The following is a 115,343-nucleotide window of genomic DNA, read 5'->3' on the forward strand; positions in this document are numbered from 1 at the left end:
GTCCAGGCGCTTACGAGATTCCACCAGCAGAGAGCGTGTACGATACAATTCCTGAAGTTCAGACATCTCTTCCCCAGCATAGAAACAAGGTCTGAGAAGGTCATAAAAACGTTCGGCATATTCACGGATACGACAGGCATCCAGAGGATCGGATTTACCACGCTGAAGCCCCAGACTATGCTTTATCTGATAACCCGGAACAAAACACAGGCATATCCGGTTTAAAGTACACAGACGAAGCAGTAGGTCGCCATAAACGCCTGTATGTTCCGCACAAAGAACGGCAGAGGAAGGCAAGGAGAGAAGAAACTTGCTGATCCCATGAACCGTGTTCTTTACACCGGATAAATGACGGACACTGCCCGATTCACTCAAAAAACTAACGTCAAAGCTTGACATTCCCAAATCAATTCCATAAATTTGTACCATAACATTTTTATTTAGTGAAGGTCTCCGATATTGAACGGCTACTACCATGATAATGGGATCCAACTCCCGAAATACTCTCTGGCTTAGGTTCAATAAATATGTCGTGCTTAATACGAGGAATAATCTAAAAGATTAATAGAGGAAGTAAGCTAACGCGACATATGGAGGCTTTCTTGTTTACGAGACAATATTAAGAAATTTATTCTTATTAACGTTCATAAAGAACTATGTTTTCCATGGCAAAGATAATGGTAGAGAAACCGAACTTATCATGCCGGGAAAATTAGAATAACATGCCCATTAAATATGCATGTTTATCCAAATAAAGAAAGATTATACGACAGAATACGCATAATAATTTGTATTATTATACATATTATTCTCCAGTTACAGCAATAATCAGAATAAAGGTGTCATAAAAATCAGTCATATAAAAACAAAAAGACAGGATAACTGCATTTCTCAAAACTTTTATTAATCCCATCATGACATTGTATTTAATGCTATCAACATCGGCTCATCAGTTCACTATGCATTTTACCCCCTTGTTAAATACGTACTTTTACAAAACATACAAACGTTACCGACTTTCCATTATGAATCGGTTTTAGAATTATTATTAAGTATCAGTCTTTTAATGTATTTAGCAGTTTTCCGCTTTAGCCTATAACCAATAAATATGATTCGGATTCTATTATATGTATTCAAAAAGAACTCAAAAATACAATTATGTTCTTCCTTTATAATGTATATAGTATGAATTTTCAGATTAATATTGAATGAATGGAGATGTCTGTTCTTCTTAAATAGTATAAATAGTACATCACCCACTTCTTCATATTCAACATAATCTATTGTACTTAATGGTATTGCAAACAAATCAGTATCTTTTTCTAATTTCAAACAGAATTCATCACAATATAAATTCAACCTTTCGAAGAAGGGTTTTATTAGTTCATATTTTTCCTGATTGGTTTGATTTGCCAATCCCATCAAACAAATCAATTCGATAACTCCCGAATCAGCCAGTTTAACTTCTATTCCAAATTCACTAATTTCATACATGTTAGTTTAGTTTTTTGTTGATCAAAAGATTTAATTTCATTCTTAATTTTGACCCGGAAGGTTTGGGGTTCAAAAAAGTATCATATTCTTTCTTATAAAGTACGTAAAAGAGATAGTTATTGAAATAAAATATATCATCTATTTCTATTGGACCAAAAATATTATTTAATGGCATCAGGTAATAACAAAAGATTTCAGGAAATTCGATTACTTCAAAATCTAAGAAGATGCAGTGATACTTCGTAAAAGGAAATAGGGTTAGATACTTCGAGTTGTTGTTTTGCTTTGGGATTTGTTTAAGACTAACATCTATAAACTCCCTTGTGTAAATATTCATACTGATAGGTTTTTAAGTTTCCTCCTTTTAAAATAAAAGAGGTACGGAACTTTAACTTACCTGAATTCAGAAGGATGTGGTGCAGCCCTAAGCTAAACAGAATAAGCAAAGCCCGTACCATATCAGCACAGGCGTTGCAGATTCTTCTTTTTAGCTTATTCGTTAAACACCACATTTTCTGAATAATAAGAAGTCCGAACGCTGTAATAAATTACATTTCGTGAAAATGGATTTCTCCCCATCTTCATTTGCAAAGATATATATTTTTCAATTAAATATCCTTTTCTTTTTGTTTTTTATTCGAAATGTTAGGTTCAGGTTATTCATCAACAGTTTCTTCCTTAGCTTGTTCAGCTACTTCAGAACTGATGACGATTCTTTTTCTTCATTAATAACTTAATAGCCGACTCCTTTTTGATAGCGCACTGATTATCTGAATAATAAACATTTAACCATGGGTGTTTTTATCTCAATTATTGGGTATGATTTAACTACTTCCAACACTTATTATCAGCGCCCAATTGCAATAACCCAAGTGACAATCAATTATATAGCTATCAGTTTAGAGAGTCGCAAATTGATAACTTTTCCATACTTTTGACACAGTCTTTTTACACCCTTCAGCGAAGAGACAGCGTAAATGCTATTAGCTACTAATGAAACAAAATTCATTTATTTTGGTGGATATTTAACGAATATTTTATAATTTTGCAGATGTGTTTTTGAATCTTTTGCGAGAAAAATGAAAATATCTTTAAACATTAGACGAATTTTTCTTTTTACTATCCTTTTCATCAGTAGTTCCGTAAGCAGGTGCCAGATTTATAAGTACATAGGACTGGAAGATGGCCTGAGCAACCAGAAAATATATCATATCCAAAAAGACCGAAGGGGATATATGTGGTTTCTAACCCAGGAAGGGGTAGACCGTTATGATGGAAAATATATCAAGCATTACAACTTTTCAGACGGCAGCATGAAGCTGGATTCGCGGGTTGCTTTGAGTTGGCTCTATATGGACAACAAGAATGTATTATGGGTAATCGGCCAGAAGGGTCGTATTTTCAAATATGATTCGCAGCATGATAAATTCGAACTGGTTTACGTACATCCGGAGCTAATCAGAAATAAGTCGCAGGCATTTCTGAATTACGGTTATTTGGACAAAAATGATCGTATCTGGCTGTGCTATAAAGATAGCATTACATGGTATGATATCCATACCGGAACAACTTTACATACGCCGACACCGGTCAACGGTGAAATAACTGCCATTGAACAGACGGATGGTAATCATTTCTTTATCGGTACAGGAAGTGGCCTGTTTCGTGCCGGGATAGAAAAGGGGAAGTTGAATATAGTGCCTGACGAAGCAGTAGAAAGTATCGATACACCAGTGCATGAACTCTATTACCACGCCCTTTCAAAACAACTATTTGTGGGAAACTATAAAGAGGGAATACTTATATATGACATGGGGAAAACAGGAAAAATCATCCCTTGTCAATCACCCAATAATGTAGAGATAAACCGGATCGTTACTTTGAACGCTCATGAACTTTTAGTAGCCACAGGCGGGAAAGGTGTATATAAACTGGATATGAATACATGCATGAGTGAACCCTATATAACAGCCGATTACAGTAGTTATAACGGAATGAACGGAAACAATATTAATGATATTTATGTGGATGAGGAGGAACGCATCTGGCTTGCCAATTATCCTACGGGTATTACCATCCGTAACAACCGTTATGGAAGTTATGACCTAATAAGGCATTCCATTGGCAACAACCTTTCACTGGTGAACGACCAGGTCCATGATGTGATCGAGGACAGTGACGGTGACCTCTGGTTTGCGACCAGTAACGGCATCAGTCTTTATCAGACCGATACAAAAGAATGGCGCTCATTCCTCAGTTCCTTTGATCCGGTACCGGATAACGAGAATCATATCTTTTTAGCACTGTGTGAGGTCTCTCCCGGCGTAATATGGGCTGGAGGTTTTATGCCAGGCATTTGCAAGATAGAAAAGAAGAAAGGGTTTAAGATCAGCCACCTTTCTCCTGCTGCTATTGCAGGAGTACGTCCCGACCAATATATATTTGACATCAAGAAAGATTCGTGCGGTGATGTCTGGTCCGGTGGATATTATCACCTGAAACGCATTAATCTTGAGACCAAAAGTGTGCGTCTATATCCGGGAGTAAACTCCATCACTACCATTCAGGAGAAAGACACCCGGCAGATGTGGATCGGTACAAGAATGGGGCTCTATCAACTTGACAAGGAATCCGGGATTTACCGGTATATTGACCTGCCCATTGAATCTCCCTATATATGCGCATTATACCAGAGGAATGACGGTATCCTATATATCGGCACTCGTGGAGCCGGACTGCTTATATATGACATCGATAAAAAGAAGTTCATCCATCAGTACCGTACAGACAACTGTGCTCTGATTTCCGATAATATCTATACAATTCTCGCGCGTCAGGACAAGAGCCTCCTCATGGGTACAGAAAACGGAATTACCATTTACTCGCCTAAAGAACACTCCTTCCGCAATTGGACACGGGAACAAGGATTGATGAGTGTCAATTTTAATACCGGCTCTGCTACAACCTATAGCAAAAATACACTTGTTTTTGGTAGCAATGACGGGGCTGTCAGGTTCCCAACAGACATACAGATACCGGAACCGCATTACTCCCGTTTGTTACTGCGCGATTTTATGATAGCCTATCATCCCGTTTATCCCGGTGATGACGGTTCTCCGCTGGAAAAGGATATTGACGAGACTGACCGATTAAAATTGACTTACGGACAAAACTCCTTTTCTCTTGATGTAACTTCCATTAATTATGATTATCCTTCTAACATTCTTTATTCATGGAAGATTGACGGTTTTCATAAAGAATGGAGCCGTCCGAGCCAAGACAACCGGATTGTTGTAAGGAATCTGCCGCCCGGAAATTATACTTTGCAGATTCGTGCCGTATCCAATGAGGAAAAATATAAGACCTTTGAGACAAGAAACATTCAGATTATCATAACGCCTCCAGCATGGGCCAGTGTATGGGCTATGGCGGGATATGCAATCCTGCTGGTGCTGGTTATGGGTATCATATTCCGTATCATCATGCTACACAAACAGAAGAAAATTTCGGATGAGAAGACACAGTTCTTCATTAATACGGCCCATGACATACGTACCCCGCTCACATTGATAAAGGCTCCACTGGAGGAAGTCGTAGAAAATTGTATGATAAAGGAACAAGCATTACCGCATATGAATATGGCCCTTAGGAATGTAAATACATTGCTCCAGCTAACGACCAACCTGATAAATTTCGAACGGGTAGGTGTCTACTCTTCCCACCTTTATGTTTCCGAATACGAATTGAACTCCTATATGGATAATGTTTGTGCCACTTTCCGTAAATATGCTGAGATGAGACATGTCAGGTTTGTTTATGAAAGCAATTTTAACTATCTGAATGTGTGGTTTGACAGTGACAAGATGGGATCTATTCTGAAGAATATCCTGTCAAATGCATTGAAATATACACCTGAAGGTGGCAGCGTACGTATTTATGCCTGCGAGGAAGCGAACTCCTGGAGCATCGAGGTGAAAGATACCGGAATCGGTATTCCCGCATGTGAACAGAAGAAACTGTTCAGGAATTATTTCCGGGGGAGCAACGTTATCAACCTCAAAGTGACAGGCTCTGGAATCGGGTTGATGCTGGTATACAAGCTGGTCAGATTACATAAAGGCAGGATCCAAATTCAGAGTACGGAACATCAAGGGACCTGTGTACAAGTTACTTTCCCGAAAGGAAACAGCCATCTCCATAAAGCAAAATTCATATCTCCCAAGACACCGGATGAATGTTCGGAGATTATCATACCTGATAGTGCTTCAGAGCAGCCATCCATAGAAACATCCCAGGCAAACGGTTCTTTACAACGTATCCTGATAGTAGAGGACAATGATGACTTACGTAATTATCTTGCTGATATGTTCAGAGCGGGTTATAATATTCAGTCCTGTTCAAATGGAAAGGATGCGCTTGTCATAATACGGGAATTTAATCCGAATCTCATTATATCCGATATAATGATGCCCGAGATGGGCGGGGATAAACTCTGCTCAATTATAAAAGGTGATCTTGAAATGTCACATATTCCGGTCATCTTGCTGACTGCGCTGGGAGATGAAAAAAATATGCTCGAAGGACTGGAAATTGGAGCAGATGCCTACATCACAAAACCTTTCAACGTAGGGATACTCAAGGCAACGGCCAAGAATATACTTGCAAATCGCGCCATGCTCCGTCAGGTTTATAACAGTATCGAAGATGAAAAACAGAATCTTCCGTCCAACTGCACCAATACTTTGGACTGGAAATTCATAGCCTCTGTCAAGGAGTGTATAGAAAACAATATGGGAAATCCGGATTTCAATGTGGACATGCTCAGTAGTCAGCATCACATGAGCCGTACAAGTTTCTTCAACAAATTAAAGGCGTTGACCGGCTATGCTCCGGCTGATTATATCCGGATGATACGTCTGCAACATGCCGCACAATTGCTGAAACAGGGTGAATATACAATAACGGAGATTGCTGACATAGTCGGATTCTCGGATGCAAAATACTTCCGCGAAGTATTTAAAAAATATTATAATGTAAGTCCAAGCAAATTTAATAAAAATCAGAATATTGATGGCTAATAAAAAAACTCACCGATCTGAACCTCAGTGTCTCAAGCATATCATTCCTCCTCAGTTCTAATCTTCTCGGTTTTCCTGACTGGAACGATGTGCAAGATATACTGGGATTTTTTAATTATCATCAGATCCCTACTCTTTCCTTGTTTTTTCTGCCACCATAAGCACCAACTTTTATAATTGCACATAAAACCGATTCAATAACTTGGCTCAAGATATCCAAATGATAAAAACAGATTTACCCTTCGTTTAATGAAGACATAGAACCAGCATACAAGCTCATCGTTAATAATCGAGTGACAAACGCTTTGAATTCATTTAAAGCCTCGTCACTTTCAAATATATAATTGTCTTTGAAGTTATTAGTGATTTCGGAGTACATTTCTCTCGCCACTGATGAGAGAAATGCGGATTCTCTATATGTTTCATAAAACTGCTTCATCCTCCAAAAGTTTTTATCTAAAAAACTTTTAAGGTTAGGTCAGTACTATTGAGAAATTCTACCAGTTCCTTAACAAAAGGGTACCCTCTATCCGAAAAAAAATATGCCGCATAATTTGGCTATTAAAAACATTGTTCGTAGTTTTGCGAACAACAAATAAAAAAAGGAGAATTGAAGTGAAAGAGAAACAGTACACAACAGAGCAGGAACAGATTGCTCGTTTTGCCAAGGCAATGGGGCACCCGGCACGAATGGCTATTCTTGCTTTTTTGGCAAAACAAGAAAGTTGCTTCTTTGGTGATATCCACGAAGAACTGCCTATCGCTAAAGCAACCGTTTCGCAACATTTGAAAGAGCTGAAAGAAGCTGGCTTAATTCAGGGTGAAATAGAAACGCCAAAAGTCCGGTATTGTATAAACCGGGAAAACTGGGAACTTGCCCGAAAGTTATTTGCTACTTTTTTAGGAAACTACAAATGTGAAGGTACATCGTGCTGTGAATAACAGCACTTTTTTTTGAAACAACCGTTCGTAGTTCTACGAACTACGATTATTATATTAACTTTAAAATAGAACGGAAATGGAAATTAAAGTATTAGGCACAGGGTGTTCAAGCTGCAAAACATTGTATGAAACCACTAAGCAAGCTATTTCAGAATTAGACTGTAGTGCGACACTTATCAAAGAGGAAGATTTATTGAAAATCATGGAATATAACATTTTAGGATTTCCGGCTTTGGTGATTAATGGGAAAGTCGTATCAGCCGGAAAAAAGTTATCCCTCGCAGAAGTAAAAGAATTGATAACCAAATAAAAAATCGACTATGAGAAAGTTATTTTATCTACTGATTGCCACGCTGGTCTTAGCCTCCTGTGAAAATGGTTCAAAGAAAAAGACCAGAGAAAACCAAGCGGAAGAAATACAGTCTAACCGCATAGAGGTTCTTTATTTTCATGGAGCGCAACGGTGTATCACTTGCCGGGCGATAGAAGCAAATACAGTAGCCCTTTTGGATAGCCTTTATTCAAAAGAAAAAGCAGACGGTAAAATTATCTACAAAGTGATAGATATTTCAAAGAAAAAAAATGAAGCGATTGCAGACAAGTACGAAGTTACATGGTCATCTTTGTTTGTAAACGGTTGGAAAGACGGCAAAGAGGATGTAAACAACATGACCGAGTTTAGTTTTTCCAATGCGAAAAATACACCGGACAAGTTTAAAGAGGGAATTAAAAGCAAGATTGACGAATTGTTAAAACAATTGTAAGATGGATTTTCTTCAATCGCTATTAGATAACAGTTCTATTCCTGCTATTACAGCTTTTATATTGGGAATTTTAACGGCGGTCAGCCCGTGTCCGTTAGCGACCAACATAACGGCAATAGGATTTATCAGTAAGGACATAAAAAAACATCACCGGATATTTATAAACGGATTGCTTTATACTTTCGGCAGAATAGTAAGCTATACGGTTCTTGGCTTTATCCTTATCCCTGTTCTCCGTGAGGGGGCAAGTATGTTTATGGTTCAAAAAGCTGTAAGCAAATACGGGGAAATGCTGATTGCTCCGGCATTAATCATCATTGGAATATTTATGCTCGATATAATAAAACTTAATCTGCCCAAAATCAACATCGGCGGTGAAAGTTTGAAAAAGAGGACTAAAGGTGGTTGGGGGGCTATGCTATTGGGTATTTTATTCGCCCTTGCTTTTTGTCCTACCAGTGGAGTGTTTTATTTCGGTATGCTTATGCCCCTGTCAGCAGCAGAAACAGGCGGGTATCTTTTGCCTGTAATTTACGCTATTGCTACGGGATTGCCCGTAATCCTTGTTGCATGGATTTTAGCGTATAGTGTTACCAGGCTGGGTAAGTTTTATAACCGGATACAAATATTCGAAAAATGGTTTCGCAAAATAGTTGCCATCCTCTTTATTGCGGTAGGAATTTATTATGCAGCAGTCTTTTATCTATAAATAAACATGGAGTATCATTTAAAATAAAAACAGTATGAAAAAGATAGAAATTTTCGACCCGGCAATGTGTTGCCCTACGGGTCTTTGTGGAACAAATATCGACCCTGAATTAATGCGTATTGCGGTTGTTATTGAAACATTGAAGAAACAGGGTATCATCATTACCCGCCACAATTTACGTGATGAACCACAAGTGTATGTAAGTAACAAAACGGTAAACGAATATCTGCAAAAACATGGAGCGGATGCACTGCCTATTACTTTAGTGGACGGCGAAATCGCTGTTTCACAAACCTATCCTACCACCAAACAAATGAGTGAATGGACGGGTATCAATTTGGATTTTATGCTAGTAAAATGAGTATTCACCAGCTAATTATATAAAAATGAAAACATTTAATTTATCAGATATAGATTTGACGAAATACCTTTTCTTCACCGGAAAGGGCGGTGTAGGAAAAACTTCGATTGCCTGTGCTACTGCGGTAGGCTTGGCAGATAATGGAAAGAAAATACTTCTTATCAGTACAGACCCGGCTTCAAACCTGCAAGATGTGTTTAATCAAACACTGAACGGACACGGTACGGATATTCAAGAAGTACCCGGCTTAACGGTCGTTAATCTAGACCCGGAACAAGCCGCTGCCGAATACAGGGAAAGTGTTATTACTCCTTTCCGGGGACAACTGCCCGAAAGTGTTATTCAGAATATGGAAGAACAACTTTCAGGCTCTTGTACGGTAGAAATTGCGGCTTTCAACCAGTTTTCCGATTTTATCACGGATGCCGATAAAGCAAAAAAATACAACCATATTATCTTTGATACAGCCCCCACGGGACACACGTTGCGAATGTTACAACTGCCATCAGCGTGGAGTACATTTATTAGTGAGAGTACGCACGGTGCATCTTGCTTAGGTCAATTATCCGGTTTGGAAGAACGAAAAGGTATCTATAAGCAGGCAGTTGAAACCCTTTCGGATGCGAACGCAACCCGCTTAGTATTGGTTAGCCGTCCCGAAATCACACCATTAAAAGAAGCCGCCCGTTCTTCACACGAATTACAATTACTGGGAATTAAAAACCAACTATTGGTAATCAACGGGCTTCTGCTGCAATTAGATGAAGCCGACAGCGTATCGAAACAAATATATGACAGGCAGCAAAACGCCCTGCAACAAACTCCTGCGGAACTGCTGGAATATCCGTCTTATTATGTCCCTTTACGGTCATACAATTTATCTAATATTGCGAATATCCGCCGGATGCTTTACAATGATAATTTAACGGATGATGCGAGCTATCAGCGGATTACCGATGCCAAAGGGATAGATGAACTGGTAAACGACCTCTATCAATCAGGAAAAAGGGTTGTTTTTACTATGGGAAAAGGCGGCGTGGGAAAAACCACTTTAGCCACTGAAATAGCCCTGAAATTAACAAAGTTGGGTGCAAAGGTACATCTTACCACCACTGACCCGGCAAACCATCTGAATTATAACCTTACAGTTCAAGCAGGCATTACGGTGAGCCGTATTGATGAGGCGGAAGTATTGGAAGCCTATAAGAACGAGGTTCGCAGTAAAGCAGCGGAAACAATGACTGCCGAAGATATGGAATACATAGAGGAAGATTTACGTTCACCGTGTACGCAGGAAATCGCAATATTCCGGGCTTTTGCTGAAATTGTCGATAAAGCGGAAAATGAAGTCGTTGTAATTGATACCGCACCCACCGGACACACTTTGTTATTGCTGGATGCAACGGAAAGTTACCACAAAGAAGTGCAACGCACACACGGCGATACTCCCGATTCGGTAAGAAAACTGCTGCCACGTTTAAGAAACCAGCAGGAAACAGAAGTCGTTATTGTGACCCTGCCCGAAGCAACCCCCGTATTTGAAGCCGAACGCTTGCAAATGGATTTACAACGTGCCGGGATTAATAATAAATGGTGGGTCGTGAATGCTTGCTTGTCATTAACAGACACCGAAAATTCTTTTTTGCGGGCAAAGGCGCAAAATGAATTGATTTGGATTAAGAAAGTAGAAGAATTGTCGAAGGGAAACGCTACCCTGATAGCTTGGAAAAATAACTAAAAACATGAAGATTTTAATTCTTTGTACAGGGAATAGCTGTCGTAGCCAAATGGCACATGGCTTTTTACAATCATTTGACAATAAACTGGATGTCTTTTCAGCAGGTTTGGTTCCTGCTGAAAAAGTTAATCCGATGGCGGTAAAGGTTATGAATGAAATGGATATAGATTTAACTCATCATACCCCTAAAAATGTAAACCTATATATGGGGCAGAAATGGGACTATGTTATTACAGTCTGTGGTGGGGCAAACGAAAGTTGCCCTGTGTTTACAGATGAAGTAAGAAACAGGCTGCATATAGAATTTGACGACCCCTCGGAAGCAACCGGAACCCCGGAATTTATAAACAGTGAATTTCATCGGGTACGGGATGAAATAAAAGCCCGTTTCTATGACTTTTACCAGAACGAATTAAAACCACAATTAAACTAAATAGTTGTTGCTATGGAAAAGAAACAAGGAATTGGATTTTTTGAAAAATACCTGACTATCTGGGTCGCCTTGTGCATCCTTATTGGAATTGCTGTGGGACAATGGCTTCCGGTAATTCCGCAAACATTGAGTAAATTTGAATATGCCAACGTGTCTATACCTGTGGCTATCCTGATTTGGTTAATGATTTATCCGATGATGCTAAAAGTGGATTTTCAAAGTATTAAGAATGTAGGGAAGCGTCCGAAAGGAATAATAGTTACTTGTGTTACAAATTGGCTGATAAAGCCGTTTACCATGTTCGGAATAGCTTATTTATTCTTCTATGTGATTTTCAAAACCTTTATATCTACTGGGCTAGCCGAAGAATATTTAGCTGGAGCGGTATTATTGGGGGCTGCACCTTGTACAGCTATGGTGTTCGTGTGGAGTTATCTTACCAAAGGGGATGCCGCTTATACGCTGGTACAAGTGGCAGTGAACGATTTAATCATATTGGTAGCATTCGCCCCTATCGTTGCTTTCCTGTTGGGAGTTGGGGGCGTATCTATCCCGTGGGACACCCTGTTGTTATCCGTGGGGCTGTTTGTTGTAATACCACTTGTTGCCGGGGTCATTACCCGTATAATGGTTATTCGTCGCAAGGGAGTGGAATACTTTAACAATGTATTTATTAAGAAATTTAATAATTACACGATAGGCGGGTTGCTATTAACGCTTATTATCCTGTTTTCATTTCAGGGAGAAACGATACTAAACAATCCCCTGCATATCTTATTGATTGCCGTTCCACTTGTGTTGCAAACGGTTCTGATATTCTTCGTTGCTTATGGTTGGGCGAAATGGTGGAAATTACCCCATGATGTTGCCGCACCTGCCGGAATGATTGGTGCAAGCAATTTCTTTGAATTAGCGGTTGCTGTGGCTATTTCACTTTTCGGTTTACAATCAGGTGCAGCACTGGCCACGGTTGTCGGTGTATTAGTAGAAGTTCCGATAATGCTAATGTTAGTAAGGATTGCGAACAATACACAAGATTGGTTTCTGACTAGTAAATAACGATACAACAAGAATTCAATTTTAACTTTATAGTAAGAGAACTAAACATTAGAAAATAATAAGAGCCTGCAAAACAATATTTTGCAGGCTCTTATTAATATATCCAGCGGAGAGACAGGGATTCGAACCCCGGGTACCTCGCAGTACAACGGTTTTCAAGACCGCCGCAATCGACCACTCTGCCACCTCTCCAAAACTTCTTTATCAGAAGTGCTTTCCTTTGAAAGCGGTGCAAAGGTACGTATCTTTTTTAAATCTGCAAGCATTCTAATGATTTTTTCATGAAATAATCGTATTTTTGCTTCGTAATTCAAATTACAGGGAGTAATCTCAATCGTAAATTGTAAATAGCTAAATCGTAAATATCAATGATATATCCTCAAAATTTTGAGCAAAAGATAGGATTTGACCAAATCAGACAACTATTGAAAGAAAAATGTCTCAGCACATTGGGCGAGGAACGTGTAACAGATATGAACTTCTCCGATCAGCATGAAAAGGTAGAGGAACTACTAAATCAAGTTACAGAGTTTGTCCGCATCATACAGGAAGAAGACAGTTTCCCCGACCAGTTCTTTTTCGACGTACGCCCGTCACTGAAACGTGTACGAATAGAAGGAATGTACCTGGACGAGCAGGAATTATTTGATTTAAGACGTTCGTTAGAAACGATTCGCGACATCGTACGATTCCTTCAACGCAATGAAGAGGATGAAGAAAGTGATTGTCCCTACCCCAGCCTGAAACGATTGGCGGGAGATATTGCTGTATTTCCCCAGCTAATAGGAAAGATTGACAGTATACTAAACAAATACGGAAAAATAAAGGACAATGCTTCAACGGAACTGGCACGTATTCGTCGTGAACTTGCAAGTACGATGGGAAGCATCTCACGCTCACTAAACAGCATTTTACGCAGTGCTCAATCCGAAGGCTATGTAGACAAAGATGTAGCACCCACCATGCGTGATGGTCGCCTCGTAATCCCCGTTGCACCAGGATTGAAGAGAAAAATAAAAGGTATTGTACACGATGAGTCTGCCAGTGGAAAGACGGTCTTTATAGAACCAGCGGAGGTAGTAGAAGCCAACAATCGCATTCGTGAACTGGAGGGAGATGAACGACGGGAAATTATCCGTATCCTGACAGAGTTCTCCAATATGTTGCGTCCTTCTATCCCGGAAATACTACAATCTTATGAGTTTCTGGCAGAAATTGACTTTATACGGGCAAAAAGTTATTTCGCCATACAGACCAATGCGCTGAAACCTTCTCTTGAGAATGAGCAATTACTGGACTGGACCATGGCTATACACCCATTGTTACAACTGTCCCTCGCCAAGCATGGCAAAAAGGTAGTGCCCCTCGACATCGAATTGAATCAGCAACAACGTATTCTCATTATCTCCGGTCCTAATGCCGGTGGAAAGTCCGTCTGTCTCAAAACAGTAGGACTACTGCAATACATGTTGCAATGCGGAATGCTCATCCCTATGCATGAACGCAGCCATGCAGGAATATTCAGCAGCATATTCATTGACATCGGTGACGAACAATCTATTGAAGACGACCTGAGTACTTATTCGTCCCATCTGACCAACATGAAGATGATGATGAAGAATTGCAATGAACGCAGCCTTATTCTTATCGACGAATTCGGAGGCGGAACAGAACCACAGATAGGTGGAGCTATTGCCGAAGCTGTATTGAAACGCTTTAATCAAAAAAAGACATTTGGAGTTATCACTACGCATTATCAGAATCTAAAACACTTTGCAGAAGATAATGAAGGAGTAGTGAATGGTGCCATGCTTTACGACCGCCATCTCATGCAGGCTCTTTTTCAACTACAAATAGGTAATCCGGGGAGTTCATTTGCTGTAGAAATAGCAAGAAAAATCGGACTACCTGAGGATGTCATTGCTGATGCTTCAGAAATCGTAGGCAGCGAATATATTAACGCAGACAAATATCTTCAGGACATTGTCCGTGACAAACGTTATTGGGAAGGTAAACGCCAGACTATCCGCCAGCGTGAAAAACATATGGAGGAAACAATCGCCCGTTATCAGACCGAAATGGAGGAATTGCAGAAATCCCGTAAGGAAATTATCCGCCAGGCAAAAGAAGAAGCCGAACGATTGCTGCAAGAATCAAATGCAAAAATAGAGAATACCATACGTACCATCAAGGAGGCACAGGCAGAAAAAGAAAAAACCCGCCTTGTACGCCAGGAACTAAATGACTTCCGCGCTTCTGTAAACGAACTTGCTTCCAAAGAACAGGAAGATAAGATTGCCCGGAAAATGGAAAAGCTGAAAGAAAAGCAGAATCGAAAAAAGAGCAAGCAAAAAGCTACTCCGGAAGAAAAAGCACAATCCCAACTGGTTCCCAAAGTGATACCTATCACCATAGGTGACAATGTCAAGTTAAAAGGACAAACCAGCGTTGGTGAAGTACTGGAAATAAATGGTAAAAATGCAGTAGTAGGCTTTGGTAGTATCAAAACAACCGTTAAACTGGAAAGACTGGAACGCGCCAATGCCACGGTACAGAAACAGGAGCCGGCAAAGAGTACTTTTGTCAGTAGTCAGACACACGATCAGATGTATGAGAAAAAATTAAATTTCAAACAAGACATTGATGTACGTGGGATGCGTGGAGACGAGGCTTTGCAGGCTGTCACTTACTTTGTAGACGATGCCATACTGGTAGGTATGAGTCGCATACGTATTCTTCATGGTACAGGTACAGGTATTCTTCGTTCTCTTATCCGCCAGTATTTAGATACCGTACCAGGTGTACGCCACTTTGCCGATGAACATGTACAGTTTGGAGGTGCCGGGATTACAGTTGTAGATTTGGCATAAAAGCGAACTAAAGTATTAAACAACTTGTTCTCATATAGAAAATCATTACCTTTGTTGTAATGGTTTTCTAAAACTAAAAAATAAAGCATGAAGAACAACCTGTTAAGCGAGAAATTAATTTATACGGGTGAGAGCCAGACGCCTACCCATCTGCACCTTTGTACATACAATGCCAATGAAATGCAGGAAGTTTCAGGAGCAGACTTTCATGAAATCAGCAGTTCTCTGAATAGTGAACGTATCAACTGGCTTCAGGTACATGGTATGAAGAATACTGAAACTGTTCGTGAAATATGCGAACATTTCGAAATAAACTTTCTCGTGTTACAAGATATACTGAATGCCAATCATCCTACTAAAATAGAAGAACACGATAATTACATCGTACTAATTTTAAAGCTCTTCTATCCTGCACCCAAAAAGAACGAGGAAGATTTGGATGAACTGGAGCAGCAACAAATCTGCATTACTTTGGGTACCAATTACATACTTACCTTCCTTGAAAGAGAAACTGATTTTTTTGATGATGTAAGTACTGCCCTACGCAATGACGTACTCAAAATACGAGGCAGACAAAGCGATTATCTGCTCAGTGTACTTTTGAATAGTGTTATAGGCAATTACACCTCAATGGTATCCGACATAGATGATGCCCTTGAAGACCTCGAAGAAGAATTACTGACCATCAGCGACGGAAATGACATTGGTGTACAAATTCAGTCCCTGCGCCGTCAGTATATGCTGATGAAAAAATCAATACTCCCCTTAAAAGAGCAGTACATAAAACTACTGCGGGGAGAGAGCACTCTGATGCACAAGGTGAACCGTGCCTTCTTCAATGATGTAAACGACCATTTACAATTTGTACTGCAAACCATTGAAATATGCAGAGAAACCCTTTCATCTTTGGTAGACCTCTATATTTCCAACAATGATTTGAGGATGAATGACATCATGAAACGGCTAACAATCGTTTCTACAATCTTTATACCATTAACCTTTCTGGTAGGCGTATGGGGTATGAATTTCAAAGTGATGCCCGAACTGGACTGGCGATACGGATACTGTTTCGCCTGGGGATTAATGGCAGTTATAAGTATCATCGTATATGCTTTCTTCCGGAAAAAAAGATGGTACTGAAAGAGTTGAAAATAAGCACATTTATTATATATGAAATCTATTAAAGAGTTATACCGTATCGGTACGGGGCCTTCGAGTAGCCACACAATGGGGCCACGCAAAGCTGCCGAAATGTTTGTGGTACGCCATCCGGATGCTGCCAAGTTTAAAGTAACCCTCTATGGAAGTCTTGCCGCCACAGGAAAAGGACACATGACAGACGTTGCCATCATTGATACGCTGGAACCTACAGCCCCCGTAGAAATTATATGGCAACCTAAAGTATTCCTCCCTTTCCACCCCAATGGGATGACTTTTGCTGCATTCGATGTCAATGATAAATTAACAGAAAACTGGACCGTATATAGTGTTGGTGGCGGAGCTTTGGCAGAGAACAACGATACTCCTTCTATCGAAAGCCCGGATGTATACGGCATGAACAGCATGACAGAGATTCTGGAATGGTGTGAATGCAATGGCAGAAGCTATTGGGAATATGTCAAAGAATGCGAAGACTCTGATATTTGGGATTACCTGAATGAAGTCTGGAAAACAATGATAGATTCCATTCACCGTGGATTGGAAGAGGAAGGTGTATTACCCGGTCCACTGAATCTGAGAAGAAAAGCCTCAACCTATTATATCCGTGCTACAGGATACAAACAATCCTTGCAATCCCGTGGACTGGTATTTGCATACGCATTGGCTGTCAGCGAAGAAAATGCTTCCGGAGGGAAAATAGTCACGGCTCCTACTTGTGGCTCTTGTGGAGTAGTACCTGCCGTACTTTATCATCTGTACAAAAGCCGCGATTTCAGTGATATTCGTATCCTTCGTGCATTGGCAACAGCCGGATTAGTGGGAAATATTGTCAAATTCAATGCTTCTATCTCAGGAGCGGAAGTAGGTTGTCAAGGGGAAGTAGGTGTAGCATGTGCAATGGCCTCAGCTGCATCCAATCAGTTATTCGGGGGAAGCCCGGCACAAATAGAGTACGCAGCCGAAATGGGATTAGAACATCATTTGGGCATGACTTGTGATCCCGTATGCGGATTGGTACAAATTCCCTGTATTGAACGTAATGCATATGCTGCAGCACGTGCGCTGGATGCAAATCTATATTCTTCATTTACAGACGGAATGCATCGTGTCTCCTTCGATAAAGTTGTACAGGTGATGAAACAAACAGGACATGACCTACCTTCTCTGTATAAAGAAACAAGCGAAGGAGGACTGGCAAAAGACTACAAGCAAATGTAGTTATTTAGTTGACAATTGACAGTGGACAATTGACAGTGGCTATGCAGCATATAGCACAGCTAACTATCAACGATCAATTGTCAACTGTCAATTGTCAACTGTCAATTGTCAACTAATGTCCGGCCAGTGGGTATTATCCGTATCAGAGATGTCTTTTTCACGAAGGAGGCCTCCATATTCTGAATAATATAAAGCCCGTTCCTGCCCTCCTCGCTGTACTTCTAAAACAAACTCTTCGGGCTTTTGCGGGAAAGTCAGTTTCGTCAAATCATCAATAACCCAATTGGCGTAGTTACCTTCCTGGAAAGCAGTACTGACAGCTGTTGGCAGATTCTCGAAAAAGATATCCATTTCTGTCATAATCCAATTGGCATTGGCATCAAACCACACATCGAGTTCGTCATTTCCTACCCAGCAATCCGCCACATAATAAACACCTTTCTGCTCCCATTCTATGTTTTTCACACCGGGATAAAGCTGGTTCAATGCATTTATGATAGCCTGATTGGGGGGTAGATAAGTATCATCATCGTCACTACAAGAGTTAAAGGAAAATAAGGCTGTCATCAACATGACAGCCCAAATACTAAATTTTATTTTTATCATAGTTAAAGTCCTTCGGGGTTAGATTATTATCAGTAATCAGTGATCAATGATCTGCTTTACGAAATTTACCTTTCTTATCGAACTTAAAAGATACATCAGTATTCAATTCTACCTCGTATCCTTTACGATCACGTTCTACTTTGGTAACAAACTCATTGGTAAAATTATTCATCTTCAGATAATCATTCACAAAAGAGGGAATAATTGTTGCAGGTACCTTCTTTTTTCCGGCATCTACTTCAGTCCAGTTGCCTTTAGAATCAAAATCTATTTCTGTGCCATCTGTCAGTTGTACCTCGTATTTCTTCGACATTATTTCACTATCAATCTTAATGTGCGAAACCTGAGGACTGGCAAAGTGCTGATTAATGAAATTACGTGCCGCAAGTGGCAACTGGTTAATGTCTTTAGTAATAACATCACCTGCAAAAGCAAATTGAACAGCTACAACCGCCATCACAAGAAGAGACAAAATCTTTTTCATAATCGTTATTTTTTTAATGTTAGTAATATAGTTTTCTATCATTTGATAATGCAAATAACGATAGAGATTCTGGAAAGATTTGGGAATAATGGAATACAACTATTGTTTTTTAATTCTTTAACGTATGATTCCTGAAAACAGAAATGAAGGTATAGCAAAAGTTAATTGTCCTATCATTAAAATGCAGATTAACACAGGGGTCACAAAATTTAAATTAAATCTGCGACCCTCTGTGTTAATCTGCACTCCAAAAGTATAATACTTGTATCAATTCTCTGAATAACCGGCAAGATTATAGCACACAGGGATAGTACTATTTCCTACACGATAAATTCCAAATTTAAAGTAATACCCATCCTCATCATTACGGCCAATGAGAATTTCTTCATTATCTACAATATGACGATTTACCAGTTTCCCTTTTTCCGTATAACTCATCTGTACATCCAGCATACCGGGTTTTACAATTGTCTCGGCTTCTTTACCATATACAGTCCAGTCAATATGTATGCGGAATGTGATCCAGCAATCTTTAGGGAACTCTGCAAACGGCATTTTATAAGCAATAGTAGATGCTTTATATTTGGAAGTGACAGGCTTCATGATCTGAGATTTCTCAGCGCTGGCATTACAACGATCCGTTTTATCAGTAAGCCATTTACGGTCAGAATTTGCTTTTATATAAAAATATCCTCCGGAAAATCCAAAAGCAAGTGGAGGGTAACCACCTTGTTCTACCAACCAACCATTGGCCTTACCTGCTTTATAGATAACGTTACCATCTTTATCCTTTTTCGGATTACCTTGTTTGTCAAGTACCGGCACCTTATCATGTGCTGCATTTTTCTTAAAGATCATCCGGTCATACAGTTCCAAAAACTCCTCTGTAGTGAGCTTCTTCACTTCTCCGTCAGGAGTAGAAACCAAAGTACGATCCGGCATTCCGTGCCATTGGGCAAAGATAGTAGATACATCCCCATTCAATGTGGAAGGAATATAAACAGAGAACTCATAATCACGTGAAGCACCTTGCGGACATATACCTTTTCCATGATGATAAACGGTTTTGGTCTTCTGCGCATTTTCATAAACGCTTGCAGGCTGTCCTTTAAAATCAGCGGATGTAGCATAACAATAAGAAAACTCCGCACGGCCCTTAGTCTCACCTTTGGCATATCCTTCCAAGGTGTTGTCCTCCGTTTTAAGCTCAAAACGATAAGAAGGCTTTCCATTAAAAGGAATGGTATAATCCCGTTGAATGGAATGTGGTTTGTCTGTACCAACAGCTACCCAACAACCATCAATAACCTGATTGATACGTGCTGAGTCAGCCTGTACATTCACACGTTCCGTCAAAGGAATCAGCTTTGCATTTTGAGCAGTAAGCATCGCTGTGCTTACAGCCAGCAGAGAAAAAGAAAAAACAATTTTGTTCATATATTATTTACTTATTGAAAATTTACATTCTTATCAATTGGGAAGTGGCACCATCGGTCTGCGACCGTGATTCAGTTGTAATCCCATTTCGTATGCTTCCGGACCATGCAAATCCTTTATATCCATCTCTCCCAGATTCACAAGGATACCACGTGCCATCAATCCGGCATCTTCATTTGCCTTACGAGGAAGTTTTTCAGCTTTCTCTTTCAGATCGGCCAAATGTACCCGTACCGCAGGTTGCATCGCCTTATCCAAAGACAGGCACTCCAACAATGAATATCCTATCTTTCTATCCGCTTCATTCTGCGGATAATTCAGGCGCTTTACCCCTTTCTCTGTCTCACCCAGATAAGAAACAGCATAGGCAGCTTCACAAGCTATATAAGCATCGTTATCATCCAATAATGCAAGTAACGCAGCCGGACAAGTTTTCAACTCTCCTTTTATGCCTAACTGAGCCAAGCCTACGGCAGCCCAATAACGCATTTCGGGATATGCACTGGTCAGTGCTTTTTCAAATACCGACACATCAGCAGCAGTTGCTACACCTGCCAATTCCACCAAAGCATATAAGTCATTCAACGGATATTTCTCCTTACGCACTTTATCATACAAGACTACATTCTCACGGGAAGTAGGAATAAAGAATCCCAAATCCTTTGTCTCACGAATATGATCGGACATTCCCTTACGAAAACGAAGCAGTACCTCCTGATATTCCGGTTTAGCAGCCAGATCATTCAATTCAAACGGATCATTATCCAAATCGAATAACATCTCTGCCGGATGATGTTCAAACGTCTGCTTCCAGTCGGGATTCGTATTATGGCCACCCATTACCCATTTATCCCAGGCTTTATTGGAAGGCATGCCCCACTGATAGTAATTACGTAATGCAAACTGGCGGTAAGGTATATAACTGCGGATATACTTATAACGTCCGTCCATAGCTGCACGTACCGGCATAAAATGATGCAACTGATTGGCAGCCAATGCAAACTGCATCGTAGTCTTCTCCTTAGAAGCATATTTTCCCATCAGTGCTTTCCCCTGCATATGCTTAGGAGGCTTCACACCTGCCAGACTCAGGACAGTAGGGCCTAAGTCCACAAAACTAATCAGTGTACTATCTTTTGTTCCCGCTGTTGCCGGAGCCAGATGTTTCCATTTCTCGGGGAAATAAGTAACCAATGGCACCCGCAAACCTGTCTCATATAAGTATCCCTTACCACGAGGTAGACAACCACCATGATCACTGAATACAAAGATGATGGTATTATCTTCCAAACCGTGTTCCTTCAGATCCTTGAGGAAAAAGCCTACCCATGTATCCACATCCTGAGCAGCCTCCAAATGTCCGGCATAATCAGAACGTACTTCCGGAAGATCGGGCACATGAGGCGGAAGAATCAGTTTATCAGGATAAATGCCTTCCTTTGTATAATCACGACGCCCATCCATATGAAAGGTACGTACACGCCCCATATGAGAGGTAACCGTATTGTATACTGCAAAGAAAGGTTGGTCTTTTTCACGTTTAGGACTGTTGTAAGAAGCTGTTTTTGTGCATTCATCCCAACAGATCTTATTATCTGTAGTCGAGTTATAATGTGTCTTGCTATTATTCGTACAATAATAACCGGCATCCCTCAACCATTGTGGGAAGAAGATATTCTCCGGAGTATCATAGGGTACCGGGTGAACATCCATACCATATGTACTGGAATAACATCCGGTAATAAGCGAAGAACGTGCAGCAGAACTTTGTGGTGCCACCGACCATGCATTCATAAACTGTATTCCTTTGGAAGCCAGTCCGTCTACATTGGGTGTATGTACTTGCGCATTTCCATAACAACCAAACTCATAAGAGCTCGTGTCTTCAAAAGTAAGCCAAAGAATATTGGGCCGTTCTTTTTGCTTATCGGCTGCTTTGGTCTGAGCAGCAGTCAGCAACAAAGCTGCGGAGCATAAATAAAGTTGTGTGTTCATCATATTTATAAAATTTATTGACTCCGCTAAAATACAAAAGGTAACCACAGGGCTACCTTTCAATTGTTTTAAAAATTATCATATTTGTGTAAATATGCTGTCAAAACATATCAGAGAGTTTAAATACTGTCTTCTTCATATATTTCCTCCAGCAACTCCTCCTTTTCCATTGTCATCTTACCATCGGCAGTAATCGTTATAGAGATAGGCACATACAAATCTGTCTGCGGATAACACACACTGGCTGCATAAACAATCCCTTGCGGGGTAGTCTTATTATACACCATCCCCTCAAGAATAGATTTCGACAAGAAATCATCACTCACAATAGAAGAAAAATTCTTCTTTGTAAAAGTCATATTAAAGACTTGCTCACTGCCACGGGTCAAACGAAGCTGAATCTTATTGTCAACAAAAGTATTTCCCATCTCATTCTTCACAAGCGGCAGGTCTTCATCAGGAGTACGAGAAATAAAAGAGTGGTAATCCTTCCCTTTAAACTTAATATCCACTTCGGCTTTCGATACCTGCATACGCTGCAATCCCCGGTTATCTACACTATCCTGCATAAGGATCAATGAACCTTCATCCGTTTTTTTACTTCCACCACTACAAGCTGTTAGTACTGCCAGCAGTGGTAGAATAAACAAATTTATGAATCTCTTCATCTTTAATCCGTTCTTTTAATTTAGACGACAAAGGAACAAAAAGAGCCGGATATACACAAGAATTCAAGGTTGAAAGTTAGGCTACTTTTTCTGTCTGCGTCCATCCTTCATCCGCTGTTCACGCTCAGCCTGCTTCTTGGTATAAGAAGCATATTGATCTTTAGTCATAATCTTTTGCAGCTCTGCATTGTAAGCCTCACTGTTAGCTTTCATCTCTGCACGCATCTTTTCACGTTCTTCTTTCGTCATTTCGGGTGCTTTCTTTCCATCTCTCTGCGGACGCATCGAAGCACGATCTCCCATCTTCTCACACTGTGCCAGATTTACTTCAAATAATTGTTTCTTCTGCGTATCGTTCAAAGAGTACTCTTTAACCATACGTTCTGTCATTTGTTCCGCACGTTCTTTCGGAGTCATTTTCTTATGTTCGCCCCGTTGTCCCTGTGCCATCACTACACTACCCATCAGAAAGAGGGTAACCATTAAAAATACTATTCTTTTCATACTAACATCTGCTTTTAAGTTGATTAATTATCAGTTTCTTTGTTGCAACTGAATATAGGACTCATTGAAACCCAATAAGTTTAGCCTGTCCCCTTTTTTTTAACAATTTATAAACGATTCTTCTGCTTCTTTACATACCTTATCGTTTTTTTCTATCTTTCTATAGAAAATATCTGTTTGACAAGTGAGCAAATTCCCCCTATCTTTGTTATATATTTATAAACTCTCACAAACTACACATTTATGGAAGAAAAGAAACTTACAGCTGCCAACGGCCGTCCTGTTGCCGACAATCAGAATTCACAGACAGTGGGGCCTCGTGGTCCTATCACCTTGCAAGATCCATGGTTAATTGAAAAACTCGCTCATTTTGACCGGGAGGTAATCCCTGAAAGACGTATGCATGCCAAAGGTTCCGGAGCTTACGGAACATTTACTGTAACGCATGACATTACAAAGTATACCCGTGCAGCCATATTCAGCGAAGTGGGAAAGAAAACAGAGTGTTTCGTCCGCTTCTCTACCGTAGCCGGTGAACGCGGAGCTGCTGATGCAGAACGTGATATTCGTGGTTTTGCCATGAAATTTTATACAGAAGAAGGTAACTGGGATCTGGTAGGAAACAATACCCCGGTATTCTTTTTACGTGATCCTCTGAAGTTTCCTGACCTCAATCATGCCATCAAACGAGATCCGAAAACAAACATGCGTAGCCCTAACAGTAATTGGGATTTCTGGACACTGCTGCCCGAAGCATTACACCAGGTCACTATCACTATGAGCCCGCGTGGCATTCCTTATTCCTACCGTCATATGCATGGATTCGGCAGCCATACCTATAGTTTCTATAACGCCGCAAACGAACGTACCTGGGTAAAATTCCATCTGCGTACCCTGCAAGGTATCAAAAATCTGACTGACCAGGAAGCTGAAGCTATTGTTGCTAAAGACCGCGAGTCACACCAACGCGATTTATTTGAAAGTATTGAAAAAGGCGACTATCCAAAATGGCTGTTCCAAATTCAAGTGATGACGGAAGAAGAAGCGGATAATTACCGTATCAATCCGTTTGACCTGACTAAAGTATGGCCACACAAAGACTTCCCACTACAGGACGTAGGTATTCTTGAGCTGAACCGTAATCCGGAAAATTATTTTGCGGAAGTAGAGCAAGCTGCCTTCAATCCGATAAATATTGTCGAAGGTATTGGATTCTCTCCCGACAAAATGCTACAAGGCCGTTTGTTCTCCTACGGAGATGCACAGCGTTACCGTCTGGGCGTTAATTCGGAGCAGATACCGGTTAATAAACCTCGCTGTCCGTTCCATGCCTACCATCGCGATGGTTCTATGCGTGTAGATGGTAATTATGGCGCTACCAAAGGATATGAACCCAACAGCTATGGCGAATGGAAAGATTCTCCCGAAAAGAAAGAACCACCTTTGAAAGTTCATGGTGATATCTATAATTATAATGAACGGGAGTATGATGACGATTATTACAGCCAGCCGGGTGATCTTTTCCGACTAATGCCGGCAGACGAACAACAACTGCTGTTTGAAAACACAGCGCGTGCCATGGGGGATTCTGAACTCTTCATCAAACAACGCCACGTACGTAATTGCTATAAAGCAGACCCGGCTTATGGAACAGGCGTTGCCAAAGCACTGGGTATTGATCTGGAAGAAGCACTGAAAGCTAACAGATAAGTAGTAATTCATTCCAAACATACATTCCTTGCTATTTTCTGAAAACGAAAATAGCAAGGAATGCTTTTTAGAATAAAATAAAATCAAAGTCCGAACTTTATAACGTTTTCTACAAGGAAACTACATATCAGACAATGCATTATTATAACGCCTTCCAGAACTTTTGGAAATCTCTGTATTTACCGTAACACACCAGTTCATCTCCTTCCTGTATCTTATCATTTTCAGGAAGTTCGTTGACTATACTACGTTCCGTCAGTGAAATACCCAGGCAATTCTCTATCCGATTTGCCCGTTTCAACCCTATCAGCTTTAAACGAAATTCTTCATCCAGATTTAGTTCATTCACAAAATACCCGATAAATTTCTCTGGTACAGAAAACTTCACCACATAATATTCTGAATCTACCCGGAATGCCTCCATGTTAGTTCCAAAATCCAGTAATTGTACCAAGCTGCGTGCAGCATCTTCTTCCGGAGTCAGTATCCTTTCCAGATTAAAAGCCTCCAATACCGAACGGTGTACCGTATCAATAGCGCGTGCATAGATATGCTGTACCTTTTTCTGCTTCAGCAACGCTACTACACGAATGGAAGCACCGAAATTCTCTCCGATTGCCACTATCACAATATCCACACTATTGAGCGGAAGTACTGCTAACGATAACTCATCTGTCGCATCAATTACAAAAGCAGTAGCCACCTTATCTTTAATACTATCTACCCTGCTTTCACTAATATCTGCACCTATCACTTCATGTCCTAACGCAGAAAGTTCTTCTGCCAATACATGCCCATAATTTCCCAGACCAATAATAATGTATTTCATACTAATATTTTTTTAATGTGCCGATTGAATAATGTGCCAATTGAATAATATGTCAATGTGCCAATTACCATGCGGCATTACAGCGCAGCCAATTGACACATTGGCATATTGGCACATTGACATATTATTCAATTTATTATTATGTTATCATTCGGATAACGATATTTCGTATTTTTCTTTTGTCTCACAATGCCCAGCATTAGTGTTATTAATCCTACGCGACCTACAAACATCAACAAAGCCACCAATAACTTACTCTCATCCCGAAGTAAGGGCGTGGCATTCAGACTCGATCCTACTGTGCTCAATGCCGATACACACTCAAACGTTAGTGTCATAATCGACATTTTAGGTTCCAGTATGCTCAATATAAATACAAACAGAAACAACACCCCAAGAGACATAACTACCGTTGCATTAGAACGACGGATCGAATCATGTGAAAGCTGACGCCCAAAAACTTCTACACGATCTGTACCACGCAGCACTGCCATAAGATTCATCACTACAACGGCAAAAGCATTGACTTTGACTCCACCTGCCGTAGATTGTGCTGCACCACCTATCCACATCAGCAAAATATAAATCAATATGCTCTGTATACTCAGGCTTGTCAGATCCACACTACTGAACCCTGCCGTTCGCGGACAGGTAGCATTGAAAAATGCCTGTGTCCACTTATCTGCTACAGACATACCGGCAAAAGAGCCATTCCATTCAAAGGCGGCAATGGCGAGTGTACCCAATACGAGAAGCAGGAAAGTCATAATCAATACAATTTTCGTATTCAGATTATAAAGATGCTGTACTCTATGTTTATCCAGTTTAAGTGTACGCACAAACTTCCAGAAACGGTGCAAATGGTAAAGCACAATATCTTTAAAATTCACCAGGATAGGAAACCCAATACCACCCAAAATAATCAATAAAGAAACGGATATATAAAGAGAATTATGCCCGGTCATTACCATCGGATTACCCAAGTTACCCGGTAAAGTGGAGAAACCGGCATTACAAAATGCCGATATAGAATGAAAAGCCGAGAAAGCCAGTTCTTCCTGCAGATCCATCCCCAATGTACCATGAATACCCAGCCAGATGGATAACATTCCCATACCCTCTATCACTAACGTAAAGCCCAATATATACAACAGTGTGGATAGTAATGAACCCAATGAATTAGAACTCACCATATCACGTACCACCAATTGATTATACAATGAAGTATTTCCCATGAAAAACATGGCAAAGAAACTGGTTAATGTCATCACCCCCAATCCACCGACCTGTATCAGCAGAATAATCACAGTAAGCCCCAAAGGTGTAAAAGTTGCAGATACGTCTACCGGTACAAGACCTGTCACACACACTGCACTCGTCGAAGTAAACAGCGCATCCACCCACGAAATAGATATTCCCTCTACCGTACAACGGGGCAGTAATAACAATCCCGTACCTATCAGTATAATCACCAGAAAACTCACCGCCAGAATTAATGAGGGATTCGTCCTGCGTCCTAACAGCCGTACCAGACCATTAGACAGATTCAGAAAAGAAAAAAGTAATAAAAGGGTTACATGATAAAACTTACTGTTCAGGAATTCCCAAAAATGAAGAATCGCACCACTCTCCTCCGGTTGATGGAAGATAACGGGAATGAGTGTCAGATAAAGTAATCCGCTTAACACCCACGCCAGTTTACGATAATTCTTTTTTGTATCTCTGTATTCCAACAGAAAGTGCAAGGTCACATCTATCAAAAAGATAATCCAGACAGCCTTATATAATATTTTAAGATGCTCCACATCCACACTCGAAAGTGGAAACCCATGTTCATAAACAACTCCTACTATCAATAGTAATGAGGCTACATAAGTAAAAGCAGCTATTAGCCTGAGCAAAACACGAACATAAGGCTGTAGTAACTTATTCTGATACAACAATATTTTATGGTAAATCTTCATGATAAATAATGTGTCAATGTGTGATGGTGCAAACTTAATTAAAATAACAACAAATTCGATTCTTTGTTGACTATTTAATCGTTGTATTAAAAATTATGCCTATTTTTGGCAATCAAAATATTAAAATTTGCAATATCATGAGTAACAAGACAAAGAGGTACCTGCTACCCGAAGAAGAAATTCCACACTATTGGTACAATATTCAGGCTGACATGGCAAACAAGCCGATGCCTCCTTTACACCCTGGTACAAAACAACCTTTAAAGGCAGAAGACCTTTTCCCTATATTTGCAGAAGAACTTTCACGTCAGGAGTTGAATCAGACTGATGCTTGGATCGAGATTCCGGAAGAGGTACGCGAAATGTATAAATACTACCGCAGTACTCCGCTGGTACGTGCTTACGGACTGGAAAAAGCTTTGGGAACTCCGGCACATATCTATTTTAAAAATGAGAGTGTCAGCCCAATGGGCTCACACAAATTAAATTCTGCCATTCCTCAAGCTTACTATTGCAAACAGGAAGGAGTAACCAATGTAACCACGGAGACAGGTGCAGGACAATGGGGAGCCTCTCTTGCTTATGCCGCCCGACTTTTCGGACTGGAAGCTGCCGTTTATCAGGTGAAAATCAGTTATGAACAGAAGCCCTATCGTCGTAGTATCATGCAAACCTTCGGAGCACAGGTCACTCCCTCTCCTTCTATGTCTACCCGTGCCGGAAAAGATATACTGACTGCCCATCCCAATTATCAGGGTTCATTGGGTACAGCCATTTCCGAAGCTATAGAACTTGCCCGTACCACTCCGAACTGTAAATATACCCTCGGCTCTGTACTTAGCCACGTTACACTTCATCAAACAATTATCGGATTGGAAGCCGAAAAACAGATGGAAATGGCAGGAGAATATCCCGATATGGTGATTGCTTGCTTTGGAGGCGGTTCAAACTTTGGAGGTATTGCTTTTCCTTTCATGCGTCATAATATTCTTAATGGTAAGAAAACCCGTTTCATTGCAGCCGAACCGGCTTCCTGTCCCAAGCTGACACGTGGTAAATTTCAGTATGACTTTGGAGACGAAGCCGGATACACCCCGTTGCTTCCTATGTTTACATTGGGACATAACTTCGCTCCTGCCAATATTCATGCCGGTGGTCTTCGTTATCATGGCGCAGGCGTTATTGTTTCTCAATTGTTGAAAGACGGACTGATGGAAGCGGTAGACATCAAACAGCTCGAATCTTTTGAAGCCGGTTGCTTATTTGCACAAGTCGAAGGCATTATTCCTGCTCCGGAATCTTGTCACGCCATCGCTGCTGCTATTCGTGAAGCAAACAAATGCAAAGAGACAGGCGAAGAGAAAGTAATTCTGTTCAATCTTTCCGGTCACGGACTCATTGATATGCCCTCTTACGATAAGTTCCTGGCAGGAGACTTGGTGAATTACTCACTTAGCGATGAAGATATTCAAAAGAACCTGGATGAAATAGGAAGTCTGGCATAAGATTCTTTGTACTTGACAATCATTGCTTTAAGATTAGTTGCGAAAAGAACAATCACAGACATTCACACAAAGTGAAATTCAGTATAGAATACAGAACGTTTTCGAATCATAAACCAATGATAATCAAAGACTAGCAAGCTCCATTTTTAAGAAATATAAGATTGTACACTTTAGTACCTCAATATTGTACACTTTTGCATGGCAAGATTGTACAATATTGAGGTACTAAAGTGTACAATCTTGCATATAAGCCCCATCTTGTTAAAAAAGCGACGTTAACAATGTTAATGTAACAAGAAACAATGTGCGGAACGTATCAAATCAGTAGCTTTGTGATAAAGTGAGATTTTCCTCTGTATACTACAATTTGGCACACGTTCTCCTCACATAAAACTCAATCAGCCTGTTCATAAAATGTAGAGAGAGGAAGAGGTATTTTTACTCACCAACCAAACTAATCCCTCTATACACGAAAAAACGATGGATATCTGAATCAATCTCATATCGAACACGTTAAAAAACATACCACAAAAAGAGAAAAATAACAGTGATTATCTACAGCATATCTATCACCCAATTTATATAAAAGTGCAATAGCTTAAGCTCTTATCACGTTTTTTAGACATAAATGAAAGAGTTATAAACAAAAGTGAAAGACATAAAGCGATTTTTAAATAAACTAAAGACATTAGGAATTAATTGTTTTAAAGATTTGCAATATTTTTGGGGCAGATAAAAATTCAAAATTCAACCTTTATTTAATTGTTATGGAAAATTTTCAAAAATTCCTTTTCACGGCAATTTTTCTATTTGTCGGCCTTAACATACAGGCACAGAGCCTTACTGTTACAGGTAAAGTAATAGACAGTGACGGATTTGAAGTAATCGGTGCCAATGTAGTAATAAAAGGTACCACCGGCACAGGTACCATCACTGATATCGATGGAAAATACTCATTAAGAGTAAATAATGCAGCAAAAGACGTATTGGTATTCACCTATATAGGTATGGATACACAAGAAATCCCGGTCAATGGTCGTAGTCAGATCAATGTGACTCTGGTCCCTAACTCTATTCAACTGGATGAAGTTGTGGCAATTGGTTATGCTACCACTAAGCGTCGTGACTTAACCGGTTCTGTATCTTCCGTTCAGGGAGGTGAATTAAGCAAAATACCGGTTTCCAGTGTAACACAGGCATTAGCTGGTAAAATTGCCGGTGTACAGGTTATCCAATCTCAAGGTTCTCCCGACGCAGAAATCTCAGTACGCGTACGTGGTGGAATGTCAATCACACAGAGCAATGAACCTCTATATATTATAGATGGTTTTCAAAGTGAGAATGGTATGAACGGACTCGATCCGAGTGATATTGAATCTATTGATGTATTGAAAGATGCATCATCAACAGCCATCTATGGTTCTGCAGGAGCAAACGGTGTAATCCTTATTACAACAAAATCCGGTAAGGAAGGCAAAGCAACCGTTAGCTATGATATGTATGTGGGTTTCAAGAAGCTGACCAAGAGAATTGATCTTCTCAGCACAGAACAATTCGCAAAACTGGAATATGAACGTGCTATGATCGGTGCAGACTCCGACAAGCAAACTTATCTGAAATATTATGCAGATCCTTATGATGAAAACGGAGGTGCTATTCTGGATCAGATGTATGCAGCTTATCAAAACATTCCAAGTGTTTATGGTAATCGTGCAGGCATAGACTGGCAGGATGAAGTATTCGGTAGCAACAGCCCCATTTCTCAAAACCACAAAGTAAGTATCAGCGGAGGAACCAAAACATCCAGTTACAACATTTCAATAGCACGTACCAGTGATGACGGAATTATGAAGGGAAGTGGTTTTGCCCGTACCAATATCCGTGCTAAATTTACACAGGATGTCAACAAACGGTTAAAAGTCACCTTCAATGCTAACTACAGCAACGAAACTTCTGAAGGATTAGGTTCTCTGAACGAATCCGGATATTTCAGCCGTATGCAGCATATCCTCCAATATCGTCCTGTTATTGGTAAATATGGTAACGACTCTGATTTATTAACCCTCCAACGTGACCCGATTACTGATGAAGACAGTGGTAACCAGATGCAAAACCCATTGATCTCCATTCAGGCAGAAGAACGTACTAAAGAAAATAAGAGTCTACAAATCAATGGAGAAGTACAGTTTAAAATATTAGACAATCTCATCTATCGCGGTTCTGTAGGTCTTCGCGAACGTCGCCTGAATAATGATGTATTCTATCAGGCACAGAGTCGCCAGGCTATTAATAGTGGAGCCCCTTACGGAACGAAGAATATCAATGACTATAACGGTTGGCAGTATAACAACACCGTGACTTATACCCCGAAACTGAAGAACGGACATTCGTTTGATATGTTGGTAGGTCAGGAAGACTATATGCTTGAAACAAAAACATTATCAGTGACAAATACCAATTTCCCTGATGTAAACTTTGGTTTTGACGATTTTTCATTGGGAACAAACCCTAATGTACCTTCTACGACACATTACAAATACCGTAAGATATCTTTCTTCGGACGTGCTAACTATAACTATAAAAGTAAATATCTTGCTACTGTAACCGTTCGTGCAGATGGTTCCAATCGTTTCGGTAAGAACAATAAATGGGGAGTATTCCCAGCCGGTTCTATTGCATGGCGTGCTTCTGAAGAAGATTTTATCAAAAATCTGAATGTGTTCTCAAACCTGAAAGTAAGATTCGGATATGGTATGGCAGGTAATGACAATATCGGTAGTTACCGTTCATTAGCCATCATGGGTTCCGGTAACACCAGCTACGAAGATCAATTAGTTCCGACTTATGCAAGTTCACAGCTTCCTAATCCGAACCTCAAATGGGAAACTAACATTACAGCCAACTTAGGTCTTGAAATGGGATTCCTTGACCAACGTATTCAGGCCACTATCGATATCTATAATAACCAGACCAAGGATTTGTTACTGAACTCCAAACTTCCAGGATTATCAGGATATACAACCGTAATGAAGAATGTGGGTGAAACGCGCAATCGTGGTATTGAAGTTTCTATTAATACCATCAATATCAGAAACAGAAACTTCACTTGGGAAAGTAATCTGAACTTTGCTCACAACAAGAATAAGATTGTAGCCTTGGCCGACGCTGATTACTTCACTGAACGTTCCGGATGGTCAACTGTATCAGAATTTAATGACGACGATTATATCATCGCTGTAGGACAATCAATGGGACAGATGTACGGCTATCAGCTGGATGGAAAAGGAATCTATATGGTGGAAGATTTCCATTGGGATAATGCTGCAAACAACGGTAACGGAGGATATGTACTGAACGGAGAAGGCAATTCTTATGATGCCAGCATACAACCCGGATATTGGAAATTTAAAGATACAGACGGCGTGAAAGGTATCACTTCTGACGACAAAACCGTAATCGGAAATGCAACTCCGGATATTATCGGTGGATTTATCAACAACTTCACTTTCAAAGGTTTCGATCTTTCTATCGGTCTGAATTTCCAGATTGGCGGTGATGTGTACAATGCTAACAAGATGTATTTTACCAAAATGAATAATAAGAATCGTAATTCATTGGCTAATGCTGCCGAACGTTTCACGTATATTGACGGTACAGGTGCCAATGTTTTCAAAGATCCTGAAAAGCTTGCCATCCTCAACCGTAATGCAAACTATGCATCCATCGAAGGATCCAGCAATCTGGCTTTCCATTCCGGATATGTAGAAGACGCTTCGTTCTTACGACTGAACAATGTCACTTTCGGTTATACCTTCCCGAAAACCTGGCTGAAGAAAGCATATATCAGTAACCTCCGTGTGTATGCTTCTGCATACAACCTGTTCACCATTACTGGTTACTCTGGTTATGACCCGGAAGTTAATACCAAACCGAACGGAGGTCTGACTCCGGGTGTGGACTGGGGTGCTTATCCAAGAAGCTTGTCATTCGTATTCGGATTAAACCTTTCATTTTAACCTGATAATAATTTGAAATTATGAAAACAAATAGAATAGTAAATATAATAAAAGTAAGTGCATTCGCTCTCTTCACAGGAGTTATTTCTACCTCTTGTCTTGATCAGCTGGAAGAAGAAACTTACGGAAAATACAGCGCAGATACCTACTTCGATACTACTGGCAAAATGGAAATGGCTGTCAACGGTATATACGAAACTTTCAGCAGTATCACTACCTACGGACAGTACTGGCAGGTATACGGAGATTGTGACACAGACATCGCTCACGTAAAAGGAGCTGGTACAGGTCATGTTGCCCGCGACTTAGGTCACTATAATGCCTATGCAGAACACTCCTGGCTACAAAGTTCCTGGGAATTGTATTATCAGGGAATAGACCGTGCCAACACAATTCTGGACCAAAAAGAAAATGTGGTAATTAATGGAGAAAGTGACCAATTGGTATTCAATCGTCTGGTAGCTCAAACCAAGTGTATGCGTGCCATGTGCTACCTCGACTTGGTACGCCTTTGGGGAGATGTGCCTTTGAAGCTTAATCCGTCAAAAGACGGGGATAACTTTAAACTCCCAAAAACAGACCGGGATGAAGTGTATGCACAAATTATAACTGATTTAAAAGAAGCAATACCGGGCCTGTTGTGGTGTGATGACAGCAACCAGAAAGGAGAAAGACTCTCAAAAGGAGCAGCCATGGGATTACTAGCACGGGCTTATTTATTCCGCGGAGGATATTCACTTTATCAGGATAAATCAATCAAACGTCCCGGTAACTATAAAGAATACTACCAGGCAGCACAAACAGTTTTAAACGAATTGATATCTTCTGGCAAACATGGGCTGATCGACGCAGACGGTACATACTCCAGTGGATATGAAAAGAACTTCCGCAACATGTGTGAACTAAAATACGATCCGTTTGAAAACATCTGTGAAATATCATTCTATAATCCAACCGGACAGAATGCAGGAGCCAGCAATATGGGAACATATAACGGTCCTGAAATCAATGTAAACTCCATTTACGGACGTGCTAACTCATTCATCAAAACACATAAATTCTTTTATGAGACTTTTGATGAGAAAGATTTGCGCCGGGATGTAGCAGTAGCCACATTCAGCATCAATGCCAACAGTAAAATTGTAGAAATAGCCGAAAAGAACAGTCAGAACTGGTCGCCCGGAAAATGGCGCCGTAACTGGCAGACAGCTGCTATCAAAGACAATAACAATACCGATGTCAACTTCCCGCTACTTCGATACGCCGACGTTTTATTGATGAGTGCAGAAGTTGAAAACGAACTGAATGACGGTCCGAACGATTTAGCCATTGAACGTGTTAACCAGGTACGTCGCCGTGCTTTTGGCAAACCATATTTAACGGCAAACGCAGATGTAGACCTGAAAACAAGTGATTTCACCGGAAAAGATGATTTCTTCAAATTCATTGTAGCCGAACGCGGACGCGAACTTTGTTTCGAAGGTAACCGCCGACTTGATCTTATACGTTGGAATCTCCTAAAAGAAACAATAGCAACTACTTATCAGAATTTCCTTGATTACTATAACGGTCAGGAAGGAGTAGGAAGCAACTATGCATTCGCAGCCGGTTCAAGATTTGTTAGCGGAAAACACGAGCTGTATCCTATCCCCGCCCGCGAAGTACGCGAAACATTAGGTTCTGTTTCTCAGAATCCGGGATATTAATCCCAAAGAAGTTCTTTTCGCCCTGGCGAAACACTCCATCAGTTTTTAATAGAATCGAGTAGGAAGAAGACAACTCCGTTTTCTTCCTACTTTTATTTTTCACCCACTCTTACCATACAGAAATGTTATTTGTTATCAAAGAAATAGTATAATACCATCCGTTATTATTATCTTTGTGAATGAATAGTTTTAAAATAATTAATGTAATTAATTGTATTTGAATATATCAGGATGAGTTTTATTAAACGTATTTATCTATTTATATTATTCTCTGTAATAGGGATAATGACACTTTCTGCTAATGATAACGGAAGCATCAAGTTTTCTCATATATCACTCAACAATGGACTGTCGCAAAGTACCGTTTTCTCTATAGCACAAGACAAAAGAGGAAATATGTGGTTTGCCACTTATGATGGAGTAAATAAATTCGATGGATATGATTTTACTATTTATCAGCATGATGCTTCTGATCCACACAGTATAGCCAATGATATAGCCCGTACTGTTATGACCGATAGTCAGGGACGTATATGGATAGGTACACGGGACGGACTATCATGGTACAATGAAGAAAAAGATTTATTTAGAAATTTCTTTTATAAGAAAAACGGTAAGAACACACAAGTAAACGGCATTGCGGAAATCAATCCGGAACAACTCCTCATCAGTTCGCAGGAAGGACTATTGCTATTTAACGTTAAAGACACCAGCTTTATAGATAATCAACTGAGCACAGAGATGCATCAATTAAAAGCCTCCACTATCAGCAGACAAGGAGAAAATATATATATTGGCACAAATAATGGATTATTTGAATATTCCATTAGTACAGGGCGATTAAGTACAGTAACCAAAGCACTGGATAACAAGCAAATACAAGCAGTTCTATTACAATCCCCTACTCGTTTATGGGTAGCAACCGAAGGAGCCGGACTTTACCTGCTGAATCCCAAAACAGGAGAAGTAAAAAACTACCGTCATTCTCCCGGAACGCCACAATGCATCAGTTCCAATTTTATCCGCTCACTTGCATTGGATTCGCAAAACAGATTATGGATCGGTACATTCAATGACCTGAATATCTATCATGAAGGGCATGATTCATTTGTATCTTTCAGCAGTAACCCGGTAGAAGATGGCAGTTTGTCACAAAGTTCCGTACGTAGCATTTTTATGGACTCTCAAGGAGGTATGTGGCTAGGTACCTACTTTGGAGGACTCAATTATTATCACCCACTGAAAAATCGTTTCCGTAACATCACACGAATTCCTTATCAGAATTCGCTGAACGATAATGTAGTAAGCTGCATAATTGAAGACAAGGAACGTAATCTATGGATAGGAACCAATGATGGAGGGCTTAACCTATACAACCCTAAAACAAAGCATTTCTCTTATTATACTCTGCAGGAAGGCAATAAAGAAGGTATCGGTTCCAATAATGTAAAGGCAGTATATGTAGACGAGAAAAAAGGGCGTGTATACATCGGCACACATGCTGGAGGACTAAGTGTACTCCAACGCAATACAGGACGCATCGAGCATTTCAATATGCAAAATAGCGGGTTGCTGGATGACAACGTATATGCTATATTACCGGATGGAGAACAGAGCCTCTGGTTAGGAACGCTCAAGGCATTAATACGATTCAATCCAGAGAAACGTTTGTTTACCGTCATTGATAAAGAAAAAAACGGAAATGAGATTCCCAACCGTCGTATCACCACTCTCTTCCGCGACTCCCGGCAACGTATCTGGGTAGGAGGTGAAGAAGGACTGTGCATTTATAAAGTAGAAAACGGAGAAGTAGAATCCCTTCACCTCATTGAGCCAACTTCTTCATTGGCAGGAGCATTTATCAACTGCGTATATGAAACACAAAATGATGTATTCTGGATAGGAACACGTGAAGGAGTATACAGTTATAATGAAAAGAAAAATACAATAAAACATTATACAACAGCCAACGGACTCCCCAATAATGTACTTTATGGAATACTGGAAGACTCCTTTGGCCGTCTGTGGATGAGTACCAACCGGGGACTGACTTGTTTCAATCCGGAAACAGAGAAATTCCGTAACTTCACGCAGACAGACGGAATACAAAGTAATCAGTTTAACTCATCTTCTTATTGCCGTACTTCGACCGGACAGATGTACTTTGGTGGTATTGCCGGAATCACGACTTTCCGGCCGGAGTTACTAATAGACAATCCATACACTCCTCCGGTAGTAATTACGGGGCTTCGCTTATTCAATAAAATAGTACGCCCGGATGATGAAACAGAAATACTGACACGGAACATTGCAGATACAGAAAGCATTACGCTAAGTTCTCACCAGTCGGCTTTTTCACTGGATTTTGTAGTATCCAATTATATTTCGGGGCAACACAATACATTTGCCTACAAACTAGAAGGATATGACAAAGAATGGTATTATCTGACCGACAAACAGCCTGTGTCCTATTCCAATCTACCGCAAGGAACCTACAACTTCCTCGTAAAAGCAGCCAATAGTGACGGAAAGTGGAACGAAACACCAACTCAGCTTGAAATCGTGGTACTTCCTATATGGTATAAAACGTGGTGGGCAATTCTTTTATTTGTTGCCACATTTACCGGATTCATTACGTTTGTATTCCGTTTTTTCCTTATGCGCAAAAATATGGAAGCCAAATTGGCAATGGAACGAATGGACAAAGAGCATCAGGAAGAAATTAATCAGATGAAGATGCGCTTCTTTATCAATATATCCCATGAATTGCGTACTCCACTAACATTAATAATGGCACCATTGCAAGAAATAATCAGCCGCATTAGTGACCGATGGACACGCAATCAGTTAGACTATATACAACGTAATGCCAATCGCCTGCTCTATCTGGTAAATCAATTAATGGATTACCGCAGAGCAGAATTGGGAGTGTTTGAACTGAAAGCGAGAATAGGAAATGCGCACCAATTAGTAGAAGATAACTTCTTATTCTATGATAAACTGGCTAAACAGAAAAAAATTCATTATACTTTGCATTCGGAAGTAGAAGATAAAGAAATGCTTTTCGATACAAACTATCTTGAACTGATTGTAAACAATCTGCTTTCAAACGCATTCAAATACACACATGAAGGACAAAGTATTACAGTTACATTAAAAAAGGAAAACGATTTTCTGTTATTACAGGTAAGTGATACAGGCATAGGTATTCCTATCAATAAACAAGCCAAAATATTTGAGCGTTTCTATCAAATAGAAAGCGAGTATGTGGGAAGTGGTATCGGGTTATCCCTGGTGCAAAGACTGGTAGAACTACACCATGGACATATAGAGTTGGAAAGCGAAGAAGGTAAAGGAAGTACATTCTCTGTTTACCTGCCACAAGATCCTGCAATATACAATCCGACAGAATTAGCTTCAGATACGGAGGAAGAAGCCAAAGTACACACTACAAATCCGAAAGACATGTACTTCATTGACACAACAACCGTAGAAAAAGAAGTAGTGGAAACAGGTGATAAGAAACGAGGAACAATCTTAATTGTAGAAGATAATAAAGAAATTCTTCACTATCTGAATCAAGGGTTATCCGAACTGTTCAATACAATAGGAGCATATAATGGCGAAGAGGCTTTGGAAATTCTGAAAGAAAAAGATGTAGATGTAGTAGTGACAGATGTTATGATGCCGGTAATGGATGGTATTAAACTGTGTAAAACTATCAAACAAAACATACGAACCTGCCATATACCAGTAATCATACTATCAGCAAAAAGTGAAGTAAAAGATCAGATGGAGGGATTACAGGTAGGTGCAGATGACTATATTCCGAAGCCATTCTCATTGAGCGTTGTGATGACAAAAATTCAGAACATGTTACGAACGCGACACAGAATGCTTGAGCGTTATTCCAAATCATTGGAAGTAGAACCGGAAAAAATAACATTCAATGCCATGGACGAAGCATTGCTAAAACGTGCTGTGGCTATCGTAGAAAAGAATATGGATAATATTGAATTCTCTACCGATGAGTTTGCACGCGAGATGAATATGAGCCGTTCTAATTTACATCTGAAATTAAAGGCAATTACCGGAGAATCTACCATCGACTTCATCCGTAAAATCCGATTCAATGAAGCATGTAAATTATTAAAGGACGGAAGATATACAGTATCTGAAGTAAGTAGTATGGTAGGTTTTAATACTCCCTCCTACTTTGCTACAAGCTTTAAGAAATATTTCGGATGTTTGCCTACGGAATACATAAAGAAAAGAAAAGGATAATATCTATTCTTCGTACGATATACTACACAATGACAGCTCTTACCCCCTTTCAAAGGGGGTAATTCGACAAGACTAATATCCCACTGCACAAAATTAAAAGAAAAAGAGTCGTTTTTAAATAAAGCTGATACAACCTGAATTATTTGGGAGTATGCGTTAATATAACTTTGCTACATAATAAAATGACATGTAGAATCTTTATTAACAAATTACCTGAATGAAACATCTTTTTCTTTTATCTAATGAACGTTCTTCCGGCATGAAAATGTTGGAAGCGACCTATCTTTCAGCTATTACTAACACGTTCAGCAGTCAAATATCTATGCCTGTGGAACAGATGTTAGACCTTAACTATCATTTTCAAACTAACTAAAAACAATCTAGAAACAATGAATTTTAAAAAGTTAACCTCAGGTTTCTTAACAATCCTGACTGTTACATCACTGATTCTGGCCGGGACTTCCTGCTCGGACACAGAAACTACAGATTCGACTCCTTTTGCAATTTATTATTCGGGAATGACTGATATCGGCCCTTCAATGAATGCAAAAATAAGCGCCCCTACCTATATTGGTGCGACTCCGGCAGACTTTACAATTACTAAAATTATTCTTGAAAATGAAAGTATAAACACCGAAAGCTTCGTTATTGATGCTACAACCGGTGAAATAGAAATCAAGAATAGCGATAATCTGGCTGTCGGACTGTATCATCTTTCTATCTCCTGTGTATCCAACGGAAAGACATATAACTTTGCAGATGCCGTATCTATCAACATGATGCGTCCTGTACCAGAAGGTATCACAGTAGAACCCAACCTGTTGACAATTGACTATGCTGACGTGAAGACTTCAGATGCCAAAGCACAGGTAAAAACGGAAGGTGAACATGTATCTATCAGCAAATACTCCATTGCAGAAAGTGATTTCAAAGACTACTTCACTGTTAACGCAAGTGGTGAAGTCAGTATTAATAAGAACTATGAAGGTGATATTCTACCGGGTATCTATAAAGTAGCTTTAAAGCTACAGACAGAAGCCGGAGAAGGTATTTTTGCAGAAGCTGTGACCTTTAACATCACTTCCAAGCCATTAGCTCTGACCTATACTCCCAATAAAGGTAAGATGGAAGAAGCTACCGAAGATCCTACTTCATACACCACCAATGTACCTACACTAAAAGGTTCATTGGAAGGTGTTGTTTATCGCATTGCCAATATAACTCCTGCTACAGACAAGATTAAAATTGATGCTTCAACAGGTGTCATTTCTGTAGCAGAAGGACATAGTTTCAAAGCAGGCGAAACCTATGTTATAGATGTAAATGTAAAAAACATCTATAATACAACAGAAGAAGCAGATAAAGTATTCGAAAGCGTATTTACACTGGAAGTAGTTGGTTTTATTGCTCCGATTGAAAACTTTACCTATGAAAACGCAACGAAAACACAGGCCACCCCATTCACCATTGCACATACAGACGCATTCAAAGGTGACGAAGTAACCTTTGAATTAGGTGAACTAGCTGCTGAACTTCAGGGACAACTGAATATTGATGCGACAACAGGTACCATTACCGCAAAGAAAGGTAATACAATTCCTGTAGGTACCTATACAGTAGCTGTAAAAGCCAAAAATGTAAAAGGGGAACAGACCACTACCTTTACACTCGTTATTGAAAAGAATAAGAACTTCTTTACTACCATTACCTATGGTAATAACCTGGGACTACCCGAAGGTAGCGCTTTCCAATACAGGTTCAACTCTGCCGAAGAGCTGGCTAAAGCTATTATCCCCGCACCGAAAACAGATATTCCGGAAGGCGTTACAGTAACTTGGAAAGTACAGAACAAACTCAACATGAGTAATGGTAAAGTAGGTAAAGACGGTGCATTGAATCTGGCAAATATTACATGGAAAGATGCAACGTGTGGCATGATTATGGTGACAGCTACAGCCGGTGAAGGTGACGAAGCCGTATCAGTAAGTGTACCTGTATTCTTCCATTTTGCAGCGCCAGTAAAAGATGTAACTATCAATTATACTCCATTCGTACTTCAGGTAAACCCCAAGACAGGGGGACGCTCTGTAACTCCGACTGTTACAGGAGCAGATGAAAGTAAAGTATTGATGGATTATCGACGTAACTTTAGCTATTACAATATCAACGGAAGCGAAAGCCACATCAGCGGACAGATAAAGAATGATGAGGCAACGAATAACTTCTTTATGGCACAGGTATGGCGTAATTACTATACTGCTGTCAATAAGAAGCCTAATTACGAAGCAAGAGCACCAATGTCTTACTATGATAATGCCAGTTCATCAGCCGTAACATTAGGATATATAGATCCTGCAGACAAGTCACTGGTTATCAATCCGGGTAAATGGATCGGCGAGGATAAAACATATGCCAATGGTGTCATGAGTGGACAAATTACATTTGTAACCAATGGAGCCAGTGCCGGCTTAGGTAGCGGCAATCAGATTTACCCGATTCTTGTTTGGTTTGATGAGAAATTTTAATCTATATCTTATATTATAAATAATGAGTAATTCAATGATAAATAAAGCTATGAGCCAAAGAGGGTGGATGACCCTCTTAGCTCTGATTATGTCAATCAGCTTATATGCCCAGAATACAATTAAGGGAGTAATAGTTGACGAAACAGATTTCCCACTGATCGGAGCAACCGTAATGGTGAAAGGAACGTCCAATGGAGGAGTAACCGATCTGGATGGAAAATTTACAATTACCGCCAAAAAGGGAGATGTATTGTCAGTTTCTTATATTGGTTATAAACCACAGGAAATAAAAATACAGGATCAGAAAACACTGAATATCAAAATGGTTCCGGACAATGCAATGCTGGATGAAGTGGTTGTAGTAGGCTATGGTTCAATGAAGCGTTCGGACCTGACCGGATCAGTATCATCGGTATCTGCCAAAAATGTTGAAGGCTTCAAGACCGGTTCGGTAATGGAAGCTTTAGGAGGACAGGTAGCCGGTGTACAAATCACACAAACAGACGGTACACCCGGTTCTGGTTTTGATATCAAAGTACGCGGTATCGGTACAATGACAGGAGATGCTTCTCCACTGTACATTGTAGATGGTTTCCAGGTAGACGATATTAATTATCTCGCCAACTCGGACATTGAATCAATCGAGGTATTGAAAGATGCTTCCTCAGCTGCCATCTATGGAGCACGTGCAGCCAATGGTGTTGTAATGGTAACTACAAAATCAGGTAAAACCGGCCGCCCCGTAGTAAGTTATAACGGTTCTACAAGTTACCGTAAGATTTCCAAGACACTGGATTTGCTGGATCCGTACGAATTTGTAAAATTACAGATGGAAGTTAATCCCAGTAAATATGCAAATACGTATTATAAAACCGGCGAAGATGACAATGGCGTTCCCTACAGATACCAGTCTATGGATGATTATATCGGTGTACAAGGTGTAGATTGGCAAAGTGAGACATTCCGCCCGACCTGGTCACAAGATCATAACCTGTCTGTAATGGGTGGTAATGACAATACGAAGTATACGCTTTCATTCTCCCGCTACAATGAAAATGGTATTTTCAACAATAGTGGATTTGATAAAACATCCGGTAAATTCCGTGTGAATCAGAAAGTAACTAAAAACGTATCTTTTGATGCTACCATCAACTATTCAAATACAAACAAGAAGGGTGCAGGAACATCCGGAGATTCCGGTCGTTTCAATATGCTGGCCCAAATTCTGAGTGCACGTCCTACCGGTGGTCTTGCATTAACCAATGAAGAACTGTTGGCTGCTGCTATCGACCCATTGGAATTGGAAAGTAGCGAAAGCCTTGCACAGGTAAATCCTATTATGCAAACCCAATCTGTTACGAATACAAAACGTTCTGAAATGTGGTCGGGTAACTTGTCTGTAACCTGGGAAATTATAAAAGGGTTAACATTCAAAACAGCCGGAACTTACAATACAACCAATACCCGCACGAACATTTTCTATAAAAATGGTTCAAAAGAAGCCTACCGTAACGGACAGAAACCTTATGGTCAGACTCAAATGGGACGTGACCTGCGTTGGACGAACTATAACAACCTTACCTGGAAACAGAAAATCAAAAAACATTCTTATGACGTAATGTTGGGACAGGAGATCTCGTTCAAAAGTTCTGAATACCTGTTAGGACAGGCAAAAGATTTCCCTTTTGACAACATGGGTAATGACAATTTAGGTATTGGTGCAACGCCAAGTAAAGTAGCTACTTCATACAGCGACAAAACACTGGTATCATTTTTTGCCCGTGGTAACTATAGTTACAACAATCGTTATTTGTTGACTGCCACTGTACGTGCTGACGGCTCTACAGTATTCTCTAAAAAGCATAAATGGGGATATTTCCCTTCATTCTCTGCTGCATGGAGGGTTTCTGAAGAAAATTTCATGAAGAACCTGGAATTCATCTCAAATGCTAAAGTACGTTTTGGCTGGGGAACAGTAGGTAATGATCGTATATCCAACTACTTATCTATGGACTTATACGAACAGAGCAAATATGGTGTAGGTGGAAGCACAGTTACTGTACTAACTCCGAAACAACTGAAAAATGAAAATCTGAAATGGGAAGGTTCTACCACCATTAACTTAGGTTTTGACCTGGGCTTCCTTGACAACAGACTGAACCTGACAGCTGATTTCTTTATCAAAAACACGAAAGACTTGTTACTGGCACAGAGTCTGGCACATGTCACCGGATTCTCTTCTCAATACCAAAACATTGGTAAGATTCAGAATCGCGGTATCGAACTTAGCCTGAACAGTACAAACATCCAGAATCGTAACTTTACCTGGCAAACAGATTTCAACATTTCATTCATTCGCAACGAATTGAAATCACTCCAGTCAGGAGTACAATCGATGTATTCCCGTTCGGGATTCAGCTCTGACTTTACAAACTACGATTACGTAGCTACCGTAGGTTCTTCTTTGGGATTAATTTATGGATATGAATTTGATGGTGTATATCAAAGCTCCGACTTTATTACTACTCCAAACGGTTCACATCAACTAAAACCGGGTGTGACACGTAATGATCGCTATACTACCGGTCCTTTGGCTCCGGGTGTTGTGAAATATAAAGATCAGGATGGTGACGGTGTAATCACCACTAACGACCGTACGGTAATTGGTAATGCTATTCCCAAATGGTATGGTGGTTTCACTAATACATTTAACTATAAGGGCATCGACCTGAGTGTCATGTTCCAATTCAATTATGGTAACGATGTATACAATGCAACCCGCCTTTATGCCACCCAAACTCAGAACGAGCGTACCAATCAGCTGGCAGAGGTTGCCGACCGCTGGACTCCGACCAATGCTTCCAATAGAGTACCTTCGGCCAAAGGATACGTAAAAAATGAACTATATTCACGTTTCATTGAAGACGGTTCATTCCTGCGTTTGAAAAATGTGACACTGGGTTACACACTTCCTGTCAACTGGACAAAGAAAGCATATATTTCTAAATTACGCGTATATGCTTCAGGCCAGAACCTCTTCTGTATTTCGGGTTATAGCGGCTATGACCCTGAGGTAAGTACAGCAAGCAGCAGCCCGATGACTCCCGGACTTGACTGGGGGGCATATCCAAAGAGTAGAGTAATTACATTCGGACTTGATATTCAATTCTAATCAAATGACAACAATGAAAAAGATATCCTATTATATATTCGCGGCATTAATGTGTGCCACTTCCCTCTCCTCTTGCTCAGACATGCTCGAGGAGGAGTCAGCTGTAGAAGTTGATAAATCGAAATACATGAACAATGCTTCAGAAGCAGAAACCGTGTTATTGGGTGTTTATCGCAATATGGTGACTGATGCACTGTATAGCTACAATCTATCTATATTGTTTAATATCACCAATGACATTGCACAATGTGAAGGTAACTCGACAAATGCATTCCGTGAAATCCCGGCCAATGCCTTCACCACAAGTAACTCCAGTGTTCAGTCTACCTGGTCTACATTGTACAACTCCATCTACAATGCCAATGATTTTATTGAAACCCTGGAAAGTAAAGTGGGTAACTATACAGAAGGCGATAAGAAGCTGGCAAATATCTATATGGCAGAAGCAAGAGCTTTACGTGGTTTATATTACTTCGAATTAGTTCGCTGGTATGGTAATATCGCACTCATGAAAAATACCCAGATGTCTAACCAGCATCCGTCTACTTTTGTACAGGCAGACCCGGCTGAAGTATACCGTTTTATTGAAGATGATCTGAAGTTTGCAGCAGAGAACCTGCCATATTCAACCGAGGACGATGTACGCAAAGAGAGTAGCTTCCGCATGTCAAAAGGAGCTGCCTTAGGATTGTTGGCTAAAGTATATGCTACATGGGCAGGATATCCTGTACATGACACTTCTAAATGGGAACAGGCTGCACTGACTGCTCAGACACTTATCGAATCTAAAAAACACAGCTTACTGCAAAATTATGAACAATTATGGAAAAATACCTGCAACGGTGTGTGGGCCCCTGAAGAGAGCTTAATTGAAGTAAGTTTCTATGCCCCTACCGTAACAGGTACAAACAGCGAAGATCCCGTAGGGCGTATTGGTAAGTGGAACGGCGTGATTGCAAACGAAATCCCAGGTGTACGTGGACGTAATGCAGGTAATGTGAAAGTTATCTATACTTTCTACCGTGACTGGGAGAATAAAGAAAACGATTTGCGTTGTAATCTCTCTATCGCCGACTATAAATATGTGGGTACTGTAAAAACTCCGTATTCAACCAAAGGCCCGGACGAAGACCAAAAAAACTGGCAACTTCTTACTCCGGCTAAGTGGGATACAGAAAAGTATGTAAGCAAAAGTAATGTACTGATCAATGGTGAACGTTCCAACATAAATTGGTACATCCTACGCTACTCAGATGTATTGCTATTGTATGCAGAAGCCTTGAATGAATGGAAGGGAGCCCCCAATGATGCTGCTTACAACGCTGTAAATATGGTACGCCGCCGCGGATTCGGACTTCCGGTAGACGCAGCAAGTGAAATTGCAGACCTGCCTGCCGGGCTCGATTATCAAGGTTTCCAGAAAGCCATCCGCAAAGAACGTGCATACGAGCTTGCTTTTGAAGGACATCGTCGCCAGGATCTTGTACGCTGGGGAATCTATGCAGAAGCAATTGATGAAACAGATACACAGTTGAGAAGATGGTTCCCAAATGCAAATTACATAGCATACGATTTTACAAAGAAGGGGAAACACGAACTGTTTCCCATCCCGCAAAGAGACAAAGATCTTATGAAACAGTTCAAACAAAACCCGGGTTGGAATTAATTCGGAATTACTATAAAAGCAAAGCAAGAGGGTGCTACAGAGTACCCTCTTGTATAATATTAATAGCAAATTCAACAAAAGTAATACTATAGTGGACTTATTCCAATTCCTTTTCAACATTCGTACAATAAAAATACATTCTGATTGAGTACATTTGCAATATAACAAAATCACATTTAACAACTGCTTATTAAAAAATGAATAACATGAAAAAGAACCTTGTGCTCTTTGCTTCGCTTGCGGTCGTTGCTCTGTCATCGTGCAACACCACTCCAAAGGAAGACTACAGCTGGATTAAAAAAGGCATTGATGTAGCTTCTGCACAGCTCAAACTCACAGCTGAAGAAATTGCTGACTCAACAAAAATGCCACGTTCCATCTGGACCGGCTATGATATGAATTTCCTTTGTCAGCAATTAGAACGAGATTCACTTACTTTTAAGGACTCACTTCGTACTCATCCTCAGGCATACAAGTTAGGGAAACGCCGTCTTTGCGGACTACTTGACTGGACAAGCGGATTCTTTCCCGGAACGTTATGGTATACTTACGAGCTGACAGGTGATAATGCATTAAAAACACAAGCTGTTAAATATACAAATATGCTGAATCCGGTACGCTACTATACGGGTACACACGATCTTGGTTTTATGATAAATTGTAGCTATGGCAACGCAAAACGTTTATCACCCAATGATACCATCTCCGCTGTAATGGTGGAAACAGCAGAAAACCTTTGTTCACGTTTTAATGAGTCAATTGGGGCAATCCGTTCATGGGATTTCGGAACATGGAACTTCCCGGTTATCATCGACAACATGATGAATCTCGACCTGTTATTCACAGCCAGCAAAATGACAGGTAACCCCAAATACAAAGACATTGCTATCAAACATGCACAGACTACCATGAAATATCATTTCCGTCCGGACTATACCTGCTGGCACGTTATCAGCTACAACAATGATGGTACAGTGGAACGCAGACAGACTCACCAGGGCAAAAACGATGACTCTTCATGGGCACGCGGACAAGCATGGGCGGTATACGGATACGTATCCTGCTATCGTGAAACTGGCGACAAAGAATACTTGAATTTTGCTACTAAAATTGCCGATATGATCATGGCACGGGTAAAAACAGATGATGCCATACCTTTGTGGGACTATGATGCACAAGGTGAAGGAACTCCGCGCGATGCCTCAGCAGCTTCTGTAACAGCTTCTGCCCTCATTGAAATGAGTACAATGGTTCCGGATGGAAAGAAATATCTGGATTATGCTGAGAAAATCCTGAAGAGTCTCTCGAGCGATGCATATCTGGCCAAAGCAGGTGAGAACCAGGGATTCATTCTGATGCACTCTACCGGTTCACTACCCAATGGCTCAGAAATCGACACTCCGCTGAATTACGCAGACTATTACTACATGGAAGCTTTGAAACGCTTTATGGATGTAAAAGGGATAGAATATAAGAAGCTATAATAAAGTTATGGAGTTATAGGGCTATAAGCCTAAGGACTTAATCCTATAACATTATAGTTCCTATAACTCTATAACATTATAACTCCCATAATAACCCTATAACATTATAACTCTATAACATAAATAATTATCATGTTAAACAAAACATTTAAATTAATCACTCTGCTTGTTATTGCATGTTTTGCAAGCCAAGCAGGTGCCCAGGAATTGAAAAGCGAAGTATTCTCGCTCCTCAACCTGGATTATCCGGGACTTGAGAAAGTAAAAGCCCTTCACGAAGAGGGTAAGGATGAAGATGCTGCCAAAGCATTACTCGACTACTATCGGGCACGGACCAATGTGAAGAGTCCGGATATCGATCTGCAAAACCTTAAAATCAGCAAACAAGAGCAGAAATGGGCCGACGATGGTTTAGAGCACACTTTCTTTGTACATAAAGGTTATCAGCCTTCTTACAACTACGGTAAAGATATTAACTGGCAATACTGGCCGGTGAAAGACAATGAATTACGTTGGCAGTTGCACCGTCACAAATGGTTCACTCCGATGGGAAAGGCTTACCGCATCTCCGGTGACGAAAAGTATGCAAAAGAATGGGCTTTTCAGTATATCGACTGGATCAAGAAGAATCCTCTGACAAAGATGGAAAAAGAACACTACGAACTTGTCAGTGCAGGTGAAGTGAAAGGAAATGCTGAAAACGTACGCTTTGCATGGCGTCCACTGGAAGTGAGTAACCGTCTGCAAGACCAGACAAGCCAGTTCCTGCTATTCCTCCCCTCTTCATCATTTACTCCGGATTTCCTCACAGAATTCCTTGTAAATTACCACAAACATGCTGTACATATCCTGAATAACTATTCGGACCAGGGCAATCACTTATTGTTCGAGGCACAACGTATGATCTATGCAGGAGCCTTCTTCCCCGAATTCAAAGAAGCGGCAGCATGGAGAAAAAGCGGTATCGATATCCTGAATCGCGAAATTCATGTACAGGTATACGAAGATGGCGGACAGTTTGAACTTGACCCGCACTATCACCTGGCAGCTATCAATATCTTCTGCAAGGCATTGCGCATGGCAGATGTAAACGGATTCCGTAATGAATTCCCGCAAGGTTATCTGGATACCATCGAATCAATGATTACTTTCTATAGTAACATCTGTTTTCCTGATTATTCAAATCCTTGTTTCAGCGACGCTAAACTAGGTGACAGACCAGCTGAAATCAACAACTACAAAGACTGGGTAAAAATCTTCCCCAAAAACGAACAAATACTCTGGTTTGCTACAGAAGGTAAACAAGGAAAGAAACCAGAGAACTTATCAAAAGGTTTCCTGAAATCAGGCTTCTTTACTTTCCGCAATTCATGGAATACAGACGCTACAGTAATGGTAGCGAAAGCCGGACCAAAAGCGTTCTGGCATTGCCAACCGGATAATGGTACATTTGAGCTTTGGTTTAATGGTAAAAATCTGTTCCCCGACAGTGGTGCATACGTATATGCCGGTGAAGGTGAAGTAATGAAATTACGTAACTGGTTCCGCCAGACTATGGTCCACAATACGTTGACACTTGATAACAAAACATTAGAGACCACAGAATCTGTAACCAAACTTTGGCAACCGGAAGGTGACGTACAAATATTAGTAACTGAAAACCCCAGCTACAAAGATTTGAAACACCGTCGTTCTATATTCTTCGTTGACAATAAATATTTTGTGATTGTAGACGAAGCCGTAGGTACTGCTAAAGGCAAAGTAAATCTACACTACCAACTGTGCGAAGGTAAAGTGAATATTGATCCAAAAACAATGACACTCACTTCTGACTTTGAAGGTAACAGTAATGTGAAACTACAATGCTTTGCTCCGAAAGGCACAACATTGGAAACAGAAGAAGGATGGCGCTCTACTGCTTATCGCAAGCGCGTTGAGCGTACGGCTGTAGCCTTCAATGTAAACAAAGATAAAGAAGAGGCCGTACGTTATATCACTATCATCTACCCGACTGAGGACAGTACCAAAGCCCCCAAACTGTCAGCAAGCTTCAAAAACAAGAAGTTTGACGAAAATACACTGGAAGTAGAAGTGAAGATCGACGGTAAGAAACAGTCATTGAAATATAAAATCAGCGATTAGTGATGAGTAGTTAGTGATTAGTGATAAGTGATTAGCCAGCTGCACTATATACCGCATGGCGTTAATCACTCATCACTGATCATTAGTCACTAATCACTAATCACATATCACTAACCACTAAATAACTGGTCATTATGAAAAGCAATTCTTCTCAACTCATCCTTCCACTTGCCGCACTGAGTCTTGCCTCGTGCGCAGAAAAAAAGGAAGAACTCAAGCGCCCTAACATCATTTTCATGATGACGGACGACCATACCACACAAGCCATGTCATGCTATGGTGGTAATCTTATCCAAACTCCGAATATGGACCGCATTGCCAATGAAGGTATCCGCTTCGACAACTGCTATGCAGTCAATGCACTCTCCGGTCCATCCCGTGCCTGTATCCTGACAGGTAAATTCAGCCATGAGAACGGCTTTACTGACAATGCAAGTACTTTTAACGGCGATCAACAGACTTTCCCCAAACTACTGCAACAAGCCGGATATCAAACTGCCATGATCGGCAAATGGCATCTTATCACCGAACCGCAAGGCTTTGATTTCTGGAGTATTCTGAGCGGACAACATGAACAGGGTGATTATTACGACCCGGATTTTCTTGAAATGGGTAAACCTGTTGTCGAGAAAGGATATGCCACAGATATTATCACAGACAAAGCAATCAACTTTCTTGAACACCGCGATAAATCAAAACCTTTCTGCATGATGTATCATCAGAAAGCGCCTCATCGCAACTGGATGCCTGCCCCCCGGCATCTGGGTATATTCAATAATACAATATTCCCCGAGCCAGCCAACCTTTTCGATGATTACGAAGGACGTGGGCGTGCAGCACGTGAACAGGATATGTCTATCGAACATACATTAACGAACGATTGGGACTTGAAGTTACTCACACGTGCCGAAATGCTGAAAGATACTACCAATCGCCTGTACAGCGTATACAAACGCATGCCGGCAGAAGTGCAGGACAAATGGGATTCAGTCTATGCACAACGTATTGCCGAGTATCACAAAGGAAACTTAAAAGGAAAGGCACTTATCAGCTGGAAATATCAGCAATACATGCGCGATTATCTGGCAACAGTACTGGCAGTAGATGAGAATATCGGACGCCTGATGAACTATCTGGAAGAGATTGGAGAACTGGATAACACAATCATCGTCTATACATCGGATCAGGGTTTCTTCCTGGGTGAACATGGTTGGTTTGACAAACGCTTTATGTATGAAGAATGCCAACGTATGCCACTGATAATCCGTTTCCCAAAAGGTATCAAAGCAGGAAGTACAAGTAGTGCAATCAGCATGAATGTAGACTTTGCTCCTACTTTCCTTGATTATGCAGGAGCAGATATCCCTTCGGATATACAGGGTAAATCTCTGAAACCGATCCTGGATAATGCAGGCAAAACTCCGGTAGACTGGCGTCAGGCTGCCTATTATCACTATTATGAATATCCGGCAGAGCACTCTGTGAAACGTCATTACGGCATTCGCACACAGGATTTCAAACTCATTCATTTCTACAATGACATCAACGAATGGGAAATGTATGATATGAAAGCAGACCCGCGCGAAATGAATAATGTATTTGATAAACCGGAGTATGCAGAGAAGCAAAAAGAACTCATGCAGCTGTTGGAAGATACACAGAAACAATATAATGATACTGACCCGGAAGAGAAGGTAAAAGAACTCTTCAAAGGAGACAGACGAATGATGCACAACAGGTGAAAAGATTAGACGATTGGACAATTGACAATTTACGATTGATATTTCCTCTTTCAGAAGAATAATCCTAATTGCAAATTGTCTAATCGTAAATCTCTCCGCTGCCTTATATATAAACAAAGTTATTTCAATCGTAAATTGTAAATCGTCTAATCGTAAATATTATTATGGACAGAAGAAGTTTTCTTAAAAACACAGGTTGGTCCTTCCTGGGACTGGCCGCATCCGGTAGCTTGCTCGGTGCTTGTGCAGCAGGTAGCAAAGAGGCTAAAAAAATCATGCCATCAGCAAGTGGCCTTAAAATGTACTGGGGTGACTTACATAATCACTGTAACATCACTTACGGACATGGTGATATGCGCGATGCTTTTGAAGCAGCAAAAGAACAACTGGACTTTGTATCAGTGACTCCACATGCCATGTGGCCGGATATTCCCGGAGCTGATGATCCTCGTCTGAAATGGGTGATAGACTACCACACAGGTGCTTTCAAACGTCTGCGTGAAGGTAACTATGACAAATACGTCGCTATGACGAAAGAGTATAATAAGGAAGGAGAATTCCTTACTTTTACGGGATACGAATGCCATAGCATGGCACACGGTGACCACGTGGCACTGTGGCATGACATTGATGTACCACTCGTTGAGTGCACCTCTGTACAGGAATGGAAAGAGAAACTAAAAAATGAGAAGGTATTTATCACCCCGCACCATATGGGTTATCAGGGTGGATACCGTGGATATAACTGGGATTGTTTCACAGAAGGAGATCAGACCCCGTTCGTTGAAATGTATTCTCGTCACGGACTGGCAGAAAGTGATCAGGGAGATTATAACTATCTGCACGATATGGGACCACGCCAGTGGGAAGGAACCGTGCAATACGGATTGGATCGTGGCAATAAGTTTGGTATCATGTGCTCAACAGACCAACATTCGGGCTATCCCGGTAGCTATGGTGACGGACGTATCGGTGTACTGGCTCCTTCACTGACTCGGGATGCTATCTGGGATGCTCTGAAAAGCCGTCATGTATGTGGTGCGACCGGTGACAAAATTAAGATTGACTTCCGCCTGAATGATGCATTCATGGGAGACGTAGTACGTGGCAACAGCCGTCGCATCTATGTTAACGTAGAAGGTGAAAGCTGTATCGACTATGTAGATATCGTGAAAAACGGACAATGCATTGCCCGCCTGAATGGACCATTGACTCCGATAATGCCCGAAGGTGACACTGTACACTGTAAAGTAAAAGTAGACTTTGGCTGGAATCGCGAAGAGAAATATGTACACTGGCAAGGTAAACTCGCAGTGAATAAAGGACGTATCGTGAGCGTAACCCCCTGTTTCCGTGGCGCTGCATTTACTTCTCCGCAAGAGGGTGAAACAGAATTCCATACACATGTAAATCGTATCCTTTCTACCAATGAGAAGGAAACAGAACTCGATATGTACTCCAGTAAAAATCCGAACGTAACCACTCCCGCTATGCAGGCTGTCATCCTTGAACTGGAAATGCCTAAAGACGGAGTTCTGGCAGCGGAGTTTAACGGCAAGAAGTTTGAACATACTTTAGGCGAATTACTCGAAGGTTCACGCTCTCATTTCATGATAGGCTGGTTGAGCGAAGCCATTCTTTTCAACCGTGCAATGCCCGAAAGCTGCTATACTGTAGAGCATTTTATGGAAGATAAAGAACCGCAAAAGGATACGGATTATTACTATGTCCGGGTTCGCCAACGCGATCAGCAGTGGGCATGGAGTTCACCGATCTGGGCGGAGAGAGTTTAAATTGTATAATGTACTTTTCTTTCGCCTTGATGCGAAAGAAAAGATACCAAAAGAAAGAATCGAGGCTGCATTTTTTCTCCTACTCACTTCCTGCGTTCCGCTAAAGGGGCTCGAACTCGCTTCGCTCAAACAATCGCCCCTTTTTGACGCTTCACTGCGGGCGTTCGCTTGACGGAGAAAAAATGAGGCCGGAGGCCGTTCATCAGCGGAACTACGGTTTAGGATGAGGTAGAGATATGTGATATAAAAGTAAATATATTGCAATATAATTAATGTAATATAGTATACGTCTTTAGTTACAAGAAGCATTGTATGCTATCTACCATCCGAATGGTCCCCCCCGGCCTCATTTCCGCAGCGTCAAACGGAACGGAGGTGAAAAGCGTAAGAAGGGGCGATTGTCTGAGCGAAGCGAGTTCGAGCCCCTTTAGCTTTTCACCGTAGTGCAGTAGCGGAGGAAATGCAGCCTTGATCTTTTCTTTTGGTATCTTTTCTTTTGCATCAAGGCAAAAGAAAAGTACATCCAACTTAATAAGATATTTTATGAACAACCTATATGCTATCGGCATCGATTTGGGTGGCACCTCCATCAAATACGCCCTGATCAGTAATAAAGGAGAATTCCTGTTTCAAGGAAAACTGCCCTCTTTAGCTGATGTCTCGGCAGAAGCCGTAATAGAACAATTGATAAAAGCAATCAATGAAGTAAAAGTTTTCGCCACTGAACAAGGATACAATATCGAAGGTATCGGTATTGGTACACCAGGAATTGTAGACGAAACCAACCGCATAGTTCTCGGAGGAGCCGAAAACATCAAGGGATGGGAAAAGCTTCCCTTAGCGGATACAATTGAAAAAGCTACCGGACTCCCTACTTTACTGGGCAATGACGCCAATCTGATGGGATTGGGAGAGACTATGTATGGAGCAGGACAAGGGGCAACACATGTTGTGTTTCTGACTGTCGGTACAGGAATCGGAGGAGCTGTTGTGATTGACGGCAAACTATTCAACGGTTTTGCCAACCGAGGGACGGAACTAGGACATGTACCCCTCATTGCCAATGGAGAGGCTTGTGCTTGTGGTTCAGTAGGCTGTCTGGAACATTACGCTTCCACATCGGCTCTGGTACGTCGTTTTACACAACGCAGCGCAGAAGCAGGCATACAATATCCTGGAAAGGAGATCAATGGTGAGCTTATTGTCCACCTCTACAAAGAGGGAAATAAACTTGCTACAGAATGTTTAGAAGAACATTGTGACTATCTGGGACATGGTATTGCCGGATTTATTAATATCTTTAGCCCGCAACGCATTGTTATTGGGGGCGGACTGTCCGAAGCGGGAGACTTCTACATAGAGAAGGTCAGCCAGCAAGCGCATTGTTATGCCATCCCCGATTGTGCAGTCAACACTGAAATCATTGCAGCTCGTCTGGGTAATAAAGCCGGGAGTATAGGAGCAGCGGGATTAATATTTAATCGACGATAGTACAAAAGAATTCTGAAACACTATTATTATGAAAAGAAACTTTGGAATGCTGGCGCTCATTATGGCGTTTTGGTTCACTATATCTTTTATTACCAATATTCTGGGGCCGCTGATACCGGATATCATCCACAACTTCAACCTGAGCGACCTGGCAATGGCAGGATTTATTCCAACTTCTTTTTTCCTGGCATATGCCATCATGTCTATCCCTGCCGGATTGCTGATTGACCGTTACGGAGAGAAACCGGTACTTTTCTGTGGTTTCTTAATGCCGTTTATCGGTACCATTCTTTTCGCTTGTCTTCATACCTATCCCATGTTATTAGCCTCATCCTTTATCATCGGGTTAGGTATGGCAATGTTACAAACAGTACTGAATCCGTTACAACGTACTGTAGGAGGTGAAGAGAACTATGCCTTTGTTGCCGAACTAGCACAATTCATGTTTGGTATCGCTTCATTCCTCAGTCCATTGGTTTATACCTATCTGATACGGGAACTGAACGCTGACACCTACGTTGCCGGACATAATTTCCTACTCGATCTGTTGGCAGATGTTACTCCGAGAGAAATGCCCTGGGTATCTCTCTACTGGGTCTTTTCCGCACTATTACTAATTATGCTGATCGCAGTCGGCATCTCACGCTTCCCGAAAATCACTCTGCAGGAAGAGGAAAAAAGCGGTACCACCAGTTCCTATCTGGAGTTATTCAAACAGAAGTATGTCTGGTTGTTCTTTCTGGGTATCTTCTGCTATGTAAGCACAGAACAGGGAACTTCCATATTCATGAGTACCTTCCTTGAGCAATATCATGGTGTCAATCCACAGACAGAAGGTGCACAGGCTGTCAGTTATTTCTGGGGACTGATGACGGCAGGTTGCATCGTCGGCATGTTCCTGCTGAAACTGATGGACAGTAAGCGGTTGTTGCAAATTTCAGGATTCCTCACTATGATATTGTTACTGACCGCTTTATTTGGTACACGTGAAATGTCGCTGATTGCTTTCCCGGCTATTGGATTCAGTATCTCGATGATGTTTAGTATCGTCTTCTCTCTGGCTCTGAATTCAGCACGAAAACACCACGGTTCATTTGCCGGGATTCTTTGTTCGGCGATTGCAGGTGGTGCAGGTGGTCCAATGATTGTCAGTACACTGGCAGATGCCACTTCACTACGCATAGGTATGCTGAGCATTTTGATATTCGTAGGATACATAACCTTTATAGGCTTCTGGGCACACCCGCTTATCAACAATAAAACGGTGAAATTAAAAGAACTTTTTAAATAATGTGATAATGTGCCAATATGCCAATGTGCCAATTGGCTGCGCGACGTTTACTCACCGCATGGTAATTGGCATATTGGCACATTGGCACATTATTTAATTGGCATATTATTATTAATTAGTCTTTAAATCATGAAACGAATCACTTACTATTTCCTCTTCGCCGCCCTCCTGTCTTCTACTTCAGTAGGAGCGCAGAACAGCATCATGCATCTGACGCAACCTACACTTATGCATGAGGTACGCGAAACTCCTTCCCCACTCGACGGACAACACATTGCAATGAACCCGCCACGCTTCATGTGGCCGGATAAATTCCCTCACCTCGGCGCTGTACTCGATGGCGTGGAAGGTGAAGAGCATAAACCACACGTAACTTATCGCATACGCATCGCCCGCGACAAAGACTTTCGGCAAGGAGTCATTACCGCTGAACGTAACTGGGCTTTCTTCAATCCGTTCCAACTCTTTGAGAAAGGTACTTATTACTGGCAACATGCTTATGTAGACAAGAACGGTAAAGAAGAGTGGTCACCTGTTTATCATTTCTATATAGATGAGAATACGCGTACTTTCAATCCACCTTCATTGCAAGAGTTACTCACCAAACTTCCTGCAGAACACCCTCGTATTCTTCTCGACTTTAAAGAATGGAACGACATCATCGTCCGAAATCAGAATAATCCGGAAGCGCAGTCTTACATCACCAAAGCCGATAAATGTATCATGCACCCCCTGAAACACCTGGCAGAAGAAATTGATACCAGCGCAGTGGTGAAACTAACAAACATCGTACAGTACAAATCCGCCCTTATCCGCGAAAGCCGAAAGATTGTAGATCGTGAAGAGAAAAATATAGAAGGCATGATACGTGCTTATCTGCTGACTAAAAACGAGGTATATTATCGTGAAGCAATGAAGCGTCTTACCGAAATCCTCTCCTGGAAAGACAGTAAGTATTTTGCCGGTGACTTTAACCTCGGTACAATTCTCTCCATGAGCACTTCGGCTTACGACGCCTTCTACCACCTGCTTACCCCTACTGAGAAAACTCTTTTACTGGGTAGTATCCGGGAGAATGGAAGTAAATTTTTCGAAGAATACGTCAACCATCTTGAGAACCGTATTGCCGATAATCACGTTTGGCAAATGACTTTCCGTATCCTTACAATGGCTGCATTTGCTACTTACGGCGAACTCCCCGAAGCCTCTACCTGGGTAGATTATTGCTATAACGAATGGGTATCACGCCTGCCGGGACTTAATGCAGACGGAGGATGGCATAACGGAGATTCCTATTTTCACGTGAATATCCGTACACTGATCGAAGTACCCGCCTTTTTCTCACGCGTCACCGGATTCGATTTCTTTGCTGATCCATGGTACAATAAGAATGCATTGTACGTTATCTATCAGCAACCTCCTTTCTCTAAAGCTGCCGGACAGGGAAATTCTCACGAAAATCAAAAGACTCCCAGCGGAGCACGTGTAGGTTACGCCGATGCATTGGCACGTCAATGCAATAATCCGTGGGCGGCTGCTTACGTACGATCTATAAAAGAACGCCAACCGGACATCTTCCAAAGTTCTTTTGAAGCAAAACCTGCCGACCTTACCTGGTATCGTTGTATCACTAAAAAGCCTTTCCCGGCTGAAGATGTTTTCCCCATTGGTAAACGTACCCTCGATGATATGCCACAGACACACGTTTTCAATGAAACGGGACTGGGAAATATGAATACTTCTCTGGGAGAACCGGAGAAGAATGCCATGCTCTCCTTTCGCAGTAGTTCTTACGGAAGTACCTCACATGCACTTGCCAATCAGAATGCATTCAATACATTCTATGGTGGTAAAGAGATTTTCTATAGTAGTGGCCATCGTACAGGTTTCACTGACGACCATTGCATGTATTCTTATCGTAACACCCGTGCCCATAACTCCATTCTTGTAAATGGTATGGGGCAGAAAATAGGAACAGAGGGATATGGTTGGATACCGCGTTGGTATGAAGGAGAAAAACTCTCTTATTTTGTAGGCGACGCTTCAAATGCTTATGGCAAAGTGACCTCTCCTCTCTGGCTCGAGCGTGCGCGCCTCAGTGGAACAAAGTTTACTCCGGAGAATGGTTGGGATGAGAATAAATTGAATATGTTCCGCCGCCACGTTATCCAACTGGGTAAGACAGGGGTTTATGTCATTTATGATGAGCTGGAAGGAAAAGAACCTGTAACTTGGAGCTATCTGTTGCATACCACCTCATTCCCAATGGACGTAAAACGTCAGTCACCTGATGCTATTACCATTACAGGGCATAATGCGGTTGACGGTGTATCAGTTGCCCATCTGTTCAGTTCTGCTCCTGTGCAAGAAGCCTTGACAGATACATTCTTCTGCCCACCTACCAACTGGAAAAATGTGACGGACAAAAGTGGAAAGACCGTAAAGTATCCCAATCACTGGCACTTCTCGGCTACAACATCACAAGCTGCCACTGCTCGTTTTCTGACTATCATCGATACACATGGCAAAGACCGGGCAGATATGAAAGTGACCCGTAAAGGCGACACTTGGCAGGTAGGTGACTGGATTATCCAATGTAATCTTACCCCAACAGGAAAAGCCGCTATCAGCGTAAGTAACAAGACAGAGAAAACATCTCTGATTTATGACGCTGCCAAAAACGAAGGTGCCACATTCATTAATGAACAAACAGATGGAAAAAAAATCGAAAAGAAACTGGTAGACTATCTGCCCGATTTCGAAATATAGTACTTCCCGGTGCTTCCCGCACGAGGAGGTGCGACAAGCGATAATGAGGCTAAAACGCAGATTAACGCAAATTTCCGCAAAGAAGAACAAGTATAAGACTAAAATAACGGTCTTTTTAATCTGCAGAAATTTGAGTTAATCTGCGTTTCATCAGATATAATAATTGTTATCTTTGCATGTAAATGTAATAAACTAAAAAGAAACAGTATGAAATATATCGGAGCACATGTCAGTGCCTCGGGAGGTGTGGAAAATGCCCCTGTCAATGCACATGAAATAGGCGCTAATGCCTTTGCACTTTTCACTAAGAATCAACGCCAGTGGGTAAGTAAACCTCTAACCAAAGAAAGTATTCGCCTTTTTAAAGAGAACTGCGAAAAGTATAACTTCAAACCGGAGTATATTCTTCCCCATGATAGTTATCTTATCAACCTGGGACATCCCGAACCGGATGCACTGGAGAAAAGCCGTGCCGCCTTTTTAGACGAAATGCAACGTTGCGAACAGTTGGGACTGAAACTGCTAAACTTTCATCCGGGCAGTCATTTGAATAAAATTTCAGTAGAAGACAGCCTTGACCTCATTGCAGAAAGCATCAATATCACGCTGGAAAAGACGAAAGGAGTAACGGCAGTTATTGAAAATACTGCGGGACAAGGCAGCAACTTAGGAAATGAGTTCTGGCATCTGAAATATATCATCGATCGTGTAGAAGACAAAAACCGGGTTGGCGTCTGTCTGGATACCTGCCACACATTCACGGCAGGGTACGATTTCCTTGGAGATTATGATGCAGTGTTTAACGAATTTGAAGAAGTAGTAGGGTTCCGCTATCTCCGTGGAATGCACCTCAATGATTCTAAGAAAGAATTGGGCAGCCATGTAGACCGCCACGACAGTATCGGAAAAGGGCTGATCGGTTTCGCTTTCTTTGAAAAGCTAATGCGCGATCCACGCTTTGACAATATGCCGTTGATACTCGAAACAATAGACGAAACGTTGTGGCCCGAAGAGATAGCCTGGCTGCGGGAACAATCAGAAAACAAGTAAACAAATAGTTTTCTTAAAATAAAAGGGAAAAAGCTTGACTTTGAGAAAGTAAAGTAGTATCTTTGTAAGAGTAATGATAAAGTATATTCAGATTAAACTGAGGTAAAAGAGGGAAGTTATAACTTTCCTCTTTTTTTTCGTCCTCCTCGTTCAAAGCACTCCTGAGCAAGGTTGTTAAGTAAGTTTTCCTCGGTACTTACATGAATTTCCTCGGTATGAAACGGTTTATTACCTGGTATGTTATGATTCATTTCATACCATGTTGCGATGCAAATGCTACTGTGTTGCAATGCAACAGATGCTTTACAACGAAAAGTGCTCTTTTTAGTTAAGAATCAATAAATCGACTCTTGACAAAAAGAAGCTGGCAGAAACCGATTTGTAAACAAAAGCGATCTCCGGTATAAAAGTAAACGATCTGTTACTTGCGCGCTGCTATTGCCAGAAATATACCAAGTACCACTCCCAATAAAGCCGCAAACAATACACGTGCATCACCCGGCAAAAGGAAAGTTATGGTATGGGCAGGAAACCAGAAAAACGGAATAGTCTTCTTAAAAACAAAGCCCCATTGTACTTTCCAATTAAGATTCTGCAAAATCTGCCCCATAGGAATAGGGGTAAAGAAGCCCTTCATCGTACCTCCGGTAGCAAGAATGTGAGTATCAGTAACCTTATGCAGGGTCATAAATACTGGTCCGAAAATGGTATTCATCGTTACAGAAATAGCCAACGCCAGCAATACCTTATCGATTGAAAGAGGCCCGGACATTATACTACCGGCATCCGCTACTCCCAGATAAGAAGCAAAAGCTGGAACTCCGTTAGAGAAAACAACAAAAGCCATGTTGATCCCCAATCCGAGTAATCCCCAGACAAACGCACGGGGCAAAATACCAAAACCACGGCGATGATAAGAACCGGTACTGATACGAAGCCCAATCACCTCGCCCAAAGTGGAAAGAATGGCAAACTTGATAAAACTCATTACCATACCATGAGAAGCGTTAAACTGCTTATAGGCATCATACACCACATCACTCAAGAAAAAAGGGAGGAAGCAGACAAGCACGCAAAGAAAAAAAAGAAAATCGTGTTTTTTCATTTCTATAGTTGTATTTCAGTATGGCTACAAATATAGATAAAAGAAATGAAATTCAAAGAATTATCAGTCAAAAGTGCTGGTATATTCCATAAATCAGCATACAAATGCTCTATACGATCCGCTATTAATAGATATTTGCCATGCTTACCAATGGTTCGTATAACTTTTCGATGTCTTGTGCATCCATCTCTATTTGTACCTGATCTCCCGGAATAAGCCGGGTACCGGCCGGTGTCAGGTCTTTCCGGTCACGGTGTACATTGATAATGATACAATGTTCGGGTAATCTTAACTCATTCACCTCTTTACCATCCAGATAAGACCCGGTCATGATCTCTACCGAGAGTGTATAACGCTTCTGCTGCTGAAAATCGGGGGTATTTATCATATCGTTGTATAAAGTAACATTGAAAGGCTTTATTTGCAATAACTCCGTGAAATAATACGTCAGTCCGCCCACCACCACAGAAGGATAGAAAACTTCAAAGTGTCCTGTTATCTCTGTTATCAGAACAATAGCCGTCAGTGGTGTCCGGATAACAGCAACAAGAAAAGCAGACATACTGATCAGCATAATATAACTCACATTCTCCTGAGCTATAAACCCTCTTTGTACCAATATCAGAGCTACAATCTGCCCGAATAACCCACCAGTCACCAACGTAGGGATAAAATTTCCTCCCGGCAATCCGGAAGAGATGGAAAGTGCCGTAAATACAAAATGAACCATCATCATTGCCAACACCCACATAACCTGCTTACTCCCATCAGTGACCTGTTCTAACAGGAATTGTTCGCCTCCTCCCGTCAGATTCACTTGCAACAGTGAAATAGCATAAGCAATCACTAACAGGTAGAGCATCTTCATATGCACAGGATGTTTCACCTGCGAATAGACTTGTTTGAAATACAACGTCAATTCAGAATAAAATTTTCCAAAGAGAGAGATAACCACTGCAAGTAACAGGAATAGTTTTACCTGAGATAAAAAGGGAAGCAATGGTTCGATGGCATCTATAAGACGATAAGGACTGATGGGAAATATCCAGCTTGCCACCCCCCCGGCTACCACACCGGCGAGTAACGTAGTAATAGCAGTTTTCGGTGCATCAAAGCGTTCGATTGATTCAATTACTAACAATGAGGAAGCGAGAGGGGCCGAAAATGCAGCTGCCAGGCCGGCACCTGCTCCGGCAGCCAGAAGTTGTTTACGCTCTCCGGCAAGTACCCGCGTCCATTTGGAAACAAGGCAACCAACGTAAGAGCCAATCTGTACAGAGGGACCTTCACGCCCTAAAGACAACCCCGCAGTCAATGCAAGAACTCCTCCCACAAACTTAGATACCATTTCTATAAAAGGATGCTTATAGGAGATGCGGCCATTGATAACCCCTCTCGTTTGCGGAATACCACCACCGGTGATGAGCGGCATCTTACGAACTAACCAAGAAACAAAGATAAGTATTCCCCATAATGCCAGGAACAACATAATATGCCAATACCAACGGGGATGAGCGTCAAAGAATGTGCGCCGGATATCGAAAAAAAATTGTAACAGATAATGATAAGGCACGGCAATAAGCCCTGTCAGCAATCCCACAAAGATGCTGACAAAGTACAATCTGGCATCAATCAACTTTAATTTCCAGACATGCCATCCCCTCACTCCTTTCAAGCTTTTCCAGTGTTCGAACATACCCCAATAAGATATTTGCCGGGTATAACAATGAAACAACAAGAGATGTTTGTGGACGAAAGGTTATTTATCTGTATCCTGTGTTTAGCTAATATCTGTATAATTATTATCCGGAGACGTTTTACTTCATTTCTTTCAGGTTTTATTGCCCAAAATGCAACTTTATCATAATAGTAATCGTTATATATACATTTACTATTATTCAAAAAATCAGAAACATTTATGGAATACAGACAATTAAACGGCTCAGGACTTTTTGTTCCGGCATTGAGCTTAGGAACAGCAACCTTTGGAGGTACTCACGGGTTTGAAGGTTGGGGAAATACAGGTGTTGCCGAAGCTACCCGCATGGTAGATATGTGCCTGGAAGCCGGACTAAATCTCTTTGACACAGCCGATATTTATTCTCGTGGCTTGTCGGAAGAGATACTTGGCAAAGCTATTTCCGGAAAGCGAAACCGTCTTCTCATCTCCACCAAAGCCACTTTCCCAATGGGAGAAGACCGGAACGAAATGGGAGCTTCCCGCTTTCACATTATCAATGCCTGTGAAGCCAGTCTGCGACGTTTGGGAACAGACCATATCGACATCTATTATATGCACGGCTTTGATGGCGCTACTCCGTTGGAAGAGACCCTTAGCGCACTGGACAATCTTGTTCAAAGCGGAAAGGTACGCTACATCGGATGCTCCAACTTCTCCGGCTGGCAGTTAATGAAGTCACTGGCTGTTTCCGACAAATACGGTTGGTCACGTTATGTAGCCCACCAGGTGTATTACTCCTTGCTCAACCGTGAGTTTGAATGGGAGCTGATGCCACTTGGCATCGATCAGCAAGTTGGTACATTTGTCTGGAGTCCGTTAGCAGCAGGACGTTTGGGAGGACGTTATCGTCGTAACAATCCGATTCCGGAAGATGGAAGAGTAGCCCGTGGCGGTGCTCCGGTAGGTGATGAGATCATGTCATACGATCTTCTTTACAATATTATTGATATTCTGGAAGATATTGCGGGAGAGACAGGAAAAACAGTAGCACAGGTAGCACTAAACTGGCTATTGCAACGTCCCACTATCTGCAGTCTTGTGATTGGCGCACGAACAGAAGAACATTTGAAATTAAACCTCGGAGCCATTGGCTGGAGTCTGACAGCAGAACAAATAAAGCGATTGGATGAGGCAAGTAAAACGCCCAAAATATATCCGTATTGGCATCAGAATCAGTTCCCTGAATTAAAATCGCAACTGATATTTTAATATGCCCTACCACACATACTGTAAGTAGACAAATAAAGATCAATGAATTGTTTCACCGATTATTAAGTAGTTAATTCTAAAATGATTGGTGAAACAATTTAGATTTAAACAGCTCCGTTATAACAACAGATTACCAGAACTTATTATGTTCCGGGCTATATTCAAAGCCTGCATTTTTGAGCTGATCAATAATGTCCTCTTTCTCTACATGCAGATCATCACACAATTCATCCAACGAAGAATAGTTATCACGAAGCTTCATATTGATGACACTAAACAGCATCATCGGGTCTTTTGGTAATTCCATATTAAAACACGATTTTGTAACCGGGGCACAAAGATATAGTTTTTCAGGATTAACAGATGCAGATACAGCAAAGTTTTATGCATACATTTGCTCCACTCCTGCATACCGTCTTTTTATTCACCCGTTTATTTCCAACAGTTTTATCAGGCTTGTCCGCTGGATAGAGAATGTATTCCCTTCTTCCTGAACATACTTGAGCAACCAGAGACCGTCCTGTCGGAGTTTGGATTTTTGCAGGACATGATCTGAAGACATATCTTCTGACAATTTCAGCATACTCATAGCAGCAAGTTCTATTTTTCCCATTTCGTCAGGATCGCCTTTATACCGTTCGATCAACTCCCGCATATCCATATCAATCAACTGCTCGGCAGGAAAGCCTAAAATTTGTCTGGTCAGGCAATCATACTCTACCCACTCTTGCTTACGAAGTTTCTTCTTATTCAGAATAGCATTTGCAATCAAAGAGATAATTTCCTGAATCATCCGTACCAGATAGTCTTGTTTAATCATATCTTTTCGTATTCATTGAATATATTTCATTCGGACTGCAAAATAACAAATATCCTGCTTATCTTCACTCTTCTTGATGAACTGTTTTTTCTATCTTTAACGTTACCTTCTCTATTATCTTACTCAACTCTTCCTCTAACGGGATCGTATTAAACTCTTCCCAGAAACTTTCATCATATTTAAAATCAATATCTGCAAGTACTGTATGTATTGGTACCCTTTCAGTACGGGAAAAACGGGCCACATTATCCCTATCTACCTTGCATGTTACCATTTCGAACCATGTATGCAAAGTGGGATTACTGAACAGTGCCCGTTTTTTCTTCATCCTAAAAAACAAATCGCCGCGGATATGGTGAATATAGTAAGTGCCTCTCCACGGTTTATACGAAATAGTATATACCACCTTTTGTGCTGTCAGGTTTACACTGGGAGCTTGCCGGACAACAAAAATCCTTGTAGCTTTTTTTATATACCGGGGTTGCATTTCAATCCGTGCCTGTAGTAAAGCCCCATTTTCCGAATCAATATATAACTCCCCGCAATAAAGCGGTTCTTTAACCCCTTGCTTCTGTTCAAAAGAAACCACATTTACACAACGGTCATCTATAGAGGTGATGCCACCGGAAGTATATGTATACGGATTATCTTCTGCATCAACAGATAGAAAATCCGGCAGATCTTTCATGATATCCAGTTGCAGACAAGCCTGAATACCCGCCCTAATCTTAGCTATCAGGCTATCTGTACTTTCACGGTTATCCATCCGGCTCATCTTTAGTAACTTCACCTGATCCAACACCCCGGATTCATCCAGAGGAGATTTATAAACTTTGAATACGGCTTCCGTCAGGTTCTGGAACTTGTTCTTTAACTGAACTCCTTCCCGGTAAAATGTTGTCAGATGAACAGGGATCAATGAATAATTTTCCTCTCGCCGCTTTAGCATTTCCCTCAACAACTTTTTGGGTTCTACCAACCGGATCAGAACCTCCTGCAAGGGAACGATTTTAGGCTCCAGACTCAGTATATTGTCGCGACCCGTAAGCATAGCCGCTTCAACATTCTGCGCTACATAACCCAAATGAGAAAAAGAGAGAAACCCATCTCTCAGAGAGTCGGGTAAATGAAGTCTGAACTCTCCGTCTTTGTTTGTAATATTACCTATCGAAGTACCTTGAATTGTCACTGATGCATTGGCCACTGGCTCCCCGGTTTCTTTATCCAACAAAGTACCGGTAATTGTGGAAAAGGCTGGCAAGGGCAATTGGCTCTCTTTTTTTATATTCTTATTCTTTTCTACAGGAGGCAGGATTAATATATGTCCTCCAATCACCTTTAAAACCAATCTCCTGTTACCGGTTATTTCATAAATAGCCTGCCGAATTGTACAGTCTTTCTCTCTCGTCTTTGTCACAATATCATTGTTCACAACCTTACTATCATAAACAAAAAGATATCCGGAACGTTCTGAGACTTTACCCAACAAGGAATACACCGTACCTTTCATCTTAGGCAAACTGATAACACGATCCAGAACATCATCTCCACCTGCTCTTATTGTACCAGCGGCAATAAGAAGCAGTCCGAAGAAAAGCAGACAGAGAGGATGTAATTTCATATTTTTAAACTTTAAGAATCATCGTTCGGACAAAATCAGTTTATCTCCTTCACGAGTACATTTCAAATTTAACGCCCAACAGATCAGTTCGGCAACCGTATCGGGTGAGTTGTCCAAAAACTCAATAGTCAGCTTGCGTTTACCCAAATCCAATGAACCTGCTTGTATCTGCAACGCAGAATTTTCAGCATTCACTACCCGCAGGATATCTTCCAGGCTTTCATCCTTAAAACGTATATTCTTTGTATAGACACCAGACTCATCACCTTGTGAAGTCTCACTTAACTGTAACTGTTGTGATTGTAATGTAACCGTTTCGCCCGCATTCACAAGAACACTGTGACCTCCCCGTTTCAGTGATACCTTCACCTTACCACGCCGCACAGACAAACTAAAAGGAACTTCTTCATTACTACGGACATTAAAAGCTGTACCCAATACTTCTATCTGTACCTTCTCTGTTTCAATCAGGAAAGTTTGTTCATGTTTCTTTGCCACATCAAAAAAGGCTTCTCCATGCAAGTTAACCTCTCTCTTATCCGTGGCAAAATGTTCAGGATACTGCAAGACACTCTCCTGCCCCAGATAGACAATAGAGCCATCTTCAAGAGTAGTGACCAGCGTTGACTTCTCTCTGTTTTCCTGAGTTACCAGATTAAGATTTTTAGTATCATTTCCCGGCATTAACCACCAAACAGACATCAGACAAACCACTCCTGCCAACATAGCAGCAGCTACAGTTCCCCATTTTAAGAAAAGCCTGCGATGGATCACCTCCTCTCCCGCCTCTACAAGCAGGCTGTCTTTATCCAAACGAGTATACAAGTGCTTCCATGCCTCATCTGTCCTCACTTTATTTTTATTTACTTCAGTCATTTCGTAAGAATATAATTATCTATTTCATTTCGTAAAGTCCGGAGCGCTTTTGTCATCTCTGCTTCCACTGTTTTGACAGACAATGAAAGAGACGAAGCAATCTCTACATATTTCTTTCCTTCCATACGATGCATTTCAAATATCCTGAGCCTGCGCCCCGGCAGTTTATCAAGTGTATGCCGGATAACCTCCTGCAACTCCTCATACTCCAATTGCCGGTGAGGATCAGACACCTGTTCTGAAACATTATCTGCCAGCACATACTCCCGATACCGTTCTCTGACTTCTCTATGCTGGCAGTATTGAAGCGCTTCATTGCGTGCAGCCCTGTACAGATAACTTTTAATGGATTGAAATATCTGCAAATGTTCCCGGTCTTTCCAAAATACGTAGAAGAGTTCTTCTACTATCTCTTCGGCAGCTTCCACTTCGCCTGTTATACCTGCAGCATACCAGCAAAGGGGTGAATAATAGCGACGGAAAATTTCCTCGAATGCTTTTATATCACCCTCTTTTATTTTAGCAAGTATGAACAGTTCATTTAGCATATCCGAATCATTATTGGTACCAAATATATAAAAAACTATCTGAACTCTAATGAGATTGCTTTTTCAATTTGTTCACAGCGTGCTCCAAAGACTCAGTAGGTTCAATGATATTGTATTCTTTCCAGAAATCTTCGTTCCAGTATTCATCTACTAAATCATAAAACACTTGCTTTTCTTTGAAAGCCGTCTTATTAGAAATAGCTGTAAAGTTATCCTCTTGCCTGTCTGTTACCACCATCTCAGAATAAACTGTATATCCCGAAGAGAAGAGGCGCTTCTTCCAATCACATTTGAAACGAATGGTATTCCATATATAGTTCAAATACGTCTTCCCATTCTGCTCTTTATAAGTCACCAGATAAGATACTTCCTGTGGCTTAAACTGTAAGCCCAAAGGTTTCTTATGTAAAATAGCTTCCACGGCTTTCGTTTTATTTTTCATATCCAGCGAGAACTCTGCCCGGGTGAATGCCAGTTTCTCAAAATCAATATACAGTTTCCCATAAAACAATGCATACATCAGGTTAACTTTAGGACGAAAACTGATTACATATTGCATACGGTTATCAAAATTCACTGGCTCTTCGATATGAAATTCATAATAATCCAAATCTCCCATATTCAATAATGCATCCTGATTCTTCACGACATCCAGATAAATAGCCAAACTGGGACCACCCACCACCTTTACAGCCAATGTGTCACTGGTTTTCTGACTCAGCAAACGACGCCCTTTCTGAAGTTGCACCTTATCCCTCACAGGTACACGGTCATTATAAGCTGTCTTATATACATCTATAACAGCCTCCGACACACTGATATAACGACGCCTCTTTTGTACTGTTTCTCTGTAAAATGTTGTTAGCATATTCTCATTAGAAGAATAGTTTACCGGGATTTTTCTAATTGCTTCTTCTACAATGCCACGGGCATTATTACCAAAAATCACAATCTCACTCAGTAAATTAGGTGCCGGCATCATCCACACAGTCAATGTGGATAAATCCTTATTTTCTTTCAAAGAGATCTGAGTATTGAGGTACCCGATATGAGATACTTCCAGTCCCCGGACTATTTCAGCATCTTTGATTTTAAGAGAGAATATACCATCTGAATTTGTTACCGTCCCAATATTTGTACCGGGCACAGAAACATTCACATTCTCCAGTTTTTTCCTATCATCCTTGTTTCTCACAACCCCTGTAACCGTGAAATAGCCATCCACTTCTTCCCGTGCCTGCAAAGGTGCAATATCCAATAGTAAGAAAAACATCAACCAGCCCATTATAACTCCAACTAACTTTTTCATCTTCGTATGATTTTAAAGGTGAATAATTCTTGCTTTCTACTTATAAGATCGCTTAGAAGTAGAAAACCCTATTAAAATTCGATGAATAATTTTTCTTCTTTTGTGTTATATCTGGAATTAGCCAATATTCCCATATTAAACCACTGATAATCAAGTAATATAAGAATGTACACTTTTATACCTCAATAATGTACACTCTTGCTATGGATCATTGTACACTTTTGCAATAGATGATTGTACACTTTTGCAAAGTTGAAAAATACTAATTAAAAATAGTAGCCAATAGAAGTACAACTTTTTATTAGTTAGTATACTTCCTCCTAAAAAAATCTCTAAAAAAAAGAGCCGTAAGTCAATGACCTACAGCTCTCTCTTTTAATATATTAATCGTTTACTGATCGATTTTACTTCACTTCCTCAAAGTCAACATGATATATTTATCAACGGCTTCCGTACATGTGTTGTAAATATAACGTAAACCCAAAAATAAGTATCCATAAGCAACAACAGCTCTTGCTTATAAAAGTACGATATTCTTAAACAACGGGATGTAAACGCATAAAAATCAAAAGAGAACGGTAATTTTAACTGATTTTTCGGTTTTATCCTTACCTTTGTAAATGATATTGAGGTGTTATACCCGAACAACAATAAGAAAACGATGCCGATACATAACTAATTCAAATTATAAAACTATTTATTATATTGAATATATGTCAATATGGAGCAAGCTCATAGGAATCAAGAAAACCGAGGATAGAAACAATATCATTGGTAATAAAACGACCTCTGTACCATGTAGTGCCACAAATTATGCCATAGTAGATGTTGAAGTCGGCTTGAAAGATCATAAAATTCATGATATAGGAGCACTCAAACATGATGACACGACATTCCATAAAACGTCAAAAGAAGAACTGTTTATTTTCTTAAACAACATAGATTACATCTGTGGCCACAATATCATTCATCATGATGCCAAATATCTGTTCACGAACAAAACATGCCGCTGGATTTTAGTTGATACACTTTATGTCTCGCCTTTATTATTCCCGGAACGCCCTTACCATAGGCTTGTGAAAGATGACAAACTGATTAGCGAACAGATGAATAATCCGGTGAACGATTGCAAAAAAGCAAAAGACTTATTACTGGACGAAATAGCACGCTGGAATTCATTACCGGAGGAAAAGCGTATACTATTCGCATCGTTACTGAAGGACAAGAAAGAATTTGAGGGATTTCTTAGCATGGTAAGCGCAAAATATATCCATGAAGGAATACCTGAATTTATAAAAGAACTTTATACTGGAAAGATTTGCCATCATGCCGACCTCGACATGCTCATCGAACAATATCCATGCGGATTGGCATACGCATTGGCTCTGATTGAGACCACCGACTATCGTTCTATCACTCCCGGATGGGTACTTTACAATTATCCGGAAGTAGAATTTATTGTAAAACTCCTGCGTCACACTAATTGCCAGGAAGGTTGCGGCTACTGCCATACGCAATTGGATGTACTCTATAATCTAAAAACATTTTTCGGATATGAACGTTTCCGAACATACGAAGGCGAGCCACTGCAAGAACGAGCAGCCCAAGCAGCGGTGAAAGGCAAATCGCTGCTGGCGATATTTCCTACCGGTGGCGGCAAATCACTCACCTTCCAATTGCCGGCACTCATGGCAGGACACTCCGTGCACGGGCTTACGGTTATCATCTCCCCTTTGCAGTCTCTCATGAAAGACCAGGTAGATAACCTTGCCGACAGAGGTATCACGGATGCCGTAACCATAAATGGAATGTTAGACCCCATAACAAGAGCACTATCCATACAAAGAGTACAAGACGGAGAAGCCTCACTGTTGTATATATCCCCGGAAATGCTTCGCTCAAAAACAATCGAGAAAATATTGGTGGCACGCCACGTTGTAAGATTTGTAATAGATGAAGCGCATTGCTTTTCTTCATGGGGGCAGGATTTTAGAGTTGACTATCTCTACATTGGTAAATTCATCCGAAAGTACCAGCAAAAGAAAAAATGCAAAAACCCGATCCCTGTATCCTGCTTTACGGCTACTGCAAAACAGAAAGTAATACAAGACATCTGCGACTATTTCAAGCAAACCTTGGACTTGAACTTAGAGTTATTCGCATCAACAGCCTCAAGAACAAATCTGCACTATTCCGTCATACATGTAGAAAGTGACAATGACAAATATTTAAAGCTGAGAGAACTTGTAGCGGAATCCGATTGCCCGACAATTGTTTACGTATCACGTACCAAACGAACAAAAGAATTAGCAGTTAAATTGACGCGTGACGGTTACAAGGCGCTACCTTTCAATGGTAAGATGGAAGCTGATGAAAAAATTGCCAACCAGGATGCCTTCATGAACGATCAGGTGCACATCATTGTGGCTACGTCTGCATTTGGCATGGGGGTCGATAAGAAAGATGTCGGTCTTGTGGTACATTATGATATTTCCGATTCGCTGGAGAACTACGTTCAAGAAGCAGGCAGAGCTGGTCGTGATCCCGGCCTCAGTGCACGTTGCTATGTGCTTTATAGTGACAATGACTTGGACAAACATTTTATATTACTAAACCAAACGAAACTAAGTATCAGTGAAATACAACAAGTATGGAAAGCTGTCAAAAACCTTACCAGACAGCGCATGAAAGTCAACTGTTCTGCATTGGAAATTGCCCGGCAAGCAGGATGGGACGATTCGGTATCTGACATTGAAACCCGTATACGAACAGCACTAGCGGCTTTGGAACAAAGCGGATACTTGGTAAGAGGAAACAATGTGCCTCATGTATATGCCACAGGAATCACGGTGAAAAACATGGACGAAGCAAGAGAACGTATTTCAGCGTCAGTACTCTTTGGGAGCGATGAAATAGAAAAGGCAATCCGCATCATCAAATCATTGATATCCCAAAAACACATCGCTAAGGCCCAGGATTCAGAGGCAGAATCACGGATCGACTATCTGGCAGATATCTTGGGACTAAGCAAAAGAGAAGTTATATCCGTAGTGGAACGCATGCGACAGGAAGGCATATTGGCAGACAACAAAGATATATCTGCCTATTTGCAGGATATAGGTGATTCGGAACGAAAGTCGCAAATACTCCTCGAACGCTTTGCAAAACTTGAACAATACATCCTTAACCATATTCCCGACGGCTCTTTGCGAATTTCATGTAAGCAACTGAATGAGAACGCCGTAAACGACGGAATCAATACATCCAAAGAAAAAGACATCCGGACTCTGCTCTATTTCCTTACCGTAAAAGGATATACACGTAAGAAAGAAGATGCGGTCCGTAATATGGAGATAAGCCGTCAAGCAGACTTGGAATCTACCATCAGACGCTTCGAAAAACGATTGGAAATAAGTCGTTTTACCGTGGAATGGTTATACAAGTTGGCCTCAGATGCAGAAAAGGAAAACACACCCGGCAAAGCTATCCAGTTCTCTGTAGTAGAACTTCTAAACCGAATAAAATCAAGTCCTCAATCCCTTTTCGGCGGACTTGACGACATTCAGTTAGAAGACGTGGAAGAAGCACTTCTATACTTGTCGAAAATCGGTGCGCTAAAACTTGAAGGCGGCTTCTTGGTACTTTATAATGCCATGAATATCCAAAGAATAAAGGATAACAAGTCGAGATACAAGCAAGACGACTACCGGATGCTAAATGAATTCTACAAACTGAAAATCCAACAAGTGCATATTGTGGGCGAATATGCCAATTTGATGGTGAAAGATTATCATGCAGCACTGCAATATGTTCAAGACTATTTCCAAATGGATTACAGGAAGTTTGTCACAAAATATTTCAAAGGCGACAGAATTAGCGAGATACAACGTAACTTGACGCCACAGAAATACAAGCAGTTATTTGGGCAATTGTCCAAACGGCAAATGGAAATTATCTCCGATAAGGATTCACGTTGCATTGTGGTCGGAGCTGGTCCAGGTAGTGGAAAAACACGAGTATTGGTTCACAAACTGGCCTCACTTCTGCTACTTGAAGACGTAAAACACGAACAGCTCCTGATGCTGACGTTTTCAAGAGTAGCCGCAACAGAATTCAAACAAAGACTCATGGAATTGATAGGTAACGCTGCCCATTTTGTCGAAATAAAAACATTCCACTCCTATTGCTTCGACCTTCTGGGACGGATAGGAAATCTTGAGGATGCAAAAAATGTCGTTGCAAAGGCAGCTGAGATGATCAACCAAGGAGAAGTAGAACCAAATAAAATCGGCAAGACGGTGCTGGTCATAGACGAAGCTCAGGATATGGGAGCCGAAGAGCACGCACTTGTAAAGGCTCTAATGACCAACAACGAGGAAATGCGTGTAATAGCAGTGGGAGACGACGACCAGAACATCTATGAATTCCGCGGTTCCGATTCAAGTTATATGTACCGGCTGGCACAAGAAAGCGGAAGCACATTTGTTGAGATGACCGAGAATTACCGCAGTGCACACCATCCGGTGGATTTTGCCAACGCCTTCTTGAAAACCATCGATAAAAGGATAAAAAGTACGCCAATCATCTCCATGAGAAAAGAAGAGGGTTGGGTGGAAGTGACACGCCATCAATCAAAGTATATGTATCAGCCGCTCGTCGAGAACTTACTTCAACACAAGGACAAAGGTACTTCGTGTGTGCTCACCCAAACAAACGAAGAGGCCGTTATCTTGATGGCCCTCTTGCGAAAACATGGCATAAGCAGCAAACTGATACAGTCAATGGACGGCTTACGCTTTTGGAACATGGCAGAAATGAGATATTTCATGAGGTATATAGACAAACGGATAAAAACACCACTAATTACAGAAGAACTATGGGAGGAAGCCAAGTATGCGACCTTCTCCGCTTATGATAGGAGTCAAAGTTTAATATATATGAAGCGTTGTGTAAACCAGTTTGAACAAACCAACAAGACAAAATATTTCAGTGACTTCAAAGAATTTATATTTGAATCGTCAGTGGAAGACTTCTGTGATGTATCAGGAGCCGATGTTGTGGTATCAACCATTCACAAAGCCAAAGGCAGAGAGTTTGACGATGTGTATATGCTCATATCCGACAGTTATGTAAAAGATGCCTATCTGATGCGCCGATATTATGTAGGAATAACCCGTGCGAAAAACCGGTTGTTTGTACATACGAATGGCGATTGCTTCAATCGTTTAAGTGCAGACCGATATTTTGTCGATCAACGACAATATAACATGCCCGAAGAAATTGTGCTACAGCTCTCTCATAAAGATGTCTATTTAGGATTCTTCAAAGAACGTAAACATGAGGTCTTAGCATTGAGAGGGGGAGATTCTCTGACTTACAGTGATTTCTTTTTGTATAGCTCATTGACCAATAAACCTGTAGCAAAGTTATCATTAAAAATGCAGGACACACTATCCGAGTGGGAAGAAAGGGGATATAAGGTAAAATCCGCATCTGTACGTTTTGTTGTAGCATGGAAACCTAAAGATGCACAAAAAAATGAACCGGAAACGGCTGTTCTTTTAGCAGATTTGGTGCTTTCTATGTGAGTTAAAAACACTAAAATCGCTACAACCTTTGTGATAAAAATAAAATATTATGCTCAAATAATAAGAAAACGATGCAGATATATAACAATACATTGATAGCAGAATGCTCGACCTTCTGAGTTTGACGGTCACTTTAGTATTAGGTAATGCTTTCTTCATAACGACTTATATAATTTATCTATTTCTGATTTTGGGGCATAAACATAGTTGCCGATTTGACGTGTAGGGATTAAATGATGGCGTATATGCTTAAAAACGCTACTATCATTAATATGAAACTTCTTGGCTATCTCTCCAATGGTGTAGCAATCTTTGGGTTCAAAGGATAATGTTTCCCTCTTTTTCTTTTTAACAGCAGACTTTATTTTGAAGTGTTCATCTATGTACTGACCGACTAAGCTGAATCTGCCGTTGCCCAAGATTGTGTGAAGGAATCAACCCTTTACGAATCATTCTATAAAGTACATCCCTACTAATCCCATAAAGCAATACCGCTTCTGGAATTGTCAAGTAACCTTTACTTGCAGGCAAGTCGGACAACAATACTTCGACACTAAGGTAGGAGGAGTGAAGATTTTACCACCCTCCTCGCAATTTCTTTGAATGGTGTAATTACCTCTTAGCATATTCTTCTCGTTATAAATGGTTTATATCAATCTAAGTTGTACCTTATCGCCAAATAAGACGCGTCGCAAATATGTCACAAATAAGAGATAAAAAAGCCCATAGAAAACACATAGCAACCATGAACCCCATAAACGCAAAAAGCGTGCAACTAGTTGAGCTGCACGCTTTTGCTTATTGTTTATTATCTGTTTCCTTATCGGAATCATTTGACTTCCTCGAAGTCTGCATCCTGAATATGTTCATCCTGTCCACCATTAGACTGTCCACCAGCTTGTTGTCCACCGTTCATATCGGGACCAGCCTGAGCACCACCTTGTGCACCACTCTGTGCATACATCTCAGCACTTGCAGCCTGGAATGCAGTATTCAGTTCAGCCATAGCACTGTCAATAGTAGCCAGATCCTGTGCTTTGTGAGCATCTTTCAGTTTCTGCAAAGCAGCTTCAATCGGAGCTTTCTTGTCAGCAGGCAACTTATCACCCAGTTCTTTCAATTGATTTTCAGTAGAGAAAATCATACTGTCAGCCTGATTCAGTTTATCAATCTTCTCACGTTCTTTCTTATCTGCCTCAGCATTAGCTTCTGCTTCTGCCTTCATCTTATCAATTTCTTCTTTACTCAAACCGCTGGAAGCTTCAATACGGATAGCTTGTTCCTTGCCGGTAGCTTTATCTTTAGCAGATACCTTTAAGATACCGTTAGCATCGATATCGAATGTTACTTCAATCTGGGGTACACCACGACGAGCCGGAGCGATACCTGTCAGATTGAACTGGCCGATTGATTTATTCTGTGCAGCCATCGGACGTTCACCTTGCAACACATGAATAGTTACTTCTGTCTGATTATCAGCAGCAGTAGAGAATGTTTCACTCTTACGTGCAGGAATAGTTGTGTTAGCATCGATCAACTTAGTCATCACACCACCCAGTGTTTCGATACCCATTGACAACGGAGTAACATCCAACAATACCACACCTTTGATCTCGTCTGTTAACACAGCCCCCTGTACAGCAGCACCTACAGCTACTACTTCATCGGGGTTAACACCTTTAGAAGGAGTTTTACCAAAGAAATCTTCAACCAGTTTCTGTACAGCAGGGATACGTGAAGAACCACCTACAAGGATTACTTCATCAATATCAGAGTTACCCAAACCTGCATCCTGCATTGCTTTTTTACATGGTTCAAGACAAGCCTGAATCAAGTTATGAGCCAGAGATTCAAATTTAGCACGAGTCAATGTCTTAACCAAGTGCTTAGGTACACCACCTACCGGCATGATATACGGTAAGTTGATTTCTGTACTTGTAGAAGAAGATAATTCAATCTTAGCTTTTTCAGCAGCTTCTTTCAAACGTTGCAAAGCCATCGGGTCCTGGGTAAGATCAGCACCTTCATCATTCTTGAATTCTTCAACTAACCAATTGATAATTACCTGGTCAAAGTCATCACCACCAAGATGAGTATCACCATTAGTAGAAAGTACCTCAAATACACCACCACCGAACTCAAGGATAGAGATATCAAATGTACCACCACCAAGATCGAATACGGCAATCTTCATATCTTTGTGTGCCTTATCAAGACCGTAAGCAAGTGCAGCAGCAGTCGGTTCATTTACGATACGTTTTACTTCCAGTCCGGCAATCTGCCCAGCCTCTTTAGTGGCCTGACGTTGTGAATCAGAGAAGTATGCAGGTACAGTGATAACAGCTTCTGTTACTTCTTGTCCAAGATAGTCTTCAGCAGTTTTCTTCATTTTCTGCAAAATCATTGCAGAAATTTCCTGCGGAGTGTAAAGACGACCATCAATATCAACACGCGGAGTGTTATTATCACCTTTTACTACTTTATATGGAACGCGGGTTACTTCTTTTTGCACCTGATCCCAATTTTCACCCATGAAGCGTTTAATAGAGAAAATTGTCCTTGTCGGATTTGTGATAGCCTGACGTTTTGCAGGATCACCTACTTTACGTTCGCCACCATCAACAAATGCAACAATAGAAGGAGTTGTACGTTTACCTTCGCTGTTTGCAATTACTACCGGTTCGTTTCCTTCGAATACAGAAACACATGAATTTGTTGTTCCTAAGTCAATACCAATAATTTTTCCCATGATCTTTATACTTTTATATTATTTATTATTCTAATTTCCTTTTGTCCGATTGTCATTCAGCGCCTTTCTTCAAGGATATCTTTCAAGCGGACGACAACTAAAAAACAAACCGTGTGCCAAAAGGAAATTACATTAGTTAGTGACATATTTTCTGCCAAAACGACAGTTTTTAACGATAGAAACTGCCGCAGCAGGCACAAGGCTGCAAGCATGATTGCTTCATACAACAAATGTAACCGGCTCTGGTTCGATGGAAAAAATAAATTCTTATCTTTGTAGTTGGAAGTTAGAAGATAGTAGTTGGTAGTTAGAATCCTTTTCGGCGTAATAGTACTAACATGCCGAAAGGATTCTAACTACCAATTACTAACTACCAACTACTAGTTTCTAATTTATACAAACCTGATATGACAAACCGCATTTTATACATCTGCCTTTTTGTTTTGCTGACAGCCTGTGGTGGAAAAACAAAAAAGGAAACAGTATTACAAGATAGTACTCCCGTTTCTCTGTCACAAGCCCAAGGTTTCGGTATAGCACATACCGATAATTATACCATTGTCACTGTATATAATCCCTGGAAACCAGGAGAAATATATGATAAATATTATCTCGTTAAAGATGAGACAATTGTAGTGCCCCAAGACGGACATAAAATTACTATTCCGTTAAAAAGCCTGATGACAAACTCAGCCACCCATCTCGGCTTCCTAGAGTTGTTGGGAGAACTTGACAAAGTGACGGGCGTATGTAATTCTGAGTATATTTATAACCCCACTATTCTAAAGGGAGTAGAAAAAGGACAAATTAAGGATTTGGGAGACGCTTTCAATCTTGATATAGAGAATCTGCTCCTACTCCATCCACAAGCTGTCATGACTACCGCTTATAATACCGAAGATGAGAATAGCAAACGAATGCGACAGACAGGCCTTAACCTTATATATAATATAGAGTGGCAAGAGCCGACTTTGCTGGGACGCGCCGAATGGATTAAATTTATCGGGGCTTTCTTTGATAAAGAAGCACTGGCTGACAGTATATATACGGGAATAGAACAACGCTATAACGATTCAAAAATGAAAGCACTGGTACTCTCATATGCTCCATCTATTTTCTCCGGACAGGATTATCGCGGTACCTGGTCATTACCTGGTGGTAAAAGCTATACAGCCCAATTGTTTCGTGATGCCGGAGCCTCGTACAAATACTCACAGGATTCAACCAGCACCAGTATTCCCAGTAATATAGAAGAGGTATTGGTGAATTTTAACCAAGCGGATATATGGATAGGTGCACAGGCTTCTTCACTCGAAGAGTTGGGAAAAACAGATAACAAATACAAACTTTTCAAAGCCTACAAAGAAGGTAATGTGTACAATACAAACAAACGAACAAATGCTACCGGAGGAAATGACTACTGGGAAAGCGGAGTCGCACGTCCTGACTTGCTACTGAATGACATGATTAAAATCTGCCATCCCAACCTTTTCTCTGAATATGAACTGACCTATTACGAACGACTGAAATAATGAAAAGTTATCCTCTGTTTTTTTTGTTAAGCGGACTGCTGATTTGTGCTTTTCTGGCTGATATCGCTATTGGCAGTGTCAACCTGTCATTATCTGATGTGTGGGTAACCTTAACAGGAAACAGTGACAATCTTATTTATCATGAGATCATATTAAATCACCGGTTACCTAAAGCTATTACTGCCATACTGGCGGGAGGAGCTCTCTCTGTAGCCGGCGTACTGATGCAAACCCTGTTTCATAATCCATTGGCAGGCCCTGACGTATTGGGGGTTACCTCCGGTGCCAGCTTGGGAGTTGCCTTACTCACATTAGGTACTTCCACCCTTCCCCTTTGGCTCATTACCGGATGGGGGCAGGTAATGGCTGCTATTATTGGAGCAGTATGTGTACTATTGTTGGTTATAATCGTATCCATTCGCATACCACAGACCGTTTCTTTGTTAATAATAGGTATGATGTTCGGTTATTTTGCCGGAGCAATAGTGAGTATTCTGCAAAGCATGAGTAATCCGGATACACTGAAACTATTTATTACCTGGACATTCGGTAGCCTTTCTTCTGTAGGTTGGGGACAAATGGCAGTAATGGCTCCTGTCATTATCTGTGGAATATTTCTAGCGCTACTTTTACAGAAACAGCTGAATGTATTACTACTGGGCAGAAACTACGCCAGTGGACTGGGTATTTCTGTCACTCAACTGCGTTTATGGATTATTCTGGCTACAGCACTGTTGGCAGGTACTTCAACGGCTTTCACCGGACCGATTGCTTTTATTGGGATCACAATGCCTCATATTGCCCGTGGGCTATTCCAGACTCCCAATCACCGGATTATTCTTCCGGCTTCTATGTTATGTGGAGCCATCATCCTATTGATATGTGACCTCATTTCACAAATGCCTGGTTTTCAAGGCACACTCCCCGTTAATGCCGTGACAGCCCTCTTTGGTGCTCCAGTCATTATCTGGATCATACTAAAAAATAAAGGATGAAGCAATACTTCAGTAAGACCTTCATAGCGTATGATAGGACTCAACCTGTACAAGGTTGGTAAGGAACGATGTACGACATGCACATGTCGTACTGTACCAGATGCACATGTCGTACTGCACGAGATGCACATGTCGCGCTGTACGAGATGCACATGTCGTACATTGCTCCTCACCGAAGAAAAGAGTACTTCTCTAAGGCAAAAGCCATCTACCTTCCTTATATTCAGACATAAACACATAGCCCCGGATGTACAACATTTGTCCATCCGGGGCTACACTATACTTATTTAATATATACTTCTCTTATTTCTTGGTAAGCACCAATACTAAAGTATTATTCGCATCATACAAGCCAATGCCACCACCGGCAAGTTTACCAAACGATTTCACTTCATTCAGGGCACTCATAATTTTACCTTCGGTTTCCATATCAGGACATGCCATCATGGTAGATGCTACAGCAGGGAAAGAGATTGAAAGAGCATTACCCTCCTCCATTTTGAAACCACCATTGATCAGGTTGCATCCGGCATTGCCATGAATTCTCTGTTCTTTCACATCAAAAGCAATGAAAGGTTGTTTTTCCATACCAGCAGGAACCGCTTCTCCATTCACTTCCGTAATGTTCCATTCACCCTTTAAATCAGCCACTTTCACATCGGAAGCTTTCTTTTGAAGTATAACAACAGGACGGTCGGAAGCATTGCAAAGAGCCATTGTTGCTTTCCCCATTTTTTTATATCCCTTGACCTGTCCCAAAGTGCTCAATACATTCTGTTCAAGGGTCATGTCCGGGCAAGCCATACGAGTGCTGCCTAATGCTCCCAAATCAATTGTACCAGCTTTCGCATTCACATCAATTGATCCTATTAAACGATTACATCCGGTGTAACCATATACTTTTCCTGTAGTAGTATCGAAGCCGATAAAAGGGATTTGCTGACCTTGACCCGGCACAACAGCTGTACCGTTTATCTCAATAATGTTCCATTCACCATTCATGGAAGACAAAGAAGTCGCCTCTTTGGAAGAGCGGCAAGATGACATTGCAAGTGCTGCACCTGCAATGAAAATAGAAACTAATACTTTTTTCATTATTCAATAACGTTTAAGTTAAATATGGGCGCAAATATATCAAAAATAACATAAAGTTCATACATTTGTCTGAGTTAATATTAACAGAACAGACAATTCAATGGTTCATGAAATACAAACGAAGATGAAAAGAATTACATTTATCCTCCTCTGCCTTATTCTGAGAATTGTAGCCATTACAGCTCAGAATGATTATCTTGTAACGACGCCTCAGCAAAAAAGTAATAGTATGAGCGAAGAAGAACAATTTATTGAGAGTAACTTTCCGTTGCAACTCTTATGTAAATGGACACCCGGATTAAAATTCATGTTTATTCCTGATGGTAATGAGCTTTTTATTCCAATCTTCAACTCTTACGAAACAGAAAAAGAAGTAGACAGCAATAAACTTAAACACAAAATCTTCGAGTTTCAGGGTACAGAAGAGAAAGAAAAAGAGACCTACGTGGGTACTAATTACTCCACCCGTTTCATCTTTAGCTGCGAAGGAAATAAGTATTATTCCGAATTCAAAAACCTACGCCTTAATGATATTTGTGAACAAAACCCACGTGCCAACATTAGTGGCCTGGTATATTTACCCGATGTAGACAAGGCACGAGAGTTACTTATCGGCAAAGTTGTTTACACCCACATCGCCAGTGCACGGATAGACGACAGTAATAGCTATTCAGGTTATAAGACAGTACAAATTGCCGAAAATGAAAAAGTTACAATCACAAATATAGGAGTAGGCAGTAAAGCCTATCCGGTAAAGATTGTTTTTGAAGACACAAAAGGTAATTCATACTATGTTGAAGTAGCTTTATCCAGAACAAATTCCGGCATGGATAAGTCAGACTTTCAGGCAGATAAGAAAACTAAATATTTTCCAAACGCATTCTCATTCAATAATCAAAATGCATTAACACTTGAAAACTTAAAAAGCAAATACGTCGGCATGTCCGTCTATCCCAAGCAAACGATGAGTACAAAATGCAACATGAAAGTAGAAGGAAGTACCACAGCATTAGAAGTACGCCTGCTACGCTACACTCCGTTACAAATAAAAGATATTTCCATTGAGTCTCCTAAAACAATAGCTATGCTGACTCTGGAAGATGCAAACGGAAGCACTTATGAGACTGAAGTAGATTTGAAATATGATATAATTACCAAAAACGAGAATTACATAGAAGATATTTTTGTGTTTGGAAATATCCGGAAGCAGTACCCTTACATCACAGAAGAAAATTGGAAACTAATTGCTCAAGGAAAAATAAAGGAGGGAATGACCACAGATGAATGTCGTCTGGCACTGGGCAATCCTATCCAAATAGAATATAAACAGGACACGCGTTTTGAAAGCTGGTTGTACGCTCGTAAAATACTTGAATTTGAAAGCGGCACGTTGCTTCGTTATAAATAAATAAGGAAAGAGGGAATGATTTTATAAAAATAATACCGTATATTTGTTCCTTAAACAAGTCTTAAATTCTTAATTTTTAATTCTCATATTAAAGAAATGGGTAGAGTTCTTATTATCGGTGCGGGCGGTGTAGGTACCGTTGTTGCGCACAAAGTGGTACAAAATGCCGATGTATTTACTGACATTATGATTGCCAGCCGCACTAAATCCAAATGCGATGACATCGTAAAAGCCATTGGTAATCCTAATATAAAAACAGCCAAAGTAGATGCTGATAATGTAGACGAGCTGGTAGCTTTATTCAATGACTTCAAACCGGAAATGGTAATCAATGTTGCCCTCCCCTATCAAGACCTTACTATTATGGAAGCTTGTCTGAAAGCTGGAGTGAACTATCTGGATACTGCGAACTATGAGCCCAAAGATGAAGCTCATTTTGAATATAGTTGGCAATGGGCTTACCACGATCGCTTCAAAGAAGCCGGGCTGACAGCTATCTTGGGTTGTGGTTTCGATCCGGGGGTAAGTGGAATCTATACAGCATATGCCGCTAAACACTATTTCGACGAAATTCAGTATCTGGACATCGTAGACTGTAATGCAGGTAATCATCATAAAGCGTTTGCCACTAATTTCAATCCGGAAATTAATATCCGTGAAATCACCCAAAACGGACGTTATTATCAAGATGGTAAATGGGTAACCACCGGTCCGCTTGAAATTCACAAAGATATTACCTATCCTAATATCGGTCCGCGCGATTCATACCTGCTCTATCATGAAGAGTTGGAGTCATTGGTAAAACATTTCCCTACGATCAAGCGTGCACGCTTCTGGATGACTTTCGGTCAGGAATATCTGACTCACCTGCGCGTAATTCAAAATATTGGTATGGCCCGTATTGATCCAATCAATTACAATGGCGTAGAAATCATCCCGTTACAATTCCTCAAAGCCGTATTACCTAATCCACAGGAACTGGGCGAAAACTATGAAGGCGAAACTTCTATTGGCTGTCGCATCCGGGGATTGAAAGATGGTAAAGAACGCACATACTACGTATACAACAACTGTAGCCATCAGGAAGCTTACAAGGAAACTGGTATGCAGGGAGTCAGCTACACTACCGGTGTGCCGGCTATGATCGGCGCCATGATGTTCTTCAAAGGAGAATGGAAACGTCCGGGTGTGAATAATGTAGAAGAGTTTAATCCGGATCCGTTCATGGATCAACTGAATAAACAGGGATTACCCTGGCACGAAGTATTTAATGGTGATTTAGAGTTATAAAAATGGATTTTTATCAGTTATTAAAGTTATTCGGAAAGCTTAAAAGTCCCAGAATCAGACTACTTGGGTTATATGTTATGCATATAACCCAAAGGAGATATTTAGGGATATACCTGGATCCGGTACTGAGCTGTAACTTCCGCTGTAAGATGTGTTATTTCAGTGATGATGAGAAAAGAAAAGAGATGCATGGCAATCTTACCAAACAAGATATGGAAAACATAGCTGAAGCTCTCTTTCATCGTGCATTGAAATTACAGATTGGCTGCGGAGCTGAACCAAGCCTTTACAAAAATCTGGTAGAAATTGTCCGTTTAGGAAAAAGATACAATGTTCCATACATATCGCTCACCACAAATGGCAATTTGCTAATCAAAAAGCAACTATATGAACTTGTAGAAGCTGGATTAAACGAGATAACCTTATCTACACATGGTATCCATAAAGCAACATATGAATATTTAATGACTAATGGTAAACATGAACTCTTTCTTCAATTACTGAAAAATCTGAAAGAAGTTAAAGAGAAATATCCGGAATTCAGAATTCGTATCAACTATACAATGAATGAAGACAACACAGAAGAGCTGAAAGATTTCTGGAAAGTATTCGGAGACATTCCTTTAGATATTCTCCAACTGCGCCCTGTACAAGAGATAGGTAATAGTGAATATCAAAACTTCAGTCTTCAGAAAATTTCGGAATTGCTTGATGACGTAATCGTCCCACTTGTAAAAGATTGCAAAAAAAGAGATATTATCTGTATGGCTCCCGAACAAAAAAATCTGGAAACATTGGAACAGGAAGCTCCAGATATGGATAAAACATTTGAAGAATTGACATATTGCTATGTTTCTGCACATTCCTGTTGGACTGAAGATTTTGATTATCATACAGAAACATTTGAATCATACTGCCGCCGAAAAAAAATGGGAGCTTATATTCTTCGGAAATTATTCTCTAAAACAGGAGGCAAGATAGATAAAATGAAACAAGTAACAAGAAAGATGAATTATTCGGTAAAATAAACTTTATATATAATGTGAATATGGGATTAAACGTTGGAGATAAAGCTCCCGAAATACTAGGAGCAAACGAAAAAGGAGAGGAAATACGTCTCAGCAATTATAGAGGAAAGAAAATCGTAATCTACTTTTATCCAAAAGATAATACTTCCGGATGTACAGCGCAGGCTTGTAGCTTGCGTGACAATTACTCTGAACTGCGTAAAGCCGGTTACGAAGTGATTGGTGTAAGTGTGGATGATGAGAAATCACATCAGAAGTTCATAGCTAAAAACGAATTACCCTTCACTCTCATAGCCGATACAGACAAGAAATTGGTAGAAGAATTCGGTGTATGGGGAGAAAAAAAACTGTATGGGCGTGCATACATGGGAACATTCCGTACTACTTTCCTTATTAACGAAGAAGGAATTATAGAACGAATCATTGGCCCTAAAGAGGTGAAAACCAAAGAACACGCCGCTCAAATTTTAGTAAACAAAGACTAATCAGTCAGTATACTGACTACTAAATTCTAACTATTAACTACTAAAATAGTATGGCAAAGAAAGACGAACTTAATTTTGAAACAGGAAATAATATGGCATCAAGCGAAAAACTAAAAGCCTTACAGGCTGCCATGGACAAGATAGAAAAGAGCTTCGGCAAAGGTTCTATCATGAAAATGGGTGACGAAGTTGTAGAAGAAATGGAGGTTATCCCTACCGGATCAATCGCATTAAACGCAGCTCTTGGCGTAGGCGGTTATCCACGTGGTAGAATAATCGAAATCTATGGTCCGGAGTCTTCCGGTAAAACAACTCTGGCCATCCATGCCATTGCTGAGGCACAAAAGGCAGGAGGTATTGCAGCATTCATTGATGCTGAACATGCATTCGACCGCTTCTACGCAGAAAAGCTGGGAGTAGATGTAGACAATCTCTTTATCTCTCAACCGGATAACGGAGAACAGGCATTGGAAATAGCCGAGCAGCTGATCCGTTCTTCTGCTATTGATATTATTGTCGTGGACTCTGTGGCTGCGTTAACACCGAAAGCCGAAATTGAAGGCGATATGGGTGATAACAAAGTTGGCTTACAGGCACGTTTGATGTCTCAAGCACTACGTAAATTAACTTCTGCAGTAAGCAAAACCCGCACTACTTGTATTTTTATCAATCAGTTGCGTGAGAAAATCGGTGTAATGTTTGGTAATCCGGAAACGACTACTGGTGGTAATGCATTGAAATTCTATGCCTCTGTACGTTTGGACATCCGTGGTTCTCAACAAATAAAAGATGGCGAAGAAGTTATCGGTAAACAGACTAAAGTGAAAGTAGTGAAGAACAAAGTGGCACCTCCTTTCCGTAAAGCAGAGTTCGACATCATGTTCGGCGAAGGTATTTCCCGTTCCGGAGAAGTAATTGATTTAGGAGCTGACATGGGAATTATCAAGAAAAGCGGTTCATGGTATAGCTACAATGATACCAAACTGGGACAAGGACGTGACGCTGCCAAACAGTGTATCGCCGACAATCCGGAATTGGCAGAAGAACTTGAAGCATTAATATTTGAAAAGCTGAAAGAGCATAAGTAAATTAAAGATTGAAAATTAAAAATTAAAGGCTGCGCAGTTGGATTAATAATCCCTGCACAGCCTTTAATTTTTATCCTTTTGTCTTTCAAACCTCAATAGCTGATCAACCTTCTTAAAACCAATAAATATATGCCAATGTGCTACAACTGATGACAACCCACAGTAATATACCTTGAATCAACGGCTTTAACCCTACCGACCTTACTACATCCATAGAAAGAGAAGCACCTATGAAAAACATAGTTATAGTCAAAGTTTTACGAGCCAATCCGTTAATAGCAGATCCTAACTCCGGAACACTACCTAAGAGATAAGTATTTACTATCATAGCCAGTACAAAGAAGAAAATAAACCAGGGAATACTTATTTTTTGTCCCTTACTTTTGAATATAAACGAAGTTGCAAATGCCATCGGAATAATCCAAAGAGCACGAGTCAATTTTATAGTAGTAGCTACCTTCAAAGCCTCTTCACCGTACGCTGCCCCTGCCCCAACAACAGAACTCGTATCATGAATAGCAATGGCAGCCCATGTTCCGAATTCATGCTGGCTCATACCCAAAGCGTGACCAATAACGGGAAAGATAAACAATGCAATTGCATTTAGAATGAAAATGGTAGCTAATGCCACAGACATTTCACTATCATTTGCTTTCACCACCGGTCCAACAGCAGCAATAGCACTCCCCCCACAAATAGCAGTACCGGAACTGATCAAATAAGAGGTATTACGGTCCACCTTCAATACCTTGCGACCAATAAACCACCCGATCACTAAGGTACCAATAACAGAAATAATTGTAAACTCCATACCTTCTTTACCGGAAGCTAAAGCAGAATCAAGATTCATACCAAACCCCAAGCCGACAACGGAATATTGCAATAAATATTTTGAGGTTTTCTTATTAAACTTGGGATGTGCCTGCCCACAGATTAATGCAAAGGCTAACCCCAGAAAGAGTGCTAAAGGAGGTGTCACCCATGCAGAAAGGGCATGCATGCCTGGAATGTAGTCTAACAACAAGAAGAAAGTTAAAATTGAAAGTAAAGCTACATAGACAGTTTTGTTATTTGCCTTTAATGTTCTTGTAATTGCTAAAGCCATATCTTTATTATTTAATTATTTTTTTCGGCTGCAAAGATACGCTTAGTTTATGGGTTACGCCAATCGTTTCTACTTATGTACTATAACTTTTAGTTATCACCTCCAAATAGAAATAACTTATAGTACAAAGTTTTCTACTACTATCTTGAGACTAATTTACTGCAAATAAATTCAGCTATCTCTTATAAACACCTAATTATTTTAACAAATGCTTATTTATAAAATTCCATGCACCTTCTTTGTAATAACGATGTCCTCCATTACCAATATAAAGCTCACAATTATCAGGTACACCGGCAGCCGTATATATTTTCTTCAGATTTACAAAAGCTTTCTGAGCTTCTTTTAGAGGAAACATAGTATCGTCTTTTCCATTCAAAGTACAAAAAAAGCGAGGGGCTGTCAGCCCTGCAATATCACACATTTCACCATATTCCAATATTCCCGGAATGTAATTACAGTCACAATGATACATTGCTCCAATACTTCCTGCAAAAGTACAAAAATATGAAGATGGAATCGACATCGAAATACGAGTATCGCATGCTCCGGCAAAAAGAGTCGTCGTTCCACCTCCCGAATTACCAGAAACAATAATATTAGACTTATCAACGGGCAACTCTGCCAATGCCCAATCTATCAACTTAGAAATATCCCATACTCTATCACCTATAGGAGTTCGTCCAACCAATAAATCTTGCATCAATAGCGTACGACAAGAATATGGTACATCCTTTGCCTTATCTTCCGAAGTACGGGTCTTTCCGAATCCTCTTGAAGTGGGAGCAATAGCAATAAAGCCATTTTGTACAGCCTGTACAGCAACATTTCTTTCACCAACTTCACCTTCTATACGCTCTTGCTCAGAGAGATATATTCCGGCGTAGGTTTCTGTATTTTTCCCATGTCCATGTGGTGTTATCATTAAAGGCAAATTTCCTTCTTTATTTTTAGGTAATAAAAGTACAAACGGCAGGGGAACAGTCGGCTCAGTCCATATTTCCCATCTCTCTCTAATAGCGTATCCGATATCTTCAGAATTGATTTTCCTGGCTTCAATTTTAAATGAAGACAACTGCCTTTCTAACTGACTGATTCCTAATCTTTCTTTTAACTTATCTCTAAATTCTGTCTGCCAAACGTCGACCTCTTCAGGTGTTGTGCCCTTGAATGCATATTTCATTTCAGCACTGTTATAGAGATCCTCATAATAAGCAGATGCGGAAAAACTATCTTTATAAGCAAGGCTTCGTTCTCTCGGAATATCATTTTTTTGAATTGTTTTTTTATAGTTTACACATTGGGTCATAATCAATATACTTGATAATAATGCAGACCAGTAAATTATCGACTTCATAAGCATATAACGTTTTTTTTAAGTTTTATCTTAATGTGAATTATAGTAATGATTATAACTTTACACTTATCACTACTTGATACAAGAAAGTGGTCTTAATACAACTTTACCCGAAATACCTGACGGCTTGGGGTGCCAGTTTCCTGCGTCAAATTTCCCATCCTTTCCAACATTCATTCGTCCTTTTGATTCGACGTTCGCATTATAAAAAATCTTCCATTCTAATCCTTTTTTATCCATATAAGAAATACGATTTACCATAAGGTTGGAAACTTTAATTTTCAGTTCATCATTTCCTTTCAATACAGAAGCTGGTATCTCTATTACATACGGAGCATTAAAAAGAGTTCCCTGATATTTGTTATTCACGTATATCGCAGCACTCTCGTACAGATTCTCTATATGAAGTAACCAAGCATCCGCTTTTCCCGATAATGCAGGGATACGAGTAGTATATTCAGCAGTCCCAGAAAAAGCTGCGTAATCTTCTCCATATTCTGTCCATGACTCCAACTCTGTAACATTTCTTGTTTCCGGTAGTACAGGCCCACCTTTCACAAAAGAAATCGTCCAATTATTATCTAAAAGAACCTCTTCGCCTATCGGTGTATAATAAGGATACAAATCACCCACATACTTTTGACAGAATGTTTCAACTACCATCGATTCATTGGGTTTTAAACTAAGCCATAGTTCTGTCTTTCCACTCTTCTCACGTGTCCGCGCATAACCGTCTTTTCCAGTCATTGGATTATATAATGCACACGATTTATAATCCGCATTCAAAGTTATCCAATCTGAAAATTCTTTATCTTCAGGATTCAAAATAAAATAATAGAAATTCCCGTCTTCTTTTAGCCGCCTGACACACTGTAATCCCTGTTTACAAATACTTTCGGAAATAATACCCGATTCACTCATCAAATCCGAGATGGTCCCAGAGGTTATAAATTTGCCTTTCCCATATTGAGCAATACACACTTTCCCCTTTTCTACAAATCTAAGTTCATCTTTCAAAGAGAACAATTTGTTTCTGTTGTGTTCTAAATTAATCAACCCCGGAACATCGGAAGGAAGCGTACCATAAAAAGCAACGGTAGCACCAGCTTTTACCAATTCCATCAATCGTTCAAATGTCTTTAAAGGCATATGTTTTATTTTAGGAATCACAATCACCTTATATATATTCCCTCCGGCAGAAACACCTTCTTTCCCGACTTGCACCTCTTGTAATAGTTGGTCAGACACAGCATCCCATGAATATCCGTTTAGCCAGAGATAACGCCCGCATTCATCCATTGTTACCGTTTTAAAAGAATGGAAGTAATGAAATATTTCTTTACCGGGAGTAGACCAAAGATCAGAAATTCCGTAATAAAGCAATAAATCGTTAGATGGCTTTCCTGCCTGCAAAAAGCTTTGTGAACAGGCTACATATTTATTGAGTGCTCCGAAATCATCCCAAAAACTATTGGATGGAGTAAAATGTACCGCTGCATAATACAGCCATCCCGGCCAAGAAGCATTTTGAGGAGAATAAGCTGTACCATGATAAAATATATGATTTACACCCCCCAATAAGAATTTATCATTGGCAATCTTAACATCAGACAATTTAGTTTGAAAATGTTCACTTAACAAAGTTGCTGACTCTGCTGACGTTAGCTTCTTTCCCCTCAGATGAGCAGCCGAAGAAGCACTTTTTATATCCGTAATCGTACTCCCTTCTGTTTCCGGAATATCGCTGGCTGCATACAAATCCAGAGCATTAGCCGGAGAACCGTGTGCCTGATTCCGAATTCCTTTTCCTTGATGTTCAGCCCACAACTGCCATTTTCGGGTAAATCGTTCTAATAATAAATCAGAGATAACCATACGATAATCGTATAAAACCCTACCATTAGTATCATCATCTGCCAAGCCTAAAAGAGCCGGAAGATATTGTTTTAAATCATATCCACAAACCCGTTTAAACTCCTTAAAAAAATCCGGAGTCCAATTTGCACATCCAACTGCATCATCCACTTCATAAGAGTCATTAAAATAACATCTCAAGTAACTCAAATCGTATCCGGAGAATGCATCGTCAAATTTCTTTAGATATTCACTGACTGCATACTCCGAAAAATGATCTATTACATTCCCTTCCCCCCCGGGGCCCGCACGTTCCACCATTTTACCATGATTACCTTGAAATAAAGCACAAACCAACCAGTCTCCCTGAGGAGCAGTCCAGTCTAAAACCCCGTTTCTCACCCTATCCGTAAGATCTATGGTTTCTGTAAATCCGACTTGCCCCACTCGTTTCTTATTCGCCGTGACAGCAACCAAAGGCAAGTTTTTTCTATACCAAACCTGCGCATAACAATTCTCTTGCAAATTCCGGTTAGCAGTGACAGGTTCCTTCACATCGTCAATGTCCACTTTCAAACCACTTTGAGTATAAACCAACGGTTGACGGATATATTCTATTCTCTCAGCCAGTCTCTGCCCCTCTTGCAACCTAAAAGTTTTTGACAACATACTTTTGCAGGCCATATCCTCATTGACCCAAGGCCCACCAAACGGCCATCCGGATGTATTCGCCATATCTACCCCCATGCCAAGGCGTTTAGCCTCAGCAAGGGTGTACACTAATTTATCCATCCATTTTGGAGATAGAAAATCAATAAATTTACTTTCTTCTCCCCTGACGCCATATATAGGAGTTATTTCGACCCCTCCTATTCCTGCTTTCCGATACGATTCCAAGGCAGTTGTAATATCCTTTTCAGTCAAGACATTCCCAAACCACCACCAACGAGTCCATGGTCTCATCTCCTGCGTGATTCCCGGCCATTTTACCACTCCGGTTTCTTGCATTTTTGAACTATCAGAAAGAGAACAAGAAGTCAAAAATATCACAACAGCATATAAGGGAAAATATTTTCTTAATATAATATCCATCTCCATCACTTAGTTAATTATTTAGCTAAAGAAACCGATTTTATTTTGACACGTCCTCCCTCATCATTAGATACAACAAAACCGATTGTCACAGGTCCGCTTGCCAATACTTCAAATTCCATACCCTGTTTTGTTATCTCTATTGTCTCATCCCAATGAAGATAAGCAAGAACATCAGAATTACTTTCAACATCATCAATATCAGGAAGTTCCACTCCCTTAGTTACTACAAAATAACAATTATTTTTTCCAACAAAACTAAACGGAACAAAAGCAGCATAATAAGCCCCTTCCGGTAAATCCGTGGTTTGATAAATTTTAGCATTTTCCAATGCACCCGTCGTTGCTTTATTTGCATAAAAATCCATCACTCCACCATTATCTCCCTGATAACCGCCTACATATATTTTCTTAGACGAATTATAAGTCGACAATACATTTTCAGTGCAGGTCCAATCTTTCAGGCAGTCAACACGTCCGGAAACCAATCCTGCTTTCTGGAAAGGATTTCCACCATTTTTAATGTAGATATCCGTAATATCCTCCCAAATATGAACCACTTTTTCTTTCGTAACCAGATTTCCACGCGTACCCTTCGAAGTCAGTTTTACATTATAAACTCCAACTCCGGGAAACACATGTTTCTGAGGCTCTTTCTCGTTAACCGTTGACGACCCGTCATCAAAATCCCATTCATAATCCAGACAGAAAACAGATTTATTGGAGAAAGAGACCTCAAATGGTTTCTTTTCGTCCATTTCGAAAGTGAAGTCCGGTTGAGGCTCTATAAACCCCGCTGTAATGTCGACAACAATAAGACTCATTTTTTCATTGATCTCTGCGTTCGAATTTAGTATCCTTATGCCTAATACATATCTTTTATCCAGATTATCCAATAAAAAAGGAATATCCACAGTTAAATTCAATTGTCCTAAATCTTCTCCCTTTGCAATATGTATTTCCGTATCCAACCGATATTTATCTGCAGGCAGAATTTCGGGAATAGTACCATCTTCACCCACTAATTCCTCCGAATCGATAAGAGCAGGTATCGTATCATTATCAATACCCAATTCAACGCTCACATCATTATTGCTCCATATCGATGACCGGTATATGCCCAAAGGTATCAAAACCTTATTATTCTCTACATCGATTTTATAACGAAACGGAGCATTTTCTGTTTCTACAATCTGATCAACCTTATAAATAATACTTTCATAAGTACCCGCTATGTATACTTTATCAACCGGATATTCGGATCCTGCATCATAAATATCTTTATATTCACATGCATGCAACAGGATAACCAGCAACAATGACAATGCTTTATATATCATCTTTTTCATATACTTCATATTTTTATTCGTTAAGAAAATTACCATAATGGATTTTGCGGCCAACCAGCAGCCATTACTTGCTCATTCAAAATGACCGATCCCGGTATAGGATAGAAATACATTTTAGGTGAAAAGACTCTCTTTTCCACATTGATTTTTTTATAAGTAAATGTTTCATCTTCATTCTTTCGTATCTCAACACCTGTCAAATCAGCATTAAGTACATCCGTCGCAATCATCCATCTCCGGGCGTCCCACAAACGATGATCCTCAAAAGCCAGTTCAATCCGTCTCTCATTCCTTATTCTTTTACGTAATACATCTTGATCTGTGCCTCCAATCGGAATCATCTTAACATCAGAACGCCCCCTTGTTTTATTCACATAGGTCAGAATATCCGGATGTCCGGGATTACTCTCATTCAAAGCTTCAGCATAGTTCAAGTAAATCTCGGAAATACGAAATATCACCCAAGGATGATTACTAGTACCATTCACCACCAAATTGATATTAGAATCTACAAACTTCCTCAAATAATATCCGGTCATTGTCCCGTTCTTAATTCTTTTATGTGCCCCTCCCTCAAATGTTTCTATAGTCGTATTTTTGAATGAAGAACCATTGGTATATATCGACAAAGCCAAACGGGGATCGCGATTACTATAAGGAGAGAGTGCGTGTTCCGGATTATTCCAATCAAACTTACTGCCATCAATCATTTCATAATCATCCACCAAATTCTGTGAAGGAGTAACTCGCCCTTCTCCATTAGGAAATCCGGCCGGAAAATTCAATTTTTCAAACGTATTGGTATTTCCGCTTATACGTCGCACCAATATCAATTCCGGGCTCTGAGTTACTTTTCCTAAATCCGAATAACGTTCCATCAGTCCATAACCGGCTTCGGCAGATAAATCAATTACCGCTTTAGCTGCTGCCGCAGCCTCCGCCCATCTGTCCCTACGATCTTTCTTCTCTAATGTCACCAGTTCGGGATGTGAATATCCTTGTGTCCATGAATCCGTATTCCACAAATCACTGGCTGCATATAGCAATAACCGACTTTTTAAAGCCAAAGCAGCCCCTCTCGTTACTCTTCCTAAATTATCATTATTATAAACTATCGGTAAAGCATCTTCATCACCATTTACTCCTTCTCCGCCCAAAACAGAGCATTCATTCACTATAAAGTCAACACATTCTTGTAATGTGTTCCGATGAATATTCTTAAAATCGGCATCCAATGGTAAAGCTGTTTTCATAATCGGAATGCCACCATAACGTTTCACCAGTTCAAAATGATAATATGCTCTCAAGAAACGAGCTTCTTTTTTCCAATTGGCAATATCACTCAACCTCGCTTTATAAGTTTCCTGTGCATTCTCACTCGGATCATACTTATATGCATCCAAATTAACCTCAAACTTTTCCGAAGATTCCAGATAAGTATTTATACGGCGTATATAAGAATAATAATGCGCCCACAAATCATCCGGGTTAACATACTGATTCCAAGAACCAGAATTAAAGACTTGTGCATTCCCCTGTAGCGTATATTCGGCCTCATCGCTCAACGAGGCCATCATCGCATTATCGATCAGATAATGTCCGTCACGCATACCGGCATATAAGTGGGTAACCTGTTTTTGCAAATTACCATACTCTTGAGCAATCGACTCTTCATTCATCGTTGTTGAATATTCCCTGTCCAGTTCAGAACATGCACCGAACAATAACAACATAAAAACAAGATTATATTTTTTTATCGTATTTCTCATTTTTCCTTTAATTTATCAAAACTGAATATTTGCTCCTAAACTCACTGTCCTGACTGCAGGATAACCACCAATCCGTTCCGAATCATACCCATCGACATTGTCCACTGCAAAAAGATTGGTTCCATTCACAAAGATTCTTAAATTGGCTTTTGTATCCGGAATAATATTTTTAAATGTATATCCAATCTCTACATCTCTCAATTTCAAAAAATTACCATTGCGCATCCAGAAAGTTGATGTTCTGTAATTGTTTTGCTCATTGGTGAGAGAAAGTCGAGGATAAGTCGCAGTATGAGCCGTTTCTTCCGAAGTCCATCGGTTCAAAGCAAATTCCGAAACAGAACCGTTGTTTTGAAAAGCCTTATAATAGCTCGCATCCAAATACACACTCCGGTTCAGTGCCGCATGCAGAAATGCTGAAACATCCAGATTCTTATATGAAAATCCTAAGTTCAGACCAATCGTCATCTCCGGAACATTTGTATAACCCAAAGGAGCACTATCGTTATTATCGATAATTCCATCCCCATTCCAGTCTTTATACTTCAAATCTCCGGGTACAACATCCTTCCATGTCGGTTTTGCAACATCCGGATTATTGATATCCTCTTGCGTGTAGTATCCTAATGACTCCAGATAAAAAGGCTGGTTAATACGATGTCCCGTTTTATACAAGTGCCCGTTATTATCAGCCCGAATATCCTCGGACATATACAATATCTTATTCTTAGCCGCCCACATATTCGCCTTTACGTAATATTCAAAGTCCTTACCAATACGATCATGATAAGCAACGGACACTTCAAAGCCGGTATTTTTGTTTTTTCCAATATTCAAATAAGGCAGTTCCGCTCCCATATAAGAAGGAATGCTCCGGTTCGGCAGGCATAAAATGCCCGACCGGCAATTATGAAAATAGTCGAACGAAAGGTCTATTTTCCCTCCTAAATTCATCTCAAAGCCTATATTCAACTTCTTCTCTTTTTCCCATGAGATATCTGGATTAGCCAGTCTAAGTTGCCGGAAACCGGAAAAGTTACTATTACTAACGCCGAAATTATACCCATCCGTACCTCCGTAATCCTGATCATACATAAAACGTCGATCACCATTTATTTTATCATTACCGGTTAAACCGTACGAAGCTCTGAGTTTTAAAAGTTGTACCAACTTATTCCCTTTCAGAAAATCTTCCTCCGAAATAACCCAGGCAATGGACCCAGCCGGAAAGAAACCGGCCCGATTTCCTTTTTTAAACGCTTCACTGGCCTGCAATCCCATAGAAAACTCACCTATGTATTTTCGGGCATACGCATAAGTCAGGCGTGCTCCCATACCAACATGTATAAAAGGCTGTTGTTGTCCATATGTCTCGTTTTCATATGAATATAAAAGCAGGGCATCCAAATCATGGCTGCCAAAAGAACCTTTATAGTTCAACGATCCTTCTACTGTCGTATTTCTCCATTGGTCGGACATAGAATCATCGATTGTTAACTGTTCTTTCTTCCCGAAAGGTTCAGAATACAAATATTTTCCTTCGGCATCCTTACCTGTTAATGCATAATACTCATAATTAGCATATCTGTTGGAATATCCTAAATAATAACTATTGAAAGATATCGCCCCGGAAACACTAAGTCCGGGAAGTAACATATCCAGTTTCTCCGTCAACTTTAAAGCGGAATTAATATTTCTCGAATTCTGTTTCCAATAGCCACGTTCCGTAATATTGGCTAACGGATTAGACCAGTTACTACTTCCTCCCCAAGTATTGTTAGGATTCACTACAGGAAATGAATTGGGAGGAAGTTGCTGTATACGATTGAAAAGATCATTTGTATTTTTACCGGCCTCTGCCCCTCCGGGAGTTATCTTATCTTCAATAGCAATTCCCAACGTAATATGAGCAGATAAGTTCTTAGTGATGTTCACATCCATATTAGAACGGACATTGTATCGATTATAACGCTGATTCTTAGTTTTATCAGACATATCGGCTGTACGTCTGATCAGTCCGGAATTTCCCAAATAATTCAATAACACAAAATACTTCACGACCTCATTTCCTCCTTGAAAATTCAAGCCAACTTTATACATCTCGGCTACTTTCCGTAAAGTCTCGTCGTACCAGTCCACATTAGGATACAAATATTTATCCGTACCGTTTTTATAAGCATTCAAAACCTCTTCACTATAAAATTGGACACCATTGTTCACATTACCGTAGGCCTCATTATAAAGACGTGCATAATCATAGGAATTCAAAAAATTCGGTATCCGTGTTGGCTGCTGAAATCCGATTTGTGCGGTAAAATTAATTCTCAATGGAGAATTAATTCCCCTCTTAGTATTGATCAACAGAACCCCATTAGCTCCTCTCAATCCGTAAATTGCTGTTGCAGATGCATCTTTCAATAAAGTGATCGATTCAATTTCCTCCGGCATCAGTTGAGACAAAAGCGTTCTCAAATAACCATCTCCATCAATATATTGGGCAACAAAACCATCAATAACGATCAGAGGTTCAGTCAGCCCTTGAAAAGTACCAAGTCCTCGTATAAAGAGTTTGTTATCAATAACACCAGCCTCGTCCGAACCTTGGCTCACTGTTAATCCCGGCAAGCGGCCGGTCAGCGAATTAAGCAAGTTAGGAGTAAAAGATTTTAAAAGCTCATCTCCACAAACAGATGAAATAGCACTACTTGTTTTATACCTTTCCTGCACATCATATCCGATAGGTGTTTCGACACATATACTGTCATTTACAGCAAATATGGAAACGGGTATGGAAAGAAAAGCAAAACACATTAAATATTTAAACATCGAATTCATAATATCTATTTAAAAGTTCAAGAAATATAACTACTATATGATATCAATATCCCGGATTTTGAATCAGATAACCTTTATCCATTTCACCGGTAGAGAACGGATGCCTGTACATCTTACGATTAAAAGTTCTCACCTCGAAGACGTAAGGTTCGTACCGGCATTCTTTCGTGCCTTCTATCTTATAAATTTTTATTCCGTACATATTGCCCTTCATGACTCCTTCCTGTTCGCATATTTCCCAACGCCTGACATCATACAGACGATGCCCTTCCATGCACAATTCTACTGCTCTTTCATTTCGTACTTTATCTCTGAATTCTCCCTGAGTTAAATCCCTGGATAAGACAGGCATCCCTGCCCGTTTACGAACTTCATCTACTGCGTCATAAGCTTCTGTGGGCGGAACATCATAATATTCATTCAAAGCCTCTGCATAACTCAAGTAAAATTCGGCTAACCTAAAAATACATCCTTTAGGTTCAACCAACACATTATCTCTCCGGCTGAGCGAAAGCGGTACCGGTTTATGCATATACTGCCCTGTAATGCATTTATCATTTCCCGTCTGAGACAGATCCATAGAAAGGTTGTCCGTTGAATTCCAAGGTTGTCCGTGATAAGTCGCAGTCTGTCTGAAACGAGGATCCAGTTCTTCATATTTTTCCATCAGATCATCCCCTCCATTCATATTCCATGTCTGTCGAGTTCCGTTTTTCTTCTCATATTTCATAACAAAATTAAATGTCATACAGAGTCCTCCGCCCGAACCGCCGACAACGCTGGGTATGTGACCATTCCATGGAAAATGTCCGGTACCCACTCTTCCCCTGCATTGATCGGCAAGTATCACTTCCTCATTGTCCGGATGATCCCAAACATATAAATAAGATATATCCTTACCGCTCTCGTCTTTCTTTCCTTTCACAAGAGTCACCCCTGTCCTGTCTGCCTCATCGAGCACCTCTTTAGCAGCATCGGCAGCTTTTTTCCAACGTTCTCTGTCATAAGTTCCTAAAATGATCAGATCATTATTTGCGCCATAATTTATATAAGGTTTATCTGTATTGAAAGTTGGGCTCGCAGCATACAACAAGGTTCTGGCTTTCAAGCACATTGCCGCCAAATTGGTTAGTCTTCCTCTTTGCGAAGTAGTCAGTTCGTTCGGCTTCGGCAAAAGTTTTATCGCCTCTTCACAGTCATCCAGAATAAATTGAACTACCTCCTGAACTGTATTTCTTGGAATTTTAAGATCTCCTCCCAAAGCAACACGTTCACGAAGAATCGGAACACCACCGTATTTACGGAATAATTCAAAATAATTAAGTGCCCGGATACAATACCCCTCTCCTTTGACACGGCGTTTAAAAGCATCGTCCTGAAAAGGAGCATCATCAATACGTTCCAATATCGTATTAGCTCTTCGTATAGCTTTCCAATGGGTTGTAAACCTTAAGTCACCAGTATTGCTGGGATTCATCCCTCCGGCGTTCCAAGGAGCCTGACACCAATACCACCCCTGTGTTATTTCAGCTTCGTCCGTTGCCGCTCCCGAACCGATGTCACTCATATCCTGTTCGTTCCAGTACGGAAAGTCGCTTTTTACTCCCATATAATAGGTTCCGGCAACAAAATAATCGACTTGTACTGGTGATGAAAAAATCGTATCCTCCGTTACATCTACTCCGGGAGGTTTCTCCAAGTATTGATCACACGACAAACATATTGTATTCAAGAATATACTCAAAAACAAAATAGCGGTTTTATATAATAATTTTTCCATTTTTATTACGTATTAGAAATTAATGTTAAGTCCCATATTTACTGTTCTCACCAAAGGATACGGTTCATAATTATTATCATTATAGGAAGGTACCTCCGGATCTTCACCTTTCCACAGCCCGCTCCAAGTCAACAAATTGGTTCCATTCACATATATACGTGCCGATTCGATATGTAACTTCTTCAAGACCTCATTGGTAAATGTATATCCCAATTCCACATTTTTCAAACGCAAGTATTTTGAATCACGTATCCACAAGGTTGAATTCTGGTAATTGTGAGCTTGCGATTTGTCGGCTGAGACATGTGGAAATGTTATATTCTCTCCTCTTTCATATCTCTCTTGAGTCCAACTCCAATCTTTCAAGAAATCTAAAGCCGACCCGTCTTGCTGCCAACCCTGATAAAATTTCTTTGAAGCTTTCTTTGAAGACTTCGCAGCTCCTTGAAATAAGATAGAAAAGTCGAAATTTTTATAACTGCCGCCCAACGAAAATCCGTATGAAATCTCGGGAAAAGGAGCATAACCGATAGGAATCATATCATTATTGTTAATGACACCATCGCCATTTACATCTTTATATTTGACGTCACCCGGCTGCAACTTATTATTATTCCAGATAGACACCGGACGATTCGGATCATTCACTTCCTCCCAAGTATTGTAGAAACCTTCAGCAACAAGTCCAAAATATTGTTCAAACGGTTTTCCTGTTCGCTGCATATACGGATATGCTCTGTCGACCTCATCCATTTCCAATATCTTATTACGGGCAAACGTAAACAATCCTTTGATCCAATAATTAAAATCACCGATATGATCATTATATGATATTTCACCATCAAAACCATAATTTTTCATTTTACCTAAGTTATAAGCAGGTAAATCGGCTCCAACTATAACAGGCACACTGCCTCTATTTGCCAAAATATTATCTCTCACCTCTTTGAAAAAATCGCCAGTGAATTTTATCCGACCTTCCCAAAAATAAATATCTACTCCGACATTCATTTTCTTCGCACGTTCCCATGTCAAATCCGGATTTCCTAATTTTCCTTCCGATGCCGTCATATCCCATTTTTTATAATCGACCCCAACCGTTCCAAAATGATAAGTATTATTGCTTCCTGTAGAGTTCGAGTTATTCTCCGAAGTATTGTAAGTGTAAGTGGTCGGTAAATAAAGGAAACGTTGTCCTCCGATTTTATCATTTCCAACTTCACCATAAGAACCTCTGATTTTAACAAAACTCACAATCTTGTTTTCTGGAAAAAAACTCTCTTCGCTCAATACCCATCCCAAAGAGTATGCAGGAAAGAAGCCAAACCGATGCCCTTTGGCAAAGTTTTCAGTGCCGTTATATCCGGCATTAAATTCAGCAAGATACCTGTTTTTGTAAGAATAGGTAACACGACCTACCAAACCGGTATAGGCACTCGGAATCTTATACAGTAAATTGGGATTATTATCTTTCGTCTGATTATACAATACCAAGGCGCCGACCTTATGATCACCAAACTCTCCCGAGTAATTAACTCCGGCTTCTAAATAAGTTCTTCCTCTTTGGCTCAGAGATTCGGTTAGGGCATAAGGTGATGGTGTGCCCTGAGGTAGATAACTCGGTGAGCCATCGGGCTTTTTCACAGCTTTATACGTTTGTACCTCCTTATAATACCGAGTACTGTGCCAATTCCATTGTTGATATGAAATCATGGCATGAGCACTCAAGCCTTTTAACAAAAAGCCCAAATCATAAGTCGGCTTTACCGAAACATTCAACTGATTGGAATAATTCTTCAACGCACCGCTATTGATCATTAATCGCGTTACAGGATTTCTTGAATAATTATACCGGCCATCCAGATTTTCTATCACCTTACCGTCTGCTACTCCCGGGCCCGACGTAGGCGGATGTGAAAAAGCATATGAAAGAATAACGCCGGTGTCCTCGTTAGGCCGATTAACAAATTCTAACTGGTCAGACACATTCAACATTACATTGAGCCGTTTCGTCACTTTAAAATCAAAGTTCGTACGAAAATTATATCTTTTATAACGTACCTGTGCATCATAATCAGATACCAAATTTGTATTATTATACATACCTCCCTGAGTAAAGACCCCTAATGAGGCAAAGTATTTCACTCGCTCTGTTCCCCCTCTTAAATTGATGTTATGTTGGGTCTGAAGACTTGTTTCCTTAAATAACATATCCACCCAATTCGTATTCGGATAAAATACAGGATCCGAATTATCTCTGAACTTCTGAATTTCTTCATCTGTAAATACCGGATCATAATTTCCAGTCAGATACCCATCATATTTCCGTGTTTCATTTAACTGCACTGCCCAATTATATGCATCCATCGGTTCACGCAAATTCGTAAATGAATTTATAGCATAGCTGGTCGATACACTTAACTTTGGTTTTTCTACCATTCCCCGTTTGGTGGTTATCAGTATCACCCCATTAGCACCACGTACCCCATATACAGCCGTTGCTGAAGCGTCTTTTAAAATAGCGACATTTTCAATTTCATTCGGGTCTATATTATTATAGTTCGCAACTTCAACTCCATCCACCATCACTAAAGGATTCTGTAAATCACTATCATAAGAACCTGCAAAAGAACCAATGCCACGGATTCGGATAATAGATTGGTCATTCCCCGGTTCACCTGATTTTTGAACAGCTGTAAGCCCAGGCAAACGCCCGACAAGAGCATTACTGATATTAGCCTGAGACGACTGTACCAATGCCTTCGTATTCACGGAAGATATTGCTCCCGTAACAGTCTCTTTTTTCTGTACTCCATAACCTACTACTACGACCTCCTCTACCATATGGACATCTTCAGTCATAGTAATAAAAATATCACCCAAGGTTTTTATTTTATAAATAATCGTACTATAACCTAAATATGAAAATTCAAGAGTAGCACCTACCGGAGCCTGAATAGAGAATTTCCCTTCCACATCCGTAATCGTCCCCAATGCTGTACCTTGAACCAATACAGTAGCTCCGATAAGAGGCTCTCCCTTTGAATCTACCACTGTACCTTTCAATGGCTTTACGTTTGCAAAAGTAGACTCGATCGTATTCCCAGCCCATATAGATACCATTGAGACGAGCAGGAATACCAAACATAGATATAGGAATCTTTGTTGAAAGAATCCTAAATTCCAACATTTAATACCATTTTCCGTGTGTTTTTCCATTTTATTATAATATAGAATTTGTTTAGTAAATTGTTCCTTCTTTTACTGTTTCCCCACATTCCGCCTTTTTCCGGACTCTATCAAAATTGACGGATCTGACATCGATATGCCTGCTCTTTTCACCATCGATCTTTAAGAATAAAGGAACCTCTTCCGATGTACGAAATCCGGAAAACACAACATCCGAAGACTCATTCAGATATACTATAGGAGTCTCTCCCTGAGGTAGATCGACCTGAAAATTATTCAGACTTACATTATGCACATCATCAAAAATAAATGCGGGTCTATAATCCGGCTTCCGTAAACGACATTGTATATTTTCCATCGTCAGATTCTTTACATGCCGAACATACAGACCGTAAGCCGGCAGCACCGGACCGAACATTCTATTTTCGGGATACTCATTAATCTTCTCCGGAACAACAATAAAAGTATCGTTTTCATCTGCTCCTCCTGTATAGCTGAACACAATATCCCTGAGAGTAACATTTTCAACATAGCTACCGGGGATTCCCGTTATCGATGAAGTTATCAAACTTTGATTCTCAGCCACGATATTCGAAACTATAATATTCTTTAATACTCCTTTTCCCCTACGATTTCCCAAACGGATAAACAAAGGAGTCTGTACATCCTGCATCGAAATATTATTGATAACCACCCGATCCATCGTCCCACCGTCAACAACCTCAAGTGCTATACCCGAAATAACTGTTGTATCTGCTGAAATACCCCTTAACATCTTTGGCCAGTTACGAATATTATTTTCAGAGGCTTTCCGTATAACACAGTTACTGATACTTATATTCCGAAAAGTACCAAAAGACCCGGTACCGAACTTAATGCCATTGCAATTGGAAGCTATAACACAATTAGACACGGTCACATGTTCCACATCAAATCCGGGAATATCCGTTTTAAAACAAATGCCATCATCATCACAGTCTATGATACAATCAGATATTACGACATTCCTGCTATTAATATCAATTCCGTCACAATTATGATTACCATGAGAATAGATCCTTATATTGTTCACAATTACCCCATCATTATTGGCACAACGTAATGTCCATGATGCCGAATTATAAAGAAATACATCCTTTACCTTGACATTGGAACAATTCTCGAACAATACAACATGAGGGCGACGACCTTTATCATCACCAAACTGAAAGTTTTTATGATTACCTTGTCCATCAATACATCCTTCTCCCTGAATAGAAGTATTTTTGATATTCTCTCCGACAACAATAGCACGTCCTTTGTAGGCTTTAGGATCAGTTACCCCCTGTAGTACAGCTCCATTGTGCAGGAATAAATGAACATTACTCTTAAGGAATATCGTTGTAGTTAGATAAGTTCCCGCAGGAACATACACCGTTCCTCCTCCACTCAATGCGCATTTATCTATGGCAGCCTGTATAGCTGCCGAATTATCCCGGGATTTCTGTTTTGCGCCAAAGTCCAAAATGGACATATCAGCAGCATTTACTTGTATTCCCACCATTAAACATAGCAGACTTAATATAACCTTTTTCATTGATATTTTTTTTAAGATTACTATTTATTTCTTGTACATTCTTCCCATGAATCAGTGCGAAAAGGTACTGTCAACAATCCTTCTTTGTTATATAAATTGGCTCCCGGATTATTGGACCAAGCATAACGGACAGCTACAGGATCTTTTACCCTATCCGAAAACACTACTACCTTATCCCCTTGGATATAAGCTTTCGCCCACTCAAACTTCCGGTCTTTACCGGCAATAGAGAAACCTGTGACATATCCGTATTTATTATTTTTAGTACACAAGCCTTTTTCTGCATTATCAAAAGATACAATGATTGTATCTTTTTCTTTTCGGAACGATTTATATACAGGTCCCTCACATACCGTATCTGTTTGACCGTATGTTTTATTCATTGCCACCAACGCAAGCCGTCTGCCCACTTCCTGTTTATTCGCCGGATGTATATTATATGCTTCACCGATATCATAAATAACAGCCTGTCCTGTTTGCGGTAAAGTTAGCGTCATTGTTTGTGCTTCGCGTAATTCGGCCCATGGGCTATCCTTAGGTAGGATATCCTCCGAATTTATATTCGCTAACGATACCCAATAAAACGGAAACTCATATCCCCATTGCCGACGCCAGTCATTTATCAGATTCGGAAACATGGTTCTGTATGCATAAGCCCGAACCGTATCGTGTTCGCCCTGATACCAGATCACCCCCTTTATACGAAACTTTATCAACGGATGAATCATCGCATTATACAGTAGTGAAGGTGCAATATTCGGCCCTATTTCCACATAACCATAATCCATGCTGACAGCAGACTTTTTATATTTCCACTTTTCCGATAAAGGAAAATGAAATTTATTCTTCCCCTTTGTTTCAAGATAATAGTTCTCCGGTTCGGAGATAAATCCTCCGGTATGAGAGGAGTTACTAACCCGAACCGTTACCGTATTCTCCCCTGCTTTCAAAAGCCCTTCGGGTATATCATAAATACGCCGTTTATCGTAACCGTATCCTTCTCCTACTTTCACACCGTTTATCCAGACAATATCCCCATCGTCAATAACTCCCAACGATATGGTTCCCGACTCTCCAACCACCTTTTCCGAAAGGTTTATTTTCTTACAATACCACACATTTCCTAACGAAGTTCCCAGCTCTGTTCCCATCCACGCTCTGGGAAGATTTATCTCTTTCCACAAGGATATGTCCGTCTCCGGATCATACCATTTCCCGGTCATGCCGATATCATTAGCCAGTGCTTTCTCAAATCGTTTCTTATTATCGGAATTTTCTTTTTGGAATTTCCCGAAATCATTTAATGCCAATTGATTATAATCGGCCGACATTGCCAGTGGAAGCATATCAAATGCTTTTCTGCTTGTCCATGTCCTTACTCCGGTAGCTCCCCAAGACGAATGTATAATTCCAATCGGAATATTCAATTGTCTGTAAAGCTCACGCGCATAATAGTATCCTACAGCCGTAAAATTGCCAACAGTAGAAGGAGAACAGATTTCCCACTCACCTGTCATATCTTCTTGAGGTAATGCATTCACCGTACGCGAAACGTTCAGAGAACGAATCATCGGATAATCGGCCGCTTCAATCTCTTTCGGAGCATTTGCGGACAACTTTACCTGGAATTCCATATTCGACTGTCCACTACAAACCCATACGTCTCCTATCAGAATATTTTTGATTTTAATCTCATTGCTTTTACCTGAAACAGTCATCTCATAAGGTCCGCCAAAAGACATTTCTTTCAGTTGAAGTTCCCAATAACCGTCATTATTTGTACGGGTTCTCTGGTTTTGCCCATTAAATATCACAGTTACCGTTTCTCCTTTGTCTCCCCATCCCCATACTTTGACAGGAGCATCCCTCTGAATAACCATATTATCGGCAAAAACACCGGATACCTTAATCATCGCGGATAAATCAGTAATGCCCAGCAATCCAAGAATAATCACTATAAATTTTCTTATCATAATTCAATTCTTTAACATTATCAATTAACTTCTGTAAGCATAAAAACGAAACTATCAAACATGGCACTATCATTTACATTTATCCCCATCTTCATCAATTCTTCACCTGTAAAGATCTTTTCATTTCCCCAAAAGGAACTTTTTTTGCCTATCCTGTTCAGTTCTGTCAGTTTATACTTCTTCTTTTCGTCCAAACCATCCAATTTAAATTCCAGGAAACGATCTCTGCCGTGAAATTCGAAACTATAAGCAAACACAACTGCATTTTTTTTATCTTTATCAACATACATGGATGCTGCCCATCCCCCCTCATCATAGGGCGAAATAAGCCGGTATAAGTCACCGAACTGTACGATTGGCCGAATCTGTTTATAGGTTTCTACCGCATTTTTAGCAAAAATACGTTCATCGCCCTGCAAATCTTCAGGTTGCAATTCCATACCTAAACGTCCGGCCATAGCTACATCGAACCGATACTTTAACGATGCATGCATTTTTGTTTGATGATTAGGACTGATCGAAACATGGGCTCCTGTAGCGATAGCCGGAAAAAACATATTAGTACCATATTGAATAAATATCCTACTAAGTGGATTCGTATTATCACTGGCCCAGACTTCATCATGATACTTTAAGGCACCAAAATCCAAACGTCCTCCGCCCGATGAACAGAGTTGGATAGTAATATGCGGATATTTCTTACGTACCCGGTCGTAAACAGAATATAAACCATTGATGTAATCCACCCAGAAATGAGACTGCCTGTCAGCCGGAAGATATTGCGAACCTGCACGATTAATAAAACGGTTCGAATCCCATTTAATGTACGAAATATTAGGCGAACTACTCACTATATCATCAAATGTTCCGACGATAAAATCTTGTACTTCCGGATTAGTCAAATCCAATACACACTGACTTCTAACTAATAAAAGCTCCCGATTACCGCTTCTAACGATCCAGTCCGGATGTTTTTCGGCTAATTCACTTTTAGGATTCACCATTTCCAACTCTACCCAAATCCCGAACTTTACACCTTTCTTATGTGCATAATCGGCTAAATGACCTATCCCTCCGGGAAGTTTTTTCTTATTCACCTGCCAATCTCCCAATCCGCACCGATCGTCATCACGAGGATATTTATTACCGAACCAACCATCATCAAGAACAAACATTTCAATACCGAAATCAGCAGCGGCATCAATCATCCTTTTCACCTTTTTCTCATCAAACTTAAAATAAGTGCCTTCCCAACTGTTCAAGACAACTGGACGTATCTCATTCCCATGCGCCAATGCGTACTTACGACACCAGTCATGATAATTTCTTGAAATCTGCCCACGCCCACAAGAGCTATAAGTCCAGATCATTTCCGGCATTTTAATTTTCTTTCCCGGTTCTATCAGGAGCATCGAAGCATATGGATTAATCCCTCCTACCATATGCAATATACCATATTTATCAAGTTCGAAAGTCATTTTATAATTCCCCGACCAGGCTAAAGATCCGGCATATATCTCACCAGCTCTTTCTTGTGCCGGAGCATCTGCCGAAAGCATAAAAGAAGAATTCACCGACTCCGTTGTCAAAATTCCGGTCCGTGCTTCTATGCTCTTTGTTCCCGGTGTCAACTGCTCTTCTTTCATTTTCATTTCAGTTCCCCATCCTCCATAAAAATGAGTGAGATAATAAGACTTACGATGTAAAGGAAGATAAGCCGAAGCTATTTTTTCAATCTTGATGGCATCTTGTTCTTCATTTTCCAATTCTATGTATTGAGCGATAATATTCTCCTTTTTATATGCCTTAAATACAATATTGACAAAAAGAGGATATAATTTATCTTTAAGTCGAATGGTCGTCTCAGATACATTATCATCCATATTTATCGTATTATGCTCTACATAATATAGATCGGTAGTAAATACTCCATCAGCGTGTGTCAACTGCAAAGCGGGATCCAGACAGTCTCCGGAAGTAGGAAAAATCTCCGGTATAAGCGGACGCCCGTCGCGTCTGAGCTTGTATTCCTTATTTAAAACAGTAGTCCGACTGTCAGAAACTAATCTATCTCCAAAATATAGAAAAGAGACCTTCTTATTTTCCGAAACAGTAAAAAACATATTCAATCCGGCCGTTTCTATAGTTATAAAATCTATTGATTTCGCACAAACTCTCACTCCGCACAGAACAAACGATAAAAAAGTAATCAATACACACTTTCTCATATCATATCATAATATTAGTTTTCCATTCTATTTATTTCTCAGATATTCTCACCGGTAAGGTAAAAGGAAATGCCGGTAAGCCATTTTTATTATATAGATTTGCGTTCACGTTATTTTCTACAGCATAACTTACTTTTACCGGATTCTGAATATTTTCACAACCTATTATCAATTTATTTCTTTTAACAACAGCTTTCACTTTTTGCTTCTTTCCGGTAGTATCAGTCACCCAAATATCATTTATCTCTTTCCCTTTTATGCACAATTCTTTCACAAGATTAAAACTCACTACTATTTTATCTCCTTTAGCTACCGCTCTCTCCGCTACCGGATAATCTGCAAAGTTTTTTCTCCCATATATCTTATTCAACGCCATATCAGCAAACCGCTGTCCGAAAGGTAATTTGTTATTCGGATGTACATCATCAGGATTTCCAATATCAATCGTACAAATAACATAAGTATTTTTCTTCTCACGCGCCTTCAGTTGAGCATCTCTTAAAATCGCTGCTCGCTCAGCAGACGGATAATTAAAATTAGTCAGCTGCCCGATAAGAACAGGAAAATCCGAATGGAAACCATCTCTCCAACCATCAATCATACTCTGTAACTGATATTCATATTCATCTGCCCATTCCACACTATTCTCTCCTTGATACCAGATCAGTCCGGATATGGTATAGGGCATACAAGGATGAACCATTCCGTTATAAAGGGAGCCGGGCTTACAATGTGGCCGTTGTAACATATGAACACTTTTCGGTTTTTTGACAATCTCCTGGGCAGTACCTTTTGCCAAATTTTCTTCCTGCAAAGCCAGCTTCTCTGCGTATGCAATGCTATCATGCCGAAAATCCTTCTTCCATTTCCACCATCTGTCTGTCGCTTTTCTCAAATTATCGTCAGAGGCCTGCAAATCATAAGAAAGCCATGATTCAATACCTGTTCCGGCCCAAGAAGCAGAAATAATCCCAATCGGTACATTCAGCTCTTTTTGTAAAAAAACGGCAAAATAATAACTCATAGCCGAGAAATTCCTAACCGTCTCAGCATTACATTCTTTCCAAACAGTATTCTTACCAAAAACAGATTCCTTCCGGTCTGAAACATGACGGGGAACATGAAATAGACGGATATTGGCATGATCTGCATTTTTCAATATGTTTTCAGCCTCCTTTTCTTCTATGACTGACCATCCCATATTAGATTGTCCACTGGTAAACCAAACTTCACCTATTAAGACATTATTCAGTTCTATCCGATCCGTTCCATTAATCAAAATATGATAGGGTCCCCCGGCTTCAGGAGTAGAAATATACATATTCCATTTACCATCCAATCCGGCTTTTGCCACATACTTCCTATCGTTCCAACTTGTCTCTACGGATATATCCGTCCCTGGCTTGTCCCAACCCCAAAATGCAACTTTTGATTTCTGTTTCAAGACCATATCATTACCTATAAGTCCAGGCAAAATAGTCTTTGCATACAGAGTACCGAATGAAGTGATAGAAAGAAGAAAAATCACCAGAAGATTTGCAAAAAACTTTTTCATAATATTAAATATTTTCAGAACACTGGAATTACTGTATAAAAGTATCCTCTGTAATATCAGAAGACAGAGTACTTTTTAGAAAAACTCTCATCATTATAAATAAGATTAATAATATAAATTCCCTGTTTAAGCCGATGTAAAGTAACCGAAGAATATCCCCAAAAAGAATCTTCAAGAATTAATTGCCCGTAAGCATCAAAAACTCTCATTTTCACCTGTTTTTCCTGGTATCCATTTAAGCTTACATATCCATTATTGTCTACACAGATCAATTTCTCCCCATCGTGCTTTATTTGACTCAATCCTGTCCCCATAGGATCTTCATCCGTAACAATATTTTTCACATACTTCGTAACATATTCCATATCATTCCGAATCAAAAAATTCTGTCCATGATCTCGTACCCAGGTTGCAGGCTCAATCGTATTCTTGTAAAAATATCCACCATCTATCGCATTCAGAAACACACACGGTTTCGGACAATTCTTTATCGTATTACGATGAATAATGATATTCCTAAAACCACCGGCAGGTGCCAAATCACCATTCGATGCTTCCAATACTACTGAAATAGCAGCAGCCTGAGAACGTTTCAAATTTTGGCGAAACATACACGTTTCGATATGATTACCACTTATTTCCAGATTTCTCGACAGTCCTGCCTCCATCCAATTAAATTCAGGAGCAATAATTATTGCACCGGCACCAGTATATGTTATTTCATTATTTTGTATTTTTCCATCAGATGACTTTACCAATATTCCTCTTCCCGGAACATGGCCAATTTTATTATTGATAACCCGGAACCCCGCCCCGATTCTGTCAGTTGAATAAATCACATCACCAGGGGAGACATTACTAACTTTATCCCAATCTTCCGCTGAAAAACGAACCATAACAGTTCTTATATACCGGGTATCTTTAATATCTTTAAAATAAGATAAACATTTCTTTATATCCTCTGCGGTAGGATCGGCTGACAACGTCACTCGTGTGGGCTTAGCCTCTCCACGATAGACCCCATCATTCGAAACAACAACAACATTTTCATCTTTCTTGATAGTTACATCTGCAAGATTATAATCCCTTGCCAAAATATACAATTGTTTATATTCTTTATCTACCCTATATACCGGATAAAAATTCCCGTTAATTGCTATCGGGTCGTCATTTGTATACTGAATAACACATTCCTCTATAGTAGGTCCTATTGTCGCATGCTTACTATGAATTCCATCGGCAATACCAGGTCGTAACCTATCTTGAGGATATTTGGGATCGTCTACTTTCCGATCGATAATACAACGATAATAATGTGTATTTTCACAATAATGTTCGGCAAAATGAAAAGCAGGAGAATCATAAATGGTTATACCGGACATTGTCAGATTCTTACAATGATTCATAATGATACAATGACCAACATAAGTAGTAGGAATATTATTGAATACAACAAAATCACCGACTTCATAAGTTCCGACCTTAGGCATTGTCAAATTTACCTGTACTTTACGATCCTCTAAATAAACAATCGGATCTTTTATTTCATTGGTATAAAGATTCCAAATCAACTCCCGGGTATCTTTATCAAAGAAATGTACTCTATTCTGTACTGTTTCCGGATTCAGCATCGGATACCCTTCATGTATCTCCACTTGAAGTGTCTTTGCATCGGCCGACATTTGAGTAATCGTACCTTGTGTAGAGCAAGGCGGATCATACTCTATTGTCAAATCAGAAAAGACCATATCTTCACAATACTCAAAACTAAAAGCCTGTTTCTGATAATTACAAATAATTGTCGAACCATTTCCCTTTACCTGAATATTTTTTTTATAACTGAATAAGTAAGGTTGTTTTCCATCTTTCAAATCAAGGATATAAGTCCCTTTAGGAATATCAATCACAGAATTATTGATTTGAGCATCAAGAACAGTCCGTAGATCCCCACTTACTTCTCCCGCATTGCTCGTACAGGAGATCATTCCCCAAAAGAATAGTAAACCGAAAGACTTCATTTTATGTTTCATAAGTATTTTATTGATTCTTTATTTATTCGATTTTTACTTCTTAAAATTCATCAACCAATGGTCTTTTCTCCAGCCATGCCAACATATTCATAACCAGATAATTCCAATTCTGAAACCCAGGATTTAGTATAGGTTCCCCATTTTCAGGCTGATAATACTCGTGTAAAGCCCCGAAACGTTTAAAATCGCTTCCAAACAACTTTATAGTTTTCTCGGCCAGTTCGCATGCTTCTTCTTCATACCCATATTTCACCAACCCTTTCCAAACCATATAATTCGAAATCCCCCACACAGGTCCCAACCAAGACGACGGATTACCGGTAGCTTTCAAATTATACATCTTCTCCATTTTAGAAAGAGTTCTGATGCCATACGGAGCATTAAAGGTTTTTGTATTTTTAAAATGTTCCCGAACGATTCTTTCCGATTGTTCCGGCGTTGCAATATCTGCCCACATGGCCAAAAAGCCTGACCAAACACCAATTCTCATAATCAGACAATCCCAATCACGAGGCATGCCACTATGTCTCTCAAATGCCTCCGGACTTTTTACAGGCAATAAATTCAAATCTACACTATAAAAGAAGCCGTCTCTGTTATCCCAACAATGTTTTTGAATAGCTTCTTGCAAATCCGATGCATTCTTTTGGTATTGAGGTGCGGTCTCAGACAGACCCAACCTTTCGCACAAATAAGCTACAGCTTTCAATTCCTTATACATCAAACAATTTAAAAAAATAGATCCGGAGCCTCTTGCCGGACGATAATAGGTACACGGATCATTATCTACTCCGATAGCTACATCATTTTGCCAATAATATAATCCGGTAGCCCGATCTCGGTGATGGTTAATATAATTATTCACAAAAGTCTGAAGATAATAAAATTTAGCTCTAAGCCATTCGGCATCACCACCATTGAGTTTTGTTAAAAATGCAGCATGTTGAGCCAAACACGGCTTATGCATATTCGTTTTATAAATTTCTTTAGGTTGTATTTCGGCTCTCACAGATTCCCGCTTTATATTTATAGGTATCCAACCATCCATTCCTCCAAATTCCAAAAAATTCAAAATACAACCTTGTTCATATTTTATGGCTTCTTTCGAAGCTTTGTCATTACCTATATCCAACAAAATCTGACGTAATGCTATATTAGTCAGCCAAGAATCCCAATCCCATAAAACATCGGAGTATTGACTGCTTCCCGGAGTAATGAAAGGATATTTCAAAGCTTTACCTTCTTCTCTGAACATACCTTTATAATCATTATAAATACATTTTTTTATGATAGAGCTATAATCTCTCCATGTTCCTTCTTGCTGAGAAAAAACAGAAAATATTGCTATCGAAAATACAATAAATAAAGAAAAGGCCCTTCTCTTTTCCAAGAATTTATCCATAGTTACAGGATTTAATCTCCAATAATTATTTTTATAATTCACAGAAAGGTGCATAAACCTTTTCAAAGCACCTTTCTGCGTTTTATTTTTTATTTCAATATCTTTTCAGAATATACCTTTCCATTTTTGTCTACTATCCGCACGATGTAAATACCCTTTGCCAGATTCCGTATATTAACAGATGTAACGTTCACAGCAACAGGGATGCACGGCATACCAAAAGATGTATATATTTGAACCGATGCAACTTCTTCAGAAAAATACAAAGTTCCCGTAGGATGATTCAAATAAACATGTACCTGAGAATCTACTTTAAATTCATTGACGGAAGAAGCAACTCCATTATACTCGAAAGCACCTAAGTCTCTGGAATTACCAGTTTTAGCAACACCTCTTATATCAGTTTGCGGAATCAACTCCTCTCCTTTATATATCAACGAAGAAACTCCATTATCAATAGCATATCCTTCAGGGTCATTGATCTCGATATAAGGAATACCTTCTGTCGGTTCGGTTAACTTACGATCAATTCCCACTTGTTTCAGTTTCTGGTCAGTAGACTTGCCGCGAACACTTTTATTGTTATTTGCCGTAGCAATATCTTCATTATTAAAATGATATAAAAATCCGGCACCCCAAGTTGCATCATACGCTCCACCTACACCATCAATTAAATTATTCTTAATAATATATTCACCTGTCGATCTGGCATCTTTTTCCCGGATTGACCATCCCCAACCTAACTGGTCAACCATTGTTCCGTCACCTTTATCGATAGGTTCTATCATACAATCCAACATAATATTATTAACAAAAACCAAATCGAAATCACCACCAAAATCACTGAAATTTATGGCATTCTGGTCTGTCTGAACTAATCCGTCAACACCTGTATTGTTCATCATGGACGTATTGTTTACAAAAACAAAACTTCCCGACATTCCTAAAGTAGGCGCTGATTTCTGAGAAGTAATAAGATTCGCTTGCGGGCCTTCCGTACGATTTTTGTAAAATACATTATTAACAAACTTCAAGTTTACATTTCCTTGTTCACATCTTGCCCAGTGCATGAATCCACTGGCACCTACAGACTTATTGTTTG

Annotated in this window: 72 protein-coding genes, 1 tRNA gene and 1 pseudogene (1 of these 74 running past the window's edge); 37 read left to right on the top strand and 37 right to left on the bottom strand. The window is 40.2% G+C overall.

Annotated features, from left to right (window positions below):
- Both HCG69_RS01220 and HCG69_RS01225 read right to left on the bottom strand, forming a co-directional pair.
- Positions 1–429: transposase (locus tag HCG69_RS01220; RefSeq protein ID WP_221648517.1), on the bottom strand; the 429-nt coding region annotated here is incomplete at its 3' end.
- Positions 430–1,023: 594 nt separating this feature from the next.
- A complete protein-coding gene (locus HCG69_RS01225; RefSeq protein WP_221648518.1) occupies positions 1,024–1,494 on the bottom strand; it encodes a hypothetical protein in 471 nt (156 codons plus the stop codon).
- Positions 1,495–2,663: 1,169 nt separating this feature from the next.
- On the opposite strand from HCG69_RS01225, the gene HCG69_RS01230 reads away from it, so the two are divergent.
- The 9 genes from HCG69_RS01230 (at position 2,664) to arsB (ending at position 12,578) form a co-directional block, all read left to right on the top strand.
- The gene (locus HCG69_RS01230) at positions 2,664–6,572 is read left to right on the top strand and encodes a two-component regulator propeller domain-containing protein (RefSeq protein WP_370634105.1); all 3,909 of its coding nucleotides are present in this window, start codon (positions 2,664–2,666) and stop codon (positions 6,570–6,572) included.
- 615 nt (positions 6,573–7,187) lie between these two features.
- A complete protein-coding gene (locus HCG69_RS01235; protein WP_221648520.1) occupies positions 7,188–7,514 on the top strand; it encodes a winged helix-turn-helix domain-containing protein in 327 nt (108 codons plus the stop codon).
- Between the two features lie 76 nt (positions 7,515–7,590).
- Positions 7,591–7,824: a thioredoxin family protein gene (locus tag HCG69_RS01240; protein ID WP_221648521.1), complete on the top strand. Its 234-nt coding sequence runs from the start codon at positions 7,591–7,593 to the stop codon at positions 7,822–7,824.
- A 10-nt stretch (positions 7,825–7,834) separates the two neighbouring features.
- Positions 7,835–8,278, top strand: coding sequence for a nitrophenyl compound nitroreductase subunit ArsF family protein (locus HCG69_RS01245; protein WP_221648522.1), 444 nt, complete (start codon positions 7,835–7,837; stop codon positions 8,276–8,278).
- A gap of 1 nt (position 8,279) precedes the next feature.
- Positions 8,280–8,987 carry an aromatic aminobenezylarsenical efflux permease ArsG family transporter gene (locus HCG69_RS01250; protein ID WP_221648523.1) on the top strand — a complete coding sequence of 236 codons (708 nt, stop codon included), beginning with the start codon at positions 8,280–8,282 and terminating at the stop codon, positions 8,985–8,987.
- Between the two features lie 34 nt (positions 8,988–9,021).
- Positions 9,022–9,348, top strand: coding sequence for an arsenite efflux transporter metallochaperone ArsD (arsD, locus tag HCG69_RS01255; RefSeq protein ID WP_221648524.1), 327 nt, complete (start codon positions 9,022–9,024; stop codon positions 9,346–9,348).
- Between the two features lie 25 nt (positions 9,349–9,373).
- Positions 9,374–11,086: an arsenical pump-driving ATPase gene (arsA, locus tag HCG69_RS01260; RefSeq protein WP_221648525.1), complete on the top strand. Its 1,713-nt coding sequence runs from the start codon at positions 9,374–9,376 to the stop codon at positions 11,084–11,086.
- A gap of 4 nt (positions 11,087–11,090) precedes the next feature.
- Positions 11,091–11,519 (top strand): arsenate reductase ArsC, encoded by a 429-nt coding sequence (locus HCG69_RS01265; RefSeq protein ID WP_221648526.1) that lies wholly within the window; start codon positions 11,091–11,093, stop codon positions 11,517–11,519.
- A gap of 12 nt (positions 11,520–11,531) precedes the next feature.
- Entirely contained in the window at positions 11,532–12,578 is a 1,047-nt protein-coding gene (arsB, locus tag HCG69_RS01270) for an ACR3 family arsenite efflux transporter (protein ID WP_221648527.1), read from the top strand.
- 107 nt (positions 12,579–12,685) lie between these two features.
- Here arsB and HCG69_RS01275 read toward each other — a convergent pair.
- Positions 12,686–12,770 (bottom strand) — tRNA-Ser (locus HCG69_RS01275).
- A 176-nt stretch (positions 12,771–12,946) separates the two neighbouring features.
- Between HCG69_RS01275 and HCG69_RS01280 the strand changes: the two genes are divergently transcribed.
- From HCG69_RS01280 to HCG69_RS01290, 3 genes are all read left to right on the top strand, one after another.
- Complete coding sequence (locus tag HCG69_RS01280) at positions 12,947–15,448, top strand: endonuclease MutS2 (protein ID WP_221648528.1); 2,502 nt, start codon at positions 12,947–12,949, stop codon at positions 15,446–15,448.
- 87 nt (positions 15,449–15,535) lie between these two features.
- Positions 15,536–16,588, top strand: coding sequence for a magnesium/cobalt transporter CorA (gene corA, locus HCG69_RS01285; protein ID WP_221648529.1), 1,053 nt, complete (start codon positions 15,536–15,538; stop codon positions 16,586–16,588).
- 30 nt (positions 16,589–16,618) lie between these two features.
- Positions 16,619–17,827 carry an L-serine ammonia-lyase gene (locus tag HCG69_RS01290; protein ID WP_221648530.1) on the top strand — a complete coding sequence of 403 codons (1,209 nt, stop codon included), beginning with the start codon at positions 16,619–16,621 and terminating at the stop codon, positions 17,825–17,827.
- Positions 17,828–17,935: 108 nt separating this feature from the next.
- Here the strand turns inward: HCG69_RS01290 and HCG69_RS01295 are convergent, their stop codons facing one another.
- From HCG69_RS01295 to HCG69_RS01320, 6 genes are all read right to left on the bottom strand, one after another.
- The gene (locus HCG69_RS01295) at positions 17,936–18,433 is read right to left on the bottom strand and encodes a PepSY-like domain-containing protein (protein WP_221648531.1); all 498 of its coding nucleotides are present in this window, start codon (positions 18,431–18,433) and stop codon (positions 17,936–17,938) included.
- 43 nt (positions 18,434–18,476) lie between these two features.
- A complete protein-coding gene (locus HCG69_RS01300) occupies positions 18,477–18,917 on the bottom strand; it encodes a PepSY-like domain-containing protein (protein ID WP_007484720.1) in 441 nt (146 codons plus the stop codon).
- A 267-nt stretch (positions 18,918–19,184) separates the two neighbouring features.
- Positions 19,185–20,354 (bottom strand): heparin lyase I family protein, encoded by a 1,170-nt coding sequence (locus tag HCG69_RS01305; RefSeq protein WP_221648532.1) that lies wholly within the window; start codon positions 20,352–20,354, stop codon positions 19,185–19,187.
- Between the two features lie 33 nt (positions 20,355–20,387).
- Positions 20,388–22,352 carry a sulfatase gene (locus HCG69_RS01310; RefSeq protein ID WP_221648533.1) on the bottom strand — a complete coding sequence of 655 codons (1,965 nt, stop codon included), beginning with the start codon at positions 22,350–22,352 and terminating at the stop codon, positions 20,388–20,390.
- Between the two features lie 116 nt (positions 22,353–22,468).
- Positions 22,469–23,017, bottom strand: coding sequence for a DUF4738 domain-containing protein (locus HCG69_RS01315; RefSeq protein ID WP_221648534.1), 549 nt, complete (start codon positions 23,015–23,017; stop codon positions 22,469–22,471).
- A gap of 81 nt (positions 23,018–23,098) precedes the next feature.
- The gene (locus HCG69_RS01320) at positions 23,099–23,521 is read right to left on the bottom strand and encodes a DUF4890 domain-containing protein (RefSeq protein WP_007484713.1); all 423 of its coding nucleotides are present in this window, start codon (positions 23,519–23,521) and stop codon (positions 23,099–23,101) included.
- Positions 23,522–23,764: 243 nt separating this feature from the next.
- Here HCG69_RS01320 and HCG69_RS01325 point away from each other — a divergent pair, with 243 nt between their 5' ends.
- Positions 23,765–25,231 (top strand): catalase, encoded by a 1,467-nt coding sequence (locus tag HCG69_RS01325; RefSeq protein ID WP_221648535.1) that lies wholly within the window; start codon positions 23,765–23,767, stop codon positions 25,229–25,231.
- 142 nt (positions 25,232–25,373) lie between these two features.
- Here HCG69_RS01325 and HCG69_RS01330 read toward each other — a convergent pair whose 3' ends face one another.
- Both HCG69_RS01330 and HCG69_RS01335 read right to left on the bottom strand, forming a co-directional pair.
- Positions 25,374–26,060 carry a TrkA family potassium uptake protein gene (locus tag HCG69_RS01330; protein WP_221648536.1) on the bottom strand — a complete coding sequence of 229 codons (687 nt, stop codon included), beginning with the start codon at positions 26,058–26,060 and terminating at the stop codon, positions 25,374–25,376.
- A gap of 128 nt (positions 26,061–26,188) precedes the next feature.
- Positions 26,189–28,024 (bottom strand): TrkH family potassium uptake protein, encoded by a 1,836-nt coding sequence (locus HCG69_RS01335; RefSeq protein ID WP_195661318.1) that lies wholly within the window; start codon positions 28,022–28,024, stop codon positions 26,189–26,191.
- 137 nt (positions 28,025–28,161) lie between these two features.
- Here HCG69_RS01335 and HCG69_RS01340 point away from each other — a divergent pair, with 137 nt between their 5' ends.
- The 15 genes from HCG69_RS01340 (at position 28,162) to nfo (ending at position 60,660) form a co-directional block, all read left to right on the top strand.
- Entirely contained in the window at positions 28,162–29,529 is a 1,368-nt protein-coding gene (locus HCG69_RS01340) for a TrpB-like pyridoxal phosphate-dependent enzyme (protein WP_221648537.1), read from the top strand.
- A 767-nt stretch (positions 29,530–30,296) separates the two neighbouring features.
- The gene (locus HCG69_RS01345; protein ID WP_221648538.1) at positions 30,297–33,545 is read left to right on the top strand and encodes a TonB-dependent receptor; all 3,249 of its coding nucleotides are present in this window, start codon (positions 30,297–30,299) and stop codon (positions 33,543–33,545) included.
- A 20-nt stretch (positions 33,546–33,565) separates the two neighbouring features.
- Complete coding sequence (locus HCG69_RS01350) at positions 33,566–35,251, top strand: RagB/SusD family nutrient uptake outer membrane protein (RefSeq protein WP_221648539.1); 1,686 nt, start codon at positions 33,566–33,568, stop codon at positions 35,249–35,251.
- A gap of 285 nt (positions 35,252–35,536) precedes the next feature.
- Positions 35,537–39,535 carry a two-component regulator propeller domain-containing protein gene (locus HCG69_RS01355; protein WP_370634106.1) on the top strand — a complete coding sequence of 1,333 codons (3,999 nt, stop codon included), beginning with the start codon at positions 35,537–35,539 and terminating at the stop codon, positions 39,533–39,535.
- 389 nt (positions 39,536–39,924) lie between these two features.
- On the top strand, positions 39,925–42,060 hold the full coding sequence (locus tag HCG69_RS01360; RefSeq protein ID WP_221648541.1) for a surface glycan-binding family protein: 2,136 nt from the start codon (positions 39,925–39,927) through the stop codon (positions 42,058–42,060).
- Between the two features lie 34 nt (positions 42,061–42,094).
- Complete coding sequence (locus HCG69_RS01365) at positions 42,095–45,232, top strand: SusC/RagA family TonB-linked outer membrane protein (protein WP_370634098.1); 3,138 nt, start codon at positions 42,095–42,097, stop codon at positions 45,230–45,232.
- 13 nt (positions 45,233–45,245) lie between these two features.
- Complete coding sequence (locus HCG69_RS01370; protein WP_221648543.1) at positions 45,246–46,898, top strand: RagB/SusD family nutrient uptake outer membrane protein; 1,653 nt, start codon at positions 45,246–45,248, stop codon at positions 46,896–46,898.
- A 197-nt stretch (positions 46,899–47,095) separates the two neighbouring features.
- The gene (locus HCG69_RS01375) at positions 47,096–48,382 is read left to right on the top strand and encodes a DUF4995 domain-containing protein (protein ID WP_221648544.1); all 1,287 of its coding nucleotides are present in this window, start codon (positions 47,096–47,098) and stop codon (positions 48,380–48,382) included.
- Positions 48,383–48,514: 132 nt separating this feature from the next.
- Positions 48,515–50,524: a heparin-sulfate lyase HepC gene (hepC, locus tag HCG69_RS01380; protein ID WP_221648545.1), complete on the top strand. Its 2,010-nt coding sequence runs from the start codon at positions 48,515–48,517 to the stop codon at positions 50,522–50,524.
- Between the two features lie 134 nt (positions 50,525–50,658).
- Positions 50,659–52,266, top strand: coding sequence for a sulfatase (locus HCG69_RS01385; protein ID WP_221648546.1), 1,608 nt, complete (start codon positions 50,659–50,661; stop codon positions 52,264–52,266).
- A 164-nt stretch (positions 52,267–52,430) separates the two neighbouring features.
- Entirely contained in the window at positions 52,431–54,059 is a 1,629-nt protein-coding gene (locus HCG69_RS01390) for a Tat pathway signal sequence (protein ID WP_221648547.1), read from the top strand.
- Positions 54,060–54,602: 543 nt separating this feature from the next.
- The gene (locus HCG69_RS01395; protein WP_221648548.1) at positions 54,603–55,550 is read left to right on the top strand and encodes an ROK family protein; all 948 of its coding nucleotides are present in this window, start codon (positions 54,603–54,605) and stop codon (positions 55,548–55,550) included.
- Between the two features lie 28 nt (positions 55,551–55,578).
- Positions 55,579–56,841 carry a sugar MFS transporter gene (locus HCG69_RS01400; protein WP_221648549.1) on the top strand — a complete coding sequence of 421 codons (1,263 nt, stop codon included), beginning with the start codon at positions 55,579–55,581 and terminating at the stop codon, positions 56,839–56,841.
- A 126-nt stretch (positions 56,842–56,967) separates the two neighbouring features.
- Positions 56,968–59,610 (top strand): DUF4962 domain-containing protein, encoded by a 2,643-nt coding sequence (locus tag HCG69_RS01405; RefSeq protein ID WP_221648742.1) that lies wholly within the window; start codon positions 56,968–56,970, stop codon positions 59,608–59,610.
- A 207-nt stretch (positions 59,611–59,817) separates the two neighbouring features.
- Positions 59,818–60,660, top strand: coding sequence for a deoxyribonuclease IV (nfo, locus tag HCG69_RS01410; RefSeq protein ID WP_221648550.1), 843 nt, complete (start codon positions 59,818–59,820; stop codon positions 60,658–60,660).
- 421 nt (positions 60,661–61,081) lie between these two features.
- Here the strand turns inward: nfo and HCG69_RS01415 are convergent, their stop codons facing one another.
- Positions 61,082–61,765 carry a hypothetical protein gene (locus HCG69_RS01415; protein WP_221648551.1) on the bottom strand — a complete coding sequence of 228 codons (684 nt, stop codon included), beginning with the start codon at positions 61,763–61,765 and terminating at the stop codon, positions 61,082–61,084.
- Positions 61,766–61,889: 124 nt separating this feature from the next.
- On the bottom strand, positions 61,890–63,461 hold the full coding sequence (locus tag HCG69_RS01420; protein WP_221648552.1) for a ClC family H(+)/Cl(-) exchange transporter: 1,572 nt from the start codon (positions 63,459–63,461) through the stop codon (positions 61,890–61,892).
- Positions 63,462–63,683: 222 nt separating this feature from the next.
- Between HCG69_RS01420 and HCG69_RS01425 the strand changes: the two genes are divergently transcribed.
- A complete protein-coding gene (locus HCG69_RS01425) occupies positions 63,684–64,715 on the top strand; it encodes an aldo/keto reductase (protein WP_221648553.1) in 1,032 nt (343 codons plus the stop codon).
- Positions 64,716–64,845: 130 nt separating this feature from the next.
- Here HCG69_RS01425 and HCG69_RS01430 read toward each other — a convergent pair whose 3' ends face one another.
- The 6 genes from HCG69_RS01430 to HCG69_RS01455 all read right to left on the bottom strand — a co-directional run bounded on the left by HCG69_RS01430 (position 64,846) and on the right by HCG69_RS01455 (position 69,889).
- Positions 64,846–65,022: a DUF4250 domain-containing protein gene (locus HCG69_RS01430; RefSeq protein ID WP_221648554.1), complete on the bottom strand. Its 177-nt coding sequence runs from the start codon at positions 65,020–65,022 to the stop codon at positions 64,846–64,848.
- A 117-nt stretch (positions 65,023–65,139) separates the two neighbouring features.
- Positions 65,140–65,535 carry a hypothetical protein gene (locus HCG69_RS01435; protein ID WP_221648555.1) on the bottom strand — a complete coding sequence of 132 codons (396 nt, stop codon included), beginning with the start codon at positions 65,533–65,535 and terminating at the stop codon, positions 65,140–65,142.
- 64 nt (positions 65,536–65,599) lie between these two features.
- Positions 65,600–67,156, bottom strand: a complete 1,557-nt coding sequence (locus HCG69_RS01440) for a carboxypeptidase-like regulatory domain-containing protein (protein ID WP_221648556.1) — start codon at positions 67,154–67,156, stop codon at positions 65,600–65,602.
- Between the two features lie 18 nt (positions 67,157–67,174).
- A complete protein-coding gene (locus tag HCG69_RS01445; protein WP_221648557.1) occupies positions 67,175–68,032 on the bottom strand; it encodes a FecR family protein in 858 nt (285 codons plus the stop codon).
- The gene (locus HCG69_RS01450; protein WP_195571596.1) at positions 68,029–68,580 is read right to left on the bottom strand and encodes an RNA polymerase sigma-70 factor; all 552 of its coding nucleotides are present in this window, start codon (positions 68,578–68,580) and stop codon (positions 68,029–68,031) included. The genes HCG69_RS01445 and HCG69_RS01450 overlap by 4 nt, the downstream gene beginning before the upstream one ends.
- Before the next feature lie 46 nt (positions 68,581–68,626).
- Positions 68,627–69,889: a carboxypeptidase-like regulatory domain-containing protein gene (locus HCG69_RS01455; protein WP_221648558.1), complete on the bottom strand. Its 1,263-nt coding sequence runs from the start codon at positions 69,887–69,889 to the stop codon at positions 68,627–68,629.
- A gap of 713 nt (positions 69,890–70,602) precedes the next feature.
- Between HCG69_RS01455 and HCG69_RS01460 the strand changes: the two genes are divergently transcribed.
- Positions 70,603–75,477 carry a RecQ family ATP-dependent DNA helicase gene (locus HCG69_RS01460; protein ID WP_221648559.1) on the top strand — a complete coding sequence of 1,625 codons (4,875 nt, stop codon included), beginning with the start codon at positions 70,603–70,605 and terminating at the stop codon, positions 75,475–75,477.
- A gap of 155 nt (positions 75,478–75,632) precedes the next feature.
- Here HCG69_RS01460 and HCG69_RS01465 read toward each other — a convergent pair.
- Together HCG69_RS01465 and dnaK are read right to left on the bottom strand one after the other, a co-directional pair.
- Positions 75,633–76,103, bottom strand: a pseudogene (locus HCG69_RS01465) (helix-turn-helix domain-containing protein).
- A 203-nt stretch (positions 76,104–76,306) separates the two neighbouring features.
- Entirely contained in the window at positions 76,307–78,226 is a 1,920-nt protein-coding gene (dnaK, locus tag HCG69_RS01470; RefSeq protein WP_195349103.1) for a molecular chaperone DnaK, read from the bottom strand.
- Between the two features lie 407 nt (positions 78,227–78,633).
- Between dnaK and HCG69_RS01475 the strand changes: the two genes are divergently transcribed.
- On the top strand, positions 78,634–79,758 hold the full coding sequence (locus HCG69_RS01475) for an ABC transporter substrate-binding protein (RefSeq protein ID WP_221648560.1): 1,125 nt from the start codon (positions 78,634–78,636) through the stop codon (positions 79,756–79,758).
- Positions 79,758–80,753, top strand: coding sequence for an iron ABC transporter permease (locus HCG69_RS01480; RefSeq protein WP_221648561.1), 996 nt, complete (start codon positions 79,758–79,760; stop codon positions 80,751–80,753). Before HCG69_RS01475 ends, HCG69_RS01480 begins: the two co-directional genes overlap by 1 nt.
- Positions 80,754–81,056: 303 nt before the next feature.
- On the opposite strand, the gene HCG69_RS01485 is transcribed toward HCG69_RS01480, so the two are convergent.
- Entirely contained in the window at positions 81,057–81,848 is a 792-nt protein-coding gene (locus tag HCG69_RS01485) for an META domain-containing protein (RefSeq protein WP_221648562.1), read from the bottom strand.
- 124 nt (positions 81,849–81,972) lie between these two features.
- Here HCG69_RS01485 and HCG69_RS01490 point away from each other — a divergent pair, with 124 nt between their 5' ends.
- From HCG69_RS01490 to recA, 5 genes are all read left to right on the top strand, one after another.
- Positions 81,973–83,256, top strand: a complete 1,284-nt coding sequence (locus tag HCG69_RS01490) for a hypothetical protein (RefSeq protein WP_221648563.1) — start codon at positions 81,973–81,975, stop codon at positions 83,254–83,256.
- A 96-nt stretch (positions 83,257–83,352) separates the two neighbouring features.
- Entirely contained in the window at positions 83,353–84,546 is a 1,194-nt protein-coding gene (locus HCG69_RS01495; protein WP_221648564.1) for a saccharopine dehydrogenase family protein, read from the top strand.
- 77 nt (positions 84,547–84,623) lie between these two features.
- Complete coding sequence (locus HCG69_RS01500) at positions 84,624–85,574, top strand: radical SAM protein (protein WP_255585255.1); 951 nt, start codon at positions 84,624–84,626, stop codon at positions 85,572–85,574.
- A gap of 20 nt (positions 85,575–85,594) precedes the next feature.
- Complete coding sequence (gene bcp / locus HCG69_RS01505; protein ID WP_221648566.1) at positions 85,595–86,059, top strand: thioredoxin-dependent thiol peroxidase; 465 nt, start codon at positions 85,595–85,597, stop codon at positions 86,057–86,059.
- 50 nt (positions 86,060–86,109) lie between these two features.
- Entirely contained in the window at positions 86,110–87,147 is a 1,038-nt protein-coding gene (recA, locus tag HCG69_RS01510; RefSeq protein ID WP_002561983.1) for a recombinase RecA, read from the top strand.
- A gap of 112 nt (positions 87,148–87,259) precedes the next feature.
- Here the strand turns inward: recA and HCG69_RS01515 are convergent, their stop codons facing one another.
- The 15 genes from HCG69_RS01515 to HCG69_RS01585 form a co-directional block, all read right to left on the bottom strand.
- Entirely contained in the window at positions 87,260–88,252 is a 993-nt protein-coding gene (locus tag HCG69_RS01515) for a YeiH family protein (RefSeq protein WP_221648567.1), read from the bottom strand.
- Between the two features lie 196 nt (positions 88,253–88,448).
- On the bottom strand, positions 88,449–89,609 hold the full coding sequence (locus HCG69_RS01520) for an alpha/beta hydrolase family protein (protein WP_255585256.1): 1,161 nt from the start codon (positions 89,607–89,609) through the stop codon (positions 88,449–88,451).
- Positions 89,610–89,681: 72 nt separating this feature from the next.
- On the bottom strand, positions 89,682–92,561 hold the full coding sequence (locus tag HCG69_RS01525) for a glycosyl hydrolase (protein WP_370634100.1): 2,880 nt from the start codon (positions 92,559–92,561) through the stop codon (positions 89,682–89,684).
- Between the two features lie 11 nt (positions 92,562–92,572).
- The gene (locus HCG69_RS01530) at positions 92,573–93,904 is read right to left on the bottom strand and encodes a DUF5013 domain-containing protein (RefSeq protein ID WP_221648569.1); all 1,332 of its coding nucleotides are present in this window, start codon (positions 93,902–93,904) and stop codon (positions 92,573–92,575) included.
- A gap of 29 nt (positions 93,905–93,933) precedes the next feature.
- Positions 93,934–95,673 (bottom strand): RagB/SusD family nutrient uptake outer membrane protein, encoded by a 1,740-nt coding sequence (locus HCG69_RS01535; protein ID WP_221648570.1) that lies wholly within the window; start codon positions 95,671–95,673, stop codon positions 93,934–93,936.
- A gap of 15 nt (positions 95,674–95,688) precedes the next feature.
- Positions 95,689–98,499, bottom strand: coding sequence for a TonB-dependent receptor (locus HCG69_RS01540; RefSeq protein WP_255585258.1), 2,811 nt, complete (start codon positions 98,497–98,499; stop codon positions 95,689–95,691).
- A 52-nt stretch (positions 98,500–98,551) separates the two neighbouring features.
- Positions 98,552–100,288 (bottom strand): RagB/SusD family nutrient uptake outer membrane protein, encoded by a 1,737-nt coding sequence (locus HCG69_RS01545; RefSeq protein WP_221648572.1) that lies wholly within the window; start codon positions 100,286–100,288, stop codon positions 98,552–98,554.
- Positions 100,289–100,300: 12 nt separating this feature from the next.
- Complete coding sequence (locus tag HCG69_RS01550; RefSeq protein ID WP_221648573.1) at positions 100,301–103,507, bottom strand: TonB-dependent receptor; 3,207 nt, start codon at positions 103,505–103,507, stop codon at positions 100,301–100,303.
- A 22-nt stretch (positions 103,508–103,529) separates the two neighbouring features.
- Positions 103,530–105,053: a glycoside hydrolase family 28 protein gene (locus HCG69_RS01555; RefSeq protein ID WP_221648574.1), complete on the bottom strand. Its 1,524-nt coding sequence runs from the start codon at positions 105,051–105,053 to the stop codon at positions 103,530–103,532.
- A gap of 20 nt (positions 105,054–105,073) precedes the next feature.
- Positions 105,074–107,026 carry a sialate O-acetylesterase gene (locus HCG69_RS01560; protein WP_221648575.1) on the bottom strand — a complete coding sequence of 651 codons (1,953 nt, stop codon included), beginning with the start codon at positions 107,024–107,026 and terminating at the stop codon, positions 105,074–105,076.
- Positions 107,027–107,046: 20 nt separating this feature from the next.
- Entirely contained in the window at positions 107,047–109,254 is a 2,208-nt protein-coding gene (locus HCG69_RS01565) for an alpha-galactosidase (RefSeq protein ID WP_221648576.1), read from the bottom strand.
- 31 nt (positions 109,255–109,285) lie between these two features.
- Positions 109,286–110,809: a sialate O-acetylesterase gene (locus HCG69_RS01570; protein WP_221648577.1), complete on the bottom strand. Its 1,524-nt coding sequence runs from the start codon at positions 110,807–110,809 to the stop codon at positions 109,286–109,288.
- 56 nt (positions 110,810–110,865) lie between these two features.
- Complete coding sequence (locus HCG69_RS01575; protein WP_221648578.1) at positions 110,866–112,839, bottom strand: T9SS type A sorting domain-containing protein; 1,974 nt, start codon at positions 112,837–112,839, stop codon at positions 110,866–110,868.
- Positions 112,840–112,879: 40 nt separating this feature from the next.
- Entirely contained in the window at positions 112,880–114,241 is a 1,362-nt protein-coding gene (locus HCG69_RS01580; RefSeq protein WP_221648579.1) for a trehalase family glycosidase, read from the bottom strand.
- Between the two features lie 89 nt (positions 114,242–114,330).
- On the bottom strand, positions 114,331–115,343 hold the 3' portion of the coding sequence (locus HCG69_RS01585) for a T9SS type A sorting domain-containing protein (protein WP_221648580.1). The gene runs 853 nt beyond the window's last position; only the last 1,013 of its 1,866 coding nucleotides appear in the window; its start codon lies beyond the right edge, outside the window — the gene reads right to left on this strand; its stop codon occupies positions 114,331–114,333.

The organism is Bacteroides sp. K03 (assembly GCF_019734355.1).
GTDB lineage: Bacteria > Bacteroidota > Bacteroidia > Bacteroidales > Bacteroidaceae > Bacteroides > Bacteroides nordii.

What these genes read in the sequence shown, in the direction of transcription:
- arsB (WP_221648527.1), top strand. Translation starts at nt 11,532, where the DNA reads ATGGAAAAGAAACAAGGAATTGGATTTTTTGAAAAATACCTGACTATC.
- HCG69_RS01515 (WP_221648567.1), bottom strand. Translation starts at nt 88,252, where the DNA reads ATGGCTTTAGCAATTACAAGAACATTAAAGGCAAATAACAAAACTGTC.
- HCG69_RS01295 (WP_221648531.1), bottom strand. Translation starts at nt 18,433, where the DNA reads ATGATAAAAATAAAATTTAGTATTTGGGCTGTCATGTTGATGACAGCC.
- HCG69_RS01375 (WP_221648544.1), top strand. Translation starts at nt 47,096, where the DNA reads ATGAATAACATGAAAAAGAACCTTGTGCTCTTTGCTTCGCTTGCGGTC.
- HCG69_RS01550 (WP_221648573.1), bottom strand. Translation starts at nt 103,507, where the DNA reads ATGGAAAAACACACGGAAAATGGTATTAAATGTTGGAATTTAGGATTC.
- HCG69_RS01420 (WP_221648552.1), bottom strand. Translation starts at nt 63,461, where the DNA reads ATGTTCGAACACTGGAAAAGCTTGAAAGGAGTGAGGGGATGGCATGTC.
- recA (WP_002561983.1), top strand. Translation starts at nt 86,110, where the DNA reads ATGGCAAAGAAAGACGAACTTAATTTTGAAACAGGAAATAATATGGCA.
- HCG69_RS01350 (WP_221648539.1), top strand. Translation starts at nt 33,566, where the DNA reads ATGAAAACAAATAGAATAGTAAATATAATAAAAGTAAGTGCATTCGCT.
- HCG69_RS01565 (WP_221648576.1), bottom strand. Translation starts at nt 109,254, where the DNA reads ATGAGAAAGTGTGTATTGATTACTTTTTTATCGTTTGTTCTGTGCGGA.
- HCG69_RS01300 (WP_007484720.1), bottom strand. Translation starts at nt 18,917, where the DNA reads ATGAAAAAGATTTTGTCTCTTCTTGTGATGGCGGTTGTAGCTGTTCAA.
- bcp (WP_221648566.1), top strand. Translation starts at nt 85,595, where the DNA reads ATGGGATTAAACGTTGGAGATAAAGCTCCCGAAATACTAGGAGCAAAC.
- nfo (WP_221648550.1), top strand. Translation starts at nt 59,818, where the DNA reads ATGAAATATATCGGAGCACATGTCAGTGCCTCGGGAGGTGTGGAAAAT.
- HCG69_RS01570 (WP_221648577.1), bottom strand. Translation starts at nt 110,809, where the DNA reads ATGAAAAAGTTTTTTGCAAATCTTCTGGTGATTTTTCTTCTTTCTATC.
- HCG69_RS01335 (WP_195661318.1), bottom strand. Translation starts at nt 28,024, where the DNA reads ATGAAGATTTACCATAAAATATTGTTGTATCAGAATAAGTTACTACAG.
- HCG69_RS01345 (WP_221648538.1), top strand. Translation starts at nt 30,297, where the DNA reads ATGGAAAATTTTCAAAAATTCCTTTTCACGGCAATTTTTCTATTTGTC.
- HCG69_RS01280 (WP_221648528.1), top strand. Translation starts at nt 12,947, where the DNA reads ATGATATATCCTCAAAATTTTGAGCAAAAGATAGGATTTGACCAAATC.
- HCG69_RS01425 (WP_221648553.1), top strand. Translation starts at nt 63,684, where the DNA reads ATGGAATACAGACAATTAAACGGCTCAGGACTTTTTGTTCCGGCATTG.
- corA (WP_221648529.1), top strand. Translation starts at nt 15,536, where the DNA reads ATGAAGAACAACCTGTTAAGCGAGAAATTAATTTATACGGGTGAGAGC.
- HCG69_RS01440 (WP_221648556.1), bottom strand. Translation starts at nt 67,156, where the DNA reads ATGAAATTACATCCTCTCTGTCTGCTTTTCTTCGGACTGCTTCTTATT.
- HCG69_RS01320 (WP_007484713.1), bottom strand. Translation starts at nt 23,521, where the DNA reads ATGAAAAGAATAGTATTTTTAATGGTTACCCTCTTTCTGATGGGTAGT.
- HCG69_RS01575 (WP_221648578.1), bottom strand. Translation starts at nt 112,839, where the DNA reads ATGAAACATAAAATGAAGTCTTTCGGTTTACTATTCTTTTGGGGAATG.
- HCG69_RS01460 (WP_221648559.1), top strand. Translation starts at nt 70,603, where the DNA reads ATGTCAATATGGAGCAAGCTCATAGGAATCAAGAAAACCGAGGATAGA.
- HCG69_RS01330 (WP_221648536.1), bottom strand. Translation starts at nt 26,060, where the DNA reads ATGAAATACATTATTATTGGTCTGGGAAATTATGGGCATGTATTGGCA.
- HCG69_RS01305 (WP_221648532.1), bottom strand. Translation starts at nt 20,354, where the DNA reads ATGAACAAAATTGTTTTTTCTTTTTCTCTGCTGGCTGTAAGCACAGCG.
- dnaK (WP_195349103.1), bottom strand. Translation starts at nt 78,226, where the DNA reads ATGGGAAAAATTATTGGTATTGACTTAGGAACAACAAATTCATGTGTT.
- HCG69_RS01480 (WP_221648561.1), top strand. Translation starts at nt 79,758, where the DNA reads ATGAAAAGTTATCCTCTGTTTTTTTTGTTAAGCGGACTGCTGATTTGT.
- HCG69_RS01365 (WP_370634098.1), top strand. Translation starts at nt 42,095, where the DNA reads ATGATAAATAAAGCTATGAGCCAAAGAGGGTGGATGACCCTCTTAGCT.
- HCG69_RS01485 (WP_221648562.1), bottom strand. Translation starts at nt 81,848, where the DNA reads ATGAAAAAAGTATTAGTTTCTATTTTCATTGCAGGTGCAGCACTTGCA.
- HCG69_RS01360 (WP_221648541.1), top strand. Translation starts at nt 39,925, where the DNA reads ATGAATTTTAAAAAGTTAACCTCAGGTTTCTTAACAATCCTGACTGTT.
- HCG69_RS01540 (WP_255585258.1), bottom strand. Translation starts at nt 98,499, where the DNA reads ATGTTTAAATATTTAATGTGTTTTGCTTTTCTTTCCATACCCGTTTCC.
- HCG69_RS01435 (WP_221648555.1), bottom strand. Translation starts at nt 65,535, where the DNA reads ATGATTAAACAAGACTATCTGGTACGGATGATTCAGGAAATTATCTCT.
- HCG69_RS01355 (WP_370634106.1), top strand. Translation starts at nt 35,537, where the DNA reads ATGACACTTTCTGCTAATGATAACGGAAGCATCAAGTTTTCTCATATA.
- arsA (WP_221648525.1), top strand. Translation starts at nt 9,374, where the DNA reads ATGAAAACATTTAATTTATCAGATATAGATTTGACGAAATACCTTTTC.
- HCG69_RS01250 (WP_221648523.1), top strand. Translation starts at nt 8,280, where the DNA reads ATGGATTTTCTTCAATCGCTATTAGATAACAGTTCTATTCCTGCTATT.
- HCG69_RS01555 (WP_221648574.1), bottom strand. Translation starts at nt 105,053, where the DNA reads ATGAAAAAGGTTATATTAAGTCTGCTATGTTTAATGGTGGGAATACAA.
- HCG69_RS01500 (WP_255585255.1), top strand. Translation starts at nt 84,624, where the DNA reads ATGCATATAACCCAAAGGAGATATTTAGGGATATACCTGGATCCGGTA.
- HCG69_RS01530 (WP_221648569.1), bottom strand. Translation starts at nt 93,904, where the DNA reads ATGAAAAAGATGATATATAAAGCATTGTCATTGTTGCTGGTTATCCTG.
- HCG69_RS01225 (WP_221648518.1), bottom strand. Translation starts at nt 1,494, where the DNA reads ATGTATGAAATTAGTGAATTTGGAATAGAAGTTAAACTGGCTGATTCG.
- HCG69_RS01580 (WP_221648579.1), bottom strand. Translation starts at nt 114,241, where the DNA reads ATGGATAAATTCTTGGAAAAGAGAAGGGCCTTTTCTTTATTTATTGTA.
- HCG69_RS01245 (WP_221648522.1), top strand. Translation starts at nt 7,835, where the DNA reads ATGAGAAAGTTATTTTATCTACTGATTGCCACGCTGGTCTTAGCCTCC.
- HCG69_RS01290 (WP_221648530.1), top strand. Translation starts at nt 16,619, where the DNA reads ATGAAATCTATTAAAGAGTTATACCGTATCGGTACGGGGCCTTCGAGT.
- HCG69_RS01450 (WP_195571596.1), bottom strand. Translation starts at nt 68,580, where the DNA reads ATGCTAAATGAACTGTTCATACTTGCTAAAATAAAAGAGGGTGATATA.
- HCG69_RS01390 (WP_221648547.1), top strand. Translation starts at nt 52,431, where the DNA reads ATGGACAGAAGAAGTTTTCTTAAAAACACAGGTTGGTCCTTCCTGGGA.
- HCG69_RS01415 (WP_221648551.1), bottom strand. Translation starts at nt 61,765, where the DNA reads ATGAAAAAACACGATTTTCTTTTTTTTCTTTGCGTGCTTGTCTGCTTC.
- HCG69_RS01325 (WP_221648535.1), top strand. Translation starts at nt 23,765, where the DNA reads ATGGAAGAAAAGAAACTTACAGCTGCCAACGGCCGTCCTGTTGCCGAC.
- HCG69_RS01340 (WP_221648537.1), top strand. Translation starts at nt 28,162, where the DNA reads ATGAGTAACAAGACAAAGAGGTACCTGCTACCCGAAGAAGAAATTCCA.
- HCG69_RS01310 (WP_221648533.1), bottom strand. Translation starts at nt 22,352, where the DNA reads ATGATGAACACACAACTTTATTTATGCTCCGCAGCTTTGTTGCTGACT.
- arsD (WP_221648524.1), top strand. Translation starts at nt 9,022, where the DNA reads ATGAAAAAGATAGAAATTTTCGACCCGGCAATGTGTTGCCCTACGGGT.
- HCG69_RS01240 (WP_221648521.1), top strand. Translation starts at nt 7,591, where the DNA reads ATGGAAATTAAAGTATTAGGCACAGGGTGTTCAAGCTGCAAAACATTG.
- HCG69_RS01490 (WP_221648563.1), top strand. Translation starts at nt 81,973, where the DNA reads ATGAAAAGAATTACATTTATCCTCCTCTGCCTTATTCTGAGAATTGTA.
- HCG69_RS01525 (WP_370634100.1), bottom strand. Translation starts at nt 92,561, where the DNA reads ATGGAGATGGATATTATATTAAGAAAATATTTTCCCTTATATGCTGTT.
- HCG69_RS01560 (WP_221648575.1), bottom strand. Translation starts at nt 107,026, where the DNA reads ATGATAAGAAAATTTATAGTGATTATTCTTGGATTGCTGGGCATTACT.
- HCG69_RS01400 (WP_221648549.1), top strand. Translation starts at nt 55,579, where the DNA reads ATGAAAAGAAACTTTGGAATGCTGGCGCTCATTATGGCGTTTTGGTTC.
- HCG69_RS01535 (WP_221648570.1), bottom strand. Translation starts at nt 95,673, where the DNA reads ATGAGAAATACGATAAAAAAATATAATCTTGTTTTTATGTTGTTATTG.
- HCG69_RS01265 (WP_221648526.1), top strand. Translation starts at nt 11,091, where the DNA reads ATGAAGATTTTAATTCTTTGTACAGGGAATAGCTGTCGTAGCCAAATG.
- HCG69_RS01370 (WP_221648543.1), top strand. Translation starts at nt 45,246, where the DNA reads ATGAAAAAGATATCCTATTATATATTCGCGGCATTAATGTGTGCCACT.
- HCG69_RS01385 (WP_221648546.1), top strand. Translation starts at nt 50,659, where the DNA reads ATGAAAAGCAATTCTTCTCAACTCATCCTTCCACTTGCCGCACTGAGT.
- HCG69_RS01520 (WP_255585256.1), bottom strand. Translation starts at nt 89,609, where the DNA reads ATGAAGTCGATAATTTACTGGTCTGCATTATTATCAAGTATATTGATT.
- HCG69_RS01445 (WP_221648557.1), bottom strand. Translation starts at nt 68,032, where the DNA reads ATGACTGAAGTAAATAAAAATAAAGTGAGGACAGATGAGGCATGGAAG.
- HCG69_RS01430 (WP_221648554.1), bottom strand. Translation starts at nt 65,022, where the DNA reads ATGGAATTACCAAAAGACCCGATGATGCTGTTTAGTGTCATCAATATG.
- HCG69_RS01545 (WP_221648572.1), bottom strand. Translation starts at nt 100,288, where the DNA reads ATGGAAAAATTATTATATAAAACCGCTATTTTGTTTTTGAGTATATTC.
- HCG69_RS01395 (WP_221648548.1), top strand. Translation starts at nt 54,603, where the DNA reads ATGAACAACCTATATGCTATCGGCATCGATTTGGGTGGCACCTCCATC.
- HCG69_RS01495 (WP_221648564.1), top strand. Translation starts at nt 83,353, where the DNA reads ATGGGTAGAGTTCTTATTATCGGTGCGGGCGGTGTAGGTACCGTTGTT.
- hepC (WP_221648545.1), top strand. Translation starts at nt 48,515, where the DNA reads ATGTTAAACAAAACATTTAAATTAATCACTCTGCTTGTTATTGCATGT.
- HCG69_RS01475 (WP_221648560.1), top strand. Translation starts at nt 78,634, where the DNA reads ATGACAAACCGCATTTTATACATCTGCCTTTTTGTTTTGCTGACAGCC.
- HCG69_RS01315 (WP_221648534.1), bottom strand. Translation starts at nt 23,017, where the DNA reads ATGAAGAGATTCATAAATTTGTTTATTCTACCACTGCTGGCAGTACTA.
- HCG69_RS01455 (WP_221648558.1), bottom strand. Translation starts at nt 69,889, where the DNA reads ATGAAAAAGTTAGTTGGAGTTATAATGGGCTGGTTGATGTTTTTCTTA.